General features: G+C 51.1%; 114 protein-coding genes, 3 tRNA genes, 1 other RNA gene and 1 pseudogene (2 of these 119 running past the window's edge). 62 read left to right on the top strand and 57 right to left on the bottom strand.

From position 1 onward, the window contains the following. A protein-coding gene (gene rimI / locus DRI82_RS06215; RefSeq protein WP_114192633.1) for a ribosomal protein S18-alanine N-acetyltransferase crosses the window boundary here: on the bottom strand, positions 1-364 show its 5' portion. The gene continues 80 nt to the left of window position 1, outside the view; the window shows 364 of its 444 coding nt (coding positions 1-364); it begins with the start codon at positions 362-364; its stop codon lies beyond the left edge, outside the window. Next, complete coding sequence (locus tag DRI82_RS06210) at positions 309-746, bottom strand: DNA polymerase III subunit psi (protein WP_114192632.1); 438 nt, start codon at positions 744-746, stop codon at positions 309-311. The genes rimI and DRI82_RS06210 overlap by 56 nt, the downstream gene beginning before the upstream one ends. Positions 747-859: 113 nt before the next feature. On the opposite strand from DRI82_RS06210, the gene rsmC reads away from it, so the two are divergent. Beyond that, entirely contained in the window at positions 860-1912 is a 1053-nt protein-coding gene (rsmC, locus tag DRI82_RS06205) for a 16S rRNA (guanine(1207)-N(2))-methyltransferase RsmC (protein WP_114192631.1), read from the top strand. On the opposite strand, the gene DRI82_RS06200 is transcribed toward rsmC, so the two are convergent. Continuing rightward, positions 1902-2894: an aldo/keto reductase gene (locus DRI82_RS06200; RefSeq protein WP_114192630.1), complete on the bottom strand. Its 993-nt coding sequence runs from the start codon at positions 2892-2894 to the stop codon at positions 1902-1904. The two genes, rsmC and DRI82_RS06200, sit on opposite strands and share 11 nt — an antisense overlap. 118 nt (positions 2895-3012) lie before the next feature. Here DRI82_RS06200 and DRI82_RS06195 point away from each other — a divergent pair, with 118 nt between their 5' ends. The 4 genes from DRI82_RS06195 (at position 3013) to DRI82_RS06180 (ending at position 4384) form a co-directional block, all read left to right on the top strand. Beyond that, positions 3013-3933, top strand: coding sequence for a LysR family transcriptional regulator (locus tag DRI82_RS06195; protein ID WP_114192629.1), 921 nt, complete (start codon positions 3013-3015; stop codon positions 3931-3933). Positions 3934-4047: 114 nt separating this feature from the next. Further along, positions 4048-4134 (top strand) — tRNA-Leu (locus DRI82_RS06190). A gap of 36 nt (positions 4135-4170) precedes the next feature. Next, positions 4171-4257 (top strand) — tRNA-Leu (locus DRI82_RS06185). A gap of 40 nt (positions 4258-4297) precedes the next feature. Beyond that, positions 4298-4384: transfer RNA gene (locus tag DRI82_RS06180), tRNA-Leu, on the top strand. A gap of 175 nt (positions 4385-4559) precedes the next feature. On the opposite strand, the gene DRI82_RS06175 is transcribed toward DRI82_RS06180, so the two are convergent. Next, a complete protein-coding gene (locus tag DRI82_RS06175) occupies positions 4560-5474 on the bottom strand; it encodes a LysR family transcriptional regulator (RefSeq protein WP_170138677.1) in 915 nt (304 codons plus the stop codon). Between the two features lie 501 nt (positions 5475-5975). Here DRI82_RS06175 and DRI82_RS06170 point away from each other — a divergent pair. After that, a complete protein-coding gene (locus DRI82_RS06170; protein ID WP_245956792.1) occupies positions 5976-6320 on the top strand; it encodes a phage holin family protein in 345 nt (114 codons plus the stop codon). A gap of 37 nt (positions 6321-6357) precedes the next feature. On the opposite strand, the gene mpl is transcribed toward DRI82_RS06170, so the two are convergent. Next, positions 6358-7749 carry a UDP-N-acetylmuramate:L-alanyl-gamma-D-glutamyl-meso-diaminopimelate ligase gene (gene mpl, locus DRI82_RS06165; RefSeq protein WP_114192626.1) on the bottom strand — a complete coding sequence of 464 codons (1392 nt, stop codon included), beginning with the start codon at positions 7747-7749 and terminating at the stop codon, positions 6358-6360. 167 nt (positions 7750-7916) lie between these two features. Here mpl and fbp point away from each other — a divergent pair, with 167 nt between their 5' ends. Together fbp and ppa are read left to right on the top strand one after the other, a co-directional pair. Beyond that, the gene (fbp, locus tag DRI82_RS06160) at positions 7917-8921 is read left to right on the top strand and encodes a class 1 fructose-bisphosphatase (RefSeq protein ID WP_114192625.1); all 1005 of its coding nucleotides are present in this window, start codon (positions 7917-7919) and stop codon (positions 8919-8921) included. A 116-nt stretch (positions 8922-9037) separates the two neighbouring features. Further along, positions 9038-9571: an inorganic diphosphatase gene (gene ppa / locus DRI82_RS06155; protein ID WP_114192624.1), complete on the top strand. Its 534-nt coding sequence runs from the start codon at positions 9038-9040 to the stop codon at positions 9569-9571. An 87-nt stretch (positions 9572-9658) separates the two neighbouring features. On the opposite strand, the gene lptG is transcribed toward ppa, so the two are convergent. Continuing rightward, a complete protein-coding gene (gene lptG, locus DRI82_RS06150) occupies positions 9659-10735 on the bottom strand; it encodes an LPS export ABC transporter permease LptG (RefSeq protein ID WP_114192623.1) in 1077 nt (358 codons plus the stop codon). Further along, positions 10735-11829, bottom strand: coding sequence for an LPS export ABC transporter permease LptF (lptF, locus tag DRI82_RS06145; RefSeq protein ID WP_114192622.1), 1095 nt, complete (start codon positions 11827-11829; stop codon positions 10735-10737). The genes lptG and lptF overlap by 1 nt, the downstream gene beginning before the upstream one ends. Positions 11830-12107: 278 nt before the next feature. Between lptF and pepA the strand changes: the two genes are divergently transcribed. The 5 genes from pepA (at position 12108) to DRI82_RS06115 (ending at position 18911) form a co-directional block, all read left to right on the top strand. Further along, on the top strand, positions 12108-13619 hold the full coding sequence (gene pepA / locus DRI82_RS06135) for a leucyl aminopeptidase (RefSeq protein WP_114192620.1): 1512 nt from the start codon (positions 12108-12110) through the stop codon (positions 13617-13619). A gap of 129 nt (positions 13620-13748) precedes the next feature. After that, positions 13749-14198: a DNA polymerase III subunit chi gene (locus DRI82_RS06130; RefSeq protein ID WP_114192619.1), complete on the top strand. Its 450-nt coding sequence runs from the start codon at positions 13749-13751 to the stop codon at positions 14196-14198. Positions 14199-14211: 13 nt separating this feature from the next. After that, entirely contained in the window at positions 14212-17067 is a 2856-nt protein-coding gene (locus DRI82_RS06125; protein ID WP_114192618.1) for a valine--tRNA ligase, read from the top strand. A 169-nt stretch (positions 17068-17236) separates the two neighbouring features. After that, a complete protein-coding gene (locus DRI82_RS06120; RefSeq protein ID WP_114192617.1) occupies positions 17237-17740 on the top strand; it encodes a GNAT family N-acetyltransferase in 504 nt (167 codons plus the stop codon). 283 nt (positions 17741-18023) lie between these two features. After that, positions 18024-18911, top strand: coding sequence for an N-acyl homoserine lactonase (locus DRI82_RS06115; RefSeq protein ID WP_114192616.1), 888 nt, complete (start codon positions 18024-18026; stop codon positions 18909-18911). 56 nt (positions 18912-18967) lie between these two features. On the opposite strand, the gene rraB is transcribed toward DRI82_RS06115, so the two are convergent. Next, positions 18968-19396 (bottom strand): ribonuclease E inhibitor RraB, encoded by a 429-nt coding sequence (gene rraB / locus DRI82_RS06110; protein ID WP_114192615.1) that lies wholly within the window; start codon positions 19394-19396, stop codon positions 18968-18970. A 169-nt stretch (positions 19397-19565) separates the two neighbouring features. Here rraB and argF point away from each other — a divergent pair, with 169 nt between their 5' ends. After that, positions 19566-20576: an ornithine carbamoyltransferase gene (gene argF / locus DRI82_RS06105; RefSeq protein ID WP_114192614.1), complete on the top strand. Its 1011-nt coding sequence runs from the start codon at positions 19566-19568 to the stop codon at positions 20574-20576. Between the two features lie 160 nt (positions 20577-20736). After that, positions 20737-22437, top strand: coding sequence for a sugar phosphorylase (locus DRI82_RS06100; protein WP_114192613.1), 1701 nt, complete (start codon positions 20737-20739; stop codon positions 22435-22437). Positions 22438-22487: 50 nt separating this feature from the next. Here the strand turns inward: DRI82_RS06100 and DRI82_RS06095 are convergent, their stop codons facing one another. Then, positions 22488-22952, bottom strand: a complete 465-nt coding sequence (locus tag DRI82_RS06095) for a NanQ anomerase/TabA/YiaL family protein (RefSeq protein ID WP_114192612.1) — start codon at positions 22950-22952, stop codon at positions 22488-22490. A 238-nt stretch (positions 22953-23190) separates the two neighbouring features. Between DRI82_RS06095 and DRI82_RS06090 the strand changes: the two genes are divergently transcribed. The 12 genes from DRI82_RS06090 (at position 23191) to DRI82_RS06035 (ending at position 34717) form a co-directional block, all read left to right on the top strand. Further along, positions 23191-24759 carry an ABC transporter substrate-binding protein gene (locus tag DRI82_RS06090; protein WP_114192611.1) on the top strand — a complete coding sequence of 523 codons (1569 nt, stop codon included), beginning with the start codon at positions 23191-23193 and terminating at the stop codon, positions 24757-24759. Between the two features lie 8 nt (positions 24760-24767). Next, positions 24768-25817 carry an ABC transporter permease gene (locus DRI82_RS06085; protein WP_114192610.1) on the top strand — a complete coding sequence of 350 codons (1050 nt, stop codon included), beginning with the start codon at positions 24768-24770 and terminating at the stop codon, positions 25815-25817. 1 nt (position 25818) lies between these two features. Further along, positions 25819-26652 carry an ABC transporter permease gene (locus DRI82_RS06080; RefSeq protein WP_114192609.1) on the top strand — a complete coding sequence of 278 codons (834 nt, stop codon included), beginning with the start codon at positions 25819-25821 and terminating at the stop codon, positions 26650-26652. After that, entirely contained in the window at positions 26645-27490 is an 846-nt protein-coding gene (locus tag DRI82_RS06075; protein ID WP_114192608.1) for an ABC transporter ATP-binding protein, read from the top strand. The genes DRI82_RS06080 and DRI82_RS06075 overlap by 8 nt, the downstream gene beginning before the upstream one ends. Beyond that, positions 27477-28202: an ABC transporter ATP-binding protein gene (locus tag DRI82_RS06070; protein ID WP_114192607.1), complete on the top strand. Its 726-nt coding sequence runs from the start codon at positions 27477-27479 to the stop codon at positions 28200-28202. Before DRI82_RS06075 ends, DRI82_RS06070 begins: the two co-directional genes overlap by 14 nt. 342 nt (positions 28203-28544) lie before the next feature. Then, positions 28545-29480 (top strand): aspartate carbamoyltransferase, encoded by a 936-nt coding sequence (pyrB, locus tag DRI82_RS06065; protein ID WP_114192606.1) that lies wholly within the window; start codon positions 28545-28547, stop codon positions 29478-29480. 12 nt (positions 29481-29492) lie between these two features. Further along, a complete protein-coding gene (gene pyrI, locus DRI82_RS06060; RefSeq protein WP_114192605.1) occupies positions 29493-29957 on the top strand; it encodes an aspartate carbamoyltransferase regulatory subunit in 465 nt (154 codons plus the stop codon). 169 nt (positions 29958-30126) lie between these two features. Beyond that, the gene (gene ridA, locus DRI82_RS06055) at positions 30127-30513 is read left to right on the top strand and encodes a 2-iminobutanoate/2-iminopropanoate deaminase (RefSeq protein ID WP_114192604.1); all 387 of its coding nucleotides are present in this window, start codon (positions 30127-30129) and stop codon (positions 30511-30513) included. A gap of 302 nt (positions 30514-30815) precedes the next feature. Beyond that, complete coding sequence (locus DRI82_RS06050; RefSeq protein ID WP_114192603.1) at positions 30816-32252, top strand: circularly permuted type 2 ATP-grasp protein; 1437 nt, start codon at positions 30816-30818, stop codon at positions 32250-32252. Beyond that, positions 32246-33172 (top strand): alpha-E domain-containing protein, encoded by a 927-nt coding sequence (locus DRI82_RS06045; RefSeq protein WP_114192602.1) that lies wholly within the window; start codon positions 32246-32248, stop codon positions 33170-33172. Before DRI82_RS06050 ends, DRI82_RS06045 begins: the two co-directional genes overlap by 7 nt. Next, positions 33169-33963, top strand: a complete 795-nt coding sequence (locus tag DRI82_RS06040; RefSeq protein WP_114192601.1) for a transglutaminase family protein — start codon at positions 33169-33171, stop codon at positions 33961-33963. Before DRI82_RS06045 ends, DRI82_RS06040 begins: the two co-directional genes overlap by 4 nt. A gap of 19 nt (positions 33964-33982) precedes the next feature. After that, on the top strand, positions 33983-34717 hold the full coding sequence (locus DRI82_RS06035; protein ID WP_114192600.1) for a proteasome-type protease: 735 nt from the start codon (positions 33983-33985) through the stop codon (positions 34715-34717). Between the two features lie 14 nt (positions 34718-34731). Here DRI82_RS06035 and DRI82_RS06030 read toward each other — a convergent pair whose 3' ends face one another. The 4 genes from DRI82_RS06030 to uxaC form a co-directional block, all read right to left on the bottom strand. After that, entirely contained in the window at positions 34732-35280 is a 549-nt protein-coding gene (locus DRI82_RS06030) for a YgjV family protein (RefSeq protein ID WP_114192599.1), read from the bottom strand. 183 nt (positions 35281-35463) lie between these two features. After that, the gene (locus DRI82_RS06025; RefSeq protein ID WP_114192598.1) at positions 35464-36954 is read right to left on the bottom strand and encodes a UxaA family hydrolase; all 1491 of its coding nucleotides are present in this window, start codon (positions 36952-36954) and stop codon (positions 35464-35466) included. 10 nt (positions 36955-36964) lie between these two features. Beyond that, on the bottom strand, positions 36965-38416 hold the full coding sequence (locus tag DRI82_RS06020) for a tagaturonate reductase (protein ID WP_114192597.1): 1452 nt from the start codon (positions 38414-38416) through the stop codon (positions 36965-36967). A gap of 149 nt (positions 38417-38565) precedes the next feature. Continuing rightward, a complete protein-coding gene (gene uxaC / locus DRI82_RS06015) occupies positions 38566-39975 on the bottom strand; it encodes a glucuronate isomerase (protein ID WP_114192596.1) in 1410 nt (469 codons plus the stop codon). A 545-nt stretch (positions 39976-40520) separates the two neighbouring features. Here uxaC and DRI82_RS06010 point away from each other — a divergent pair. The 10 genes from DRI82_RS06010 (at position 40521) to DRI82_RS05965 (ending at position 48327) form a co-directional block, all read left to right on the top strand. Further along, on the top strand, positions 40521-41813 hold the full coding sequence (locus tag DRI82_RS06010) for an MFS transporter (RefSeq protein WP_114192595.1): 1293 nt from the start codon (positions 40521-40523) through the stop codon (positions 41811-41813). A 217-nt stretch (positions 41814-42030) separates the two neighbouring features. Further along, the gene (exuR, locus tag DRI82_RS06005; RefSeq protein WP_114192594.1) at positions 42031-42807 is read left to right on the top strand and encodes a transcriptional regulator ExuR; all 777 of its coding nucleotides are present in this window, start codon (positions 42031-42033) and stop codon (positions 42805-42807) included. 932 nt (positions 42808-43739) lie between these two features. Beyond that, positions 43740-44420 carry a DedA family protein gene (locus DRI82_RS06000; RefSeq protein WP_114192593.1) on the top strand — a complete coding sequence of 227 codons (681 nt, stop codon included), beginning with the start codon at positions 43740-43742 and terminating at the stop codon, positions 44418-44420. Then, entirely contained in the window at positions 44417-44803 is a 387-nt protein-coding gene (gene mzrA, locus DRI82_RS05995) for an EnvZ/OmpR regulon moderator MzrA (RefSeq protein ID WP_245956786.1), read from the top strand. The genes DRI82_RS06000 and mzrA overlap by 4 nt, the downstream gene beginning before the upstream one ends. 228 nt (positions 44804-45031) lie before the next feature. Continuing rightward, entirely contained in the window at positions 45032-45409 is a 378-nt protein-coding gene (locus DRI82_RS05990; protein ID WP_114192592.1) for a DUF1090 domain-containing protein, read from the top strand. A 161-nt stretch (positions 45410-45570) separates the two neighbouring features. Further along, positions 45571-45876: an ElaB/YgaM/YqjD family protein gene (locus DRI82_RS05985; RefSeq protein WP_114192591.1), complete on the top strand. Its 306-nt coding sequence runs from the start codon at positions 45571-45573 to the stop codon at positions 45874-45876. A gap of 2 nt (positions 45877-45878) precedes the next feature. After that, complete coding sequence (locus tag DRI82_RS05980; protein ID WP_114192590.1) at positions 45879-46280, top strand: phage holin family protein; 402 nt, start codon at positions 45879-45881, stop codon at positions 46278-46280. Continuing rightward, complete coding sequence (locus DRI82_RS05975; RefSeq protein WP_114192589.1) at positions 46277-46561, top strand: YqjK-like family protein; 285 nt, start codon at positions 46277-46279, stop codon at positions 46559-46561. The genes DRI82_RS05980 and DRI82_RS05975 overlap by 4 nt, the downstream gene beginning before the upstream one ends. A gap of 260 nt (positions 46562-46821) precedes the next feature. Beyond that, entirely contained in the window at positions 46822-47217 is a 396-nt protein-coding gene (locus DRI82_RS05970) for a DoxX family protein (protein WP_114192588.1), read from the top strand. Between the two features lie 123 nt (positions 47218-47340). Further along, on the top strand, positions 47341-48327 hold the full coding sequence (locus DRI82_RS05965; protein WP_114192587.1) for a glutathione S-transferase family protein: 987 nt from the start codon (positions 47341-47343) through the stop codon (positions 48325-48327). Positions 48328-48409: 82 nt separating this feature from the next. Here the strand turns inward: DRI82_RS05965 and DRI82_RS05960 are convergent, their stop codons facing one another. After that, positions 48410-49312, bottom strand: a complete 903-nt coding sequence (locus DRI82_RS05960; RefSeq protein WP_114192586.1) for a LysR family transcriptional regulator — start codon at positions 49310-49312, stop codon at positions 48410-48412. A gap of 109 nt (positions 49313-49421) precedes the next feature. Here DRI82_RS05960 and DRI82_RS05955 point away from each other — a divergent pair, with 109 nt between their 5' ends. Beyond that, positions 49422-50126, top strand: coding sequence for a pirin family protein (locus DRI82_RS05955; RefSeq protein WP_114192585.1), 705 nt, complete (start codon positions 49422-49424; stop codon positions 50124-50126). Between the two features lie 135 nt (positions 50127-50261). On the opposite strand, the gene rnpB is transcribed toward DRI82_RS05955, so the two are convergent. Continuing rightward, positions 50262-50640: RNase P RNA component class A (rnpB, locus tag DRI82_RS05950), an RNA gene on the bottom strand. 79 nt (positions 50641-50719) lie between these two features. Next, the gene (rsmI, locus tag DRI82_RS05945; RefSeq protein WP_114192584.1) at positions 50720-51586 is read right to left on the bottom strand and encodes a 16S rRNA (cytidine(1402)-2'-O)-methyltransferase; all 867 of its coding nucleotides are present in this window, start codon (positions 51584-51586) and stop codon (positions 50720-50722) included. Positions 51587-51648: 62 nt separating this feature from the next. On the opposite strand from rsmI, the gene DRI82_RS05940 reads away from it, so the two are divergent. The 4 genes from DRI82_RS05940 to dolP all read left to right on the top strand — a co-directional run bounded on the left by DRI82_RS05940 (position 51649) and on the right by dolP (position 55598). Beyond that, a complete protein-coding gene (locus tag DRI82_RS05940) occupies positions 51649-53715 on the top strand; it encodes a penicillin-binding protein activator (protein ID WP_114192583.1) in 2067 nt (688 codons plus the stop codon). A 74-nt stretch (positions 53716-53789) separates the two neighbouring features. Further along, positions 53790-54158 carry a YraN family protein gene (locus DRI82_RS05935; protein WP_211317632.1) on the top strand — a complete coding sequence of 123 codons (369 nt, stop codon included), beginning with the start codon at positions 53790-53792 and terminating at the stop codon, positions 54156-54158. Positions 54159-54226: 68 nt separating this feature from the next. After that, positions 54227-54817: a DnaA initiator-associating protein DiaA gene (gene diaA, locus DRI82_RS05930; RefSeq protein ID WP_114192581.1), complete on the top strand. Its 591-nt coding sequence runs from the start codon at positions 54227-54229 to the stop codon at positions 54815-54817. Between the two features lie 205 nt (positions 54818-55022). Further along, entirely contained in the window at positions 55023-55598 is a 576-nt protein-coding gene (dolP, locus tag DRI82_RS05925; RefSeq protein ID WP_114192580.1) for a division/outer membrane stress-associated lipid-binding lipoprotein, read from the top strand. A 127-nt stretch (positions 55599-55725) separates the two neighbouring features. Here the strand turns inward: dolP and mtgA are convergent, their stop codons facing one another. From mtgA to mnmL, 4 genes are all read right to left on the bottom strand, one after another. Further along, positions 55726-56457, bottom strand: coding sequence for a monofunctional biosynthetic peptidoglycan transglycosylase (gene mtgA / locus DRI82_RS05920; protein WP_114192579.1), 732 nt, complete (start codon positions 56455-56457; stop codon positions 55726-55728). Further along, on the bottom strand, positions 56454-57107 hold the full coding sequence (gene elbB / locus DRI82_RS05915; protein ID WP_114192578.1) for an isoprenoid biosynthesis glyoxalase ElbB: 654 nt from the start codon (positions 57105-57107) through the stop codon (positions 56454-56456). The genes mtgA and elbB overlap by 4 nt, the downstream gene beginning before the upstream one ends. A gap of 247 nt (positions 57108-57354) precedes the next feature. Next, positions 57355-59697 (bottom strand): aerobic respiration two-component sensor histidine kinase ArcB, encoded by a 2343-nt coding sequence (gene arcB, locus DRI82_RS05910; protein ID WP_114192577.1) that lies wholly within the window; start codon positions 59695-59697, stop codon positions 57355-57357. Between the two features lie 126 nt (positions 59698-59823). Next, positions 59824-60777: a tRNA modification radical SAM protein MnmL/YtqA gene (gene mnmL, locus DRI82_RS05905; RefSeq protein WP_114192576.1), complete on the bottom strand. Its 954-nt coding sequence runs from the start codon at positions 60775-60777 to the stop codon at positions 59824-59826. Between the two features lie 697 nt (positions 60778-61474). Here mnmL and gltB point away from each other — a divergent pair. After that, a complete protein-coding gene (gltB, locus tag DRI82_RS05900; RefSeq protein WP_114192575.1) occupies positions 61475-65932 on the top strand; it encodes a glutamate synthase large subunit in 4458 nt (1485 codons plus the stop codon). Positions 65933-65942: 10 nt separating this feature from the next. Next, positions 65943-67361 (top strand): glutamate synthase small subunit, encoded by a 1419-nt coding sequence (locus DRI82_RS05895; protein ID WP_114192574.1) that lies wholly within the window; start codon positions 65943-65945, stop codon positions 67359-67361. Between the two features lie 88 nt (positions 67362-67449). Here the strand turns inward: DRI82_RS05895 and DRI82_RS05890 are convergent, their stop codons facing one another. The 5 genes from DRI82_RS05890 to DRI82_RS05870 all read right to left on the bottom strand — a co-directional run bounded on the left by DRI82_RS05890 (position 67450) and on the right by DRI82_RS05870 (position 73076). Beyond that, on the bottom strand, positions 67450-68574 hold the full coding sequence (locus DRI82_RS05890; RefSeq protein WP_114192573.1) for a fimbrial protein: 1125 nt from the start codon (positions 68572-68574) through the stop codon (positions 67450-67452). A 36-nt stretch (positions 68575-68610) separates the two neighbouring features. Then, positions 68611-71163, bottom strand: a complete 2553-nt coding sequence (locus DRI82_RS05885) for a fimbria/pilus outer membrane usher protein (protein ID WP_245956785.1) — start codon at positions 71161-71163, stop codon at positions 68611-68613. Between the two features lie 71 nt (positions 71164-71234). Then, positions 71235-71957, bottom strand: coding sequence for a fimbrial biogenesis chaperone (locus DRI82_RS05880; RefSeq protein WP_114192571.1), 723 nt, complete (start codon positions 71955-71957; stop codon positions 71235-71237). Positions 71958-72026: 69 nt separating this feature from the next. Next, positions 72027-72575 (bottom strand): fimbrial protein, encoded by a 549-nt coding sequence (locus tag DRI82_RS05875; protein ID WP_114192570.1) that lies wholly within the window; start codon positions 72573-72575, stop codon positions 72027-72029. Between the two features lie 111 nt (positions 72576-72686). Further along, positions 72687-73076 (bottom strand): winged helix-turn-helix domain-containing protein, encoded by a 390-nt coding sequence (locus DRI82_RS05870; protein ID WP_114192569.1) that lies wholly within the window; start codon positions 73074-73076, stop codon positions 72687-72689. Between the two features lie 883 nt (positions 73077-73959). On the opposite strand from DRI82_RS05870, the gene DRI82_RS05865 reads away from it, so the two are divergent. Then, positions 73960-74856, top strand: a complete 897-nt coding sequence (locus DRI82_RS05865; protein WP_114192568.1) for a winged helix-turn-helix domain-containing protein — start codon at positions 73960-73962, stop codon at positions 74854-74856. Positions 74857-74940: 84 nt separating this feature from the next. Here DRI82_RS05865 and DRI82_RS05860 read toward each other — a convergent pair whose 3' ends face one another. The 6 genes from DRI82_RS05860 to zapE form a co-directional block, all read right to left on the bottom strand. Then, positions 74941-75462 carry a P-loop nucleotide/nucleoside kinase family protein gene (locus tag DRI82_RS05860; protein ID WP_114192567.1) on the bottom strand — a complete coding sequence of 174 codons (522 nt, stop codon included), beginning with the start codon at positions 75460-75462 and terminating at the stop codon, positions 74941-74943. 81 nt (positions 75463-75543) lie between these two features. Then, entirely contained in the window at positions 75544-76041 is a 498-nt protein-coding gene (gene sspB / locus DRI82_RS05855) for a ClpXP protease specificity-enhancing factor (RefSeq protein ID WP_114192566.1), read from the bottom strand. A gap of 5 nt (positions 76042-76046) precedes the next feature. Further along, a complete protein-coding gene (gene sspA / locus DRI82_RS05850) occupies positions 76047-76688 on the bottom strand; it encodes a stringent starvation protein SspA (RefSeq protein WP_114192565.1) in 642 nt (213 codons plus the stop codon). Positions 76689-77034: 346 nt separating this feature from the next. Then, positions 77035-77427, bottom strand: coding sequence for a 30S ribosomal protein S9 (gene rpsI, locus DRI82_RS05845; RefSeq protein WP_114192564.1), 393 nt, complete (start codon positions 77425-77427; stop codon positions 77035-77037). Between the two features lie 15 nt (positions 77428-77442). Next, positions 77443-77871 carry a 50S ribosomal protein L13 gene (gene rplM / locus DRI82_RS05840; protein ID WP_114192563.1) on the bottom strand — a complete coding sequence of 143 codons (429 nt, stop codon included), beginning with the start codon at positions 77869-77871 and terminating at the stop codon, positions 77443-77445. Between the two features lie 305 nt (positions 77872-78176). Next, the gene (zapE, locus tag DRI82_RS05835; protein ID WP_114192562.1) at positions 78177-79307 is read right to left on the bottom strand and encodes a cell division protein ZapE; all 1131 of its coding nucleotides are present in this window, start codon (positions 79305-79307) and stop codon (positions 78177-78179) included. A 266-nt stretch (positions 79308-79573) separates the two neighbouring features. Between zapE and zapG the strand changes: the two genes are divergently transcribed. The 3 genes from zapG to degS all read left to right on the top strand — a co-directional run bounded on the left by zapG (position 79574) and on the right by degS (position 82710). Continuing rightward, a complete protein-coding gene (gene zapG, locus DRI82_RS05830; protein ID WP_114192561.1) occupies positions 79574-79975 on the top strand; it encodes a Z-ring associated protein ZapG in 402 nt (133 codons plus the stop codon). Positions 79976-80183: 208 nt separating this feature from the next. Continuing rightward, positions 80184-81554 carry a serine endoprotease DegQ gene (gene degQ / locus DRI82_RS05825; RefSeq protein WP_114192560.1) on the top strand — a complete coding sequence of 457 codons (1371 nt, stop codon included), beginning with the start codon at positions 80184-80186 and terminating at the stop codon, positions 81552-81554. Between the two features lie 88 nt (positions 81555-81642). Beyond that, positions 81643-82710, top strand: coding sequence for an outer membrane-stress sensor serine endopeptidase DegS (gene degS / locus DRI82_RS05820; RefSeq protein ID WP_114192559.1), 1068 nt, complete (start codon positions 81643-81645; stop codon positions 82708-82710). 106 nt (positions 82711-82816) lie between these two features. Here the strand turns inward: degS and murA are convergent, their stop codons facing one another. The 7 genes from murA to mlaF all read right to left on the bottom strand — a co-directional run bounded on the left by murA (position 82817) and on the right by mlaF (position 87632). Next, positions 82817-84076 carry a UDP-N-acetylglucosamine 1-carboxyvinyltransferase gene (murA, locus tag DRI82_RS05815; RefSeq protein ID WP_114192558.1) on the bottom strand — a complete coding sequence of 420 codons (1260 nt, stop codon included), beginning with the start codon at positions 84074-84076 and terminating at the stop codon, positions 82817-82819. Between the two features lie 56 nt (positions 84077-84132). Beyond that, positions 84133-84387: a BolA family iron metabolism protein IbaG gene (gene ibaG, locus DRI82_RS05810; RefSeq protein ID WP_114192557.1), complete on the bottom strand. Its 255-nt coding sequence runs from the start codon at positions 84385-84387 to the stop codon at positions 84133-84135. A 145-nt stretch (positions 84388-84532) separates the two neighbouring features. Continuing rightward, positions 84533-84835, bottom strand: coding sequence for a lipid asymmetry maintenance protein MlaB (gene mlaB / locus DRI82_RS05805; RefSeq protein ID WP_114192556.1), 303 nt, complete (start codon positions 84833-84835; stop codon positions 84533-84535). A 2-nt stretch (positions 84836-84837) separates the two neighbouring features. Continuing rightward, positions 84838-85464, bottom strand: coding sequence for a phospholipid-binding protein MlaC (gene mlaC / locus DRI82_RS05800; RefSeq protein ID WP_114192555.1), 627 nt, complete (start codon positions 85462-85464; stop codon positions 84838-84840). A gap of 12 nt (positions 85465-85476) precedes the next feature. Then, on the bottom strand, positions 85477-86025 hold the full coding sequence (gene mlaD, locus DRI82_RS05795; RefSeq protein ID WP_114192554.1) for an outer membrane lipid asymmetry maintenance protein MlaD: 549 nt from the start codon (positions 86023-86025) through the stop codon (positions 85477-85479). Positions 86026-86029: 4 nt separating this feature from the next. Further along, entirely contained in the window at positions 86030-86812 is a 783-nt protein-coding gene (gene mlaE, locus DRI82_RS05790; RefSeq protein ID WP_114192553.1) for a lipid asymmetry maintenance ABC transporter permease subunit MlaE, read from the bottom strand. A 16-nt stretch (positions 86813-86828) separates the two neighbouring features. Then, the gene (gene mlaF / locus DRI82_RS05785) at positions 86829-87632 is read right to left on the bottom strand and encodes a phospholipid ABC transporter ATP-binding protein MlaF (RefSeq protein ID WP_114192552.1); all 804 of its coding nucleotides are present in this window, start codon (positions 87630-87632) and stop codon (positions 86829-86831) included. A 240-nt stretch (positions 87633-87872) separates the two neighbouring features. Between mlaF and DRI82_RS05780 the strand changes: the two genes are divergently transcribed. The 11 genes from DRI82_RS05780 to npr all read left to right on the top strand — a co-directional run bounded on the left by DRI82_RS05780 (position 87873) and on the right by npr (position 95874). Further along, positions 87873-88850, top strand: coding sequence for a calcium/sodium antiporter (locus DRI82_RS05780; RefSeq protein WP_114192551.1), 978 nt, complete (start codon positions 87873-87875; stop codon positions 88848-88850). 19 nt (positions 88851-88869) lie between these two features. Next, the gene (gene kdsD / locus DRI82_RS05775; RefSeq protein WP_114192550.1) at positions 88870-89856 is read left to right on the top strand and encodes an arabinose-5-phosphate isomerase KdsD; all 987 of its coding nucleotides are present in this window, start codon (positions 88870-88872) and stop codon (positions 89854-89856) included. Positions 89857-89871: 15 nt separating this feature from the next. Further along, positions 89872-90438, top strand: a complete 567-nt coding sequence (gene kdsC / locus DRI82_RS05770) for a 3-deoxy-manno-octulosonate-8-phosphatase KdsC (protein ID WP_114192549.1) — start codon at positions 89872-89874, stop codon at positions 90436-90438. Beyond that, entirely contained in the window at positions 90435-91013 is a 579-nt protein-coding gene (gene lptC / locus DRI82_RS05765) for an LPS export ABC transporter periplasmic protein LptC (RefSeq protein WP_114192548.1), read from the top strand. The genes kdsC and lptC overlap by 4 nt, the downstream gene beginning before the upstream one ends. Next, positions 90982-91533, top strand: a complete 552-nt coding sequence (lptA, locus tag DRI82_RS05760; RefSeq protein WP_114192547.1) for a lipopolysaccharide ABC transporter substrate-binding protein LptA — start codon at positions 90982-90984, stop codon at positions 91531-91533. The genes lptC and lptA overlap by 32 nt, the downstream gene beginning before the upstream one ends. Before the next feature lie 6 nt (positions 91534-91539). After that, a complete protein-coding gene (gene lptB, locus DRI82_RS05755; protein ID WP_114192546.1) occupies positions 91540-92265 on the top strand; it encodes an LPS export ABC transporter ATP-binding protein in 726 nt (241 codons plus the stop codon). A 48-nt stretch (positions 92266-92313) separates the two neighbouring features. Next, positions 92314-93747 (top strand): RNA polymerase factor sigma-54, encoded by a 1434-nt coding sequence (gene rpoN, locus DRI82_RS05750; protein WP_114192545.1) that lies wholly within the window; start codon positions 92314-92316, stop codon positions 93745-93747. A 23-nt stretch (positions 93748-93770) separates the two neighbouring features. Continuing rightward, positions 93771-94058 (top strand): ribosome hibernation promoting factor, encoded by a 288-nt coding sequence (hpf, locus tag DRI82_RS05745; protein ID WP_114192544.1) that lies wholly within the window; start codon positions 93771-93773, stop codon positions 94056-94058. A 98-nt stretch (positions 94059-94156) separates the two neighbouring features. Further along, a complete protein-coding gene (ptsN, locus tag DRI82_RS05740) occupies positions 94157-94633 on the top strand; it encodes a PTS IIA-like nitrogen regulatory protein PtsN (RefSeq protein WP_211317631.1) in 477 nt (158 codons plus the stop codon). A gap of 117 nt (positions 94634-94750) precedes the next feature. After that, complete coding sequence (rapZ, locus tag DRI82_RS05735; RefSeq protein WP_114192543.1) at positions 94751-95602, top strand: RNase adapter RapZ; 852 nt, start codon at positions 94751-94753, stop codon at positions 95600-95602. Then, positions 95602-95874 (top strand): PTS phosphocarrier protein NPr, encoded by a 273-nt coding sequence (gene npr, locus DRI82_RS05730; protein ID WP_114192542.1) that lies wholly within the window; start codon positions 95602-95604, stop codon positions 95872-95874. Before rapZ ends, npr begins: the two co-directional genes overlap by 1 nt. 47 nt (positions 95875-95921) lie before the next feature. On the opposite strand, the gene DRI82_RS05725 is transcribed toward npr, so the two are convergent. From DRI82_RS05725 to DRI82_RS05685, 9 genes are all read right to left on the bottom strand, one after another. Beyond that, entirely contained in the window at positions 95922-97838 is a 1917-nt protein-coding gene (locus DRI82_RS05725) for a BglG family transcription antiterminator (protein WP_170138676.1), read from the bottom strand. A gap of 81 nt (positions 97839-97919) precedes the next feature. Continuing rightward, positions 97920-98660: a 2-dehydro-3-deoxy-phosphogluconate aldolase gene (dagF, locus tag DRI82_RS05720; protein WP_114192541.1), complete on the bottom strand. Its 741-nt coding sequence runs from the start codon at positions 98658-98660 to the stop codon at positions 97920-97922. Then, complete coding sequence (locus tag DRI82_RS05715; protein ID WP_114192540.1) at positions 98657-99778, bottom strand: DgaE family pyridoxal phosphate-dependent ammonia lyase; 1122 nt, start codon at positions 99776-99778, stop codon at positions 98657-98659. The genes dagF and DRI82_RS05715 overlap by 4 nt, the downstream gene beginning before the upstream one ends. Further along, on the bottom strand, positions 99762-100901 hold the full coding sequence (locus DRI82_RS05710; RefSeq protein ID WP_114192539.1) for an amidohydrolase/deacetylase family metallohydrolase: 1140 nt from the start codon (positions 100899-100901) through the stop codon (positions 99762-99764). Before DRI82_RS05710 ends, DRI82_RS05715 begins: the two co-directional genes overlap by 17 nt. Before the next feature lie 35 nt (positions 100902-100936). Then, entirely contained in the window at positions 100937-101587 is a 651-nt protein-coding gene (locus tag DRI82_RS05705) for a DUF4310 family protein (RefSeq protein WP_170138675.1), read from the bottom strand. 49 nt (positions 101588-101636) lie between these two features. Beyond that, complete coding sequence (locus tag DRI82_RS05700) at positions 101637-102413, bottom strand: DUF4311 domain-containing protein (protein ID WP_114192537.1); 777 nt, start codon at positions 102411-102413, stop codon at positions 101637-101639. A 156-nt stretch (positions 102414-102569) separates the two neighbouring features. Next, complete coding sequence (locus DRI82_RS05695) at positions 102570-102866, bottom strand: DUF4312 family protein (RefSeq protein ID WP_114192536.1); 297 nt, start codon at positions 102864-102866, stop codon at positions 102570-102572. Continuing rightward, positions 102866-103231: an SFCGS family glycine-rich protein gene (locus tag DRI82_RS05690; RefSeq protein WP_114192535.1), complete on the bottom strand. Its 366-nt coding sequence runs from the start codon at positions 103229-103231 to the stop codon at positions 102866-102868. Before DRI82_RS05690 ends, DRI82_RS05695 begins: the two co-directional genes overlap by 1 nt. 21 nt (positions 103232-103252) lie before the next feature. Further along, positions 103253-103618 (bottom strand): glycine dehydrogenase, encoded by a 366-nt coding sequence (locus DRI82_RS05685; RefSeq protein ID WP_114192534.1) that lies wholly within the window; start codon positions 103616-103618, stop codon positions 103253-103255. 426 nt (positions 103619-104044) lie between these two features. Between DRI82_RS05685 and rnk the strand changes: the two genes are divergently transcribed. Continuing rightward, positions 104045-104455: a nucleoside diphosphate kinase regulator gene (rnk, locus tag DRI82_RS05680; RefSeq protein WP_114192533.1), complete on the top strand. Its 411-nt coding sequence runs from the start codon at positions 104045-104047 to the stop codon at positions 104453-104455. 102 nt (positions 104456-104557) lie between these two features. Here the strand turns inward: rnk and cybC are convergent, their stop codons facing one another. From cybC to DRI82_RS05665, 3 genes are all read right to left on the bottom strand, one after another. Then, positions 104558-104944 (bottom strand): cytochrome b562, encoded by a 387-nt coding sequence (gene cybC, locus DRI82_RS05675; protein ID WP_114192532.1) that lies wholly within the window; start codon positions 104942-104944, stop codon positions 104558-104560. Between the two features lie 93 nt (positions 104945-105037). After that, positions 105038-106378, bottom strand: a complete 1341-nt coding sequence (pmbA, locus tag DRI82_RS05670) for a metalloprotease PmbA (RefSeq protein WP_114192531.1) — start codon at positions 106376-106378, stop codon at positions 105038-105040. 137 nt (positions 106379-106515) lie between these two features. After that, positions 106516-107478, bottom strand: a complete 963-nt coding sequence (locus DRI82_RS05665; RefSeq protein WP_114192530.1) for a sugar-binding transcriptional regulator — start codon at positions 107476-107478, stop codon at positions 106516-106518. 385 nt (positions 107479-107863) lie between these two features. On the opposite strand from DRI82_RS05665, the gene yjgA reads away from it, so the two are divergent. Beyond that, the gene (gene yjgA, locus DRI82_RS05660) at positions 107864-108412 is read left to right on the top strand and encodes a ribosome biogenesis factor YjgA (RefSeq protein ID WP_114192529.1); all 549 of its coding nucleotides are present in this window, start codon (positions 107864-107866) and stop codon (positions 108410-108412) included. Between the two features lie 80 nt (positions 108413-108492). Here the strand turns inward: yjgA and DRI82_RS05655 are convergent, their stop codons facing one another. From DRI82_RS05655 to aaeX, 6 genes and pseudogenes are all read right to left on the bottom strand, one after another. After that, positions 108493-108759 carry a barstar family protein gene (locus DRI82_RS05655; protein WP_114192528.1) on the bottom strand — a complete coding sequence of 89 codons (267 nt, stop codon included), beginning with the start codon at positions 108757-108759 and terminating at the stop codon, positions 108493-108495. Positions 108760-108764: 5 nt separating this feature from the next. Next, positions 108765-109088, bottom strand: a pseudogene (locus DRI82_RS05650) (ribonuclease domain-containing protein); the annotation flags it as partial. Positions 109089-109268: 180 nt separating this feature from the next. Then, complete coding sequence (locus DRI82_RS05645) at positions 109269-110726, bottom strand: NAD-dependent succinate-semialdehyde dehydrogenase (protein WP_114192527.1); 1458 nt, start codon at positions 110724-110726, stop codon at positions 109269-109271. A 187-nt stretch (positions 110727-110913) separates the two neighbouring features. Then, on the bottom strand, positions 110914-112872 hold the full coding sequence (gene aaeB, locus DRI82_RS05640) for a p-hydroxybenzoic acid efflux pump subunit AaeB (RefSeq protein ID WP_114192526.1): 1959 nt from the start codon (positions 112870-112872) through the stop codon (positions 110914-110916). Positions 112873-112883: 11 nt separating this feature from the next. Next, a complete protein-coding gene (gene aaeA / locus DRI82_RS05635) occupies positions 112884-113819 on the bottom strand; it encodes a p-hydroxybenzoic acid efflux pump subunit AaeA (RefSeq protein ID WP_114192525.1) in 936 nt (311 codons plus the stop codon). 9 nt (positions 113820-113828) lie between these two features. Next, on the bottom strand, positions 113829-114032 hold the full coding sequence (aaeX, locus tag DRI82_RS05630; protein WP_114192524.1) for a p-hydroxybenzoic acid efflux pump operon protein AaeX: 204 nt from the start codon (positions 114030-114032) through the stop codon (positions 113829-113831). 279 nt (positions 114033-114311) lie between these two features. On the opposite strand from aaeX, the gene aaeR reads away from it, so the two are divergent. After that, positions 114312-115247: an HTH-type transcriptional activator AaeR gene (gene aaeR / locus DRI82_RS05625; RefSeq protein WP_114192523.1), complete on the top strand. Its 936-nt coding sequence runs from the start codon at positions 114312-114314 to the stop codon at positions 115245-115247. 90 nt (positions 115248-115337) lie between these two features. Here the strand turns inward: aaeR and tldD are convergent, their stop codons facing one another. Beyond that, on the bottom strand, positions 115338-115343 hold the end of the coding sequence (tldD, locus tag DRI82_RS05620) for a metalloprotease TldD (RefSeq protein ID WP_114192522.1). It continues 1440 nt past the right edge of the window; only the last 6 of its 1446 coding nucleotides appear in the window; its start codon lies off the right edge, out of view; it ends in the stop codon at positions 115338-115340.

Raw genomic sequence — 115343 nt, 5'->3', positions numbered from 1 at the left:
CATTAAAACCCAGGCTTTCATACAGGGCGATAGCCCGATGATTCGATGCCCGAACCTCAAGCCACAGCGTGACCACCTCTTTCTCTTCAAGCTGTTCAATGAGCGCTTCCAACAGCATCCGGCCCAGGCCCTGACGCTGAAATTGGGGATCAATGGCAATATTGAACAGGGTGGCTTCATCGAGCACCACTTGGGTGATAGCAAATCCGGCAACGACCCCATCGACGGTCAGTTTCAGGTTGAGATAACGCTCGCCCTGATTGCTATCAAAGGTTTTTTCGGTCCAGGGAAAGGCGTGGCTGGCTTTTTCAATCTGAAAGGCGCGAGCCAGATCGGCTGGCGTCAGGGAAGAAATGTTGTTCATTTTCACAGATCTGCTGCCAGAGCGCGCGTTTGGCGTCGGCATCTTGAGTAAGCTCGGTAAAAGCCGGGCTGTATAATTGGGTTCCGCTGACCGCAAGCGGTTCAGTGATCCCCAATCGCCAACTGTCGCACTGCGTCTCAACAGGCAACATCGTGACCTGATCCGGCGTCAATGCATAAATCTGATGCGGCATCAGCCCGAGGCTGCGTAAAACATCGCGCAAAAAAGGTTCGTCGTCTGCGGGAGGGAGCTCAGCGATGATAAGTAAACGCACATCGGCAGGGAGACTCACGGCAACTTCACCCTGTAACACCGCCGGGCGGCGCAGGGTCCACTGCGTAATACCCAGTTGTTGTAACAGCCAGTCGCGTCTTGTTGCCATGCCTTTTCCTGTGAGGGGGAACCTGTTATGCAGCGCTATGCTAGCAAACCCATCGAACATGCGCCAACAAACCTCTATAATCCCCGGTCATATTCCAAAGGAGCCACAGCCTGATGTCAGCATTAACCCCAGCCAGTGAAGTTATACTGCGCCACAGTGATGAATTTACCGAGCGCCGCGTACTGTTTGCCGGTGACTTACAAGATAGCCTTCCCGCCCAGTTGGAGGCGGCTGAAGTGCGTGTCCACACTACTCAATATCACCACTGGCAGATGCTCAGCCGCGCGCTCGGGGAAAATGTGCAGTTCGGTCTGGTTACCGACGCTGACTTTATTGCTGACTGCGATGTCCTGATCTATTACTGGCCGAAGAGTAAACAAGAAGCACAATTCCAACTTTCCAATCTGCTTTCACTTTTGCCGGTGGGTGTTGATGTGTTTGTGATTGGTGAAAACCGTGCAGGTGTGCGCAGTGCCGAGACAATTCTCGAAGAGATCTGCCCCGTCAGCAAGATTGACAGCGCGCGGCGCTGTGGCCTTTATCACGGACGTTTGGAAAAGCAGCCTGAATTTGATGTCGCAACCTGGTGGCAGGATTATCAGGTCAATGACGTAACGGTCAAAACCCTGCCCGGCGTGTTCAGCCGCGATGCCCTTGATGCAGGCAGTAATCTGCTGCTGTCGACGTTCCATCAGGAAATGAAGGGGAAAATGCTGGACGTCGGTTGCGGTGCCGGGGTATTGGCTTCGGTCTTGGCTAAACGTTCGCCAAAACTCAAACTCACCCTGAGCGATGTCAATGCTGCAGCATTGGAAGCCAGCCGCGCTACGCTTGCCGCCAACGAGCTGGAAGGTGAAGTGATTGCCAGTAATGTCTATTCCGATATCACTGGCCGTTTTGACATCATTGTCTCTAATCCTCCGTTCCATGAAGGGTTGCAAACCAGTTTACATGCCGCCGAAACCTTGATTCGGGGAGCCGCAACCCATCTGCAAATTGGCGGTCAGTTGCGCATTGTTGCCAACGCCTTCCTGCCTTATGCCGATCTGCTGGATGCCACCTTTGGCAGCCATGAGGTTCTGGCGCAAACCGGTCGCTTCAAAGTCTATGTGGCCATCCTTGGCCGTCCACCACGCGATCCTAAAAAGAAAAAATCTAAACGTTAACCGTACGCATCGAATCTTCGCCGTAGCGATCCCCTGCTGCGGCCTGGAACGGGAATACGGCCTCAATCGCCGCGATCTCAGCTTCGCTCAGAATCACATCCAGGGCGGCGATATTTTCTTCCAAATAAAGACGACGCTTGGTCCCAGGGATTGGCACAATATTGTTGCTGCGCGCCAATACCCAGGCCAGAGCCAACTGGGCGGGTTTAACCCCTTTCTGCTCTGCCAGTTGCGTCACTTTATTAACCAGTTGCAAATTCCGATCAAAATTTTCGCCCATGAAGCGCGGATTAAAACGACGGAAATCGTCTGCTGCCAAATCATTTGGATCGCGAAGCGCCCCGGTCAGAAAACCTCGCCCCAACGGGCTATAGGCAACAAAACCGATCCCCAGCTTTTCACAGGTTGCCATCACTTCGTTTTCCGCATCTCGGGTCCATAAAGAGTATTCCGTTTGCAACGCCGTGATCGGGTGGATTTTATGAGCCCTTTCCAGAGTGGATGTTGACGCTTCACTCAAACCGATATAGCGGATTTTGCCCTGCTGAACGAGATCGGCCAGCGCACCCACTGATTCTTCAATAGGAACCGTGGGATCAATCCGATGCTGGTAATAGAGATCAATCACCTCCACCCCGAGCCGTTTAAGACTGCCTTCCACCGATTGACGGATATAGTCCGGATGCCCATTGACCCCACGTTTATGCGGTTGGGCCGGATCCCGTTCTATGCCAAATTTTGTCGCCAGGAAAACCCGATCGCGCTGGCCTTTGATGGCTTTGCCAACCAATTCCTCATTGGTATAAGGACCGTACATGTCAGCGGTATCGAGCATTGTTACCCCAAGCTCAAGGGCGCGATGAAGTGTCGCGATCGATTCATTCGCATCCGTGCCCGTGGAGTAAAAATCACTCATGCCCATACAGCCAAGACCCAGCGCTGATACGACCGGTCCATTTCTACCTAATGTTCTTTGTTGCATGTTGTGTCCTCACAGAAAGGTTATTGATGCCGCACGAGTGTCGTTGTTGACGTGAAAAAGATAAATAACGATGATGGACCTACACTGTTCCAAAAATATTAACAATAGGATGTGCAGAATGGATCAGATCCAGGCGATGCGGGTTTTTGTGCGGATTGTTGATATGAATAGTTTTAGCCGTGCCGCCGAACTGCTTCAGTTGCCTAGGGCGACGGTAAGCAATACGGTAAAACGTCTGGAACAGCGGCTTGGCGTGCGCCTGTTGCTGCGAACCACACGACAGGTCAAGATCACCGCAGAGGGCGAGGCCTATTATCATCGTTGCGTGCAACTGCTTGATGCACTGGATGAAACGGATTCAATGTTCGCCCAACAGCGTCATCAACCAAAAGGGAAAGTGCGTATTGATATGCCTCATTCACTGGCGCGAGAAATTGTTATCCCGGAGTTAGCCAATTTCTATCGGCGCTATCCGCAGATCGAAGTGGCATTGAGTGCCAATGATACGTCAATGGATCTGCTGCACCACGGGATCGACTGCGTGCTTCGCGCCTGGCCGTCAGAAGAGGAGAATCTGGTATCACGACGCATTGCCGAGATACCCCAACTGACCTGCGCCTCAGCCGAATACCTGATGCGCAAAGGCAGCCCAACATCGCTGAAAGATCTTAATGACCATCATATGGTGGGTTATTTTTCACTCTCCACAGGTCGCTGTGAACCCCTGGAATTTATTGTGGAAGGAAAAATCGAGAGAGTCACGCTTGCTGCGCCGCTGCGTGTCAGTGGTGCTGACGCCTACATTGCCGCCGCGCACAGCGGCTTCGGCTTGATTCAGGCGGCCACACACAGTTTGCATCCCTGGCTGGCACAAAGTTCACTCGTGGAGGTTCTGGTTGATACGCCACCGCCGCCCATGCCACTTTACCTCATGTACCCGCCTGGCCGATTTCTGGCACCTCGCGTGCGGGTCATGCTTGACTGGCTTGCAGAGCTTTTTGCCCCCTTCAATGCTGAACCTTCCCAAATAAGTCAATAATATGGCGTTTTTTGCAGCAATCGTGGGTCCCGGGGGAAATAACTATTGACGCCTCCGCTAAAATCTCTAGAATTCGCCTCCGTGGTTGCATTACAAATGTAATGTTTCTGGTACGCGATGGTGGCGGAATTGGTAGACGCGCTAGCTTCAGGTGTTAGTGTCCTTACGGACGTGAGGGTTCAAGTCCCTCCCTTCGCACCAAAATAACAACCACAGATTTATATGACACAGTGACATGCGATGGTGGCGGAATTGGTAGACGCGCTAGCTTCAGGTGTTAGTGTTCTTACGGACGTGAGGGTTCAAGTCCCTCCCTTCGCACCACACTGGTGATATAAATCAAGCTATACAAGCAATCGTCTGTGCGAAGGTGGCGGAATTGGTAGACGCGCTAGCTTCAGGTGTTAGTGTCTTAACGGACGTGAGGGTTCAAGTCCCTCTCTTCGCACCACATGATTGAGCTCTTCCCGTCAAATCGATTCCCTCTATAGACTTCCAGACAGACTCCCAAACGTCCCCTTTGTTTGAAAGTATCCTTACGAATTTTATATCGACGCCGATAGCATCTTCTATCCGTTCATAATACGTTGAAATTAAGTGAGATTACTGCCAATTCGTCACCAAACTCAAACTTCATTTTTGAATGCGTTGGCAAGGTCCGTCAAAACACGATCATTCTTTATATCCTTATGGTACATGACGTAAAGAGTTGGGGGTTCGATGGTCAGATTATGTTGTAATATCTTTACCTCATACGCTTTAATCATCTGCTGAGCCAGTATACGTGGAAATAAGCAAATCATATCGGTACTCTCAACAACGGCAATCAGGCTATTAAGAAAATGACTACTGAATGAAATGGTACGGTCAGGCGCAATTCGATGAATGTCCGCTTTGACAGTCAGGCGATTCAATGTGCTATTGATTATCACCGCATGTTCTTCGCGCCGATAACTCTCTAAACTAATGCTATTTTTCAACCGCGGATGGTTTTTACGACATAAGACAACGAGAGATTCGCGACAAAAAGCCTTATATTCGATAGCGTTATTATAAACTGGTTGATAGTCAATAACGAGATCTGCTTTATTATTAAGAAGAAGGTATTCTGCTGCACCTTCATTGGTCGGGAGATCAATATGGGATAAACATAATAATTCATTTGATTTCCTGGCGTGGAAAATCTTTGGCATGACAATACTGCCAATATGGGGTTGGCAAGCAACGAATATATCCCGGGGGCGTTCTGCATTATCTATTGCCAAAGTAAACCCAGTCAATATATGTTCAAGTCCACAATTGATATAATGGTGCAGGTTCACTGCATGCTCGGTGGGTGCCATCCCCTTTCCTTCCCGTAGAAAAAGGGGTTCTGGTAATGTTACCCTCAAGCGTTTAATTGCCTGACTCACTGCGGGCACACTAATATGGAGATGTGATGCGGCTTTAGTAATACTTTGATAGTGATATACCACTTCAAATATCTTAAGTAAATTAAGGTCAAGTTTTTCAAGTATATTGCCATTACAAAAATCAAACATATTGATTTCCTTGCACATAGAGAGCTAGCGAATTATTATAATTTTAATCACCGACCCAGCAGGCTACAGTCGGAGAGGGATTTTATAGTATCCCCAATAATTGCATTAAACAACGCCCATCATTTAATTGAATGTTTAACATTAATTAACTGCAGCTTACATCTATAAGAATAATCCATTTTTGGATCGCCATTCAACGTTAAGTCATATTAAAAAATAACATCATCATATTGACCTAATTAGGAATTACCGCAAAAGAGAGAACCCATTATTGTTAGCCTCTGCGGTTGAAGAGATCAAAAAATAGAATATAAGACCTCGTTTTAAAATGGGCATAAATAGGGAAATTCACTTGCCTGCTGACCTGCTCGGGCACGTTTTGCCCCCCAAACCTTCGTTTTTTGCCCACCAGAAGAGATGCAATAAAACTATACATTATTTATATTTATTGCTCGCGCGATATCAATTTTAATGCCTGAACGTTACAGGAGTGACGATGTGATGAACGCAGAAAATGTCGAATTCTGGTACGGAGTCTTTAATTTTTCCTCCGCCCACGTAGTGGCTTTGTTCTCCGGCATCTCCTGTTTCTTCGTCTCACTTTGGGCCAGTCTTTCAGATGGATATCCCATCAGGCAATCACTTCTTCATAGTATTATCTGCGTATTCATTGCTCTGGCGATCGTTGCCATTCTGAAGATGTCAGGTACGCACAATAGTTGGATGCCGGGTATTGGTGTGGTGATTGGATTGATAGGTGCGGTACGTATTCGCAATGCCGTGTTGGGTGCATGGGAACACCGAAAAAACATCATTCCACCGGCAGATAAAAAAGACGATAACTAGGCGGGGTGACTCCCCGCCTCAACTTACCCACTATTTGTTAAACCAACAAGTCCTTGTCACGCTGCGCTTTTTCAGCCAGACGCGTAAGTAACGTGTCATGTATGCCGCCAAAACCGCCATTGCTCATCACCAGAATATGATCCCCCGGCAGGGCAGTTTTTATGATCATGTCCACCAGCGTCTCAAGATCAGCGCTCCAGTGTGCCGGTTGCACGCAAGCATCCGCCACTTCAGCCACCTGCCATGGAATATGATGAGGTTGATAAATAAACACCTCATCGGCACGACCCAACGACGGTGCCAGCTCATTCTTGCACATGCCCATTTTCATGGTGTTGGAGCGGGGTTCAAGCACCGCCAGAATACGCGCCGTTCCCCCTACCTTGCTGCGCAGTGCCGCCAGCGTTGCCAGAATAGCGGTTGGATGGTGGGCAAAATCGTCATAAACAGTGACACCACCCGCCTCACCACGTAATTCCAGACGGCGGCGGGCATTGATGAAATCGCCCAATGCCTTACAGGCATCCACAGGTTGCACACCGACGTGACGCGTAGCCGCAATCGCCATTAATCCGTTGTGCATATTATGTTCACCCACAAGTGCCCAGTGGACTTCGCCAACGCGTTCCCCTTTGAGGAAAACCTCGAAGGAACTGGCATCTGGCGTCAATTTACTGGCACGCCAGGATCCTTCCTCGCTGTCGCCCACAAATTCTTGCTCACTCCAGCAGCCCATCGCCATCACCTGTTTCAGATGATTATCGTTGTCAGGCAGAATGATTTTGCCTTTGCCAGGCACCAGTCGCACCAAATGGTGAAATTGCTTCTGGATAGCTTTCAGATCGTCAAAAATATCGGCATGGTCAAACTCGAGATTATTGAGAATCAACGTCCGCGGGCTGTAATGCACGAATTTCGAGCGTTTATCGAAGAACGCGCAATCATATTCATCCGCTTCAATAACAAAGAAAGGGCTATTACCGAGGCGAGCAGAGACCTCAAAATTCCCAGGAACACCGCCAATAACAAAACCAGGCGCGTAACCACAGGCTTCGAGAATCCACGTCGCCATGCCTGCCGTTGTGGTTTTACCGTGCGTTCCTGCAACCGCCAGTACCCAGCGATCGTGCAATACATGGTCATGTAGCCACTGCGGGCCTGAGACGTAAGGGATCCCCAGTTCGAGAACCGCTTCAACGCACGGATTACCCCGCGACATGGCGTTACCGATGATCACCAGATCAGGGCGCGGTTCAAGTTGTGCAGGATCGTACCCTTGAATAAGATCGATCCCCTGGTTCTCCAGCAAAGTACTCATCGGCGGATAAACGTTGTTATCTGAGCCGGTTACGTCATGCCCCAGTGAGCGAGCCAGCATCGCCAGGCCGCCCATGAAGGTGCCGCAGATACCAAGAATATGAATGCGCATAGTTTTTCCATCAATTACGTCAAGTCAGCCGCTATTCTACCGCTCCGAATCGCTCAGAAGAAATGGATTTGCCTATGAATTGTCCATATCTTTGGGATAAACTGTGAATGCTTATGTTGGTGGTTTGTTACGACCACTTTTCATCCTAAGATTCAGGGATTGTGTCAATGAAAACGTTAGGCGAATTTATTGTCGAGAAGCAGCACGATTTTCCGCATGCGACAGGCGAGTTGACCGCTTTACTCTCTGCTATAAAACTTGGCGCTAAAATTATTCACCGCGACATTAATAAAGCCGGTCTGGTGGACATTCTGGGTGCCAGTGGCGCGTCAAACATACAGGGCGAGGTTCAGATGAAACTCGATTTGTATGCCAATGAAAAACTCAAAGCAGCGCTGAAAGCTCGTGGTGAAGTTGCTGGTATTGCGTCAGAAGAAGAAGATGAAATCGTCATTTTTGATGGCGATCGCGCTGAAAACGGTAAGTATGTCGTGTTGATGGATCCATTGGACGGCTCATCAAATATCGACGTAAACGTTTCTGTAGGAACGATTTTTTCCATTTATCGTCGAATCACCCCATTAGGTAAGCCGATCACGGAAGAAGATTTCCTGCAGCCTGGAAACCGTCAGGTTGCCGCTGGATATGTCGTGTATGGCTCGTCAACCATGCTGGTCTATACAACTGGCTGTGGTGTCCATGCCTTTACATACGATCCTTCCCTCGGCGTATTCTGCCTCTCCCATGAGAGAGTCTGCTACCCGGAAAAAGGCAATATGTATTCCATCAACGAAGGTAACTACATCAAGTTTCCTTTAGGGGTGAAGAAATACATCAAATATTGTCAGGAGCAGGACGAAGCAACCATGCGCCCTTATACCTCACGTTATATTGGATCGCTGGTCGCTGATTTCCACCGCAACCTGCTGAAAGGCGGGATTTACATCTACCCAAGTACCGCAACCCATCCTCAAGGTAAATTGCGTTTACTGTATGAATGTAATCCAATGGCGTTTCTGGGCGAACAAGCTGGCGGTAAAGCCAGTGATGGTGTCAGACGTATTCTTGATATCGTCCCTGATAAATTGCACCAGCGTGCACCTTTCTTCGTCGGCACCCGTTCGATGGTAGAAGATGCCGAGAGATTTATCGAGCAGTACCCAGAAGAGTAATTCTGCTTTATCAAGGGTGGCTCGCACCACCCTTCTTGTTAAAAGGGCAGGAATTCGCGTAGGAGTTGGCTATAATACCCGCCACTGTAATCCTGCTTCGATGAAAGGAAACGACAATGAGCTTGAACAACGTACCAGCGGGTAAAGATCTCCCGGAAGATATCTATGTAGTGATCGAAATCCCTGCCAACGCTGATCCGATCAAATACGAAATTGACAAAGATACCGGCGAGCTGTTTGTAGACCGTTTCATGTCTACCGCCATGTTCTACCCTTGCAACTACGGTTACATTAACCAAACTCTGTCACTTGACGGTGATCCGGTTGATGTCCTGGTTCCAACCCCATACCCACTGCAGGCTGGCTCCGTTATTCGCTGCCGTCCGGTTGGCGTTCTGAAAATGACCGACGAAGCTGGTGAAGATGCCAAGCTGGTTGCCGTTCCTCACACCAAGTTGTCCAAAGAGTACGATCACATTAAAGATGTGAACGATCTGCCGGAACTGCTGCGTGCCCAAATCAGCCATTTCTTTGAACACTACAAAGATCTGGAAAAAGGTAAATGGGTCAAAGTGGAAGGTTGGGAAAACGCAGAAGCGGCGAAAGCCGAAATCGTTGCGTCGTTCGAACGCGCCAAAGTCAAGAAATAGTAATTTTTCGTCTTCAGACGTCAAATACAAAAAGGCCGCCTTCAGTAAGGGCGGCCTTTTCAATGGCGACACGCCAGGATTCGTGACCTAGCGCCGCTTCAACAGCAAGACGATACTGATCAACAAGAACAGCACGCTTGGCAACAGAGCCCCCAGAATTGGCGGAATGCTGTATACCAGACTCAGCGGGCCAAAGATCTGATCGAGCACGTAAAACAGGAAACCGAAACAGATACCGGTGACGACCCGCACGCCCATCGGCACGCTACGCAGCGGCCCAAAGATGAAGGAGAGCGCCATCAGCATCATGACCGCAACCGACAATGGGGAGAATATTTTACTCCACATATTCAGTTGGTAACGGTTTGATTCCTGCCCACTCTGTTTGAGATATTTGATGTAGTTACGCAAACCGCTGATCGACAGCGCGTCAGGATCCAGCGCCACCACCCCAAGTTTGTCCGGCGTCAGATTGGTTTTCCATTCGCCACTCAGCGTCTGCCTACCCGTAATCTGCTTGCTATCACTGAGATCGGACTCATCCACCTGCGACAACCGCCACAAATGCGCATCCGCATCAAAACTCGCCATCGCCGCATAGCGGACAGTTTGCAGGCGATTTTCCTGATCGAAATGATAGATATTGATGCCGGAAAGTTCGTTTTCACCGGCAACACGTTCGATAAAGATAAAGTCACTGCCATCTTTGGCCCACAAACCGCTTTGCGTTGAGAGCAGTGAGCCACCGTACATCATCTGCGCCCGGTAGTTACGCGCCATCTGTTCGCCCGCCGGTGCAACCCATTCACCAATGGCCATCGTGAGCAATACCAATGGAATCGCCGTTTTCATCACGGAAGAGGCGATTTGCATCCGGGTGAAACCCGAGGCCTGCATAACCACCAATTCACTGCGCGTTGCCAACGATCCCAGCCCCAACAGCGCGCCTAACAGTGCCGCCATCGGGAAGAATATTTCAATATCCTTGGGAACGCTGAGTAACGTATACAGCCCGGCACCGACCGCCGAATAGCTGCCTTGTCCCACTTTACGCAGTTGGTCGACAAACTTGATAATGCCGGAGAGCGACACCAGCATGAAGAGAGTCATCATGATGGTGTTGAATATCGTCCGCCCGATATAACGGTCCAAAACTCCAAACATCAGGCCGCTCCTCTCAGGCGCGCGCGCAGGCGACGCATTGGCAAGGTATCCCAGGCGTTAAGCAACAACGCGAGTCCCAGATAAACCAGATTCGTCCCCCACATCCAGAACATTGGGTCGAGTTTGCCTTTGGCGCCATTGGAGCGCAGTGAGCTTTGCAGCAAGAAGAAAATCAAGTACAGCAGCATCGCAGGCAGCATACTGAGTACGCGTCCCTGACGAGGATTCACCACGCTCAGCGGCACCACCATCAACGCCATGATCAGCACGGAAACCACCAACGTCAGACGCCAGTGGAATTCAGCACGCGCATCATTCTCAGGCGATTTCCACAGCGCTCTCATGTTCATTTGCTCAACCTGAGTACTGTCTACATTCACCGTCTGATGACCGATAACAGCCAGATAGTCATTGAAGTCCGTAATACGGAAATCACGCAGCAACGCTGTACCTTCATAACGCGTACCTTTATTGAGCGTTACCATCTGCGCCCCATCCGGACGCTGTTGGATATGACCGTGATCGGCCACGACGACCGAAGGGCGCTGATTGCCATTGGGTCGCAATTGCGCGAGAAAGACGTTATGGAACTCCTGGCCTTTTACACCGCCAACGAAAAGTACCACATTCCCGTCCTGTGAGGATTGGAACTGCCCTTCCACCAACGCCGCCATACTCGGGTTAGCCTTGGCTTCCGCCAGCACTTCATCCTGATGCTTGGATGACCAGGGGCCGAGCCAGATTGCATTGCCTGCCGCCAGTAAAGCGGTCAGCAGCGCCAGAATCATTGCCGCAACAATCAATATGCGTTTGCCCAGACCGCAGGCGTGCATGACCGTGATTTCACTCTCGGTATAAAGCCGTCCAAATGTCATCAACAGACCAAGGAACAGACTCAGCGGCAGGATCAATTGCGCCATCTCGGGCACTCCCAGCCCCAGAAGCGAAAGAACCAAATTTGTTGGGATTTCGCCATCAACAGCAGCCCCTAACACCCTGACTAATTTCTGACAAAAGAAGATCAGAAGCAGGATGAATAGAATCGCTACTTGGCTCTTGAAGGTTTCCCGTACCAGATATCTAATGATGATCACGCTTAATACGCCTGTGAAAACTTGTCTTTTTGCAGGAAAATCGCTAGTTTCTTCGCTAATCCGCCATTTATTCGGATCATATGGCAACCATCACAGCTAAAATAGTATTACAACATCTAGCATTTGGGTGTCCTATAGGAACATGCTTATAGCCGCCAAAATAAAATAACTAACGCCGTTCAGGTTAACACACGCAGTTAACACAAGACGGGAGTTTGTTACGGAGCGCACATTCTATCCGTAGCTCCCGTTCTTGTCTTTAAGATTCAGGAGAGTGCATGGAGTTCAGTGTAAAAAGCGGTAGCCCGGAAAAGCAGCGCAGTGCCTGTATTGTAGTCGGGGTCTTTGAACCTCGCCGCCTGTCGCCTATCGCCGAGCAACTCGATAAAATTAGCGATGGTTACATCAGTGCCCTGCTGCGTCGTGGTGAGCTGGAAGGCAAAGTGGGTCAAACGCTGTTACTGCACCATGTGCCTAACATTCTCTCTGAACGCATCCTGTTAATTGGCTGCGGCAAAGAGCGTGAACTGGACGAGCGGCAGTACAAACAGGTGATCCAGAAAACCATCAATACCTTAAATGACACCGGTTCTATGGAGGCCGTCTGCTTCCTGACCGAGTTACACGTCAAAGGCCGTAACACTTACTGGAAAGTCCGTCAGGCCATTGAGACGTCAAAAGAGTCGCTTTACACCTTCGATCAACTGAAGAGCAATAAAGTTGAACCTCGCCGCCCATTGCGCAAAATGGTTTTCAACGTTCCGACCCGTCGTGAACTGACCAGCGGTGAACGCGCCATTCAGCACGGTCTGGCCGTAGCTGCCGGTATCAAAGCGGCGAAAGATCTTGGCAACATGCCACCAAACATCTGCAACGCGGCTTATCTGGCCTCGCAAGCCCGGCAACTGGCCGATGCTTACAGCACCAACATCACCACGCGCGTCATCGGCGAACAGCAGATGAAAGAGTTGGGAATGAATGCTTATCTGGCCGTTGGTCAGGGTTCGCAGAACGAGTCACTTATGTCCGTCATGGAATATAAGGGAAATCCTAACCCGGACGCCAAGCCTATTGTGCTGGTAGGCAAAGGTCTGACTTTCGATTCCGGCGGTATTTCCATCAAACCTGCTGAAAGCATGGATGAGATGAAATACGACATGTGCGGCGCAGCAACGGTCTATGGCGTCATGCGTGTAGTGGCGGAGCTGAATCTGCCATTAAACGTCGTAGGCGTGCTGGCAGGCTGTGAAAACATGGTTGGTGGGCGTGCCTATCGCCCGGGTGATATTCTTACCACCATGTCCGGACAAACGGTTGAAGTACTGAATACCGATGCAGAAGGCCGTCTGGTACTGTGCGACGCATTAACTTACGTTGAGCGCTTCGATCCAGAACTGGTCATTGATGTCGCGACGCTGACCGGCGCTTGCGTCATTGCGCTGGGTCATCACATCACGGGCTTGCTGTCGAATCACAATCCGCTGGCACACGAGCTGATTGGTGCGTCAGAACAAGCGGGCGATCGTGCCTGGCGCTTGCCGCTGGCCGATGAATATCAGGAACAACTGGAATCCAATTTTGCCGATATGGCCAATATTGGTGGTCGTCCGGGGGGTGCCATTACTGCGGGCTGTTTCCTGTCGCGCTTTACCCGTAAATATATCTGGGCGCATCTCGACATCGCCGGTACGGCCTGGCGTTCAGGTAAAAACAAAGGTGCGACGGGTCGTCCGGTCGCGCTGCTGTCACAATTCCTGCTGAACCGGGCAGGTCTGAACGGCGACGATTAGTCGTCAGACAGGTTTACGCCACTCTAAACACGGGCGGGTTGGTTCCCGCACCTGCATAATGTACGCCGTAGGGGCCGGATCTTCCGGCCCGTGTCAATTTAATGCGATAACATTTTACTGCGGTAAACCATGAAAAATGCCACCTTCTATCTTCTCGACAACGATCGGCAAAGCGACGGTTTGAGCGCACTTGAAGCGCTCACCTGTCAGGTTGCGGCTGAACGCTGGCGCGCAGGGAAACGGGTGCTGATCGCCTGTGAAAACCAGGAGCAGGCACAACGTCTGGATGAAGCACTCTGGCAACGCGAACCCAACGAGTTTGTCCCGCATAATCTGGCTGGCGAAGGGCCAAAATTTGGCGCGCCCGTCGAACTTTGCTGGCCCGAACGTCGCGGTAATGCGCCGCGCGATCTGTTGATTAGTTTACTGCCACAGTTCGCAGATTTTGCCACTGCTTTCCATGAAGTGGTAGACTTCGTCCCTTACGAAGATTCCCTGAAACAGTTGGCGCGCGAACGTTACAAAGCCTATCGCAGCGTCGGCTTCCATTTGACCACGGCAACGCCGCCAACTTACTGAAATACGAAGCGAAATGGAAAAGACATATAACCCGCAAGATATCGAACAGCCGCTCTATGAGCATTGGGAACAGCAGGGCTACTTCAAGCCACATGGTGATACCAGCAAAGAGAGCTACTGCATAATGATCCCGCCGCCGAACGTTACCGGCAGCTTGCACATGGGTCACGCCTTCCAGCAGACCATCATGGATACCCTCATTCGCTATCAACGCATGCAGGGTAAAAATACCTTATGGCAGGCAGGTACGGATCACGCGGGTATCGCCACCCAGATGGTTGTTGAGCGCAAAATCGCCGCAGAAGAAAATAAAACCCGCCATGATTATGGCCGCGATGCATTCATCGACAAAATTTGGCAGTGGAAATCCGAATCCGGTGGCAATATCACCCGCCAAATGCGCCGCCTTGGCGACTCTGTGGATTGGGAACGTGAACGTTTCACCATGGATGACGGCCTGTCCAATGCCGTCAAAGAGGTGTTCGTTCGCCTGTATAAAGAAGATCTGATTTATCGCGGCAAACGCCTGGTTAACTGGGATCCTAAACTGCGCACGGCGATTTCTGACATCGAAGTGGAAAATCGTGAATCGAAAGGTTCCATGTGGCATCTGCGCTATCCGCTCGCAGACGGCGCGAAAACCGCTGACGGCAAAAATTATCTGGTGGTTGCCACTACCCGTCCGGAAACCATGCTCGGCGATGCTGGCGTGGCCGTCAATCCGGAAGATCCTCGTTACAAGAATCTGATTGGTAAAGAGATTATATTGCCGCTGGTTGGCCGTCGTATTCCTATCCTGGGCGATGAACACGCCGATATGGAAAAAGGCACCGGCTGCGTGAAGATCACCCCTGCCCATGATTTCAACGACTATGAAGTGGGTAAACGCCACAATCTGCCGATGATCAATATTCTGACTTTTGACGGTGATATCCGTCAGGAAGCCGAAATTTTTGATACCAACGGCGAAGCCAGCACTGCCTGCGATAACGCTATCCCGGAGCAATTCCGTGGCCTTGAGCGCTTCGCAGCGCGTAAAGCCGTGGTTGCCGCCTTCGACGAACTGGGTCTGCTGGAGGAGGTCAAAGCACACGATCTGACCATTCCTTACGGCGATCGCGGTGGCGTTGTTATTGAGCCGATGCTGACCGATCAATGGTATGTGCGATCCGCCCCGCTGGCGAAAGTCGCGGTCGAAGCCGTTGAACAAGGTGATATCCAGTTCGTACCCAAGCAGTACGAAAACATGTACTTCAGCTGGATGCGCGATATTCAGGACTGGTGTATCTCGCGTCAATTGTGGTGGGGACACCGTATCCCGGCGTGGTACGACGCAGAAGGCAATGTCTTCGTTGGCCGCGATGAGGCCGAAGTGCGCAGTGAAAATAACCTGGCTGCTGACGTTATGCTGAGTCAGGATGAAGACGTGCTCGATACCTGGTTCTCTTCCGGCCTGTGGACATTCTCCACGCTGGGCTGGCCGAACCAGACCGATGCGCTGAAAACCTTCCATCCTTCAAGCGTCGTCGTCAGTGGTTTTGACATTATTTTCTTCTGGATCGCCCGCATGATCATGCTGACCATGCACTTCGTCAAAGATGAAGACGGCAAACCGCAGGTGCCTTTCCATACCATCTACATGACCGGGCTGATTCGTGACGAAGAAGGACAGAAAATGTCCAAGTCGAAAGGCAACGTCATTGACCCGCTGGATATGATTGATGGTATTTCTCTGGCCGAACTGCTGGAAAAACGTACCGGCAACATGATGCAGCCGCAACTGGCCGAGAAAATCCGCAAGCGTACCGAGAAACAGTTCCCGAACGGCATTGAACCACACGGAACCGATGCGTTGCGCTTTACCCTGGCCGCATTGGCGTCGACCGGTCGTGATATCAATTGGGACATGAAGCGTCTTGAGGGTTATCGCAACTTCTGTAATAAACTGTGGAATGCCAGCCGCTTTGTATTGATGAATACGGAAGATCAGGATTGCGGTCAGAATGGCGGTGAGAAAGTGCTGTCACTGGCCGATCGTTGGATCTTGGCTGAGTTCAACCAAACGGTGAAAAACTACCGTGAAGCCATGGATACTTACCGTTTTGATCTGGCAGCCAATATTCTGTATGAATTCACCTGGAACCAATTCTGTGACTGGTACCTGGAGCTGACCAAACCGGTCATGAATGGCGGCAGTGAAGCTGAACTGCGCGGTACGCGTCATACGCTGGTCACGGTATTGGAAAGCCTGTTGCGTCTGGCGCATCCGATTATTCCATTCATCACCGAAACCATCTGGCAGCGCGTGAAAGTGCTGAAAGGCATTACCGCAGATACGATCATGCTGCAACCTTTCCCTGTTTATGATGCGGCTCAGGATGACGCCGATGCGCTAAGCGATCTGGAGTGGATCAAGCAGACGATCACTGCGGTTCGTAACATTCGTGCCGAAATGAATATCGCGCCAAGCAAACCGCTGGACGTATTGCTGCGCGGTTCCAACGCTGCAGCCCAACGTCGGGTCAACGATAACCTCAATTTTATCAAAACGCTGGCCCGCCTTGAGTCGCTGACTCTGCTGGCAGACGGTGATAAAGGGCCGGTATCGGTGACAAAACTGATCGACGGCGCAGAACTGCTGATCCCGATGGCGGGTCTGGTGGATAAAGCGGCGGAACTGGAACGCCTGGGCAAAGAAGTGGCAAAAATCGACGCCGAAATGGGCCGTATCGACGCCAAATTGTCCAATGAAGGTTTTGTCGCGCGAGCTCCGCAAGCCGTGGTGGATAAAGAGCGTGAAAGAATGTCCAGTCTGGCTGAATCAAAAACCAAAATCCTGGAACAGCAGGCGACCATCGCTGCGCTGTAGTAACGACATCCCGGCATAACCGCAAAAAGGGTAGGAATTATTTCCTGCCCTTTTTTTGCATTGCAACGTGCCTAAGATAAATGGTATTACAGACTTTTCCAGAGTGTCACTACCCGTAACAACTACTGTGCACTCTGCAATTCGCTATTATCGATTTTGAGTACTCATTATGACAACAGCAACCCCGGTGCGCCTTCAGGTTCGCCTCATCCGTGAAGAAGACAACGCAGCAATCGCCAGCGTCATCCGTCAGGTATCGGCTGAATTCGGCTTGACTGCGGATAAGGGTTATACCGTTTCAGATCCCAATCTGGATTGTCTCTATCAGCTTTATAGCCAACCGCGTAGCGCTTACTGGGTGATCGAACTGAATGATGTGATCGCGGGTGGTGGTGGTGTTGCGCCTCTGGCTGGTGCAGAAGAAGGGGTGTGTGAACTGCAAAAAATGTATTTTCTGCCTGTTTTACGCGGTCAAGGTTTAGCCAAACAACTCGCCATACAGGCGATGGAATTTGGCCGTGAGCAAAATTTCAGCCAGTGTTATCTTGAAACCACGGCCAGTCTGACCCAGGCCATTGCCTTGTATGAGCGCCTCGGCTTTGAACATATTGCCAGTGCGATGGGCAATACCGGTCATGTTGACTGTGAAGTGACGATGCTAAAAGCACTGTGACTTTCTGAAAACTGGCGCAAGTTTTTTGCGCCAGTTGATATTATAAATACTATTTCCCCTCTCCTATATATAAACCAGATTTTCGTTATAAATCCGGGACGCGTTGCCGCGTGATGATTTCATAGCCGATCTCATATCATTTATTGAACTGTCGATAATTAACACTAATAAATATACTCCCATGATTATTTCATCAGGAGAATAAATCGACAAATAAAAACCGCAAAAATACCAATACAAAAACCCCCACTTATTTATAGAAAATATTCGAGAGAAAAATAAAATGAATAAAAAAAGTAACTTTATAACGCTAGTTATAGGATGCCTGCTATTTTCTAGCGCATTATATGCCGCACCTATCAAGAGTAATGATGATATTGGCAAACAAACTGCCGCCAGCCTGCAGAGTCGTTATATCACTACCGTAACAGATTGCGGTTCGGCCTCAACGCCTGCTTTTCTCTGTTCTGGGATCGTATTCCGTGGCACGACCCCCTCAACCGCTTACCATTCGTGGAATCCCAGCCCTGAATCGCAGCAAAGTGGCGGCGTTTCATTTTCCTATCTGAGGAAAGATTCAAAATATAACGCGTTAGCTTACAACTACACCAATGGTTTTATTTTTTATCAGATCTTTGGCACACCGTCAGATAAAATTCATATAGAGATATTATGTTCATTTCCCATTGATGCGGCAACGTTAAGTCGTAAAGATGCCGGATGCGGTGCGCATAATGAGTATCCAGATGACAGTGGCCCTTGTCAGCAGCAGGGAATATATACCGCCGAGCAATGGCATACACATTATACACAACCCGGAATATCCAATCCTCGAACATATCAATGTGGCTTTGATGTCAGTGACGATCTGGGTGCTGGAAGTGCGGACGCTTTTTATCAATCTATTCTATCGATGAGTTTAATCCCTACCGAGTCAATTAAAACTCAGAACGAATTAAGATTGGCAACCTGGGCGCAAGATATTCCCACTACGCTGCCTATTCAGGCGTTTTTCTATATCTCCGGTGGCTTGACCAATGCGCAGTACGATCAACAGGATTTTTACAAACAAAGTGGGATATTCATACCGATTATTGCGCTGCACTTACCCGCGTCGTTAAGCGACGAGGCAACATTCATTTATAACCCTGGCGATCAGGTCATTAAATAATTCATGCAATAAAAAAGCCGGAGTCACTGACCCCGGCCTTTGCTCACAACGAAGAATTAATGGCGTTTGCCGTCATCATCTTCATCGTAAAATTCACCCTCTTCATCTTCTCCGTCGCCCTCTTCGCCGTCCGGATCTTCAAAGTAAGTGCCCCAGCCATCGTAGTTCACACCGTGACTCTCAGCGAGAGCCACCAGTTGTTCTACCTGGGCATCAATCAGATCCGCATTCAAGGCAACTTCACTGATGACGTCACAGCACATCAGTTTGGTGCCGTCTTCAATTTCCAGCTCTTCAGCGTCCGAAACTTCATAACCCAGTTTGAAAGCGTCTACTGCCGCTTTTTCCAAAACCTCGAATTTCTCCGCAGAGAGATGGTGCTCAATGGTGTAGAGGGCATCAGGATCGCTGCCGTCATCCAGCAACTCTTCGATGATCAGGCGGGTCTCTTCATGTTGTTCGTCAAGCAATTCGCGGTTAGCCATGCCTCTATCCTCAGTATATGGGCTGTTATGTGCCTATTTTCCCACACCGACGCGCTGGCCTCCACTAAAACACGAAAGATTTGTACGTTGGGGTTGAATTTGAATATTCATACATATAAAGTGAATTTAAATTCACTTTATACCTGCAGGATGCATGGAGATTAGCGCGATGAGTCAGTTCTATAAACGTCATTTTCTCAGATTATTGGATTTCACCCCCGCCGAGCTGAATGCTCTGCTTGCCTTATCTGCTGAACTTAAAGCGGCTAAAAAATCAGGCACAGAGAAACCCCACCTCAAAGGCAAAAATATCGCGCTCATCTTCGAAAAAGACTCAACCCGTACACGATGCTCTTTCGAAGTTGCCGCATATGATCAGGGCGCACAGGTGACTTACCTTGGCCCAAGTGGCAGCCAGATTGGGCATAAAGAATCGATGAAAGACACCGCCCGGGTGCTGGGCAGAATGTACGACGGTATTCAGTATCGCGGATATGGTCAGGATATTGTTGAGACGTTGGCACACTATGCTGGCGTACCGGTGTGGAACGGGCTGACCACAGAATTCCACCCGACCCAGTTATTGGCGGATTTACTGACTATGCAGGAATGTTTGCCCGATCGTTCACTTACCGGCATGAAACTGGCTTATCTGGGCGATGCACGCAACAATATGGGCAATACACTGCTTGAAGCAGCGGCACTGGTCGGCCTGGATCTGAAATTGGTTGCCCCAACGGCCTGTTGGCCGCATGCGGATCTGGTTGCACAGTGTCAGGCGCTGGCCGTTGCCAATGGCGGGAACATCACCCTGACTGAAGACATTGACGAAGGCGTTAAGGGCGCTGATTTTCTTTATACCGATGTCTGGGTCTCGATGGGGGAAGCCAAATCCGCCTGGCCAGAGCGGATCGCGTTGCTCAAGCCCTATCAGATCAACATGGCGGTGGTGAAAAAGACCGGTAATCCACAGGTGAAGTTTTTGCACTGCCTGCCCGCTTTCCACGACGACCAAACCATCCTGGGCAAACAGATGGCTGAGGAGTATGGCCTGCATGGCGGTATGGAAGTGACCGATGAAGTCTTTGAGTCGTCACACAGCGTGGTTTTTGATCAGGCTGAGAACCGTCTGCACACCATTAAAGCAGTTATGGTTGCCACATTGGGCGAAACACACTGATTCGTAGTACCACGAAGGCCACTCTCAGCGGTGGCCTGCTTTTCCTCCTTGGTTAGACTGACGTTTTTCACATCACGTTGCACTTTATCCCCATCAGCGATCCTTCTTTCACGACATTCTCAACTACTCTTGGTAGAGCACAGCCGAAGAAGGAACCGCTATGAGCCTGGATAAACTGGAATTCGCTCAACGATTAGAGACCTTACTCAGCAGTATCTATCCACGGGAACATATCGCCGATCTGATCAGGGAAATATTCCATCTGGCAGAGAAATGGCAGTATGGCGCGCACAAGAATTCACAGTGGGTCGACGGTAACAGTGTCTATTTGATCACCTATGGCGACGGTATCCAGCATAAAGACCAAAAGCCGCTGGCCACGCTCAATCAGTTCGCCCGCAAGCATTTGCGCCATATCATCAGCGATATCCATATCTTGCCGATGTTTCCCTATAGTTCGGATGATGGTTTCAGCGTGATCGATTATCGGCGTGTTGATGAACATCTCGGCGGTTGGTCCGATTTACAGCAGCTCTCAGAACAATTCAGCCTGATGTTCGACTGCGTGATCAATCATATCTCGCGCTCCAGCGACTGGATGCAGGGTTATTTGCAGGATGAGCCGTATTACAAAGACTATTTTATCGAGGCCAACCCAGAGCTGGATTACAGCCGGGTCGTGCGTCCCCGCGCCTTGCCCCTGTTGTCACCTTTTATCAAAGCGGACGGCTCCCAGATCTATCTCTGGACCACCTTCAGCGAAGATCAGGTCGATATCAATTTCAAGAATCCGCAGGTCTTGCTGGAAAGTATTGATGTCTTGCTGCAATACGCGGCGAGCGGCGGGCAATCGATCCGCCTGGACGCCATTGGTTATATTTGGAAAGAGCCGGGAACGGCCTGTATTCATCTGCCGCAAACTCACAACATCATCAAAGTGTGGCGTACCCTTCTCGACTATATATTGCCGGGAACGCGTTTGATTACGGAAACCAACGTGCCGTATCATGAAAACATCAGCTATTTCGGGCACGGCGACGAAGCCCATATGGTCTATCAATTCCCCTTGCCGCCGCTGACGCTGCACGCTTTTTTGCGTCAGGATACCCGCGTTCTCACGCAGTGGGCGAAAGGACTGAGTGCGGAAGCCCGTTACCCCCACACCACCTATTTCAATTTCCTCGCCAGCCATGACGGTATTGGTTTACGCCCAACAGAGACATTCCTGGATGACAGCGACAGGCTCTTTATGGCGCAGGAAGTCATGAGAAAACAGGGACGTGTGTCTTACAAAGATAATGGCGACGGCACGCATTCCCCCTACGAATTGAATATCAATTACCTCAGCGCCATTACCGAACCGGAAGATAAAAACGAGCAAAAAGCCAATAAATTCATTGCGGCGCAGTCAGTGCTACTTTCGATTGTCGGCGTACCCGCAATCTATTATCACAGCCTGCTCGGTAGCGAAAATGATCTGGAAGGCATGCATCAGTCAGGAATTAACCGCCGTATTAACCGCCAAAAACTGACTTTGCAGGAATTGGAATTCGAACTCGCCAGCCACAACAGTTTGCGGGCGCTGGTGTTCAATGGGCTGAGCGATCTGATTGCGATTCGCCGTGCCCATTCCGCTTTTTCTCCGCAGTCTGGCCAGCGCGTTATGGAGTTGGGCCATTCCCTGTTCGCGCTGGAACGTTACGATCCGCAACAAGAGGATCGGATCAGTTGCGTCGTCAATATCAGCGATCGTCGTCAGCCACTCACACTCGAATTACCGGGCGAGGATCTGATCAGTGGCAAAGCGTTCAACGACAGCATGACATTGCAGCCGTGGCAGGTAGTGTGGATCAAGCATTGATCGAACATGCCCGGATCGAGGAGTGACCCGGGCAGAATATTCATAAAAAATTACAGCGCACTCACCAGCATTTTCACGACGGCTTTACGCACGTTCGCTGGTTCACCGACGGCGCACAACGGTTTGTGTACTTCGCCCGGATAGAACACCACAAAATCCCCGGCTTTCATCACGAAGGATTTTTCATCCTCGCCTGACGGCAGGAAAGCGATATCTTTCTCCGCCAGCCAGTCAGTATCAGGTTTCCCGGCAGGCAGATTGCTGAACGTCATACCCTCCTCGCCTGCCAATACGATCTGGATATCAAGGTAGCGTGCGTGATATTCGGCACGACGTTCCGCAATTGGCGCGGTGCTGTCGTTAGAGATCAGCACAAATACGTCGTTGCCCTTAATATCATGTTTCCCCAGCGGGGTATCAGCGGTAATATTTTTTTTGATGTATTCAATTGCATCAGCGAGCGCTGTAGGCAGATATGGCACTAACTCCAAATGATGAATGTTTCCGGTAATCATGGTGTCCCCTGGTTAAAATGAAATAGCGTTTTATTATACCCGCTAACGCTGTTTGACCCTGAGAGCTATTTAACATTTTTCAATGCAACTAGAAGTAATAACTTATGGCTTTTTGGCATTTGCCTGCCTATAGCAAAACGCCTACCGTGAAATGGGTAAAAAATCTGTAAAAACAACCGATAACGGTTTTAACTGAACCGCCGAATCGCCCTTATATGACTTTTCAGGGAATTGCATTATGAAGACCACACTGCTCTCGTTACTGGTATTGACTGCGATCACCACTGGCGCACATGCAGCAACGCCTGCGGATACGCTGGTCGTTGCACAATCCCTGGATGATATTGTCAGCCTCGATCCGGCTGAAAGTAACGAACTGTCCAGTATTCAAACCATCCCCAGCCTTTATCAACGTCTGGTACAAGCCGATCGCGACGATCCGGCCAAGGTAGTTCCGATTCTGGCACAAAGTTGGAAAGCCGATGCCGCGGCAAAAACGTTGACCGTTTCCCTGCGTCCTGACGCAACATTCTCTTCCGGCAATCCCGTACGGGCCGATGATGTGATCTATTCATTCAACCGCGCGGTAAAAATGAATAAATCCCCCGCCTTTATACTGAATGTACTGGGATGGCAGGCCGATAACATTGACCAGCAACTGAAGAAAATCGATGACCATACCGTGCAGATTCAGTGGACGGCAGACGTCAGTCCGGCAGTGGCGCTAAATATTCTCTCTACGCCGATCGCGTCGATTGTCGATCAAAAAGCCGTGGCCGCCAACGTTGTCAAAGATGACTTTGGCAACGCCTGGCTGAAAATGCATTCTGCAGGCAGTGGCCCTTTCAAGATGCGTGTGTATCAACCGCATCAGGCGATCGTGCTGGAAGCCAATCCCACCTCACCGGGTGACAAGCCGCTGCTGAAGAATATCATCATCAAAAACGTGCCCGATCCGAGTGCCCGCCGTCTGTTGATCCAACAAGGTGATGCCGATGTCGCCCGTGAGTTGGGGCCAGACCAAACCTCCGCGCTAAAAACCCAGTCGGGTGTCAAGGTGCTGGAGATCCCGTCAGCCGAGCAGAATTATCTGGTATTCAACACCGGCAATAGTGCCAACCCGCTGCTGAAAAACCCGGCCTTCTGGGAAGCGGCGCGTTATCTGGTGGATTATCAGGGCATCACCAAAGATCTGCTGAAAGGCCAATACTTTATTCACCAGAGTTTCCTGCCGGTCGGTTTACCGGGCGCGCTGGAAGATAACCCGTTCAGTTTTGATCCGCAGAGAGCCAAGGAGATCCTCGCCAAAGCGGGAATTACCGATGCGCACCTGACGCTGGATGTTGAGAATAAACCGCCGTTCATTACGATTGCCCAATCGTTGCAGGCCAGTTTTGCGCAGGGCGGCGTGAAACTCGATCTCTTGCCTGCTGCGGGTAGTCAGGTTTATGCCCGCGTTCGTGCCAAACAGCATCAGGCGGCGATCCGTCTGTGGATCCCAGACTATTTTGACGCCCACTCCAACGCCAGCGCGTTTGCGTACAACGACGGCAAAAGCAGCACGGTAGCCGGATTGAACGGTTGGGAAATACCGCAGTTGAACGAACAGACGCTGGCTGCGGTGGCAGAATCCGATCCGGCCAAACGCACCCAGTTGTATACGGATATGCAAAAAGAGCTGCAACGTTCCTCGCCATACATCTTTATCGACCAGGCTAAAACGCAAGTTGTGCTGCGTGATAACGTCAAAGGCTACCAACAGGGCCTGAATGCGGATATGGTCTATTACGACCGCGTCAGTAAATAAGGCTTTCCATGTCACAGGTATTAACTTCAGCGCCGGGGGCAAACTCCCGGCGTCGTTTATGGCGTTTTGCCCAGGGGCTGTTGACCCTGGCGCTGACGCTGTCTGGTTTGCTGCTGATCACCTTTCTGCTGTCAGCACTGTCGCCCGTGGATCGGGTACTGCAGATCGTTGGAGAGCACGCCAGCGCCTCCACCTACAATCAGGTAAAGCATCAACTCGGACTTGATCAATCGCTGACGCTGCAATTTCGCGACTATGTTGTGCGGCTGATGCATGGCGATCTCGGAACCGCCAGTTCCACTGGCCAGCCGGTATTGCATGACCTGCTCACTGCCTTTCCTGCCACGCTGGAGCTGGCAACGCTGGCGGTGGTGATCGGCGCGGCACTCGGCGTCACGCTCGGTATTCTCTGCGCCCGTTTTCACGGCAGTAAACTGGATATCGGCGTACGTTTCATCACGCTGCTCGGCAATTCAGTGCCCATCTTCTGGCTTGGTTTATTGATGCTGCTGCTGTTTTACGCGCGTCTGCAATGGAGCGCCGGTCCGGGGCGACTCGATGATATCTTCCAATACACGGTAGAGCCCAAAACCGGGTTTGCGCTGATCGATACCACCCTGTCCGGCGATCCGGGCGCATTCCGCAATGCGATCGCCCATCTGATCCTGCCCGTTGCGCTGCTCTCCTATTATTCGCTCGCCAGTATTACCCGGCTGACGCGTTCTGCCTGCCTGAGCGAACTGAATAAAGAGTACATCACGCTGGCACGCGCCAAGGGTGCCGGGGAAATGCATATCCTGCTGCGCAACGTGTTGCCCAATATCAGCGGCACGCTGCTGACGGTCATCGCGCTGGCGTACACCAGTATGCTGGAAGGCGCGGTTCTGACCGAAACCGTCTTCTCCTGGCCCGGCATTGGCCGTTATCTGACCAGCGCCCTGTTCGCCGGAGACACCACCGCTATCATGGGCGGCACATTGCTGATAGGCGTTTGTTTCGTGTTAATCAATAATCTGACGGATCTGCTGGTTCGCCTGCTTGATCCGAGGGTGCGCTGATATGTCGACAATGACGTTGACCCAAGGGCTGAGACGCTCGCCCTCCAGCACTATCGGTCTGAGCATCATCGTTTTTCTGGTCTTCGTGGCGCTGCTGGCTCCCTGGTTGGCACCCGCCGATCCCAATTGGCAAGATGCCGCCAACCGACTGCTGCCACCGGGATACGGACACTGGCTGGGGACGGACAGCTATGGTCGCGACGTTCTGTCACGCCTGATTTACGGCACCCGTCCGACGCTTGGACTGGTGCTCTTGGTCACGGTTATCACCTTGCCGCTCGGTCTCTCCGTTGGCATTCTTTCTGGTTATTATGGCGGCTGGATCGAACGCATTCTGATGCGCTTCACCGATGTGGTGATGTCGATGCCGCGCCTGATTCTGGCTTTCGCGTTTGTCGCCATGCTCGGCCCCGGTCTGGTCAATGGCGCCCTGGCGCTGGCGTTGACCACCTGGCCCGCCTATGCCCGTCAGGCCAGAGCCGAGATTCAGCTACTGCGCAAAAGTGACTATCTGGCCGCGGCAGAAATGATGGGAATTGGCGGTATCCGCCTGCTTTGGGGCCATATCATGCCAATGTGTCTGCCTTCGGCTGTCGTGCGGTTGGCGCTGGATCTGGCGGGTATTATCCTCGCCGCAGCCGGATTGGGTTTTCTCGGGCTCGGTGCGCGGCCACCGATGGCGGAGTGGGGATCGATGGTAGCGGAAGGAATGCAGGTGATTTTCGATCAATGGTGGATCGCGGCAATTCCCGGCGTGGCGATCCTGATCAGCAGTCTGGCATTCAACCTGCTCGGCGACGGACTGCGCGATCTTTTGGATCCTCATCATGACTGAACTCCTGTTGGACGTTAAAAACCTCAGCGTTGCTTTCAACGCCCATAACGTGGTTGACACCATCTCCTTTCACGTCGATCGCGATCCCGTGGCGCTGGTCGGTGAATCTGGTTCGGGTAAATCCATGACCGCGCGGGCAATCATGGGGTTGGTGCGCAAGCCGGGGCGAGTCAGGGCGGAGCGTTTACATTTTCAGCGGCAGGATTTACTGTCGCTCAAACCACGCGAATGGAACGCCCTGCGTGGTGCTGAAATCGCCATGGTGCTGCAAGATCCCCGCTATGCCCTCAATCCGGTGCGCACGGTGGGCCAACAGATTGAAGAGTCCCTCACGTTGCATAACGCCCTGACACGCTCCGATCGCAAAGAGCGGGTGATGAACGCGCTGGCTGCGGTGGGCCTGCCAGATAACGTTTTGCATAACTATCCTGGTCAGCTTTCGGGTGGGATGGGACAGCGCGCAATGCTGGCTATCGCACTGGTCAACGATCCGCGACTGCTGATTGCCGATGAACCCACCTCCGCGCTCGATGCGCGCCTGAGAAACCAGATCCTTGAACTGATCATTGAACAGACGCAACGGCGGAAAATGGGGCTTTTGCTCATCAGTCACGATCTGCCACTGGCTGCGGAACATTGCAAACGAGTGCTGGTGATGTATCAGGGAAAGCTGGTCGATCAGGGCAATGCGGCGGATCTTCCCCACGCCAGTCATCCCTACACCCGCACGTTGTGGGACTGCCGCCCCAGCGCCACGACCTATGGTCAGGATCTGCCCGTTCTGGATCGCAGCATTGACTTCGGTGCAGTTCATGGAGGGCAGCATGGCGCTGATTGAGATTAATGACTTGCAGGTCAGTTTCCACCAGCAGGGAGTGATTAAAACTGCCGTCGAGTCGGTAAGTTTCCACATTGATGAGGGTGAAACCTTCAGCCTGATCGGCGCATCGGGCTGCGGCAAATCGACCGTATTACGGGTACTGGCTGGTTTACAACGCGAATGGCACGGTGAGATCACGTTGCTTGGCCAGCAGATAAAACCGCAGCAGCGTTTCACCGGGCAGCTACGCCGTGATGTACAGATGGTCTTTCAGGATCCCTACTCCTCATTGCATCCCCAGCATCTTATTCACCGTACACTCGGCGAACCGCTGAAGATCCACGGCGAAAAAAATATCAGCGCCAGAATTGATGAGGCGCTGGAACAGGTGGGGTTGCCCACCGATGCGGCCAATCGCTATCCGCATCAGTTATCAGGCGGTCAGCGTCAGCGCATCGCCATCGCCCGGGCATTGCTGCTGCGACCCAAGATCCTGCTGCTGGACGAACCCACTTCGGCGCTGGATATGTCTGTGCAGGCTGAAATTCTCAATCTGTTGAATCGATTGAAACGAGAACACGGCATGACCTATTTGTTGGTAAGTCACGACAGCGATGTGATTGCCCATATGTCGGAACGGGCGGCGTTAATGGAAAACGGGCATATTGTCCGGCAGTTTTCCCGTGACGATTTGCGTCAGGCAGAGCATCTGCTGCCGGGTAGCCTGTGATCCGATTTTCCCGAACCAGATTTTCCCGAACGCTTTCCTTTTGCGAATTTCAGGAAACGCAGGCACGTGCCAATCGGTTGCGTTTTAGCAAAAAAGTGTGAGGTTACCTCTTGCAGCGTGAAATGCCGCGAGTATAATGCGCGACAATTTGCCGGGAGATCGCATGAACAATTCTGCTGCTTTGGTTGTCAATATCCGACCTGACGCACTGCCTGAAGGCAGTCAGCCGCAGTTCTTTCTCCCGTTGCTTAACCGATCGCAGAAAGCCCCTCGTTAGAGGGGCTTTTTTTTGTCTGCAATCTGGCATGAATTGATTAAACCGGCATCCACAGGAGAGCGAAAATGGCCAATCCTTTGTATCAAAAGCATATTATTTCAATCAACGATCTTAGCCGTGAAGAGCTGGAGCTTGTTCTCGACACCGCAGCCAGCCTGAAAGCACACCCTCAGCCGGAACTGCTCAAGCATAAAGTCATTGCCAGTTGCTTCTTCGAAGCATCGACGCGTACCCGACTCTCCTTCGAAACCTCGATGCATCGCCTCGGGGCGTCGGTCGTTGGTTTTTCCGACAGCAACAACACGTCGCTGGGCAAAAAAGGGGAAACGCTGGCCGACACCATCTCGGTAATCAGTACCTACGTGGACGCCATTGTGATGCGTCATCCGCAGGAAGGCGCGGCGCGTCTGGCCACTGAATTTTCGGCGGGTATTCCTGTGCTGAATGCCGGTGACGGCGCGAATCAACATCCAACCCAGACACTGCTCGATCTGTTCACCATTCGTGAAACGCAGGGTCGCCTGAACAACATCAACATCGCGATGGTTGGCGATTTGAAATATGGCCGTACTGTCCACTCGCTGACCCAGGCGCTGGCGAAATTCGAAGGCAACCGCTTCTTCTTCATCGCACCGGATGCGCTGGCCATGCCTGCCTACATCCTCAACATGCTGGAAGAAAAAGGCATCGCATACAGTCTGCATGACAATATTGAAGATGTAGTCGCTGACCTGGATATTCTCTACATGACCCGGGTGCAGAAAGAACGCCTCGACCCGTCAGAGTATGCCAACGTCAAAGCACAGTTTGTTCTGCGCGCCTCGGATCTTGATAATGCCCGCGATAATCTGAAGGTGCTGCATCCGTTACCGCGCATTGACGAAATCACCGCTGATGTCGATAAAACGCCTTACGCCTGGTATTTCCAGCAGGCTGGAAACGGTATCTTTGCCCGCCAGGCGCTGTTGGCCCTGGTCCTGAACGCTGATTTGGCTCTTTGAGGAGGAAACCCCATGACTCACGATAATAAACTCCAGGTTGAAGCAATTAAATGCGGCACCGTCATCGACCATATCCCGGCGCAAGTTGGCTTTAAGTTGCTGACACTCTTTAAACTGACGAAAACGGACCAACGCATCACCGTCGGCCTGAATCTGCCGTCCAACGAGCTGGGGAAAAAAGATCTGATCAAGATCGAAAACACGTTCCTGACCGAACAGCAGGTGAACCAGTTGGCGCTGTATGCCCCACACGCGACAGTCAACCGCATTGATGACTACGAAGTGGTTCTCAAATCGATGCCTATCCTGCCCGAACGCATCGACAGCGTTCTGACCTGTCCTAACAGTAATTGCATTAGTCGCAGTGAGCCGGTTGACTCAAGTTTCAGCGTAAAAACCCGGGCTGGCGATGTGCATCTGAAATGCAAATACTGCGAAAAAGAGTTTGAGCATCAGGTTGTGCTGAATAACAATTGATTTCCAGGCCGGGTGCCAAACACACCCGGCGCGTCATAAACTCTGAAAGATGAGCCTCTCGCGGGCAAAAAGGTCACTTATTGTGGCGATGAGTATGATTTTCATCTGGGTATCCTTATAATGTCCGCGATTTACATGTTATTTCCGTACCTACCTTTCAGGAGAAGTCATGTCACGTAATATCAGTACTGAACTTGCCCCCGCAGCGATTGGCCCCTACGTCCAGGGTGTGGATCTTGGCAGCATGATCATGACCTCTGGTCAGATCCCGGTAGATCCAAAAACCGGTAACGTTCCAGATGATGTTTCTGCCCAGGCCCGCCAATCGTTGGAAAACGTCAAAGCGATCGTGGAAGCAGCCGGTCTGAAAGTTGGCGATATCGTCAAAACGACTGTTTTTGTGAAAGATCTGAACGATTTCGCCACCGTCAACGCCACCTATGAAGCGTTCTTTACTGAACACAACGCTGATTTCCCTGCGCGCTCATGTGTTGAAGTTGCGCGTTTGCCGAAAGATGTGAAAATCGAAATCGAAGCCATCGCTGTTCGCCGTTAATCAGCGAGAGTGAGCGATTGATTGCGGTCAGCCCCTGTGCTGGCCGTTTTTATCTCTGATGCCATTGGAGTACTTCGACCAGATAAGTAATAGTTATCTTTTCTGGACCTTTTCATTGCTTCATCACCGACCATACTTATCCCTCCCGTTACCTATTTTGCCCCTATTGGTGGCAACGCTCGGGCGTAATGCACCATCGCGGTGCCCAAAAGTGCGCTTTTTGGCCTTTTTCCGCCACTTTTGCCTGCTGGCACAGTTTATGCTGCGCTAGCAGTACAGCCTGTCATGTCAGTGAGGTGATAATGATTAATATCGACCTGTCCGCTTCACCGTTTTTTGATGAAATGTTACTGGCTGAAGGGGCACACCGCAGCCATTACCAAGCTTACTGGCAATGGTTGCAACAGGCCGATCAGCAGGCGATCCAGCGCAAGAAAGAAGAAGCCGCGCTATTGTTTCACCGGGTGGGGATTACCTTTAACGTTTATGGCGAAGATGACGGTGCGGAACGGCTGATCCCGTTTGACAGCGTCCCGCGTATTATTCCGGCCAATGAATGGAAAATATTGGATCAGGGTATCCGCCAGCGCGTTCAGGCACTCAATGCCTTTCTACACGATATCTATCACGATCATAATATTCTGAAAGCAGGCATCATCCCTGCGGAACAGGTGCTGGCAAACGATCAATATCAGCCCTGTATGCAAGGCATTGATCTGCATCGTGACATCTATGCCCATATCGTTGGCACCGACATGGTGCGCAACAGCGATGGCGACTACTACGTTCTCGAGGACAATTTGCGCACGCCGTCCGGCGTATCCTATATGCTCGAAAACCGTAAAATGATGATGCGCCTCTACCCTGAGTTATTTGCGGAGCAGCGCATCGCGCCCGTCGAACGCTATCCTTCACACCTGCTGCAAACGTTGCGGGAAAGCTCCCCCATTAATGACCCAACCGTGGTTGTACTGACGCCGGGCCGCTTTAACAGCGCCTATTTCGAACACAGTTTCCTCGCGCAGCAAATGGGCGTGGAACTGGTCGAAAGCGTTGATTTGTTTGTCAAAAATGGCGCGATATTTATGCGTACCACTGCCGGCCCCTGCAAGATTGACGTGATTTACCGGCGGATTGATGATGCGTTTCTTGATCCCCTGGCCTTCCGTTCCGACTCCATGCTTGGCGTACCCGGCCTGCTTTCTGTTTATCGTGAGGGTGGCGTGGTACTGGCTAATGCCATCGGTACCGGCGTGGCTGATGATAAGTCGATATATCCGTATGTGCCTGAGATGATTCGGTTTTATCTTTCAGAAGAACCGATCCTCAACAACGTCCCCACCTGGCAGTGCCGCCATCCTTCGGAGCTTTCTTTCGTGCTGGATAACCTCCACAACATGGTGGTGAAAGAGGTTCATGGCGCGGGTGGTTATGGCATGCTGATCGGCCCGATGGCGAGCAAGGCGGAAATTGCCGATTTCCGTACACGACTGATCGCCCGACCGCAAAACTATATCGCGCAGGATACGCTGGCGCTCTCCACCTGCCCCACGTTTGTCAGTGAAGGACTGGCCCCGCGTCATATCGATTTACGTCCCTTTGCCTTGAGCGGTGCTGAAATCCGGCTAGTGCCGGGCGGATTAACCCGTGTGGCATTGGCGCAAGGCTCGCTGGTAGTGAACTCCTCCCAAGGGGGCGGAACCAAGGACACCTGGGTACTGGAGGATGATGCATGCTAAGCCGAACAGCCAGTGAACTCTATTGGATGGCCCGTTATCTTGAGCGGGCAGAGAACATCGCACGAATTCTGGATGTCACTAACAAACTGTCGTTGATGCCCATTCGTGACAATAATAACGATCTGCTGGTACCCCTCAGCCTGACGGGAACGCAGCAGCTTTTCGCAGAGAATTACCAGCAACTCTGCATGGCCAACATTCTCAATTTCTTCGCACTGAGCAATGTGAATCACGGCAGTATTTTCAGTTGCCTGCAAATGGCCTGGAATAACGCCCACGCGGTGAGGGGCAGCCTGTCGTCTGAAGTGTGGGAAAGCATTAACGCCTCATGGATCGAGATGAAGGTGATTCGCCGTCAGGGCGTCGCCTCCGTGGGCGCTGATGGCTTTTTTGACTGGGTCAAAGAGCGCTCGCACCTGTTCCGTGGCGCCATGTTTGGCACCTTGTTGCGTAGCGACGCGCTCTGCTTCATCCGCCTGGGGACTTTACTCGAACGCGCCGACAGTACGGCGCGACTGCTCGACGTAAAAAACCAGTTGCTGGATGACGATGAAGATCCGGTGCGGGAATACTACCGGATGGATACGCTGTTGCGCGCAGTGAGTGCCAAAGAGGCATTTCATAGCCTGTACAAACAACAACCCAGCCGCGACTCCATTTCTGAACTGCTGATCCTGCGTAAAGAACTGCCACGCTCGCTACTGGCCTGTACCGAAGATATGGCGCAGCAACTGGAATTGATTGGCGGTAACAGCGGTAATCTGCCGCGCAGACTGGTGCACACGCTGCATGCGCAACTTCGCTTTACGACGCTCGATGAAATTCTCGCAGAGGGTCTCAGTGACTGGCTGAACCAGTTCCTGGCTCAGATTGGCGCTATCGCCGACAGCATTCAACACACCTACCTGGAGGCACAATGAGACTTAATGTCAATCATCAGACTCACTACACCTATGCCAATCAGGTAAGGCGCAGCACGCAGTATCTGCGGCTGACACCTCAGGACTCCAGCCATCAGAAGATCATTTCGTGGCAGCTCACCCTTCCTGAATCAGCCACCCAGACACGGGATGCCTACGGCAATGTGCTGCATGTCCTGACGCTGGATCAGCCCCATCAGGACATTACCATCACCGCACAAGGCGTGGTGGACATTGAGGACAACGTTGAGGATGACCACGCCGGGCATCTGTCGCCGCTGGTTTTCCTGCGCGCCAGTACGCTGACCCATGCCGACATATCGATCCGCGAATTCGCTGGCCGTTTCTTTCGCCCACTCGCACAACATAGTAGTTTGTGTGATTTGATGGGTGAGTTACTGCTCAAAATGCCCTACAGCCCCGGCACCACCAGCGTCAGCGACAGTGCCGCAGAAGCCTTTATGGCCGGGCAAGGCGTCTGCCAGGATCATACCCACGTTTTCCTTGCTTGCTGTCGCAGTTTGAATATTCCGGCACGTTATGTCAGCGGTTACTTATATACTGAAGAATCGAGCCACGTCGCCATGCACGCCTGGGCTGAGGTCTGGCTGGATGGCCGCTGGCAGAGTTTTGATGTGACGAATAATACCTGCCAACCCAACCAGCATTTGAAATTAGCGATTGGTATTGATTATCTTGATGCCTGTCCGGTTCGGGGTACCCGTTTGGGTGGAGGTTCGGAAGATATGCATACGGTGGCTGCCGTGCAGCTACAGGGAATTCACCAATAGACCTGAAGGGTACTGCGTTATGACTTACTGTGTGGCGATGCGCCTTTCCTCAGGGTTGGTATTCGCCGCGGATTCCCGCACCAATGCTGGGGTGGATCATATCTCCACCTTCCGCAAACTGCATGTTTTCCATCAGGAAGGCGAGCGCACACTCGTCATTCAGAGTGCCGGTAATCTGGCGACCACACAGAGTATTATCAGCCTGCTGCACCGCCGTTGCCTGGATTCGGCGCAAGCCAATATGCTCAATATCCGATCGCTCTATGATGGCGCGACGCTGCTCGGGGAGACGATCCGTGAAGTGATCCTGCGCGACAGCGCCGATCAGCAGAACAGTGGATCGACCGATTTTGGCTGTAACCTGATCCTGGGTGGGCAGATCAAAGGTGAAGGGTTGCGTCTGTTTCACGTCTATCCGCAAGGCAATTTCATAGAGGCCACGCATGACACGCCCTATTTCCAGATCGGGGAAAGCAAATACGGCAAGCCGATTATTGATCGGGTGCTGACCTATGACACCCCGTTGGATCAGGCGATGCAGTGTGCGCTGATTTCGATGGACTCGACGCTGCGCAGTAATCTTTCCGTAGGATTACCGCTGGATGTGATGATCTACGAAAACGACAGTTTCACGGTCGACCAGCAGTACCGGATCACTGAAGATCACCCCTATTTCAGTGTGATTCGCAAAGGCTGGGGCGAAGGTTTGCTGAGTATTTTTGCACAACTGCCGCCGCTGGAGCTGAAAGAGTAAATTCTGTGGCGGGCTCAAGCCGCCTCTTCTTTTTTGACCTCTTTTTCAACCTTGAAGGGATCTATTCCGCGCAACTGCAATCGACGGAAGCGGATAATATTGAAACCGTTCATGAACAGGAAACTGCCCTCAATCAGCGACCCGCCTATCGAACCCAACCAAATGTTGTGCGCCACCCAGCCACAGGTCGAACACCACATCACGCAACGCGTCGTCAGCCCACTGGTGCGGAATAACGCCCAGGTACTGACTGCCGTCCCGATGATGGGCAGAACTTCCATCCAGTGTTTCGCATTGCCCAATCCCAGAACCAGCGTCAGGACGATGAAAATCACCATCACCATCTGGCTGCGGGTGCGCAGTGAAACCAGTGTTCGCAAGGAGTTCAGTACCGCGCTTGACCCTGCGGCATTGGCACCCATCAGGAAGAAATGTATGCCAATAATGGCAGTGTAAGCGGAAAGTTGTTTTTTGAAGCGGCGATCGTCACGATTGAAGAACATTGTGATACCCACCAGAAAGGCCAGTACCCCGATGCTCTGGGCAAACCAATAAAACGTCATCTCTGAAAAATTCCTGTGGTACGAAGAAGTACCTGTGCCTTTTCTTTACAGCAAAAGACTGACTTGTGTCGTCAAAAGATTTTATGGCGCAGTGTGTTAGCGCCATGCTGATTTTTTAAAAAAATAAAAAACGGCGCTCCATACTATGAAACACCGTTTTATCTTAACGAACTCAGTAAGCGCTTACAACGTTACGCCGCTTTTAAAAATCGCCAGCTCGCGGAAATCATTCACTTCGTTGCGCGCCAGTTTTCCATCGGCAATCGCCACAATCAGATCGACAAACTCTGACAGCAATTCGTCCATTGACGTGCCATGGATTAACTTGCCCGCATCGAAATCGATCCAGTGTGGTTTCTTGGCCGCCAATTCGCTGTTGGTGGCCAATTTGACGGTCGGGACAAAACCACCATAAGGGGTACCGCGGCCCGTACTGAACAGCACCATATGACAGCCCGCACCGGCCAGCGCACTGGTTGCGACCGCATCGTTACCTGGCGCACTCAACAGGTTGAGACCCGGGTTTTTCAGCCGTTCGCCATACTTCAGCACGTCCACCACCACGCTCTCTCCCGCTTTCTGGGTACAACCGAGCGATTTCTCTTCCAGCGTGGTTATGCCACCCGCCTTGTTGCCCGGCGATGGATTCTCATAAATCGGCTGGTCGTGAGCGATGAAATACTGTTTGAAGTCATTCACCATGCTGACCGTTTTCTCAAACGTCGACTCATCGCGGCAGCGACTCATCAAAATGCGCTCGGCACCGAACATTTCCGGCACTTCAGTCAGCACCGAAGTGCCGCCGTTGCCAATGACATAATCCGAGAAACGTCCCAGCAATGGATTCGCGGTAATACCGGAGAGGCCATCGGACCCACCACATTCGAGACCGAATTTCAGCTCGCTGAGTTTGCCTTCTACCCGACGATCGTTACGCATCGCCTGATAAAGCTCGTGCAGACGCTCCAGCCCGGCTTCAACTTCATCGTCCTGCTGTTGGCAAACCATAAAGCGCACGCGTTCTTCGTCCACTTCGCCCAGCGTAGTCCGGAACATATCGACCTGATTGTTTTCACAACCCAAACCGATTACCAAAACCGCACCTGCATTGGGATGTCGAACCATGTTTTGCAACATCGTGCGGGTATTTTCATGATCCTGGCCCAGTTGCGAACAACCGAACGGATGGCTGAACAGGTAAACGCCATCGATCCCTTCAGCTTCATTGGTTTCCTTCAGAAACCGCTGCTGGATTTGCCGGGCAATGCCGTTCACACAACCTACGGTCGGGATGATCCACAGCTCATTACGGATCCCCACCAGACCATTTTTACGCCGGTAGATCTGTACTTCGCGATCTGCCATCTGCGGCGGCAACTCGGTCAGTTCAGGCTCATACTGGTATTGATCCAGATCGCTGAGATTGGTTTTCGCGTTTGGCGAATGAATGTGCTCACCGGCAGCAATGTCACTCAGCGCGTGACCAATCGGCAATCCGTACTTAATGATATTCTGACCCGCGGCAATCGGCAGAATGGCAAACTTATGTCCGCGGCCGACCGCTTGCTTGAGTTGAATACTGTCATCACCCACCTGGATCTTTTCTTCTGCCTCGAGATCGCGCAATGCGACGGCGACATTGTCCAGCGGGTGAATCTTGATAATACTTTGCATAGCGTTACCTTTAACTGTACGCAGCCAACGCTGCGCGCATTCCGCGATCCTGGATGGTTTGCAGGTGTTCAGTGATTTTTTCTGCCAGACCAGGAATCGCATTCAAATTCTGACCCCAGTGCTGCTCATCGGCCAAAACCGTTTCAACCAATGCCGCCAACGGGGTATCGCCATTTGCCACGCCCGTCCACAGGGTGGAAAAACGCTCAAGCCAATGCGCGTCATCTTGCAAAGGATAGTTTTCACCGTCGCGATCGCCGCGATAGAAAGCAATCAAGGCAGCCAGTGCAAACGTCAGGCGCGGTGGCAGAATGCCATTCTGCTGTTGGCTGGCCAGCATCTGCGGAAGAATACGGGTACGAAACTTGGTCATACCATTCAGCGCGATGGACAACAGTTGATGTTGAATGAACGGGTTACGGAAACGGCTCAATACCGCCTGGGCAAACGACGTCAACTCATCCTGTGGTAAATCCAGTACCGGAACGATCTCTTCAGCGATCGCATTTTCAACAAAGCGACTGACTTGCGGATCATTCATCGCCTCGCCAACCGTATTCAGACCGGCCAGGAAAGCAACGGGGACCAGCGCCGTATGGGCACCATTGAGAATGGCCACTTTGCGCTCTTTGTACGGCTTGATGTCGTCGACGATACGGACATTCAGATCGAGCTGATCCAGACGCAACTCTTTGGCCAACCATTGTGGCCCCTGAATCACGAACAGATAAAAGTGCTCGGCAGTATCGAGGAAACTGTCCTGATAGCCCAATTCTTGCTGCAAGGCTTCGACTTCGCCACGCGGATAGCCGGTCACGATGCGGTCCACCAGCGTTGAGCAAAATGTATTGTTCTGCTCCAACCATTCAGTGAATGCCTGCGGCAACTGCCACTGGGTCGCATAGCGCAGCACCAGTTCACGCAAGGCTTCGCCGTTGTAATCGATCAGTTCGCACGGCAACAGCACCCAGCCTTTATCGGCGGCACCGTCAAAATGGGTGAAACGCTCGTACAGCAGACGAGTCAGCTTGGCGGGAAAACTGGCAGGCGGTGCGTCGTTAAAGGTATCGGCTTCGTTGTAGCTGATGCCCGCTTCAGTGGTATTGGAGAAAACAAAACGGATATTGGCGTCATGCGCCAATGCCAGATATTCATCAAACTGACGATAGATATTGATTTCACGGTTAACCGAACGAATCAGGCGCGATTCGCGTACTGTTTCGCCCTGCTCGTTCAAGCCACGGATGATCGTGGTATACAACCCGTCCTGTGTGCTGAGCGATGGCGGGAAATCGGTATCGATAGGACGGACAATAACGACACCCGCATTCAGATCGGTGTGTTCATTGAGTAGATCCAACTGCCAGTCGATAAAGGCGCGCAGGAAATTGCCTTCACCGAATTGAATAATTTTATCTGGATGATTACGACCCGGGAAGTCACGACGGTTCAACGTTTGCATTAAAAATTCACCTCTGGTGAGTCATTCAGCAAGCAGACGGCCAAGGCGCTCATGCACCCGTTTCACCGTCCGACATCAATGATAAAAATTTTTATCGATGAAAATAGCCTATTACGCAGCGGAGCGGCCTCAGCCAACCCGCCCCGTGGTTAAAGCTCGATGGCGAAATACTGTTTGGCATTGTCGAAACAGATGTTTTTCACCATATCGCCCAGCAGTTGAATATCTGCTGGTGCTTCACCGTCTTCTACCCAACGACCAATCATCTGGCAGAGAATGCGACGGAAATATTCATGGCGCGTATAAGACAGGAAACTGCGGCTATCAGTCAGCATCCCAACAAAGCGACTCAGCAGACCCAGGTTAGCCAGTTGCAACATCTGGCGCTGCATACCGTCTTTCTGATCGTTGAACCACCAGCCGGAACCAAACTGCATTTTCCCGGCCATGCCTTCACCCTGGAAGTTACCGACCATGGTGCCGATCACTTCGTTATCACGCGGATTCAGGCAGTAAAGGATGGTTTTTGGCAACGCATTCTGTATGCCCTGAGCAGCCAGCAGGCTGGAGAGCGCTTGTGCCATCGGCTGATCGTTGATCGAATCAAAACCGACATCCGGCCCCAATAATTTGAACTGGCGACTATTGTTATTGCGCAGCGCGCCGATGTGATATTGCTGAACCCAACCGCGGCGGTTGTATTCACTTCCCAGCCAGACCAGAACCGCGGTTTTGAATTGCGCAGTTTCTTCGGTCGTCGGCAGCGCACCACTCAGGCGACGGGCCAAAATGGCATCCAGCGTCGCTTCATCCGCTTCGCCATAAACCACTACGTCGAGTGCATGGTCAGAAACCTTGCAACCGTGTGCGGCAAAATGATCGAGACGCTTTTTCAGCGCATCACGCAGATCGCTGAAACGGCTGATAGCGGTATCTGAGGCCGCTTCCAGACGTTGCATATACTCGTTGAAACCGGCGGCTTCGATGTTGAAGGCTTTATCCGGACGCCAGCTTGGCAACACTTTGATAGTGAATGTACCGTCCTGGGCAATCGCTTTGTGGTGGCGCAGATCGTCAACCGGATCGTCTGTCGTCCCAACCATCTTCACATTCATCTGCTGCATAATTCCACGCGCAGAGAAGCTGTCCTGAGCCAATAATTCATTGCCACGCTGCCAGATTTCCTGGGCAGTCGTTGGCGACAGTAATTTACCGGTAATGCCGAAAGGACGACGCAACTCAAGGTGCGTCCAGTGGTAGAGCGGATTGCCGATAGTATGGGGAACCGTGGCAGCCCAGGCTTCAAATTTCTCCCAGTCACTGGCATCACCGGTACACAAACGCTCTGCAACACCATTGGTGCGCATCGCGCGCCATTTATAGTGATCGCCCTTCAGCCAGATGTCATACAGATTCTTAAATTGGTAGTTTTCTGCGATCTGTTCTGGAGGCAAGTGACAGTGATAATCAAAAATTGGCTGGTCTTTCGCATAGTCATGGTACAGACGACGGGCAAATTCGCTGTCAAGCAGGAAATCTTCGGTTAAAAACTGCGACATTATAAATTCCTCACCTTGCATTAGGTCTGAGCCTGGTTTGATTGCGTAAAGTTATCACACCAATTATACCCATCGTCCAGAACTATTTGTGGGTAACGGATCGCAAAAGCATAACAATAAGATCACAAAAATCGGCGGATTACGGGGCGACGCGCGGTGGATGCGTCACGTCTAGGGCTGGCCGTATTATTCCTCATTTAAAAAATGGTTTTTGTGATATCACTCAACTTTTAAATCTGTATGACAAGTTATCTTGCTGCCGCCAGTATGAGACCTCCACCCGGTAAGAATATTTGACCAGTGGCTGTTCAGAGGGCTGACGATGAAGGATGCCATCGATCAAATTGCTGCAGACACCGACATGTTCTGTATGCAATGCGGGGAGAACAGATGCACCAGGCCTTTTCAAGGCTGACATCGTTACCACTCGAAAATTAATGGAGAGCCAGAAGCTCAGATACCGGGTATAGCATGCCCGATTGAGCCGATGTGTCGTGGCTGCTATTCGGCAGTCCATAGCAGGACTTTTACTGGGAGAGATTCAAATGCGTAAAATTAAAGGGTTACGCTGGTACATGATCGCACTGGTTACCGTGGGGACCGTACTTGGCTACCTGACGCGTAACGCCATTGCTGTCGCTGCACCGACCTTGCAGGACACCATGCATATCACCACTCAGCAATATTCTTACATTATCGCTGCTTATTCAGCCTGTTATACCCTTATGCAACCTGTTGCCGGTTACATTCTGGATGTAATGGGCACCAAGGTCGGCTATGCGATGTTTGCCATTATGTGGGCGTTGTTCTGCATGGCTACCGCGCTGGCAAGCAGTTGGGGTGGACTGGCGATTGCCCGTGGTGCGGTGGGTATGGCGGAAGCGGCGATGATTCCTGCGGGCCTCAAAGCCAGTAGCGAATGGTTTCCGGCCAAAGAACGCTCTATCGCCGTAGGCTACTTCAACGTGGGTTCCTCCATCGGCGGGATGATAGCCCCTCCGCTGGTCGTCTGGGCTATCGTGATGCATAGCTGGCAGTTGGCGTTCATTATTACCGGTGCGCTGAGCCTGATCTGGGCTATCTGCTGGCTGATCTTTTACAAACACCCCAAAGATCAGAAAAAGCTGTCTGACGAAGAACGTACTTATATTCTTGATGGTCAGGAAGCCCAACACCAGACCACCAACGCCAAGAAAATGTCTGCCTGGCAGATTCTGCGTAACCGCCAGTTCTGGGGCATCGCACTGCCACGTTTTCTCGCTGAGCCAGCCTGGGGAACATTCAACGCCTGGATCCCACTCTTCATGTTCAAAGCCTATGGCTTTAACCTGAAAGAGATCGCGATGTTTGCCTGGATGCCAATGCTGTTTGCTGACCTTGGCTGCATAGTCGGTGGCTATTTACCCCCGCTGTTCCAGAAGTATTTTAAAGTAAATCTGATCGTCTCCCGTAAAATGGTTGTGACCATGGGTGCTGTCCTGATGATTGGCCCAGGCACAATTGGCCTGTTCACCAGTCCTTATGCAGCGATTGCCTTGCTGTGTGTCGGTGGCTTTGCCCACCAATCACTCTCTGGCGCCCTGATTACCCTCTCTTCCGACGTTTTTGGTCGTAACGAGGTCGCGACAGCCAACGGTCTGACCGGGATGGCTGCGTGGACGGCGAGTACCCTGTTTGCCCTGGTCGTGGGTGCACTGGCTGATACCCTCGGTTTCAGTCCTTTGTTCGCAGCGCTGGCCGTGTTTGACTTGCTGGGTGCCGTGGTTATCTGGACCGTGCTGCAGAACCGTTCAGCCGTTGAGCCAACTCCCCAACCGTTGAGCACCGCCAACGCCTAATCGCGTCTGTTTTTATGTCTGCCAGGCCCGGTGTACTCACCGGGCTTTTTTCATGCCAGCATCCTTCTGCCGATTCCTCGTCTGTGACCCGTGCGGCTAGTGCATAGGATGAATAAGTGGTATAACAAGTCAAGCAAATGCAATGAGTCACGGCACATGATTTCTTCATCGAAAGCTTGCTAATATCGTCAGCCCACGCTACCCAAGAGCTCGCATCATGGAATTCACAGAAACCAGGCGGTTATACCAGCAGTTGGCCGCAGAGTTAAAGCAGAGAATCGAAACCGGGGTCTATCAGGTTGGCGAAAAACTTCCTGCTGAACGCTTCATTTCTGAAGAGATGAATGTCAGTCGCACGGTAGTCCGTGAGGCGATTATTATGCTGGAGGTAGAGGGATATGTTGAGGTGCGTAAAGGTTCGGGCATCCATGTTATGTCCAACCAGCAGAAACACCTGGTTATGCCCAGTGCCGAAATTGAATTCGCCACTGCGGGTCCCTTTGAACTGCTGCAGGCCAGACAACTGATTGAAAGCAATATTGCCGAGTTCGCCGCTACGCAGGTGACCAAGCAAGACATCGTTCAACTGATGGAAATTCAGGAGCATGCGCGTCAGGAAGACCGTTTCCGCGATTCGCAGTGGGATCTCAAATTCCATATTCAGGTAGCGATGGCAACACAAAATACGGCGATGGCGACTATCGTTGAAAAGATGTGGAGCCAACGGGTGCATAACCCCTACTGGCGTAAACTGCACGAGCATATTGATGAAAAATCGATTGAGAGCTGGTGCGAAGATCACGATCAGATTCTTAAAGCCTTAATGCGTAAAGATCCCTACGCCGCAAAATTGGCGATGTGGCAACACCTCGAAAATACCAAGCAAATGCTCTTTCGCGCGACTACCGATGACTTCGAATTCAATGTCGATCGTTACCTGTTTGCAGAAAACCCAGTGGTACATCTCGATCAGGTCACAGCAGTCACAAAATAGCGTTCCGCAATAATATTAATCCCTCTCCATTCTTATTCTGACAGGGTGCCTCATCTGAGGTGTCCTTCTCTTAACCCCCTCTTTTGTCGCTATCAGGTTGCAATTTTGTTATCAGTGATAAATATAGCGTTTTCACCTTCTTAACGTGCCAGGAAGTCCAGATTAGCGTCAGCTAACGTCTCTTTCCGTCAGCGAGTGTAAATAGGAAAACAATTTACTCGATAATATGAAGTAGTACTTAAAACATCCCCCTCAAGGCTGTATATTTCCCTGTCTCGGTTTCTGTAACTTTGTTACAGTTAGAGCACTTTTATTACTCTTGGCTGGAATGAATTTCGACTAAATGCGCTGGTTTTTTGCACTGTCAATAATACTGTCTTGCTGGGCGTCCAACGCCTCCAGCGACACTTTATATGCAGAGCCAGCCCATCAGCCGGGTGTGCGAGCAGATTTATCGCTATTATCACCCACTGATTCTGACTTCCGCTTCTTATCGCAGAACAATCTACAGGCAGATATACCACACGATCTCAGGCGGAAAAGCGCAGCTCGTCATCAACCGGTACTAAGTCGCGGTTATCTGCAAAGTGCTTCAGTGCAATACAGCACCTATGTGGCATTGCATGACTTTTTAATGGCAGAAACAGACATCAGGAGTGGATTTACTCCTCAACCCTGTAAAAAATCCATTCAGCTAATTTGTAGCAACTGGACGCTACATGCTCCCCGGCATCAGAGCCGGATAGGTGGTTGGAAAGAAAGTAATATCTTGTACCGCGGCACGCTGACCTATCACAGCTAATCTGAATGGCAAATCGATTGTTATTTCAGCGCGTTGTGAGTCCCCGTCGGTGAGCAGCAAACAATCCGCAGACAAGTTGTCGATCCAGGCGCTGAGCGATTATAGAACAATGAAGTTTCAGGAATGCTAAATGGATATCATTAAAGAACTGTTGAATGCCTTATGGCAGCAGGATTACGAGACCCTTGCCAATCCGTCCCTGATGTGGACGATCTATGGTCTGCTATTTGTGATTCTCTTTTTGGAAAATGGCCTTTTGCCTGCCGCTTTCCTGCCCGGTGACAGTCTGCTGATTTTGGTAGGCGTTTTGATCGCCAAAGGCACCATGGGATTCCCCCTGACTATCTTTATCCTCACGACCGCGGCCAGCCTGGGTTGCTGGGTCAGCTATATTCAGGGTCGATGGCTCGGAAACACACGCCTTGTTCAAAGCTGGTTGTCACACCTTCCCGCCCACTACCACCAACGGGCGCACAACTTGTTCCACCGCCACGGATTGTCAGCCTTGCTCATCGGTCGTTTTCTGGCATTTGTGCGCACTCTGTTGCCGACCATTGCCGGGCTTTCTGGCCTCAGCAATGCCCGCTTTCAGTTTTTCAACTGGATGAGCGGCCTGTTATGGGTGGTGATCCTGACCGTATTTGGCTTTTTGCTGGGCAAAACACCGTTGTTCATAAAATATGAAGATCAGTTGATGTTCTGCCTGATGCTGCTGCCGCTGATATTACTGGTGTTTGGGCTTGTGGCTTCGCTCTATGTACTGTGGCGCAAGAAAATGTCGAGCCGTCAGAAAAAAGGGAACAAGGCGTGAAACAAATTAAGGCGTTACATCGCATCCCCTGGCAGTGGGTCATGTGCCTGATGGTTTTGCTGGCGATCGTGGGAATGATAACCCTTCCGCGCACCAACAATCATGATAATGCTTTGCAGATCAGACCAACCCGACCTGGGCAGGCGTTACCGGATGGTTTCTTTGTTTATCAACAGTTGGATCAGCAAGGCATCCGCATTAAAAGCATTACCCCCGAACAAGATACGCTGGTCGTGCGGCTCGAATCGCCAGATCAGCGAATCCAGGCGCAGGAAGCACTCCGTACTATTCTGCCCATGGGCTATATCGTGTCGCAATGCAACGCTGTGGAATCGATCAATTGGGTCCGGAAGCTCACCCGCGATCAGGAAAAAATGGGGTAGCTTTATGCACTACGTCCCCTTTTGAAAAGGCGCCGAGGCGCCTTTTTTGTTCGCCCCACGTTGTTGTCCACCGGTAACGTTGACCCGTTAATGCCTTGAAATTTGGGTAAACCATGATTTGCGACTATGCTTAGAGGGGTAGCTATAACGCTGCATCATAATTTGCCTTTTTGGCAGTATGGAAATTTAGGCGCTGATATTTTTTGCCTGAACAAAAGGAATCTGTTTATGACGTTACGTCCTTCGTGGTTGTTTATCCTTCCGATTATTGCTTTCTCTACGGCGACTTTCGCCGCGCCTACCACTGGGGGCTGTGCTGCCAAGCAGCAAGATATTCAGCAACAGATTGATTATGCTAAAAAACATGGGAGCAGCCATAGAGTCGCCGGCCTGGAAACGGCTCTCCGCGAAGTAGTAAACAACTGTACAGATGCAGGTCTCGAAGCAGATCGGCAAAAGAGAATTGCTGAAAAGCAGCAAGAAGTCGCCAAACGCAAGCAAGAGCTGGCAGAAGCAAAGGAAACGGGTAAAAGCGATAAAATCGCCAACAAGCAGGAAAAACTGGACGAGGCTGAGCAAGAGTTGAAAGAGGCCAGCGCCCAATAAATTTTTCTCCGGTGGCATTGCTGCTGGAGATCGAGCGACATCGGATTTATCCAGTAATGTGCAGTAAAGTCAGCAGAATCATCCAGACTAATCGCATTTGCGCATGCCGGAAAATCCGCTATGTTAAAAGTCCGTCTCTCTAAAAGCTAAGGAGTTACCTCATGGCACAAGATAGAACCTCTGAGAATTTACGCGCTGAATTGAAGTCACTGGCCGATACTCTGGAAGAGGTCCTGAAAACCTCCACGGACAAACCCAAGGCTGAGTTGGACAAACTGCGTAGCAAAGCGGAAAGTGCGCTGAAAGAGACGCGGATTCGCCTGACCGATACAGGCGAAAAGATTGCCGATCAGTCCAAAGTGATTGCCGACCGTGCAGACACTTATGTGCATGATAACCCGTGGACAGGCGTGGGAATCGGTGCAGCTGTCGGTGTTGTGCTGGGCGTTCTGCTGGCACGCCGCTGATAATGGCCGATCACCAGCAACCATCACAGGGTCCCGCCAGAGGGATCCTGGATATCGCCCACCGCATTGTGACCATCATGGTCGGTATGGTGGAAACACGGTTGCGCCTGGCCGTTGTCGAATTGGAAGAGGAAAAAAACAACCTTATCCAGTTATTGATGATGACCGGCATAACCTTGTTGTTCCTGGCCTTTGGCCTGATGAGTTTGCTGATTCTGGCATTCTGGGCCATTGATCCGGCCGATCGCTTGATGGCGGTCGGTATAACAACCGCGATATTACTTTTTCTGGCCCTGGTTGGGATAATCTGGACCCTGTCAAAAGCCAGACGCACAACCTTGCTGAGCGTCACGCGCAAGCAACTGGAAATTGATCGTTCTCTTCTCGAGGATGATAAAAAATGAGCCAGAGTGCGCGGCAACGAGAAAAAACACGTCTAATGGAGATGATTATCCAACAGCGGTTGGATCTCTCCGCCAGCCGTAAGGAGTGGCTCAGAGCCACGGCCTCTATTGATCGTGGCTGGCTTAAAATTGTCGACATGAAGAAATACCTCATCGTGGGTTCCAGCCTGCTGGCTGTCTACGGTGTCCGTCATCCCAGCAAAGTTGTTCGTTGGGCCAGACGCGCCGTTGGCATCTGGGGAACCGTCAAACTTTTCCGTCGCACCTTTAATGTACGGTAGTCATCACTGACTACCGTTTTTCTTCGTCCCCACCCTCTACCATTCCCACCCTGGCCCCTTATTCTGCCTGTGATTTATACAGACATTTTTCAGCCATCAGATTTTTTGAATTAAAACGACAGTATTACTCGCTAACAAGCTGAAAGGTTTCGCATTAGTATCTGCTCCATCGCACAGACACAGGAACAGAGGCCGCTAATACCGGCGTTTGTCCCTCAAATTTTACGGCACATGACCCGTTAATTACTTTGGAGCAAATGATGAAAAAATTAGAAGATACCGGCTTACTTATCGCACGCATTATGATGCCGATTCTGTTTATCGTGGCCGGTTACGGGAAAATGGGTGCAGGTTATGCGGGTACTCAACAGTACATGCAGGCCATGGGTGTGCCTGGATTTATGCTGCCGTTGACCATTCTTCTTGAATTTGGTGGTGGCCTGGCAATTCTGTTTGGCTTCCTGACCCGCACCACGGCGCTGATTACCGCTATCTTCACCGTGTTGACGGCGCTGCTCTTCCACAGCAACTTTGCGGAAGGCGTAAACCAGATGATGTTTATGAAGAATTTCTCTATCGCGGGTGGTTTCCTGGTTCTGAGCGTAGCGGGTCCAGGTGGATTCAGCCTCGATCGTCTGCTGAACAAGAAATGGTAAAAAACCATTTGAGCAATTAGCGCTACACTTATCACAGGGGCAAGAGTGAAACAGTTATACTGTATATCACTCTCGCCCCTGTCTCGTTTATCCTCAATACTTCAATGGTGAAAGGAGAATTTCATGGGACAATTAGTCGACGGTATCTGGCATGACACCTGGTATGACACCAAGTCGACCGGCGGTCACTTCAAGCGCTCCACATCACAATTCCGCAATTGGGTCACTCTCGATGGGCAAGCCGGTCCTCACGGGCGTGAGGGTTTCAGGGCAGAAAAAGATCGTTATCATTTGTATGTTTCCCTCGCCTGCCCCTGGGCTCATCGCACTTTGCTGATGCGAAAACTCAAAGGACTGGAAAAAATCATCCCGGTTTCCGTAGTACATCCATTAATGCTGGATCACGGCTGGACGTTTGGCACCGACTTCCCTGACGCCACAGGTGACGATCTCTATCACCACGATTATCTGTTTGAACTCTATCTGCATGCCCAGCAGGACTACACCGGCAGGGTTACTGTACCGGTGCTGTGGGACAAACAGCAGCAGACTATCGTCAGTAATGAATCTGCCGATATCATCCGCATGTTCAATAGCGCTTTCGACGCGGTAGGCGCGCGTGCTGGGGACTATTATCCTCTGGCGTTGCGAGCAGAAATTGATGATCTCAACGATTGGATTTATCCGCTGGTGAATAACGGCGTCTACAAAGCCGGTTTTGCCACCAGTCAGGAAGCTTATGATGAGGCGGTTGGGGATGTATTTTCCGCTTTGGCGCGGTTGGAGAAGATTCTTGACCAGCGTCGATATCTGACGGGCAGTCAACTTACAGAAGCCGATCTGCGGCTCTGGACCACGCTGGTTCGCTTCGATCCCGTTTATGTCACCCACTTCAAATGCGATCTGCACCGCATCAGTGACTATCCGAATCTTTATGGTTTTCTGCGCGATATCTATCAACTGCCAGGCGTTGAAGACACGGTAAACTTCGCGCATATCCGTAATCACTACTATCGCAGTCACGCCACGATCAATCCAACCGGGATCATTTCAGTGGGGCCTGACCAGGATTTACTCGCCGAACACGGCAGGGATATCCGCTTCGCCTGATAAAAAATCCTCCCGTACACAGATATCCCCTAAATAATTCGAGTTGCAGGACGGGTTACGGGGAGGATTTTTCGCCATGTGCTTACTGCTGATGACGGCTGAACAGGCGGGGGATCTCACGCAGGAACCACGCTTTGGCCTCACCCATGCTGTCGCGTCGCCACGCCATGATAATGTCGTTCTCATTGCTAAATTCCGCGCTGACCACCCGCAGACGGCCCTCGGTGATATCCTTTTCCACCATGGAATAGGGCATGGTCGCCACACCTAATCCGGCCAGCAAAGCCTGGCGTTTCTCGGCAATGCTGCTGACCGTCAGCCGTTGCTGTTTGTCCAGTAATTGCACCGTCAATACCGGGCGTTCGCGGGCAGTATCCGCAACCGCAATACCGCGGTATTTTACCCGGGTAATCTCAGACAAAGGCTCCGGCTCCTGATGAATCGGATGTCCCGGTGCCGCCACGTAGACGCTCATCACTTTGTACAACTTTCGGCTGTTGATCTCAGAAGAAGAGCGGAAATGCATATCCGGTGCGATCACAATATCCGCCCGTCCCTGCTCCAACCGCTCCCAGGCGCCCGCCAGAACCTCAGTGAGCAACGACACCTGCGTATTGGCTTTCAGCGCCAGTTTTTCAATCAGTGGGAACAACTGTGTGGCCGGGGATAAGGCTTCACAAACGATAGTGATGTGCGTTTCCCACCCTCTTGCCAATGCTTCGGCATCGGTGGTCAGTTTGTCGGCGGCTTCGAGCAATACCCGTCCACGCTCCAGCAGCATCCGGCCTACGTTGGTGAACTTTGTGCGATGGCCTGAGCGGTCAAAAAGCACCACATCAAGCTCCTCTTCCAATTTCTGCATCGTATAGCTCAATGCTGAGGGTACGCGTCCAAGCTCATCAGCAGCGGCAGCAAAACTGCCACGTCGGTCTATAGCATCCATTACTCGCAGCGCTTCCAGTGTTAACGCCCGATCTCTGGCCATGTTTTTTCTCTGTCAGGAAATTTGAATATAGCGACCAGATTAACTGGCTAACAATCCCGCGTCCAGACGCTTACCATTTGTGTATCAATTTATAAGAGCCAACATTGTCATGATCACATGCAGAACAGCAAAACAGTGCGGAAAAGCAGACTTTGGTTGGCTTCAGGCACGCTACACATTTTCCTTCGGACACTACTTCGACCCGAACCTGATGGGATATGCCTCTTTGCGGGTATTGAACCAGGAGATTCTGGCACCAGGTGCCAGTCTTCAACCGCGCAGCTATCCTCGCGTGGATATTTTGAACCTGATTTTGCAGGGCGAAGCGGAATACCGCGACAGCGAAGGCAACCATTTACGGGCTGGTGCTGGCGATGCCTTATTGCTATCCACCCAGCAGGGCGTGGCCTACAGTGAGCAGAATGTGAGTCAGGACATCCCGCTGACGCGCATGCAACTGTGGCTGGATGCCTGTCCCGAGCGTGAAAATGAGCTCATTCAGCGTCTGACTCTCGGTGACGAAAGTTATCGTCTGCTGGCCTCACCCGATGGCGCACAGGGCAGTTTGCAGTTACGTCAGCAGGTGTGGATCCATCATCTGGAACTGGATGCTGGCGAAACAAAAACGCTGACAATCAATGGCCCCCGTGCGTACCTGCAATCCATTCACGGTACCGTTCAGGCAATCAGTACTTCAGGTGATGAGAAACAGCATCTGACCTGTGGCGATGGGGCATTCCTTCATCAGGAGCAGCAATTAATGGTTGTCGCAGACTCGCCCTTACGCGCACTGCTGATCGATCTGCCGGTATAGGCAGTCAGTAATTTTCAAGAGACGTGAATCAAACGAGCAAAAGCCACCTGCAAAGCAATAAAAAAACGTTAAGCGCGGATAAACGCGCAGCAAAAAGAAAGCCCGTGTAACTCTCGTTACACGGGCTTCATTTATTGAGGGAGTTGACCGGTAAGCCGGGTTCTGTCGTGGACAGTCATTCGTCTAGGCCAGCAATCGCTCACTGGCTCAAGCAGCCTACCCGGGTTCAGTACGGGCCGTACCATGCGAACCCCTATTTGGCCTTGCTCCGGGTGGAGTTTACCATGCCACGAACTGTTGCCAGCCGCGCGGTGCGCTCTTACCGCACCCTTTCACCCTTACCTGATCCCACTTGCGTAGGCCATCGGCGGTTTGCTCTCTGTTGCACTTGTCGTAGGCTTGCGCCCCCCAGGCGTTACCTGGCACCCTGCCCTATGGAGCCCGGACTTTCCTCCCCTCCACCTGTCTCCCCCGAAAGGGACGGCAGTGAAGCGGCGACTGTCTGGTCAACTCCGGCGCGGATAATAGGATACTTTGATCCAAATGTCATCCTTTGCGGTGACATTGCATCAAGAACGGCAGGCAACGGGTTTTTAATCGCTTTCCTGCTGGTCCAGCGCGTAACGATAGAGCGAATTCTTCTTCACGCCATGAATTTCAGCCGTCAGCGCGGCAGCTTTTTTCAATGGTAACTCTTTCTGCAACAAGGCCAATGTCCGTAATGCTTCGGCTGGCAGCGCCTCGTGATCCACTTTATGCCCTTCGACAATCAGCACCATTTCACCACGTTTGCGGACTTCATCCTCCAACACCCACGCCAGGAGTTCACCCACTGGCGCACCGTGAATGGACTCCCAGGTTTTGGTCAATTCACGCGCCAGAACCACATAGCGATCCGGGCCGAGAACGTCCACCATGTCCTGCAAACTTTCCAGCAGACGGTGGGTTGATTCATAAAAGATCAGCGTGCGAGGTTCCTCTATCAGAGCCTGTAGCGTATCCTTGCGCGCTTTGGTTTTAGCTGGCAAAAAGCCTTCATAGCAGAAACGGTCTGAGGCGATACCCGCCGCTGAAAGTGCTGCGATAGCGGCACAAGCGCCCGGTAAAGGCACCACGCGGATACCGGCCTCACGACAACGGCGAACCAGATGGTAGCCAGGATCGTTAATTAACGGCGTACCTGCATCTGAAACCAACGCTATACTTTGACCTTCCTGCAGTTTTGCTATGAGTTGGTCTGCTTTTTGCTGTTCATTATGATCATGGAGTGCGAAGAGACGCGCATTTATCGCAAAATGTTGTAACAACAAACCCGTATGGCGCGTATCTTCTGCAGCAATCAGGTCAACGCCTTGCAGGACGGCCAATGCCCGCTGGGTAATATCTCCCAGATTACCGATGGGAGTGGGCACAACATAGAGCGTTGATGCAGAAATCACTGCTTGATCGTGTTGATTCATTGTTTCATCCGGATTGCCGATTTAATATTGAGCATCTTGAAAAAAACATCACTGGATACAGTATGCTTTCCTCAACTATTGTTCGTACCCATGCAGGGCGACTGGTGCCTATTATTCTGGCCGCTCTTTTTCTTGCTGGTTGTCCGAGTCAGGCACCACAGACACCGCCGGGAAATATTCAGGACGAGGCCACAGCAGGCTCTGATTATTATCTGCAACAGTTGCAGCAAAGCAGCGATGATAACAAGGCTGACTGGCAATTACTCGCCATTCGTGCCCTGTTGAAAGAAGGGAAAGTCCCTCAGGCTGCCGAACAGCTTGGCACGCTACCGCAAGCGCTGAGTGATGTCCAACGGCAGGAACAACAACTGCTGACTGCAGAGTTGCAAGTTGCGCAAAAAGACAACAATGCAGCCAATGCGACGCTGGAAAAACTCGACCCCAATGCCCTGTCAGCCAATCAGAAAGTCCGCTACTACCAGGCGCAGATTGATGCGAACCCCGGTAAATCCGGTCTGAGCCTGATTCGTGCGTATATCGGGCAGGAACCGCTGCTGAACGCACAGGCGCATCAGGACAATATTGATAAAACCTGGGCAGCGCTGATTCAGCTTACCCCACAGGATCTGAACTCGCTGGTCATCAATGCCAACGAGAACGTGCTCCAAGGTTGGCTCGATCTGCTGCGCATTTATCAGGATAACAATCAGGATCCCAATCTGCTGAAAGTCGGCATAAAAGATTGGCAGACGCGTTATCCGCAAAACCCGGCGGCCAAGAGCTTGCCGAGCCAATTGAACCAGGTGCTGAATTTCCAGCAAGCCTCCACTTCGAATATCGCCCTGTTCTTGCCAATGAATGGTCAGGCGCAGGTGTTTGCCAACGCAATTCAGCAGGGTTTCAATGCGGCACAAAACGGTATTCCAACGACCGTAGCGGCTCCAACCCAACCTGTAGGACAGGATCCCAACTCGACAGCAGTTGCTCCAGCAGCAGTGCCAGCAAACCCTGACGACCCCAATGCTGTTGTCAGTCCGTCTGCAGTTCCCGTAGAAAATGCAGCGGTTCCGGCTGCTGCGGTTGCGGCTCCAGCCATACCGGCTCCGGTCGCAACACCGGTTAGCCATGCGCAGGTGAAAGTTTACGATACCTCCAGTCAGCCACTGCCTGCCCTGCTTGAGCAAGCGCAGAAAGATGGCGCGACACTGATTGTCGGTCCATTGCTGAAAAGTAATGTCGAACAGTTGTCCGGTATCCAGACACCACTCAATATTCTGGCGCTGAATCAGCCAGAGACAGTAAAAAACAGCCCCAATATCTGTTATTTTGCCCTGTCACCTGAAGATGAGGCGCGCGACGCTGCCCGTCATATCTGGTCACAGCACAAGCAAATGCCGCTGGTACTGGCACCGCGTGGCAGCTTCGGCGATCGCATCGCCAAGGCTTTTGCCGATGAATGGCAGAAACAGGGTGGACAAACCGTTCTTCAGCAAGGTTTTGGTTCCACGGGTGAGTTGAAACAGGCCATCAACAGCGGTGCAGGCATCCGCCTTTCAGGTACGCCAGTGGTTGTGACAACAAATGTGACCGCACCGGCGCAAGCGCAGGGTGTCACTATCGGTGGCATTACTATCCCGGCTCCACCAAGTGACGAGCAAATCACCAGTTCATCATCCTCAGTCCAGTCCGGAAAAATTGATGCGGTTTATATTGTCGCCACCCAAGATGAGATGACGCTGATTAAGCCAATGATTGATATGTCTACCAATTCACGATCCAAACCAGCGCTGTTCGCCAGTTCGCGCAGCTATCAGGCCGGTGCGGGTCCGGATTATCGTCTGGAAATGGAAGGTCTGCAGTTCAGTGATATTCCACTGCTCGCCGGTGCAAACCCACAACTTATGCAGCAAGCCAGCGCGCAGTTCAAAAATGACTACTCCCTGGTTCGTCTGTATGCAATGGGCATGGACTCCTGGGCACTGGCCAGTCATTTTGCTGAAATGCGCCAAATACCTGGCTTCCAACTCACTGGATCCACTGGTGAACTCAGCGCCAATGACGATTGCGTCATTCACCGTAAACTGCCGTGGCTGCAATACCGTCAGGGTTCGCTGGTTCCAGCATCATAAGTTTTTCAGTATCCTCGCGGGGAAGATGACCAGCGCTTCCCCGCGATCTGCCCCACCTGCACAGGATGTGTTGCATGGAAAAACGGACGTCTGCCAAACAGCACATAGGGGCAGTCCATGAAATGCGGGCGCGGCGCTATCTTGAGCAAGCAGGCATGCGATTTGTCGCTGCAAATGTTACCGTGCGTGGTGGGGAACTGGATTTGATTATGCGGGACAGGCAAACCTGGGTTTTTGTTGAAGTGCGCTATCGGCGTAATGATACTTTTGGTGGTGCCGCCGCCAGTGTTACCTTCCGCAAGCAACGGCGTTTACTACACGCTGCCAATGTCTGGCTCTCCCTGAATAATATGAGTTTTGACACATCATCTTGCCGTTTTGATGTATTGGCCATTACCGGCAACCAGCTAGAATGGTTGCCTAATGCATTCAATGCGGATTGATATTTTTTACTGGTGTACTGCTTGTGTTAACGTGCAACCGGACACATGACTGAGTGGATTAAATCAACGTGCTGGATAGAATAAAAGCCTGCTTCACTGAGAGCATTCAAACTCAGATTGCGGCAGCAGAAGCCTTACCCGATGCCATTTCCAGAGCCGCAATGACGCTGGTTCAATCCCTGCTGAATGGCAATAAAATCCTTTGCTGCGGTAATGGAACGTCTGCTGCCAATGCCCAGCACTTTGCCGCCAGCATGATAAATCGTTATGAAACCGAACGCCCAAGTCTGCCCGCCATTGCACTCAGTGCCGATAACGTGGTGTTGACCGCCATTACCAACGATCGCTTGCACGACGAAGTGTATGCCAAGCAAGTACGCGCCCTGGGTCATGCTGGCGATGTTTTGCTCGCTATTTCCACTCGCGGCAATAGCCGTGATATTGTGAAGGCGGTCGAGGCTGCGGTGACACGCGATATGACGATTGTCGCACTGACAGGTTATGATGGCGGGGAATTGGCCGGTTTGTTGGGGCAGCAGGATGTGGAAATCCGTATCCCATCCCACCGTAGCGCGCGCATTCAAGAGATGCACATGCTCACGGTTAACTGCCTCTGTGATCTGATTGATAATACGCTGTTCCCACATCAGGATGCTTAAAACCGGCACTTGATTATGAGAAGAGTGGACGAGAACGACATATAGAAACTGGAACCTACGTGCATGGGGTGATAGTGACGTGTTTCATGGGTTATCGGCAATGACGTTTAGACGGCCAATGGCACAAAGCACCCTTTCATGGCCATGCTCAGACCCCAAATGACAAGTAAAATAGCCTGGCTAGCCAGACTTTTAAGGAGCTCAGATGAAGGTTCGTTCCGCATTGGTACTGCTGTTCAGTGCCATGATGTTACAAGGTTGCGTTGGCGCAGTGGTCGTAGGAAGCGCTGCTGTTGCTACAAAAACGGCGACTGATCCACGGAGCGTCGGAACCCAGGTCGACGACGGCACGCTGGAAGCACGCGTAAGCAATGCAATTAGCAAAGATCAACAACTGAAAGCTGAGGCTCGAATCGTTGCCACGGCGTATCAGGGTAAAGTTCTGCTGACAGGCCAGGCGCCTACGACAGAACTCGCCAGTCGCGCCAAACAGATAACGATGGGCGTTGATGGTGCGGCTGAAGTGTATAACGAGATCCGTAAAGGGACGCCGGTCAGTCTGGGGACGGCCTCGCTCGATACCTGGATCACCACTAAAGTCCGCTCACAGATCCTGACCAGTGATTCGGTCAAATCCTCAAACGTCAAAGTGACGACAGAAAATGGCGAGGTCTTCCTGTTAGGTCTGGTGACACCACAGGAAGGACAATCTGCAGCACAAATTGCCAGTCAGATCAGTGGCGTAAAACATGTCACCACGGCATTTACCTACGTGAAGTAAACGTCTTTCAGTCAGCAAAGGCGTGATGGGTTATAGGCGCGATGGGTTATAGGCGCGATTAGTCATCGCGCCTTTTTCTTTTGCTCGGTATCAGAATAATGACGTCAGAATAGTTATTTCAAAAAAGCTACTTGAGACCGTGTTGTTGCAAGAAGTCGTCACCGCCCAACTGGCTCATCTGACGCAGAATCCATTGCTGACGACGCAGAACGTAACCCGACGGTGCATTGACCTTGAATTGATGGGGATTGGGTAAAACGGCGGCCAGTAATGTGGCCTCGGAACGGGTAAGGCGACTGGCTGGTTTATGGAAGAAATGCTGGGCCGCCTGTTCCACACCGAATACCCCATCCCCGAATTCGACAATATTCAGATAGACGGTCAGAATCCGGCGCTTGGTCCATACAACTTCAATACCGGCAGTCAGGCCCGCTTCCAGCCCTTTGCGCAGCCAACTCCGTCCATCCCACAAGAAAAGATTTTTTGCCGTTTGTTGGGAAAGTGTCGATGCACCCCGAATTCGATGTTCATTGCGTTCGTTGTGCGAAAGCGCTGACTGAATCGCTTCAACGTCAAATCCCCAATGTTCTGGAAATTTCTGATCCTCTGCCGCCATAACGGCCAACGCCATCGCCGGTGCAATATCATCCATTGATACCCAGTCAGAGTGGGCAACGTAAGAAAAATCACCGCTCAGCCATGCCCCAATCTGGCGCTCGACCATAACGGCAGAAAAAGGTACCGGCAAGAATGAAAACAACAGGATACCCGCGATCCAAATGCCGAGAATGGTCATCAGCCCCAGACGGAGGATGCGCAAAAAGCGTGAAATGATCACTTTTATATTTTTATTGTTCATGCGCTCCAACTCAAAATACGTGCTACCAGCTTATCAATTCCTGCTGTAACTAAAGTAATATCGTCCGTATGCAGGTAGCCAGGCGTGCTGATAATTTGGCGTTCAAAATCGATAACAACATCGTTAGCCGGACAAACAACGTGCTCTGCGCCCAACGCATCAATGAGTTCCGCGCTATCGGGATCATTCCCAAGCGTCAATCTGATCCCCTGGCCGAGCATCAGAGGGATTAATGTTGAAGCTACGCCCACGCAACCGATTGGTTTACCCTGCTTATGCATTTCTCGCGTAAGCTGGGTTAAATCGGCATCAACCCAATTTTTAGCAGTGTTGCTAGCCACTCCGCTAAGAATTTTTATGGTGTCAGTTCCAGCGGGTATAATCAACGCATCCAATCGCGCGGGATCGGCAATAGAGAGCGGTAAAACCGCACCTTTTACAAGGTTTGCCGACTCATTAAATACCCTGCGGAAACCCGTAATTTCCTCGCCCGTTATGTTATTAATAACAGCAAGTTGGATCTCCTCTGGAGCGAAGCAGACCACAGTGGCTCCTGCATGCTCCAGAGACCGCAAAGTGAGTACTGCTTCATGGGCCTCTGAACTGTGCAGAAACCCACCTCCACTTAAGACAATGCCGACACGATTCATGTCTTTCTCTCTCACTTTCCTAAAACAACTGCTTGAAGTTTTGTATAAATAAAGACTAATCTACATCACACATTTTAATGAATCCTGTAACAACAGCGATTACATTTGCTATGTTGTTCTTGGTAATGTTGAAAAGAACTTCCAAAACCTGCGAAAACCAAAACCCTTAGAATCATTCGCGGGTTAACGATTTCCCTGGTGTTGGCGCAGTATTCGCGCACCCCGGCCTCGGTCGGGGTCATTTTTTTCAGCTTTTGTCACTTTCTGCTTCTGCAACCCAATCACGCAACACTTGTACATCGTGACGCCAATCCTGCTTCAACTCATCAATCCATTCCTGAACGTTGTCCCACCATGCTGGTAGCGAAGGCGTCTGGATCTGTTGTGCCACTTGCTGCAAGTGCTTCAATCCTATTGAACCTGCGGCACCCTTGATTTTATGGGCCTCTTCCGTAATGCCTTTCTGGTCACGCGCCGTCATATTCGAATCCAGCACGGCCAGGTAGGCTGGCATCACCTGTTCGAAGATATCAAGGCTTTGATGAATCAGAGAGGGCCCAACCAGTTGCAGATACTGATCAAGCATCACAACATCAAGTAGAGACTCATTCGTTTGCATAATTTTATGATCCTGTTTTTGCACTGCATGCCGTGGCTGCTGATCCCAGAACTGCTTGATCATCGCCGTTAGTGCAGGTACGGAAAGCGGCTTGCTCAGCACGTCATCCATTCCTGCGTCCAGATATTCTTTTTTGTCTTTCAGTACGTTAGCCGTCAACGCAACCAAGCGTGGCAGCGCTTTGCCAGCGTATTGCTCACGCACCTGGCGCGCAATATCCAACCCGGTCATATCCGGTAGCTGGATATCCAGCAACACCAGGTCATATTCGTCTGGATCGAACATCGCCAGCGCATCATGACCGTTCATTGCCACGTCGACACTGTTGCCCAGTTTCTCCAGCACGGAGCGAGCGACAATCACGTTCAGTTCGATGTCTTCCACCAGCAGCACATGCAGCGCTGGCAGTGGCAACTCTTTTGCTTGCTCGATGGCTGGCTCTTCATCCACACCGGGTGCGGTAATGGTCAGCGTGAAACAGGAGCCATGACCCATGCTGCTGGAGACCGTAATATCACCGCCCATGCTCTGCGCCAGCCGTTTCGACACGGCCAGCCCGATGCCGGTTCCTGTGGCAGGCTTGCCACCGCGCTGATCCTTAACCTGATAATACATGGCAAAGATTTTATCCTGCTCATCCTGCGGGATCCCCATACCTGAATCTTCCACTTCAAAGCGCAGCCGATCTTTTTCCTCGCGCCAGACGCGCACCGTAATCTGGCCTTTTTGCGTAAACTTCACCGCGTTGCCAATCAGATTCCACAGGATTTGGCGCAGGCGGGTACCGTCAGTAATCACTTTCTGTGGCAGCGGCAAATGGGGTTCCATCACCAGTTTCAAGCCTTTAGGCTGGACAAGAAGCCCCGAAAGGTTCTCCAGGTCGGCCATAAAACCTGTAAAATCAATTGTCTGATTATCGAGTTGTACCTTGCGGCGCTCCAGTTTGTCCATCTCGATAATGTCATTGAAAATATTACCGAGGGTGATGGCGCTGACATGGATGGTTTTCAGGTATTTGAGTTGTTCATCGTCAAGTTCGGTATCCAGCAGGATACGACTCAGTCCCACGATGCCATTAAGCGGCGTACGAAGCTCGTGGCTGATCGTTGAGATGAAAGTCGTCTTGTCCCTGCTCGCATTCTCCAGCGCGTCCTGGTATCGCTTACGCTCCGTTATATCGCGTCCAAACCCCATCAACCCATGTCGTTTACCGACGCGATCGTAAAAAGGGACTTTACGCAGTTCAAAACAGGCTTTGCGGCCATCCGGATAGACCAGCCACTGTTCGTAGGTGAGCGACACGTTGTGGCGGAATACTTTTTCATCGGTTTCCACAACTTTTTCAGCAATATCGGGCGCATAAACATCGTTTGGCGTCAGGCCAATCAACTGTTTTTCACTCTTTCCGGTCAACAACTCCATTGCCCGGTTGCAGCCAGAGAACTCTTTATCTTCATTGCGGTAATAAACCAGATCCGGCGACGCATCAAGAAAAGAGCGTAACAACGCCGATTGCTGACTCAACTCGATCTGCGCCTGTTCGCGATGCCCCATCTCCTCTTTGAGTTTATCCACGACGGCAAGACGGGCTTCCTCTGCTTTGATACGGTCAGCAATCTCTTGATTAAGCTGGGAGATATTCTCGGTAAGCTGATGATTAAGCTCAAGATCGCGATGACGCATCTCTTCAAGCTTGTCAACCAGTCGTGACAGTCGCTGACGGGACTCTTCCAATTGCTCAACCACCACGGAGAGAAAATAGACCGCCCACGGGGTAATTAGCAGCCCAAAGAATATCGAGCGCACCACATCAATGCTTTCGACTTCACCACGCAACAGCATGGTGACAGCCATCTGCACAATCATCGCCAACACTACCAGCGCAGAAGCCAGCAGCAGCGAAAACCGCACCAACCCCAGTTTTACCATTAAATCAACGTAGTACTGGGCCAAGGCCCGGATCTGCTTCATAGAGGCTCCCTTCAGATAGACTCGGATAAATAATACCGTAAAACCGCAAAGAGATGAGGCGGCAATCCGGGAAGTGTGCAAAAGAATCAAACTTTGTAGGGAGACAACCTGAATCATTCGGTCAGATTAGGGTGGAGCAGGGATGATGACGGATTCAGGATGATAGTGCGCCCCGGGTGACAGTGCCGACCCCTGCCCGCCATGTTCAATAAGATATCGCCCGACTTCCACCATCCCCGTCCAGCGGTTCTCGCACCATAATGGTGCCAACAACGTTGGACGGCGGGCGCTGGCAGAGATGCGGTGATAGATAATATCGCTTGGGGTGTGACGGATGACTTCACCCGCAATAGTGGTATATTCCGCCAAAGGGAGTTCGGGCAAACGACCCGCCTGCCACGCCTTTGCCATGGTGCTGCCAGTCACAATGTGCAAAGGGTGCAACTTTATGCCATCAACACCCGTTGCCAGAACCCGCTGCAAGGTCTCCATCACTTGCTGGTGCCCTTCACCCGGCAAGCCAACAATCAAATGGCAGCAGACGTTCAATCCACGCGCCCGCGCCAATTGGGTCGTTTTGTGGTAACTGGCAAAATCATGGCCGCGGTTTATTCGTTTCAGCGTTTTGTCATGTGCAGTTTGCAGACCCAGTTCAAGCCACACTTCATAGCCCTGTTGCTGGTAGTCGCAGAGCAGATCCAGCACGGCTTCAGGCACGCAATCGGGGCGGGTGCCTACGCACAATCCGACCATCTCGGCCTGTTCAAGCGCCTGCTGGTACATATTGCGCAACGTACAGACTTCGGCATAAGTGCTGGTGTAAGCCTGAAAATAGGCCAGATAACGTTTGGCACGATTCACCTTGCTCGCCTGAGAAATCAGTTGATCTGCAATACTCTGCTGTTGCATGTTTTCATCGGCAAAAGACGAGACATTACAGAACGTGCAGCCACCACGTCCCAGGGTGCCATCGCGATTAGGGCAATTGAACCCGCCATGCAGCGTCAGCTTGTGGACTTTCTCGCCATAGCGCCGTTGCAGATAGCCGCCAAACATATTGACTAATTGGGGTAATTGCATAATCTTGTTCCGGCCTGATCCAAAAGGCCAAGAGCCTAGAGGTTATGGGCTTTTCCCGCGATGACCAGGATCAAACCCTCCTTCGAAGCTTTCCTAACCGCATAATTATTCAAAATTAGTGAGAATAAAATCACTTTTACAATGATGAATAATTCTTATTACGTTCTCTTCGTCATTCGTTAAATTTACGTAGTGAAAAACAGTAACAAACCATACACAATGGGTGATAAACAGCAGATAATGCTGCTATTAATGCTCGCACTAGCATGGTGCAGAGATTAGACCCGTTCACTATAGTGAGACAGCTCACATTTCTGCGAATGTAACATTTGGGTTACAAGCCACTCAAAACGAGTTAAAATTAATTATTTTCAATAAGTTAATGTCAATTAATAACTAAATTATCTCTCTTAAACTCATATTTGACCTATTCCCCCTTTCTCGCTAAGTTGGATATCCGCTGGAAGCTTTCTGGACGGGCACGTGTCTCGTCATATTTATGCAGTTATTGAAGACTCCCTCATAAAACAAGTCATCCAATACTTGTGATCGCCATCACGAGAGGTAATTGACGAGGGCGTAAGGTTGATAATCCTCAGTATCTATACCCATACTGAAGTATTACGGCCATCGCCCCTGAGATATGCCTGTCGCAGTCGGTTGTGAGAGTCGCACAGAGCCTGGGGAGGTTCACGATATGTTGTACGATGCATCCCAAGAGAAGGACAACTGTGGTTTCGGCCTGATCGCCCACATAGAAGGCGAACCTAGCCACAAGGTAGTGCGAACAGCCATACACGCACTGGCCCGCATGCAACACCGTGGCGCAATTCTTGCCGATGGCAAAACTGGCGACGGCTGTGGCCTGTTACTACAAAAACCTGACCGTTTCTTCCGAATGGTTGCACAAGAACGTGGTTGGCGTTTAGCCAAGAATTATGCCGTGGGAATGATCTTCCTCAGCAAAGATGAAGAAGAAGCCCGCGCAAGCCGCCGCATTGTGGAAGAAGAACTGCAGAATGAAACGCTGTCGATTGTTGGCTGGCGTGAAGTACCGACCAACCCGGATGTTCTCGGTGAAATAGCACTCTCCTCCCTGCCTCGTATTGAACAGATTTTTGTCAACGCGCCTGCTGGCTGGCGTCCGCGTGACATGGAACGTCGCCTGTATATGGCTCGCCGCCGTATCGAAAAACGCGTCACCGATAATGACTTCTATGTGTGCAGCTTTTCCAATCTGGTCACGATCTATAAAGGTCTGTGTATGCCAGCGGATCTGCCCCGTTTTTATCTCGACCTGGCTGACCTGCGTCTGGAGTCGGCCATTTGCCTGTTCCACCAGCGCTTCTCAACCAATACCGTGCCGCGCTGGCCACTCGCGCAACCGTTTCGCTACCTGGCGCACAACGGTGAAATCAATACCATTGCCGGTAACCGCCAATGGGCACGCGCACGCGCCTACAAATTTAAAACACCGCTGATCCCCGACCTGCATGATGCCGCGCCTTTTGTGAATGAAACCGGCTCGGACTCCAGTTCGCTGGACAACATGCTGGAACTGTTCCTCAGTGGCGGTATGGATCTGATCCGCGCCATGCGCCTGCTGGTACCGCCAGCCTGGCAGCAAAACCCGGATATGGACAGCGATCTGCGGGCCTTCTTCGACTTCAACTCGATGCACATGGAACCGTGGGATGGCCCGGCCGGGATCGTGATGTCCGATGGACGTTACGCCGCCTGTAACCTGGATCGCAACGGTCTGCGTCCGGCTCGCTACGTGATCACCAAAGACAAACTGATCACCTGCGCCTCTGAAGTCGGGATCTGGGATTATCAGCCCGATGAAGTAGTTGAGAAAGGTCGCGTGGGGCCTGGTGAACTGATGGTTATCGATACCCGCAGCGGGAAGATCCTGCATTCTGCGGAAACGGATAACGATCTGAAGAGCCGCCATCCTTATAAAGAGTGGATGGAAAAGAACGTTCAACGTCTGGTGCCTTTCGAGGATCTCCCAGATGATCAGGTTGGCAGCCGCCATCTTGATGACGCAGAGCTTGAAACCTTCCAGAAGCAGTTTGGTTATACCAGCGAAGAGCTGGATCAGATTTTGCGTGTGCTCGGTGAAAACGGTCAGGAAGCGACAGGCTCAATGGGTGATGACACACCTTTTGCCGTGCTGTCGAGCCGTCCCCGGGTGATTTATGACTACTTCCGCCAGCAGTTCGCCCAGGTGACCAACCCGCCGATCGATCCCCTGCGTGAAGCACACGTCATGTCGCTGGCAACCAGTATTGGTCGCGAAATGAATGTGTTCTGTGAGGCCGAAGGGCAAGCGCACCGCCTGAGCTTCAAATCACCGATTCTGCTCTATTCCGACTTCAAGCAGTTGACGACGCTGGATGGCGAGTACTATCGCGCCGAAACGCTGGAGTTGAACTACGATCCGGCCGAACAAGGCATGGAACAGTTTGTTCGCGGACTGTGTGACGAAGCGGAACGCAAAGTTCGTGAGGGTGCCGTGCTGCTGGTGCTTTCTGACCGCGCCATTGCCGCCAACCGTATCCCGCTGCCTGCACCAATGGCGGTCGGTGCGATACAGACACGTCTGGTAGAAAAAAACCTGCGCTGCGACGCCAACATTATTGTTGAAACCGCCAGCGCCCGCGATCCCCACCACTTTGCCGTGCTGCTTGGCTTTGGTGCGACGGCGATCTACCCGTATCTGGCCTATGAAACGCTGGCCAAACTGGTCGACGGCCACGTCATCGACAAGAAATATCGTGAAGTGATGCTCAACTATCGCAATGGCATCAATAAAGGGCTGTACAAGATCATGTCCAAAATGGGCATCTCGACAGTCGCGTCATACCGTTGCGCCAAATTGTTTGAGGCGGTGGGTCTGCACCGCGAACTAAGCGATCTCTGCTTCCAGGGCGTGGTCAGCCGTATCGGTGGTGCCAGTTTCGCCGATTTCGAACAGGATCTGCAAAACCTGGCGAAACGCGCCTGGCTGAAGCGCAAACCGCTGGAACAAGGCGGCCTGCTCAAATTCGTCCATGGTGGCGAATATCACATGTACAACCCGGATGTCGTGCGCACGTTGCAGAAAGCCGTACAGAGCGGTGAATATGCCGACTATCAGGAATATGCCAAACTGGTAAACGAACGCCCGGTCTCGACTTTACGCGATCTGCTGGCGATTAAGCCGCAAAATGGCCCCATTCCCGTCGATCAGGTTGAACCGGCTGAAAACCTGTTCAAACGTTTTGACACTGCCGCCATGTCGATCGGAGCCTTGAGCCCGGAAGCGCATGAGTCGCTGGCTGAAGCGATGAACAGCCTCGGGGGCTACTCCAACTCCGGTGAGGGCGGTGAAGATCCTGCGCGCTACGGCACCAACAAAGTGTCCCGGATTAAACAGGTTGCCTCGGGGCGTTTCGGTGTTACCCCGGCCTATCTGATGAGTGCTGACGTTATTCAGATCAAGGTTGCACAGGGTGCAAAACCGGGCGAAGGCGGTCAGTTACCGGGTGACAAAGTGACGCCGTACATCGCGAAGCTGCGTTATTCCGTGCCTGGCGTTACGCTGATCTCCCCGCCGCCGCACCACGATATCTACTCTATCGAAGATCTGGCGCAGCTGATTTTTGACCTGAAGCAGGTCAATCCGAAAGCGATGATTTCGGTCAAACTGGTGTCTGAACCGGGCGTTGGCACCATCGCGACCGGGGTTGCCAAAGCCTACGCTGACCTGATTACGATTGCAGGTTACGACGGCGGTACCGGCGCCAGCCCACTGTCATCGGTGAAATACGCCGGGTGCCCGTGGGAACTGGGACTGGTTGAAACGCAACAGGCGCTGGTTGCCAATGGTCTGCGTCACAAAATCCGCCTGCAAGTGGATGGCGGTTTGAAAACCGGCGTTGATATTGTCAAAGCGGCTATTTTGGGTGCTGAAAGCTTTGGCTTCGGTACCGGCCCTATGGTGGCGCTGGGTTGTAAATACCTGCGTATTTGCCACCTCAATAACTGTGCAACCGGCGTAGCAACGCAAGACGAAAAACTGCGTCGCGATCACTATCACGGCCTGCCGGAACGCGTGACCAACTACTTCCACTTCATCGCCCGGGAAACCCGCGAGATTATGGCAGAGCTGGGCATCAGCCAATTGGTTGACCTGATTGGCCGTACCGATTTGCTGCTGGAACTGGATGGATTTACCGCCAAGCAGAACAAGCTGGATCTCTCGCCGATGCTGAAAACCGCCACGCCGCACCCAGGCAAAGCGCTTTACTGTACCGAGAACAATCCACCGTTTGATAAAGGCTTGCTGAATAGAGCCCTGCTGGAACAGGCTGAGCCGCACATTGAAGCGCGCCAGAGCAAAACGTTCTACTTCGATATCCGCAACACGGATCGTTCCGTTGGCGCATTGCTCTCTGGTGCCATCGCCCAGAAACATGGCGATCAGGGTCTGGCAAGCGATCCGATCAAAGCCCACTTCTCCGGGACTGCCGGTCAAAGCTTTGGTGTGTGGAACGCGGGTGGCGTAGAGCTGATGCTGACCGGTGATGCGAATGACTACGTGGGTAAAGGGATGGCCGGTGGCCGCATCGCCGTTCGTCCGCCAGTTGGTTCGGCCTTCCGCAGCCATGAGGCCAGCATTATCGGTAATACCTGCCTGTATGGCGCAACCGGCGGTAAGCTGTTTGCCGCTGGCCGCGCCGGTGAGCGTTTTGCCGTGCGTAACTCCGGAGCCATTACCGTCGTGGAAGGCATTGGTGATAACGGATGTGAATACATGACTGGCGGCATTGTCTGCGTGCTCGGTCGTACCGGAGTTAACTTCGGTGCAGGGATGACCGGTGGGTTCGCCTACGTTCTGGATGAAGATGGCGAGTTCCGCAAACGCGTTAACCCGGAACTGGTAGAAGTACTGGAAGTGGATCAACTGGCAATTCATGAAGAACATCTGCGCGGCCTGATCACTGAACACGTACAGTTGACCGGTTCAGGCCGGGGCGAGGAAATTCTGGCGAACTGGCCAGAATGGGCACCGAAATTCGCTCTGGTCAAGCCGAAGTCCAGTGATGTAAAAGCATTGTTGGGTCACCGTAGTCGTTCCGCAGCAGAGCTGCGGGTACAAGCGCAGTAAGAGGTTAGCGATGAGTCAAAACGTTTACCAATTTATCGATTTGCAGCGCGTTGATCCGCCAAAAAAACCGCTGAAAATCCGGAAAATTGAGTTTGTAGAAATTTATGAGCCGTTCTCGGAAACCCAGGCAAAAGCGCAGGCAGATCGTTGTATCTCCTGCGGTAACCCTTACTGCGAATGGAAATGCCCGGTCCACAACTATATTCCGAACTGGCTGAAACTGGCCAACGAAGGCCGGATTATGGAAGCCGCCGATCTTGCTCATCAGACCAACAGCCTGCCGGAAGTGTGCGGGCGCGTTTGCCCGCAGGATCGCCTTTGCGAAGGTTCCTGCACCCTGAATGATGAATTCGGCGCGGTGACCATTGGCAACATCGAACGCTATATCAGCGATAAAGCGATCGAGATGGGCTGGAAACCCGATATGTCACACGTACAGCCAACCGGCAAACGTGTCGCCATTATTGGGGCGGGTCCGGCTGGACTGGCCTGTGCCGATGTGCTGACGCGTAACGGCGTAAAAGCCGTGGTCTATGATCGTCACCCAGAGATCGGGGGGTTGCTGACCTTCGGTATCCCGGCATTCAAGCTGGAAAAAGAGGTAATGATTAAGCGCCGTGCGATCTTCACCGAGATGGGTATTGAGTTCCAGCTTAACGTGGAAGTCGGTAAAGACATCACCATGGACGCCCTGCTGGCAGAGTATGACTCTGTTTTCCTCGGTGTTGGCACCTACCAATCCATGCGCGGGGGATTGGAAAATGAAGACTCGCCGGGTGTTTACGATGCCCTGCCATTCCTGATTGCCAATACCAAGCAATTGATGGGCTTCGAAGCACAACCAGATGAGCCTTACATTTCAATGGAAGGCAAGCGTGTGGTGGTGCTGGGCGGCGGGGATACGGCGATGGACTGTGTGCGCACCTCGATTCGCCAGGGCGCTTCCCACGTCACCTGTGCTTATCGCCGTGATGAAGAGAACATGCCGGGCTCACGCCGCGAAGTGAAAAACTCGCGTGAAGAAGGTGTAGATTTCCAATTCAATCTGCAGCCAGTCAGCATTGAAGTGAATGGCAATGGGCGGGTTTGTGGCGTGAAGATGGTGCGTACCCAACTTGGCGTTGCCGATACCCAGGGACGTCGTCATGCTGAAATCATCCCAGGTTCTGAGCATGTGATGAATGCGGATGCCGTGGTCATGGCCTTTGGCTTCCGTCCGCACAAAATGGCATGGCTGGCCGCGCATGACGTTGAACTGGATAAGCAGGGTCGTATCATCGCCCCTGAAGGTTCAGACAACCCTTTCCAGACCACCAACCCGAAAATTTTCGCCGGTGGCGATGCCGTTCGCGGATCGGATCTCGTGGTGACCGCCATTGCTGAGGGCCGCAAGGCCGCCGATGGCATCATGTGTTATCTGGAAGTGTAATCTCTGACGGGGCCTTGATGGCCCCGTTTTTACTCTCTGCAACAGGTCTCCCCTGCAACAAATATCCTCTGCAACAACGACCGAACAATTAGCGATAATCAATTCTGACCGTTACTTTGCCATCCGCTTTTCCGGCTTTGACTGTCGCGTCCCGTTGAATATATCTCACCGCGAGGGGTATTTTGATATCAGTCGCCGTGGTCGAACTCACATTCATTGAGAAGCTAGACGCCAGTCGCGCAAATATGAGGGATTCCGGATCTCTAAAATCCCCTCTGGCCAACTGCAATGCGACTCCACTGGCTGTCCCCGCGCCACTGATGGTGCTGAATATGCCATTGGTATAATCCAGAACCGACGTTGTCGGTGTAATCGTCAGGTAGAGGCTATTTGGCGTCGGCGTCCCGGGCCCTAATGTCACACTGCCATATTCCGTTAAAGAACTGTTCGCTGAAGAAAAGTAACCATGGAATGCCGGGCAGTTGGTTAAAGTCATGGAACTGTCTACCCATGGCGATGCCGATCCTATGCCAGTAAATGTCTCGGAAACGCTGTACTTTCCTAAATTGACCGTGACATCAGGCGTCGTGCAGCTTGAGGAAACGACATTCAACTGACCAGCAAAAGAGAGCTTTTGCGTGGTTAAGGGTAAACCGCTAACCCCGGCTGTAGCCTGCGCTTCAGTATAGACACTGGGTAAATTCGCACCATTGATGATCCCCGGCGATACCGTACCGGTCTTGATGATTTTTAATGAAATGACCTGCGTCCATCCCTGTCCTGCATCACCTGTCCCACTTTTGTTTACGATGGTATACGTTTCAGGAATAGGGCCAACGACTTTAGTCACCACAGCGGCCAATCCGGGAACACCTGTTTCATAGGCTTGTCCTGAATAAGTCCCGGTCACTCCGGTTGCCAGGGGCATCGGTGTATTTTCATTACGCATCAAGGACGGAATAACATAAGTGACACCCGGCTCAGTGGTGCACATAAGACCTTGTACCGCGGCTGATCTATACGTTGACTGGAAGACAATGGTACCGTTAGCGATCTCTGGCCCCACATTAATGGATATTCCACCGAGGTTAACGACATCCACCTGGGCAGGTAATTTATCGTACAACCAGCAATTAATATTAGCCTTTGCAACATTGCTGAGAAATAGAAAGCTCATTGCACATAGTAATAATATCTTTTTAGTTACCTTCATTTTTAACTCTCTATTTCCAAAACATATCAATCAGAATCAGCTTTTCTGACATGGCGTAGTAAACTGCTGAATATCCGCTTGCTTGCGCCCTTTCGGCTGAGGTGCCAACACATAGCCAACGCTGCATTGTTGCTGTGTATCAGTACCCCATTTCACCTTCAGACGGCCTTTCTCATCATTTACCCTGGCGTATATTTGTCCGGCCTGGCCCACGGCACCTACCGTGTTACCTTTGCTATCAACCACATCAGCGCCAAAGGGTACCGGCGCACCGTCTAACGTGGTGTTAATCAATACCGGCCATCCCGGCTTCGAGCCATATTTCAGCATCACGACTGCGCCTGAATAAGGGGCGACTTTTTGCGTGGTGCTTTCCAGTTCCAATGTGCTGTCAGCGTCTTTCGGGTCGACAGAGATCTCATTCATCTGATAAGGATTCAGATAGGGCACAACGGCATAACCGCGCGAATCAACCTTAATCCCGGGATAAGAGGATACAGCAGCCCCTTGCGCACCTTTCGCTTCGACTACCGCGATCGTTTCACTGTTATAAGGCGTCATCGTGACACCTCCCGGGTGAGCGACGATCGTTCCCGACATCCCCACTGAGCCACTCTGGTATTGCTTGCCATTACTGTACGAGCCGCTCATTGACGTAGAAGGGCTGCGATATTGGCCGCTCAGCGTTCCCGATGTCCCCGCACCATTACTTCCATTCATGGCACTGGCGCTATAGTTAAACTGATTCGTCTCACCCGCACTGCCTGAAATCGTCGCCTGTTGCCGCATATTGCCATTACTGTCGCGGTTTAAATCCGTACGTAACTGCGGTGTATGCATATTATCTGCACCACCCAATGGAATGCTGAACGATAACAAATAGTTGTTTTGGTTTGTGCCTTTGCCAGATTGACTGCGGTTAACGCTGACGCCGTAACTCAGGTTCTTGTAATGGTTGTTGTAACCCACCTGGAACTGCTGATCACTTCCCTCTTTGTTCCAATAATTCTGCAGTGAACCACTCGCATAGACCTGCCCCCAGCCTTCCGGCAATCCCTGACTGGCAGTCAGCGTAAGCCGATTCTTGGCACGCCCTATCGAGTTGGGATCGTAGCCCTCGGTCAATGCATTGCGCGTTTGCATGGCGGTCATATAGTCCATATAACCGCTGGTGGAAAACCGGTAGCCTGCCAGCGTCAGGTTACTGTTGGTTTCGCTGAATATTTTGCTGTAACTCAACTGATAGCTCTGACCGGATTGATCGCCCCCGGCGCTCTGTGGCAGCTTGGTTTTCGATTGCGTCACATCCGCCGCCACAGCACCAATCGGCGTACCCACGGCAGCACCGAGTTGCAGCGCATAATAATCCTGATTTGCCTGCACCCCACCGTAGCCGGTAATCGTGTTATTCAGCCCACGCTGGTAAATCATTTGAAAAAGATCTGGACTGTCAGCGATAAAATCGCTGCGCAGTTTGCCCACGGTAAAATCATAGCGATGGGATCCAGGACGTAACAGTTGTGCTACTGACGAATAAGGAACAGAGAAATGCTGCTGTGTTCCATCCGCTTCATGCACGGTCACATCCAGATTGCCACCATAGCCGGTGGGATAAAGATCATTAATCAAGAATTCGCCGGGAGATACCGTCGTTTCATAAATAGTCTGCCCACCCTGACTGACCGTGACCCGCGCTGACGTTCTGGCGATACCGCGAATATTCGGGGCGTAACCGCGTAATGACGCCGGTAACATGCGATCATCGCTGGCCAGTCGGATCCCACTGAAAGGCAACGTACTGAATATCTGACCGCTGGTATTGGATTCACCAGCCAAAATACGCCCTTTAATCACAGGGATATCGCGCTGTAAATAGGTATTCAGCGTGTTGTATTTCGATGGACCATTTTCCATCCAGGTATAGGAGCCGTTATGACGCAAATACCAGGCACCAATATTCAATCCCGAGTTAATGCCGGTATAGAATGAATTATTGCTCCGTCCATGAGACTGGCTGGTATAACCGTTCATACTGTAACCCAATGTCGCCGCAGGTACCCCTTTATCCCATAATGCCGGATTTACACTGCCACGAGCCTGAATATCCATATAAATCTGAGGGATACCAATATCCAGACGCTGCTCGTTACTGTCAAAAGCAACCTGCGAACCCGTTACAAGGGATTCAATATCGATACATTGTTCACCACCAAGCAGTGCTGCCAGTAATGACTTTGGCACGCTCTCATGGTTAAAATTTATATTGCTGACAATTTTTTGATTCAGACAAGGATAAACGGTTTTATCTTCCCGCTCTTTAAACTCGACATCCGAATTCATTAACTCAGTATTATTTATATAAATCGCCACATTATAGACGCCTGGCGAGGCGTTCGAACCATTTGCAAATCGTGCAAGGTCCGCCCCTTCAATATTTGCCACATTCAGGAATGCCGAATCAAATTTGACATTCTTGGCTATAACCATTGAATCCAATGCAGTATCGTCGGCAAGTGTTGGTGCAGAATAGAATAGACCAGATACCAGCAGTGCAAGCGCAGTCATATTACCGGCATATGCCATATTCATAGTTACAGATTGTCGGTTAATATACATAATGACCATGCCCTAATACGATACTTACATTGAACTTAAGCCCTTTATTTAGCTACGGACTCATTTACATCCATTGCTCCATAATCATTCACTGAGCTATAGGTAATTTTGCTGCCTGATTTAACGCCAGATAACTTAAAATCACGCGATGCCCCAGGTGCAATCATTTCACCCTCGGCTTTTGACTTTTTACCGGCAGCCATTGTGGTAACATTAATCAGTGATACATGGTAAGGAGAGGGATTCGTGGCCCGTAATCCTGTAGGTGTAACACTCCAGGTCAATGTTTTTGCTGCTTCATTTGCATTCCCGGCAAGTCCATCGGGCCGGAAGAAAATTTTAATTCGTGAACGAAACGCCAGATTCAATGCATTGGCATTTTCTTTCCCTTCGCTAATAGAAGGTATTTCAAGCACGTTCAAATAAAACACAGACTCTTTATTCGTAGGCAACGGGGTGCCGGTATAACGTAAACGCAATGTTTGTGACTTTCCTGGATCCACGCGATTCATGGGTGGGGTGAGGACAAATGGTGTTTTAATATTCTCGGGTTTGGCATCCGCATCACCTGTATCAATCCAGCTTTGAATGATAACCGGGCCTTTACCTGTATTGTTTAATTTAACTGTCACTTCTTTCTGACTTGCTGGATAAATAACACGGGTTCCGGTGATAACAACACTGGCCAATGAAAACGTGCTAATACTGCCAAGAAGCGCCGCCAATAAGAAAGTGAAACTGATTTTTATAAAGCGGACATTCAACATAAAAAAACCTCTACAATCTGGTTAAAACAGGAAGGGGAATTCCCCTTCCCACAACGATTTTCATCGAACTTATCTATACTGGATAGAATAAACGGCGCTGGTGATTACTGTCCCTGGAGTAGTCGGGTTGGTCGCATAGTATTCAACCAGGTATGGCAGGATTGCATGGTCGGACGAGATATCAACATAAGTGGTTTCCAGTACCTGACTGGTATCCCCAGCTCTGATGACAGTCTGTGAAGGGTTGGAACCATCGCGCAACTGCAACTGCACATTACCTGCGCTTCCGCCGATGTTATTCAAACGACCTGAATCCTGATCCACACCGCCTCCAGCCTGGAAGAAAACAGAGGCGCCATTTAGCAAGGTACCCCTGCAATTTTCCAGTTCCACTGTGAAACCGGTAAGCCCAGAAGTGCTTCCCGCATTATTCAGCTCATTAATACTGATTGTTGGCAGAGTTACGGTACCATCGACGTTTTGGTTATTAACTCTGACGTCACAAGTATTGTCAGTAAGTTCACCACTAAAAGTAATAGTGCCGTTAGAGGCTGCGTTAGCCATATTGACAGCACCAAACAGAGCCGCAATAGAAACTGCGATTGCTACCTTTTTCATAAGAAATCCTTTACATTGCTATATAATTTAATTAAGTAAATATCCATTTACTTAGTGAACCTCAAGTTACCTTGAAGTTAATTAATTACCCGGCACTACTATGCGGATTAATTAATCATTTGCTACGGAATACAGAGTCTTAATAGATGAACATTGGACAATATAACCCTGCCCACGGCAGCTTGATATAAAGTCATCTGGTACACCCACAATGGCTAGTTTAGACTTCAGTCCTTTTATTATTTGCCACAAGCGTTGCGTTGAAGATCTTAGCTCACGTTCATCCCAGACCTTTTCAAGCAATTCTTCTTTACTGATAACTCTTCCTTTTGAATTTTCTAGTAAATATATTAGAAGATTCATCATAATATCGGTTAGGGTTACAGCACCCAGAACACAACTCTTGTTAGCATTATCAACCGAAATCTTCACAATTCTATTACTATTAATATCTATCTGAATATTGTCGTCGATCAAAAAACCAAATAAGTCCCCTTTCATATGTATTTCCCTTTAATGGCGAGGGTTGTCTTTCGCTAAGATTTGTCTGAAGATAATTAAAAACCAGGCTCCATTAAGCAATGGTATTTTAGAATAACATTTTCCTAATTCAATACTCCTCCAGCGTTCAGTTAGCCTGTTAATTATTTGTATTAATTGGTCTAATTGCCTACTAATGGTTACATTTCAGATTTTTGTAGCTATGTTCAGCGATTTTTTCAGCACTATGCGCTAATAAACGTTATTAACGAATTCTCAGCAAAAAAAACTTTAAATTTACATTTAACAAGTCAAAACAGCTACTAGGATAAATTACCTTTAAATAACAAATGGATAATATCATTTTTTTCCAAGCTAATTATCCCGTAACGTAGTTATTAATTAACTCTCTTGGCTGTTCTCCTTACTTAACATGCTAGATGTTAAATATTTTAACTAATTATTTTCATCTTGGACTACCCGGTTTCTTTTTTCCAGCCCTTGACTCTTCATGCCAATCAAAATACTGAACACTCTGTCTACTGGTTGGTATCAACAATTGTCATTTCCCTCCCTTTCCTAATGCTCAGTCTATTGTCTCGCTGTTTGGATTGATAGTAGTGAATTGAACTAATGTTGCCAACAGAAAATTCGCTGAATCAGAAGATTATATTAAGCCATTTCTGATTCAGATCCTCACGCTTCTATGAGATCAGAACATCACAGGTATCTTGCTGTATTAAAACAAGTTAATGTGATTTTTTATCGCGCTGACAAGGATAATTCCTAGAGGGTTAATATTCTGAATAAGAAATTCAGAGAGGAAAGATGATTTATTAAGTCAATTAATATAAAATTAATACCTTGGGTGCCATGACTTAATGTTGTTGGAGGAAACCGGGGAATGATAAAAGGCTTTCTTATAAACAACGCAGTGTACTTTGTACCTGAAAAGAACCTGCTGATCGCCAAAAACGATCCTTCCTTGACGGTTTTGCTCAATGCGCCAGTGAGCCGATGCTTATTACTGCTTATTGAAAAGCAGCATGACATCATCAGCCAAAAAGTGTTCTTGCACGAAGTATGGGAAAGTAATGGCAGTTCTGTGAGTGCCAACTCACTTTATCAAAGCATTTCCTTGCTCAGGAAAGCCTTCAAGTCTGTCGGTTTACATGATGTGATTATCACTACTGTACCCAGGAAGGGGTTAACGCTACACGAGAGTATCCAGATTTCGGTGGTAGGGGGTAATGAGGCAGAAGGATATGAGGTCGATGATTCGATGACAGAGGGCTTGGAGGCAGGGAGTCCGGTCATGGATGATTCGCTGGCGAACGGAGCGAGGGTAGATAATTTAGGAGAAGAAAGTCATGAACTTTCGCCAGAAACCCTGTCACCAGCGGTGAACAATTCCGTCATTCCTGCTAAAAATAGCAAACATCCTTTATTGCGATGGGAAGTACTCGGTATAATTGGCGTTTTGATAGTGATAATAATTTCTTGTTTTATTTGGATAAATAAAACAATGGATTCTGATAAGAACTCTTTCCAGGGTTACAGCGCATCAATCCGCAAAGACAACTGTGAGTTCTTTTTCAAACCCAGCACGAATGCATTAACTGAATATACCCGTTTTATAGAGAGCCACGAATTTACCTGTAAAGGTAATAGGAAGATTTTTCTTACCATCAATTTCAATAAAGAGGGCGCAGCAGTCGTACAATGCGATCCAGCCGCTGAGTCTTTTCAACCAGAACTGTGCGAAACTCCCTATTATGTGGGAAACAGCAAAGTTAAATAAAATCTTGTGAAGCTTAAAAATTATAACTTGCGCGGGTGTATCACCCTTTACCGCCGCTTATGTATTAAATAATAGATCGGCAATTTACTTGTCATAACGGACAATATTAAGTTGCTCTTCTGCTGAAGGTGCAACAAAGTAGTGCGTGATTTTATCAAAATCCTCATCGCTGGTTATAAAGGGATGCAAACCTGACTGATTCCGTTTATGCAATCGCTCTTTGCACACTGCATCAGGAAGATCCAGAAAGTGCAGTTGATGATTCACCTGAGCGTTTTGTGCAATGCTTCCTGCCCAATGGCGACTGGCAACCGTATTCATCGGAAAATCGAGAACCACAGAGAGCCCCGCCCTGAGTAATTCTGAGATGTGCCCAGTCATCACTTTGTGTAAGCGTCCGGCAAACAGAATATAATGGGCAATATTTTTTATCTCATCGGGATAAAGCGTTGAAAGCCAGGCATCTTCGCAAATCAGCACAGTGTGGGGGTTTGCAGCAAGCTGCACGGCAAGGGTTGATTTTCCCGCACCAATTTTTCCGCAAAGCAGGTGCAGAGTCGGTGCTGTGGGTTGATTGGCAACGTGTTCAGGGGACGGGGTAAGCATAATGGCCTCCAGAGTATGGGGAAACATGCCATCAATAAAAAAGGCACCCCTTAAAAGGATGCCTGATGTGTGAACCTAAACCTATTTAACGACCCGCAGTGAGGGCCTGCCACCACGAGGTGGTTGCGGTGGCTCATTATCTGGATTCTCGTCATCACTGACGTCCGGACGATCACCCTCAATGACCGACATCGTCGGCTCGAGTGCTGTCTGGTCTTCGATACCCGCATCGAAGGTTCCCTCGGTCTCATACGCTGCCTCGGGTTCAAACATGGTACCTGAGCCATTTTCACGCGCATAAACCGCCAACACGGCAGCCATGGGCACGTTTACCTGACGCGGCACGCCACCAAACCGGGCGTTGAAACGAACATCATCGTTACCGAGTTCAAGGTTACCAACGGCACGAGGTGCGATGTTCAGGACAATTTGCCCATCGCGAGCAAACTCCATAGGCACCATCACACCAGGTCGTGTGACATCCACTACCAAGTGCGGCGTAAGCTGATTGTCCAGCAACCACTCATAGAACGCACGCAGCAGGTATGGGCGGCGCGGAGACATGTGTGACATCTCCATGCAAGTTAACCCCTTGTTTGCAAACGCATTTCGCGCTCGGCTTCGGTCAGGGAGGCCAGGAAGGCATCGCGCGCGAATACACGGGTCATATAGCCTTTCAGCTCTTTGGATCCCGCGCCAGACAATTCGATGCCCAACTCCGGTAAACGCCACAATAATGGTGCAAGGTAGCAGTCTACCAAACTGAATTCATCACTCAGGAAAAAAGGTTTTTGAGTAAATACGGGTGCAATTGCCAACAGTTCTTCACGCAGTCGCTTACGCGCGGCTTCAGCCACGGGTACTGATCCGGTCTCAATTTCTTGTAACAGAGAGTACCAGTCGTTTTCGATGCGATGCATCATTTTGCGACTTTCACCGCGAGCCACAGGATAAACCGGCATCAAAGGTGGGTGCGGGAAACGCTCATCAAGATATTCCATGATAATGCGTGATACATACAATGTCAGTTCGCGATCGACCAGCGTTGGCACGGTGCGATAGGGATTGAGGTCAATCAGATCCTGCGGCAGGTGATCCATATCAACCTGCTCGATCTCAACACTGACACCTTTCTCCGCCAGTACGATACGTACCTGATGGCTAAAAATGTCGGTCGAGCCAGAAAAAAGCGTCATTACCGAACGTTTGTTGGCAGCGACAGCCATGAAAACCTCCAAGTTTATCTAGAAAATGCTACGGATAGCCAACTATCAGGCTGCTATCCTGAACCATCGATATCGCCAGCCTGCCGTCTCGTAGATAAACCGTGGTTGAGATAATCTCATCCAAAGTGACAAACGAAAGCTAACTGCTCAGCGAACAGGCATAAAAGTGGAAGATAGTGTACCAGATTTTGCTCGTTTTGTGGGAATGCTACACAGATTTCATGGTGAATTGTGCATCAGACGGCAAATTCATCACTGAAATTTGACATTTTCAGGCATAAAAAAACCCGGCGCAGAGCACCGGGTTTTTCGCGTTGATTCGATTCGCTGCCGAAGCGGCAAATAATTAACGCTTGGAGAACTGTGGACGACGACGTGCTTTACGCAGGCCGACTTTCTTACGTTCAACCTGACGAGCATCACGGGTAACGAAACCTGCTTTACGCAGTTCGCCACGCAGAGACTCATCATATTCCATCAGTGCACGGGTGATACCGTGACGGATAGCACCAGCTTGACCGGAAATACCACCACCTTTAACAGTGATGTACAGGTCAAATTTCTCAACCATGTCGACCAGTTCCAGCGGTTGACGAACTACCATGCGGGCAGTTTCGCGACCGAAGTACTGTTCCAGGCTACGCTGGTTAATAACGATTTTACCGCTGCCCGGCTTAATAAAGACGCGTGCGGCGGAGCTTTTGCGGCGACCAGTGCCGTAGTATTGATTTTCAGCCATTGCCTATAATCCCGATTAAATGTCAAGAACTTGCGGTTGCTGTGCCGCATGAGTGTGCTCGTTACCCGCGTAAACTTTAAGTTTACGGTACATTGCACGACCCAGCGGGCCCTTCGGCAACATGCCTTTAACCGCGAGCTCAATCACACGCTCTGGACGGCGAGCTATCATCTCTTCAAAGGTCGCTTGTTTGATACCACCGATGTGGCCGGTGTGATGGTAATAAATCTTGTCAGAACGCTTGTTGCCGGTTACAGCAACTTTTTCTGCGTTCAGAACGATGATGTAATCACCAGTATCAACGTGCGGAGTGTATTCCGCTTTATGCTTGCCACGCAGACGACGAGCCAGTTCTGTGGCCAGGCGACCCAAGGTCTTGCCGCTGGCGTCAACTACGAACCAGTCACGCTGTACGGTTTCCGGCTTAGCTGTAAAAGTTTTCATTAAAAGCTTACCCAATTAAAGTTACACGTTGGCGAACACCCAAACGCCTATATGTCTTTATAAACAATATCTTCACAGACACTGTTTACAAAATAAGTATTGGAGGTTCACACGACCATCAGTCCAGCAAACCTACCCCTTCGAATAGCCATTGCCGGCACTATAAAGTTTCGGGAAAAAAACTTTGTTGTAACGTGGGGTCGCAAGATTATAGAGAAGTCGCTCACAAAGGTCGAACCCTTTTTAGCAAAAAATGCAGGTTTTCTGCCATTTCTTCCACATCACGCGCCAAGCCGCGCCCAACCTCACGCCAGGTGTTCCAGCTTGAGATATTCTTCGCTCTGCATCTCCTGTAAACGCGACAGGCAACGCTGGTACTCAAACTTGAGCTGAGTTCCCTGATAAATGTCAAACATCGAGGTTTCAGCCGCGACCACCAATTTGACGTGGCGCTCATAAAACTCGTCAACCAACGCCAGGAAACGGCGTGCGGAATTCTCTTCTTTCAGCCCCATAACCTTAACGTTATGCAGAATCACGCTGTGATAGAGTTGGGACAGAACTATATAGTCGCGCTGGCTGCGCGCATCTTCACACAAGGTGGAAAAATCTATCGCCAGAACACCATTAGAAACCGCAAGCGCAGCCATAGGTCGATGATTTATCTGCAATACAACATTACGCTCGCCGGAGGATCCTGCCAAACGCTGGAACATATCCTGCAGAAGGACGCTGTTTTGCTGCGTCAGCGGGGTTAACCACAGATTTGCCTGAGTCAAGGTGCGCAGACGGTAATCGATACCCGCATCCACATTCATTACCTCGCAATACTGTTTTATCAGATCGATCGCGGGCAAAAAACGCTGGCGCTGCAGGCCATTGCGATAGAGTTGATCAGGTGGAAGATTGGACGTGGCAATTAACGTGATGCCACGCGCAAATAGCGCTTGCAACAACGTACCCAGCAACATTGCATCAGTGATATCCGAAACGAAAAACTCGTCAAAACAGAGCACATCCGTTTCAGCCTTAAAACCATCTGCAACAATTTCAAGTGGATTTTCATGACCTTGCAATCGGGTCAGTTCATCATGAACCCGCAGCATAAAGCGGTGGAAATGCAATCTGAGTTTGCGCTCACCCGACAAACTGTGAAAAAACATGTCCATCAGCCAGGTTTTTCCACGGCCGACCCCTCCCCACATGTATAATCCCAGAATAGGGGGTTGTTTCTGCACGGACGGCGATTTACCCAGCAGGCGACCAAACATCAGGCGCAACCCGCCTGCTTGGTTTTTGGCACCCGAAGAGGCGAGGCTCAGCGCGCGGTGAATATCATCAAGACGGGTGACGGCCTGACGCTGAATGTCATCAGGTTGGTACTCCCCAGCCTCTAAAGCTCGCTGATAAAGAGTTAATGGTGTATTGGATTGCATGTTATTCGACGATCCCTGAGAAAAAATTTAGCCACTTTTAGCAGCGCTTCATCACCGTTTCGCGTCGTGATCGCAGCAGTTTCCGGCTCTACCGTATGTTAGCAAGACGCCTGACCGCACGCAAAGCCTCGTCAGGACTCCACTCAACCAGGGTTAACGGTTATAGTGGCAATTACTTTGTAATAGAAAGCTAGTGGAGTAACGCTAGTTGAAGCAAGTTAAGTGAAAAAGCCCTACTGGACAACGAGAGTAAAATAGGAGTCATTATGACCTGGGAGTATGCGCTTATTGGTTTAGTTGTCGGTATCGCCATCGGTGCTGTTGCGATGCGTTTTGGCAACCGTAAATTACGTCAGCAGCAGTCGCTGCAAACCGAGCTGGAAAAGAGCAAAACCGAGCTGGAAGAGTACCGCCAGGAGCTGGTGGGACACTTTGCACGCAGTGCCGAGTTGCTCGACAATATGGCCACCGATTACCGCCAGTTGTACCAGCATATGGCCAAGAGCTCCAACAACCTGCTGCCGGACATGCCTGTCGCAGATAACCCGTTCCGCTATCGTCTGGGTGATTCAGAAGCTGACAACGACCAGGCACCGGTTGAAATGCCGCGTGACTATTCTGGCAGCGCCTCTGGCCTGCTGCGTGGTGAACGTTCACGTCGCGAATAAGGTATAAAATCATCCGCCTGTAGCATAATCCCCTATGCTACGGGCCAACTCGTTTGCTCAGTCTTTATCCTAATCACGTCCAAAACCAGTATATTCTGTTGGTATAAGTGAACTTTCCCTATAAATTTAGAGTCTTAGATTGTGCTAGCAACACATATCACTTCATCGACAGTCTTGTCCATTTACGGGTAGTGAGAGAGTCATACCAATGAAGAAAAAGTCTTTATTTTTAAGCGCATTAGCTATAAGTCTTGGTGTAGCCCTGTCCCCGCTTCCAGCGGTATCTGCGGCACTCCCGATGGCCATTGAAGGGCAACCACTCCCCAGCCTGGCCCCTATGCTGGAAAAAGTTCTCCCTGCCGTTGTCAGCGTACATGTTAGCGGCACACAGGTGATCCAGAATTCGCGTGTACCCGAAGAGTTTAAATTCTTCTTTGGTCCTAATGCCCCCACAGATAATGGTTCCCGTCCATTTGAAGGCCTGGGTTCGGGAGTCATCATTGATGCGGCAAAGGGATATGTTCTGACCAACAATCACGTCATTAATAATGCGGATAAAATCCGCGTACAACTTAATGATGGTCGTGAATATGACGCAAAACTGATCGGAAAAGATGACCAAACCGACATCGCATTGCTGCAATTGCCGGATGCAAAAAATCTTACGGCAGTCACCATGGCGGATTCTGATCAACTGCGCGTAGGTGACTTTACCATTGCTGTCGGCAATCCGTTTGGTCTCGGTCAAACCGCCACGTCAGGGATTATCTCAGCCCTGGGCCGCAGTGGTCTCAATCTCGAAGGGTTGGAAAACTTTATCCAGACCGACGCCTCCATTAACCGCGGTAATTCCGGTGGAGCGCTGGTTAACCTCAATGGCGAACTGATTGGTATTAATACCGCCATACTTGCACCGGGCGGCGGCAATATCGGCATTGGCTTTGCCATCCCTAGCAATATGGTTCAGAATCTTAGCAAGCAACTCATTGAATTTGGTGAAGTAAAACGCGGCATTCTGGGCATCAAAGGCAGCGAAATGACGTCGGAAATGGCGAAAGCCTTTAACGTCGAGACACAACGCGGTGCATTTGTGAGCGAAGTATTGCCGGGTTCCGCTGCCGCCAAAGCCGGTATCAAGCCGGGTGATGTGCTGGTCTCTATCGATGACAAATCAGTCGGCAGTTTTGCTGAATTACGCGCCAAAGTAGGTACCACCGGCCCGGGTAAAACCATTAAAATTGGTGTAATGCGCGACGGCAAACCGCTTGATCTCACTGTCACGCTGGAAACCAGTGATGACATCAGCACTGACGCGAAAAACCTCTCCCCGGCATTGCAGGGCGCGACCTTCAGTAATGGTGCCGACAAAGCGGGTGATAAAGGCGTGAAAATTGAAGACGTCACCAAAGGCACACCGGCGGCACAAGTGGGTTTGCAAAAAGGGGATGTCATTATTGGTGTTAACCGGGAACGCGTTGAAACCATTGCACAGTTACGCAAAATTCTTGATGCCAAACCGGCACTGGTGGCCCTGAATATTGTTCGTGGCGAAGAAAATATCTATCTATTACTGCGCTAATTAGCTGAAATTCGGACACTGTCGCTGCAGTGTCCGATCAACTCATGCTATCCTCAGCCCATATTTCACCTCTTGTTATTAATTCCTGATGCTAGCGAAGTTATTGCGGTCCATTATCCTGGGTTTGATTGTTGCCGGAATCTTGCTGGCGGCAGTGCCTATGCTGCGAAAATCGGCCATGCAACCCTTGTTTAACCATGATTTCAGTAGCGATGACGAGATGCCTGTCAGCTATAACCAGGGTGTACGTCACGCCGCCCCTGCTGTAGTTAATGTTTATAACCGCAGTATGGGCTCCTCTTCGCATAACGAACTGGAGATCCGCACACTCGGCTCTGGCGTTATCATGAGTGACAAAGGCTATATCCTGACCAATAAACATGTGATTAATGACGCTGAGCAGATCATTGTTGCCTTGCAGGATGGCCGGGTATTCGAAGCGTTATTGGTTGGTTCGGACAGCCTGACCGATCTGGCGGTACTTAAAATTGATGCCAATAGCCTTCCCGTCATTCCCATCAATGACCGCCGCATTCCGCGCGTTGGCGATGTCGTGATGGCGATCGGCAATCCCTACAATCTCGGGCAGACAATAACTCAAGGCATTATCAGTGCCACGGGACGGATTGGTTTAAGTCCGTCCGGACGACAAAATTTCCTGCAAACTGATGCCTCCATCAACAAGGGAAACTCCGGCGGTGCGTTGGTGAATTCACTGGGCGAATTGGTCGGTATCAATACTTTATCTTTTGACAAGAGTAATGATGGCGAAACGCCCGAGGGGATCGGTTTCGCCATTCCCACGGCACTGGCGAGCAAAGTAATGGACAAGCTGATTCGTGATGGCCGGGTTATTCGCGGCTACATCGGTATTGGAGGGCGAGAAATCACGCCTATGCATTCGCCTAATGCTGGCATTGATCGTATTCAGGGAATCATAGTCAATGAAGTAACGGCTGAAGGCCCGGCAGCTAAAGCCGGTATGCTGGTGAATGACGTGATTGTCAGCGTGAATAACAAACCGGCACTTTCCGCAATTGAAACGATGGACCAGGTCGCTGAAATCCGTCCAGGCTCGGTAATCCCGGTAGAAATCATGCGTAATGGCGTCAAAATGGCACTGCAAGTAACCATCCAGGAATACCCATCGCACTAAAGTTCATATCGAATATGCATTGATGAAAAAAGCCGGTCAGTTAACACTGCCGGCTTTTCTTATTGGCGGGTATCAGGCAGAACAGATACCGCTATAGGCAAAAAGTTTACTCGCCTTTGATACGCTCGATATTGGCACCCAGCGCACGCAGTTTTTCTTCAATTCGCTCATAGCCACGATCGATATGGTAAATACGATCGACGATGGTGACACCATCAGCAATACATCCCGCCAATACCAGACTCGCAGAAGCACGGAGATCGGTTGCCATAACCTGAGCACCGGAAAGTTGTTCCACGCCGTGACAGATGACCGTGTTACTTTCGATTTCTGCACGAGCGCCCATACGAATCAACTCAGGAACGTGCATAAAGCGGTTTTCGAATATGGTTTCGGTAATAACACCCGTCCCTTCTGCCACCAGATTCAGCAAACTGAACTGTGCCTGCATATCGGTTGGGAAACCGGGATGCGGAGCGGTACGCAAGGTCACAGCTTTTGGCCGTTCGCCATGCATATCCAGACTGATCCAGTCTTCACCGATCTCAATGTCAGCACCGGCTTCACGCAGTTTGGCCAGAACAGCATCCAACGTGTCAGGACGGGTATTGCGGCAAAGCACTTTGCCGCCAGAAATCGCCGCGGCAACCAGGAAAGTCCCGGTTTCGATGCGATCTGGCAGAACACGGTACACACCACCACCCAGACGCTTCACGCCTTTGATGGTGATTTTATCCGTGCCCGCACCGCTGATTTTAGCGCCCAGCGTATTAAGGAAGTTTGCCGTATCGACAATTTCTGGCTCACGCGCCGCGTTCTCAATGATGGTGGTACCTTCAGCCAGCGTAGCCGCACTCATGATAGTCACGGTCGCACCGACGCTGACTTTATCCATGACAATGTGCGCACCCTTCAGGCGGCCATCCACAGACGCTTTCACATAGCCTTCTTCCAGCTTAATCTCGGCACCCAATTGCTCCAGACCGGTAATATGCAAATCGACAGGACGCGCCCCGATTGCACAGCCCCCGGGCAGAGAAACCTGGCCCCGGCCAAAACGCGCCACCAAAGGACCGAGAGCCCAGATAGACGCACGCATGGTTTTCACCAGATCATAAGGTGCAGTAAACTCGTTTACCTGGCTGGCATCCACATATACCGACCCATTGCGCTCAACTTTCGTTCCCAACTGACCGAGTAACTTCAGCGTAGTGTCAATGTCCTTAAGGTGCGGGACGTTCTGAATCTCAACCGGTTCTTCCGCTAACAGGGCGGCAAATAAAATAGGCAAAGCGGCGTTCTTGGCCCCGGAGATAGTAACTTCCCCACTCAGCCGGCTACGGCCCTGCACACGAAATTTATCCATTGTGACTGCTCTCTTTTGTCAAATCCGACGTTGCAGCCAGCCAGAGGCTAGCTACATTAAAAACCGTTGAGTTTACGATCGCGCTGCCACTCTTCAGGCGTATACGCCTTAATCGACAACGCATGAATGCGGTTATCCGCAATGTATTCCATCAACGGTGCATAGACCGTTTGCTGTTTCTTTACCCGGCTCATGCCGGCAAATTGTTCACCGACCACGATCACCTGAAAATGGCTGCCATCACCGGAAACATGGGCTTCATGCAAGGCCAGAGCCTGCATCAGAACATCTTTGATTTCGTTGTTGTCCATAGGGTTCGATTCTATTTTAGGAGATCATAACAGCCGCACATCTTAGTAGAATACGGCGCACTCTTAAACAAAGAAAAAACCCCTGTAACATGTTCCTTACAGGGGCCTGTTGCCGCGACAGGTCGTCAGAAGAATCTTATCCTCGCTAACTTACCGTATCAGCAGGAATTATTTGCTGCAGATTATAAAGTTCAATCAATGTACGCAACCGATCGGTGATGCCAGAAATTTTCATTTCCACACCGTGCTGCAAACGCTGATCGCGAAAATGGACCAGCAGCGCCAAACCGGAAGAGTCAACCCGGCCAAGTTGTGAAACATCAATGCAGTTTTTATCTGCCAGCAGAATTTCACGCTGTTGCCACAAAGGCAGCAGCGTTTCCCTGTCCAGATCACCAAGCAAAATCAGCGTCTGCTGTTCAGACTGCCACTGCAGTTCACCGGTCATTTCTACTGTTGATCCAGGGTTATTGGCTGCTGCGCAGCGGATTGCAGGCGCTGGGTCAGGCCATCAATCCCTTTCTGGCGCAGGATATCAGCCCACTCATTTTGCTTGGTGGTGATCATGCTCACGCCTTCAGCGATCATGTCATACGCCTGCCAGTTGCCCGTTTGGGTATTCTTGCGCCACTGGAAATCGAGACGCACTGGCGGACGGCCATCGGCATCAAGGATCGTCACACGGATAGCAATAATGTTGGCATCACCCAGTGGCTGATCGGGTGCGATTTGGTAAGTCTGGCCGTGATACAGCGCCAATGCCTGTCCATACGCCTGAGCAAGATAGTCTTCAAACGCCTTGAAGTAAGCATCGCGCTGGGCTGGGGTCGCTTCTTTATAGTAGCGGCCAAGCACCAGGGCACCGGCATACTTGACCTGCACGTATGGCAATAGCTCTTCGCGCACGATGTTGCGCAGATAGCTGGGATCTTTCCTGATTTGCGGCTGTTCAGACTTCAAACGGTCAAACGTCTTCTGCGCCGCCTCATCCATCAGACGGTAAGGGTTGGTTTGATCCACGGCATTCGCCAGCGGAGCAACCACCAGCAGAGCGACCATCAATAAACGTTTTAACATGCAGTTGTCCTCTTAATGACTTGGGGCGGTCGGGTTAGCTACCGCATCCGGTTCAGACGTTGCCGCAGCATCGCCTGTTTTGGCAGCAGTGTCCGTACCACCGCTCTTGTACAGGAACTGGCCGATCAAATCTTCCAGAACCATGGCCGATTTCGTGTCCTGAATTGTTCCGCCATCCTTCAGGATAGCCGTCCCCATATCCGGATCTTCAAAACCGATATTCAGTGCCAGATACTGTTCACCCAGCAGACCCGACGTGCGGATTGCCAGCGAACTGGTATCAGGGATGTTGTTGTAACTCTCGTCTATCTGCAGTTCCACACGCGGGGAGAAATTTTTATCCAGAATAATATCCGAGACGCGGCCAATAACGACGCCGCCCACTTTGACGGGCGAATTGGCTTTAAGACCACCAATGTTATCAAAAGTGGCATACAGGCGATAAGTCGGCACTGCTCCGAACGATTTAATGTCTGCGACTTTCAGGCAGAGAAACAAAATGGCGCCAAGCGCAATAAGCATAAATGCCCCAACCCAGACTTCATTCTTTTTAGTTTGCATTGTATCAATTCCCAAACATCAGTGCTGTCAGCACAAAATCCAATCCAAGCACCGCCAGTGACGAGTGCACGACGGTTCGGGTCGTAGCCCGGCTAATCCCCTCTGACGTCGGGATAGCATCATAACCATTAAACAGTGCGATCCAGGTTACGGTAATCGCGAAGACCACACTTTTAATCAGGCAGTTAAGCAAATCGTGGTGCCACTCTACCGCGTCTTGCATCGCCGACCAGAAAAATCCGGTATCGATCCCTTTCCAGTTAACGCCAACCAGCGATCCGCCCCAGATCCCCACCGCCACAAAAATACAGGTCAGCAACGGCATACTGATTAAACCAGCCCAGAAACGAGGGGCAACAACGCGACGCAACGGATCGATCGCCATCATCTCCAGGCTCGAGATCTGCTCTGTCGCTTTCATTAGCCCGATTTCTGCGGTCAATGCCGATCCGGCCCGGCCTGCAAACAGCAGCGCGGTCACGACCGGCCCCAGCTCACGCAGCAGCGACAGTGCAACCATCATCCCGAGGCTGGATTCCGCGCCATAGGTAGTCAGTACGATGTAACCCTGCAGCCCCAGCACCATGCCAATGAACAGGCCAGATACCATAATAATCAGCAGCGATAACACCCCGACGCTATACAGCTGTTTCATCAACAACGGCCAGTGTTTGCGAGGTTGCGGAATCCCCACCAGGGCTCTGAATAACATCAGTCCCGCGCGGCCAAATGAGGAGCAAACATTGATGCCACGGCGTCCGAACGCCGATAATGCCCTTATAAACATGAATTTACCTACTCCATTATCCTAGCAGCTCGGTCTTATAGTCCCCGGCAGGGAAACGGAAAGGCACCGGCCCATCGGCGATGCCGTCGAGAAATTGCCGAACGCGCGGATCGCCATTGGTCTGCAATTCTTCCGTGGTACCTTCTGCGATCACATGCTGTTCAGCCACGATATAGGCGTAGTCAGCAATGCTCAGCACTTCGGGTACGTCATGCGAGACCACAATACAGGTCACCCCAAGCGCATGATTGAGCTCATCAATCAGTTTGACCAACACCCCCATGGTGATCGGATCCTGACCTACAAACGGCTCATCAAACATAATCAATTCTGGATCAAGGGCAATGGCTCGCGCCAACGCCGCGCGCCGCGCCATCCCCCCAGACAGTTCCGCAGGCATCAGATACGCAGCACCTCGCAATCCCACGGCTTCCAACTTCATCATCACCGTTGTATGCAGGATTTCTGGCGGCAATTGGCTATGTTCCCGCAGCGGAAAAGCGACATTGTCGAATACATTCAGATCGGTGAACAGCGCACCGGACTGAAAAAGCATGCTCATTTTCTTGCGTGATTCATACAGGCGCCGACGTGACAAGGTGGGGATATTCTCACCATCAAACCAGATCTCCCCTTCATCGGGAGCCAGTTGCCCACCTATCAGGCGCAGCAGGGTGGTTTTGCCGATCCCTGACGGCCCCATAATGGCAGTCACTTTGCCACGCGGCACGGTCATGTTGATCCTTTCAAAGATCGGCCGATCGCCACGTGTAAAGCTCATGCCTTTGATCTCGACCAGATTTGATGCCTTCTGGTTCATTATTGCTGTCCCCTTGGGCGTACCTGTTGTAAAGATACCCGTGATGTTAAAGCAAAGACGCTAATTCGTCGTATTTTTACAAAAACTTACTGCCATTTCGTCGTTAAACTTGCCGCAGGTTTTACTTTTACAATTCTGGCGGTCAAAATTAACCAATCAACATGAAACGCAAAGACAACAGTCTACCATTTATATCCACTTACCAACGAACCCGGGATTATACCGAATAAAGGACTCTGCATGCTGCTCCCAACTGCACTATTAATCGTTGGTCTTATCTTACTGGTCTACGCCGCCGATCGCTTAGTGTATGGTGCGGCGGTCATGGCCAATTCGCTGGGCATTCCCCCGCTGGTGATTGGCATGACGGTAGTCGGCATCGGGATTTCACTGCCCGAACTGGTGGTATCGACCACTGCCGCCATGAACGGGCAAATGGATATGGCCATCGGCAACGTGCTGGGGTCGAATATTACCAACATTTTGTTGATTTTGGGCGGTGCCGCGTTACTCCATCCGCTGACGGTGCGTTCGGACATTTTACGCCGCGAATTGCCACTCATGCTGCTGATTACCGTGATATGTGGTTTCCTGCTGGCCGACAATCAACTCAGTCGGCTTGATGGCGTTATCCTGTTGGCAAGCGGCGTGGTTTTCATGCTGACCATGCTGAAGATCGCACGTCTGGCGCAGCGCGAAGGCAACGACACGTTGACGTCGGAGCAGATGGCGGAACTGCCAAAAGACAGTAGCAATACCGTCGCCTTTCTCTGGCTGGCGCTGGCCCTTATCATCATGCCCCTCTCCTCAAACATGATTGTGGATAACGCCACGGTGATCGCCCGCTACTTTAACATCAGTGAGTTAGTGATCGGATTGACGGTCATTGCGATTGGTACCAGTCTGCCCGAATTGGCGACATTCATCGCTGGCGCACATAAAGGCGAGGATGATATCGCTCTTGGCAATATTATAGGCGCCAATATTTTCAATCTATGTCTCGTTCTGGGTGTTCCAGCGCTGCTGGCTCCGGGTTCGTTCAGTCCGGCTGCGTTCCAGCGCGACTATTGGGTCATGCTTGCCGTCAGTGTTGTCCTGACCGGCCTGTGCCTGATGCGTAAACACCGGATCGGCCATCTGGCCGGCGCTCTGTTATTATGTGGTTTTATCGCTTATCTTGCGCTGCTGTTTGTATTTCCCGGCAGTATGACGCTGTAAAAACAGTCAGGAATTGATCATGGCGAACTTTGAGTTACCACCGGGTTTTGACTTCTGTCAGGTTGGAAAAGATGTTCTGAAAATTGAACGTGAAGGTCTTGCCCAATTGGATCAGTATATCAACGAAAATTTCACCCACGCCTGCGAAAAGATATTCTATTGCAGTGGCAAAATTGTGGTGATGGGTATGGGCAAGTCCGGCCATATCGGGCGGAAAATGGCCGCTACCTTTGCCAGCACCGGTTCCCCGGCATTTTTTGTCCATCCCGGAGAGGCCAGCCATGGCGATCTGGGCATGGTTGCCGCACAGGATATTGTCATCGCGATTTCCAACTCCGGTGAGTCGCATGAAATATTGGCCTTGATACCGGTACTGAAACGCCTGCAGGTGCCGCTGATCTGTATGACCAGCAACCCAGAGAGCGCCATGGGTAGAGCGGCCGATGTGCATTTATGTATTCATGTCCCGTACGAAGCCTGCCCGTTGGGCCTGGCACCGACGACCAGCACCACCGCTACGCTGGTGATGGGTGACGCACTGGCTGTCGCCTTGCTGAAGGCACGCGGTTTCACTGCCGAAGATTTTGCGCTTTCACATCCAGGTGGCGCGCTGGGCCGTAAATTACTGCTCCGGGTCAGCGACATCATGCACACCGGTGACGAAATTCCACACGTCAGCCGCGACGCATCGCTGCGAGATGCCCTGTTGGAAATCACTCGGAAGAATCTGGGTCTGACAGTAATCTGTAACGATCTGATGAAGATTGAAGGTATCTTCACCGATGGCGATTTGCGGCGCATTTTCGACATGGGCATCGACTTCAACAACGCCCGCATTGAAGACGTCATGACGTCTGGCGGTATTCGGGTCAGACCCAACATCCTGGCGGTCGATGCACTGAACCTGATGCAGTCACGCCATATCACTGCCGTACTGGTTGCCGATGGCGACCAATTGTTGGGTGTGGTACATATGCATGACATGCTGCGCGCAGGCGTAGTTTAATCAAGGACATTGTTAATGAGTGAAGTATCCTCAAAGGTGGAGACCTGCTACGGTCCGGTCAGTGCCGAGGTCATGACGCGCGCCCGGCAGATCCGCCTGATGATTTGTGATGTTGATGGCGTGATGTCTGACGGCCTGATTTACATGGGTAATCAGGGAGAAGAGCTGAAGGCGTTCAACGTCAGGGATGGTTATGGCATCCGCTGCCTGCTGACGTCAGGGATCGAGGTCGCCATTATTACCGGTCGATCTGCGAAATTACTGGAAGATCGGGCTAAAACGCTGGGTATTCAGCATCTTTACCAGGGCCAGTCAGATAAGCTTTTGGCCTTCGGTGAACTGTTGGATACACTGTCTCTCCAGGCCAGTGAAGTGGCTTACATTGGTGATGACCTGATCGACTGGCCGGTGATGGCGAAAGTGGGTTTGTCTGTCGCCGTGGCGGATGCGCACCCATTGTTGTTGCCGCGTGCACATTACACCACCTGCATTGGTGGAGGGCGCGGCGCCGTAAGAGAAGTCTGTGATCTGATTTTGCTGGCGCAGGATAAGCTGGATGAAGCCAAAGGGCTGTCAATATGAGTAAAACCAAGCTTTGGATGACTCTCCTTCTGGCACTTGCCGCACTGGCATTGATCGGGTGGAATCTGGCGGATTTGGATGGCGAAAGCAATACCGTGCCGCTCAATACCCAGGATCCTACCTATCAGAGCCAACATACGGTGACGGTAGTGTACAACCCGACGGGAAAACTGAATTACAAGCTGGTGGCTGAAGACGTCAAATATTTTACAACTGAACAATTATCCTGGTTCACCCAACCGGTGATGACCCTGTTTGATGAAAACGCTGTCGCCACCTGGTCAGTGCGCGCCGACCGCGCCAAGCTGACCAACGATCGAATGCTGTACCTATACGGACATGTCGAAGTGAACAGTCTGACCCAGACGTCACAACTGGAAAAAATCAAAACTGACAATGCCATTGTGAACCTGATAACCCAGGATGTTTCTTCGGATGATGAAGTGACCTTGTTTGGTGCTGGCTTTATGTCAAATGGCATGAAAATGCGCGGAAACTTGCGGAACAAAACAGCTGAGCTGATTGAAAAGGTAAATACCTATTATGAAATCCAAAACCAAAAACCAACTCCGTAACCTCTTCATCGCCAGTTCGCTTTTGGCCGTCAGCGTGCCGGTTTTTGCGTTGAAGAACGACACCACCCAGCCGATTCACATCGATTCGGCACAGCAGGCGCTCGACATGGAGGGCAATACTGTCACTTTTACTGGCAATGTGGTCGCGAAACAGGGCAGTATCGAGATCAAGGCGGATAAAGTCGTGGTCATTCGCCCGCAAGGTGAACAGGGTAAAGAGGTTATTGAAGCCTACGGTAATCCGGTCACCTTCTACCAATTGCAGGACAACGGTAAGCCAGTGAAAGGTCGGGCACAGAAAATGCGTTACGAACTGGCCACTGATTTTGTCACCCTGACTGGCGACGCTTACCTTGAACAACTGGACAGCAATGTGAAAGGCGATCGCATCACTTATCTGGTACAAAAACAGCAGATGGAAGCCTTCAGTGACAAAGGCAAACGCGTTACCACGGTGCTGATCCCGTCACAGCTTCAGGACAAAGGGCAGCAGCCAAACGGTCAGAAGAAGAGTAACTGATAATTTATGGCAACATTAATCGCAGAAAACCTGGCCAAGGCTTACAAGAGCCGCAAAGTGGTCGAAGACGTCAGCCTCAAGGTCAGCTCTGGCGAAATCGTCGGATTGCTCGGCCCCAACGGGGCAGGTAAAACCACCACCTTTTATATGGTTGTGGGAATTGTTCAGCGCGATGCGGGTCGGATCATCATCGATGATGAAGATATCAGCCTGCTGCCGCTGCACGCCCGTGCACGCCGCGGAATCGGTTATTTGCCACAGGAGGCATCCATTTTCCGCCGCCTGAGCGTTTATAACAACCTGATGGCCGTGCTGGAAATCCGGGATGATCTCAACAACGAACAGCGTAAGGATCGTGCCGAAGAGTTAATGGCGGAGTTCCATATTTCGCATCTGCGCGACAACCTCGGCCAGTCACTTTCCGGTGGTGAACGCCGCCGCGTGGAGATTGCCCGCGCGCTGGCTGCCAACCCGAAATTTATCCTGCTGGATGAGCCTTTCGCCGGTGTTGACCCCATTTCCGTTATTGATATCAAAAAAATCATTGAACATTTACGCGACAGCGGCCTTGGCGTGTTGATCACCGATCATAACGTCCGTGAAACGCTGGATGTCTGCGAACGTGCTTATATCGTCAGTCAGGGGCAGTTGATTGCCCACGGCTCACCTAACGAGATTCTGGCCGACGAACAGGTTAAACGCGTTTATTTGGGCGAGGAATTCCGCCTTTAGCAGAAGCTTGTTGTGTTTGTTACCAGTAAGGGAAGTTGAACCACCATTATGAAGCAAGGTTTGCAACTCAGGCTCAGCCAACAATTGGCCATGACCCCACAACTGCAGCAGGCTATACGCCTGTTACAGTTGTCCACGCTCGAACTCCAGCAGGAGATACAGCTGGCGTTGGAGAGCAATCCCCTGCTTGAACAAACTGACTTGCACGAAGAGATTGATTCTGTAGAGAAAACTGACAGCGAAGCACTCGACACGCGTGAGGCGCTGGAACAGAAGGACATGCCAGAAGAGCTGCCGCTGGACGCCACCTGGGACGAGATTTACACTGCGGGCACCCCCTCTGGCACCGGTACTGATTACAGCGATGATGAACTGCCGGTTTACCAGGGCGAAACGACCCAGACGCTGCAGGATTACTTGATGTGGCAGGTGGATCTGACGCCGTTTTCCGACACCGATGTGGCGATTGCAACCTCGATTGTTGACGCGGTAGACACGACCGGTTACCTGACCGTTCCGCTGGAAGATATTCTCGAAAGCATGGGCGATGAAAGCATCACCCTGGATGAAGTCGAAGCGGTACTGAAACGCGTACAACGTTTTGATCCCATTGGCGTTGCTGCCCGCGACCTGCGCGACTGCCTACTGATTCAGCTCTCGCAATATGTGAAAGAGACGCCATTTCTGGTAGAAGCAAAACTGATCGTCAGTGAACACCTTGAACTGCTGGCGAATCACGATTTTCGCGCGTTAATGCGCGCGACACGGTTAAAAGAAGATACACTGAAAGGAGCGATGCAGCTTATTCAGTCGCTCGATCCGCGCCCTGGCCAGTCAATTAATACTGGCGAGTCTGAATACGTCATTCCTGATGTGCTCGTTCGTAAAGTCCAGGATGTCTGGACCGTCGAACTGAATGCAGACAGCATTCCGCGCCTCAAAATCAATCAGCAATACGCCGCGATGGGTAACTCAACGCGCAGCGATAGCGATGGCCAGTTTATCCGCAGTAATCTACAGGAAGCCAAGTGGCTGATTAAGAGTCTTGAGAGCCGTAATGAAACACTGTTGAAAGTGACCCGCTGCATTGTGGAACAGCAGCAGGCCTTTTTTGACAGTGGTGATGAATACATGCGCCCGATGGTTCTGGCAGATATTGCTCAGGCTGTAGAGATGCATGAATCAACGATTTCACGTGTGACGACGCAGAAATTCCTGCATAGCCCGCGCGGAATTTTTGAATTGAAGTATTTTTTCTCCAGTCACGTCAGTACGGAAAGCGGCGGCGAAGCATCATCGACCGCCATCCGCGCACTGGTGAAGAAATTGATTGCAGCGGAGAATCCTGTCAAACCGCTGAGCGACAGTAAGTTGGCCGCCTTACTCTCAGATCAAGGCATTATGGTGGCACGGCGTACTGTTGCAAAATACCGAGAGTCTTTGTCCATCCCGCCGTCCAACCAGCGCAAACAACTGGTTTGACCCATACAGAGAAGGAAGACATTATGCAGCTCAACATTACCGGACATCACATTGAAATCACGGATCCCATGCGTGATTTTGTCACCACCAAGTTTGCCAAACTTGAGCAATACTTTGACAGAATCAATCAGGTTTATGTGGTACTCAGTGTTGAAAAAGTGCAGAAAATTGCGGAAGCCACCCTGCACGTGAATGGAGGCGAGTTGCACGCCACCTCGGAACATGAAGACATGTATGCGGCTATCGATGGCCTGATTGACAAACTGTCCAGACAGCTTAATAAGCATAAAGATAAACTGAAACAACACTGACACTCACTGTAGCCAGTTGCGCTACATTGCCTGACCAGGATCGGCTCGCTGCCTCGGTAACGGGCCGATAAGCCATCAGGCGTGAACAGAGCGCTTAAGTGAAAGATGAGATGATTAACGATTCAGCAATGCAATTAACTACCGTGCTCACCGCCGAGTGCACCAAAAGCGGCGTACATTGTTCAAGCAAAAAACGGGCGCTGGAAATTGTCAGCGAACTGGCCGCCAAACAACTTAACCTGTCACCACAGGTGGTGTTTGATGCGGTATTGACCCGCGAACGCATGGGCAGTACGGGTATTGGCAACGGGATAGCCATCCCCCACGGCAAGCTGGAAGAGGACACCCTGCGCGCTGTTGGTGTCTTCATCCGCCTGGAGCAACCGATCGCCTTCGATGCCATAGACAATCAGCCGGTAGATCTGCTTTTTGCCTTGCTGGTTCCGGCCGATCAATGTAAAACCCATCTACATACCCTGTCGCTGGTTGCCAAGCGTCTGGCAGATAAAAGCGTCTGCCGCCGTCTGCGCGCCGCCCAGAGTGATGAAGAGTTATACCAGATTATCACTGAATAAAACCTGTCTGCGCGCCAGCCCGTAGCCGGGGCTGACGCCAGCTTTTCCGAAAAAGAATTCCGGCAGATGAGGCCGGGGTAATGAATTGCGAAACTGTAATGCCAGGGGGAGTTGCACATGGTGCTGATGATTGTCAGCGGCCGTTCCGGTTCAGGGAAGTCTGTCGCTTTGCGTGCGCTGGAAGACATGGGCTTTTATTGTGTAGATAACCTGCCCGTGGTGTTGTTACCACAGCTTGCCCACACCCTCGTTGAAAGAAATACCTCAGCGGCGGTGAGCATTGACGTGCGTAACATGCCGGAAACGCCAGAAATTTTCGAGCATGCGATGACACAACTGCCGGACAGTTTTTCCCCGCAGTTACTGTTTCTGGATGCCGATCGCAACACGCTGATTCGCCGTTACAGCGATACGCGACGCCTTCATCCGCTTTCCACCAAGAATTTGTCGCTGGAAAGTGCCATTGATGAAGAGAGTGTCTTACTGGAACCGCTGCGTTCCCGCGCCGATCTGATTATTGATACCTCAGAGATGTCCGTTCACGAACTGGCTGAAATGCTACGCACCCGCCTGTTGGGTAAACGTGAGCGCGAACTGACGATGGTATTCGAATCTTTCGGTTTCAAACATGGTCTGCCTATTGATGCTGACTATGTGTTTGACGTCCGCTTTCTGCCAAACCCGCACTGGGATCCCAAACTGCGCCCGATGACCGGTCTGGATAAACCCGTTGCCGCGTTCCTCGATCGCCATACGGAAGTGCATAATTTCATTTACCAGACGCGAAGCTACCTTGAACAGTGGCTGCCCATGCTTGAAACCAACAACCGCAGTTACCTGACTGTCGCCATCGGTTGCACTGGCGGTAAACACCGTTCGGTCTACGTTGCTGAGCAGTTGGCTGCGTATTTCCGTTCGCGTGGGAAGAATGTGCAATCCCGCCATCGCACGCTGGAAAAACGTAAATAATGACGGTAAAACAAACGGTTGAGATCAAGAACAGGTTAGGGATGCACGCCAGACCAGCGATGAAACTGTTCGAGTTGGTACAGAGCTTTGAATCTGAAGTGATGCTGCGTAACGATACCGGAACCGAAGCTGAAGCCAGCAGCGTGATTGCCTTGTTGATGCTGGATTCGCCGAAAGGCCAGCAAATTGAAATCGAAGCCACCGGCCCCGATGAAGAGCAGGCGCTGAAAGCGGTGATAGAGCTGATTAACTCAGGTTTTGACGAAGATTAGCTCGAGGTTTGACGAAGATTGACACTGGACACCTCCGACTGAGCCGGTTAAATCCGGCTCAGACAATCAATCGCAATGGCTTTGAAACTCTCAAAGTTTTCGCTACTCAGCAACCGGCTCATTGACCGTTCACGAACGAATGTCACAAACAGATCATAGATCGCCATCGCCTCTTCATAGTCCGTTTTACTGATCGCCAGCAGAAAAATGACGTAGGCAATTTCACCGTCGCCCCAGGAAATTCCCTGCGGAGAAAGGATAGTGATCACCACGGTTTTCTTGGCTAACAACCCCAGCGAGTGCGGCAGTGCGATGCCTTCTCCCAGCATGGTCGAGACGATTGCTTCGCGTTCGACAACCGACGGATAGAAATCACTGCCGACATAGCCCTCCTGCTCCAGTTGCTCACAAATACGTTTAAACAACTGCTCCTGACTCAGCGCCTCCTCAAGAATCATGAAATGCTGTTGGTCGAAGAATTTTTCCAGCATGTAAGGCCGGGTTCGATCCACCAATACCAGCTTGCCGAGCTGTTCCATCTGGTATTCGGTGGGAAACGGGGACATCACCACCACCGGCTTGTTTTTCTCTGTCAGACGGGCATTTGAAATGATGAAATCTTCGTCGATATGCGCCATCTGTTCGTAATCACGCAGCGAAATAACGCGGGTCATCACGATTTGCGGATACTTGCGGCCGATCTGCGCCTGAATCATCCGGATAGTGGAATTGCCCGTATCACAGACCAGCATCACTTGAGGATGCCGCTCGTAACCGATGTTGTAATGGCGCTCCAATCCCACACCAATATGCAGCACCAAAAAACCGATTTCATTTTCATTCAAGCTGTAAGGCGTGTATTTACCCCAGCTTGAGATTGCCGCGAGGGTGACATCATAGGCCATCGGATAGTGCTGCTTGATATTCGCCAGCAGCGGATTCGGGATATTAATCTGATATTTCACCCGCGTTATCATGGTCTTGATATGCGTCAGAAGATCGGCCCGCAACTGCGCGTCGCCCTGCAAATCATAGTTATAGTGCGCGTTGATGTAGGAGAGGATGTAATCCACCAGCGCTTCGTCATCATCCGCATTGATTTCCGTGGGCATGACATTTTGCATACGCCGGGCAGCGATGTTGACGCGCAAATAGGCTTCTTCGGCAGGAGAAATCTCTTTGGCGACCAAGCGCCGGATCTCCGCAGCCAGGCGTGATGAAGCCTGTTTGACCGCCTCATCCCCCTCTTCCACCATAAAGTCTGACAGGGGATAACCATCGGTGATCCGCTTAATCGCCACGGCGCAGTAAAAAATCAGATACTGCTCACCCTCATCGGTCAGACGGATCGCCGATTGCGACATCAGGATGTGCATGAAATCCACCAGTTGCGGCAGCGCCTGTACAGCAAATACCTCCGGCGTCAGCAAGGGGTGGCTGCTATTGGCAGTATGCAACTCAAACAACAAATCGGTCAGACAGGCGCGAATTGCCAACTCTGAGCCAAACAGTTTCATGCCGTAACGCGGTTTGGCCTCAATATTGAGCTGATAACGCGCCAGATGTTCTCTCACCTCAGCCATATCATTCTGCAGTGTGCCTCGGCTGACGAACCATTCATCGGCCAGATCCTCCAGCTTCAGTGAAAAGGCTGAGGTCAAAAAACGTTGTAACAGGTAATGGACGCGATCGGTGACCGTGCGCGGGGTTGAAAGCTTAAGGCGATCCGGTTGCTGCAAGGCAGAAAATAGCTCGGGGTTCTCAATGCATAACTGATATCCGCTGCCACGCGTGTGAACGAATTGCGCACCGTATTTTTCAAGAATATCGTTCAGGGCGGTGATGTCCGCCCGCACGGTGCGGGTGGAAACAGCAAAGCGCTTCGCCAACTCCTCTTGCGGTAAAATCTCAAGTTGCAGGGCGTCAAACAGATTCGCTAAGCGCTGATAGGGAAATCTCACCATGATACATCCGTGACCCTGTTAAGGGTGGTAAAGAGCGAAAAATGGCGTGGGCACCTCGCCCACGCGGTACACATGTAGCATTTAGGCTAGCAGGGATTTAACGCTCTCGAGCAGAGTATTAACGTCTTGCGGACGGGTATTTCCCGTGGTGCTGTCGATTATCGAACTGTAGATATGCGGGATCACTTTTTTAACCCCGGCCTGCAACGCGATCTCGACGATCGGCTCAAAATTCTCCAGATCAATACCACCGGTAGGTTCCAGCCAGAAATCATGCTCTGCGCAGGCGCGCGCCACATATTCATACTCATCGCGATTTTTCAAACCTCCCATCGGGAAGTATTTCACTGAACTGCCACCCATATCCTTCAGCATGGCGATGGCGGTTTCAATCGGCACAATGGCGTCCGGTAAACCGGCGCTCAGCGGACCCGTTGAGATTTTCACATAGCCGGGGTGACCGGTAGGCGACACCAAACCATTCACTATGGTCTGCCCCTGACCGAGCAGCGCGCGGCTGGTGCCCACGCCAGTAAACACCTGATTGACGTGCTGCGGCTGAACCCGCTGCGATATCAGGCTGACCATCTGCGACTGGCGCGGATCGCCCGCCCCAAGTCCAACCGACAGCGCATTCTCGATCAAGGCCGCATATTCCTGCATATCGGCCACGGCACTCTCAACATCGGCATAATTTTTGGACAGCACACCGACCAGCACATGCCCTTCAGCGGCTTCATAAATCGCTCGCGCATTATCTTTCGAGCCCGCCAACACGTTCAGGCAGACGCGGTCACGATAGTAATTCGGGGTCAGCTTCATGCGTTGCCCTCTCCAGTGAACAGATTTTTAATACACAGATAGATAGTCTCCAGTTGTGGCGCGGTTACGCTACGCACATCGACTTCAATCTTGCCTTCGTTTGCACGATAGCCGCGGAAATAGATAGCGATATCGCCAGTTTTCAACGACTCGACGATGTCGGTAGTACGACGTCCAACAATGCTCTCATCAAAACTGATTTCCGTACGGGCGATATCACGACCCGCGCTATCCCAGACTACCCGGGCGGAGATGCCATTTAGGGTATTCAGATTGTCGATGAATGGCGTCATCTTCTCAACCATCTGCTGACCAGTGGTTTTTTCCAGCGCCAGATAGCTCTCTATCGCCTGCGTCAGTCCCAAAATGCCCTCTTTGCCAACTTTCATGGCACGACCAATCCCGGCAGATTGCAACTTGACCCACTCCACGGCCTGTTTCCTGCCGACCACCAGCCCGCTGGTTGGTCCTTCAATCGCTTTCGCGCCGCTGTAGATCACCAGATCTGCGCCCATCTGGTAATAGCAGAAGAGATCTTCTTCCGCAGCCGCATCCACAATCAGCGGCAAATTATGTTTGCGCGCCACCACCGCAGCCTGCTCAACGGATAAAATACTTTTCTGCACCGAATGATGCGATTTGATATACAGGATCGCGGCAGTACGCGGCGTGATACAGGCTTCGAGCTGCGCCGCGGAACATTCGTTGGCATAACCAGCCTCAACCACTTTACCGCCGCCCAATGCCACCATCGTGCCCACCGGGGCACCAAAATTAACGTTGTGACCTTTGGGCAATACAATCTCATCAGGCACGGTCAGTTGGGTGGCATGCAGATTCACCAGAAGGTTGGCATCATCTTTCACGATAACGGCGGCAACCGACTGAGCGATCCCCGCAGATGCGCAGGAGACGATCACTGCATCTTCCGCATTCAGTAAACCGGCGATATACGCGCCCGTCTTATTGACCAGATCCTTGACTTCAAAGAAATGGTTAAGCCCATATTCCACGGCGTCCACCACATCCTGACGCGGTGTGGACACCCCAAGAATCGTCATTCTTCCTGACGCATTAATCACTTGTTTTAAATCATATTTTTCATAAATCGAAGACATGGGCACTTTTTCCTTCATCGGTCACGATCAGTTCACCTGCCACCATCGCGGCGAGCGGCACCAAATGGCGTTCGCCAGTCACGGATTTCCCTTCGGAATCCGCGAAAACCAGGGGTTCGGAACTGAGAGCAAAAAAAGTCAGGTCGGCATCAGCACCGACGTCCAAACGGCCTTTATTTTTCAGGCGCAGTGCCGTTGCCGCGTTTTCGGTCACGCAGGCAATGACCTGTTCCAGCGATAAACCAATGGTGAAAAATTTGGACATGACGGTCGCCAGGCTGTGCACCGGCCCTTTCATCCGGTTACTGCAATAGATGTCGGAACTGATGGTATGCGGATAGATGCCTTGCTTGATCGCCAGTTCTGCGATGTCAAAACTAAAGCTTGCAGAACCGTGCCCGACATCGAGCAATACACCGCGATCCAACGCCCGGCGAATCGACTGCCGTAGCGTTCCGGCGGCAGTCAGGATGCGGTTTGGCTTGCCGTTGTAGCAATGGGTGATCATATCGCCAGCGGTCAGTAGTTCCGCAATTTCATCCAGATCCGGCGGATTGTTGCCAATGTGCACCATCAACGGCAGATGATCGTTTTCCTGCTGGATCTCTTTGGCCAGCACCAGCGGCTTGATGCCATTGCTGCCTACCACGCTGCTGCTCATGCGCGCCTTGATACCGACAATAAAATCAGGATGCTGGGCAATCGCCTGTTTTGCAGCAGACTTATCAATCTGCGCCATATCCGCCAGTTCGTTCTGCGTCAGAATACCGGTTCGGGCAATATTCAGGAGCGCGAAAACATTGGTTTTCGCGCTACGCGTCAGGCGATAGAAATCCTCAACGCGATCGGCACCGATACTGCCCGCATCAATGACCGTCGTCACACCGCTGGCGACACCCACCAAATCCGGCTGGTCGTGATAAATAGGCGAGGCGGGGTAGCAGTGAACATGCGAGTCGATCCACCCTGCGCTCACCCAGTACTGACCGTGCAGATCGACGATCTTCTTCGCGCTGGCCTGCGGATCGAGTTGACCGATCGCAGCAAGTTTTCCGTCGCGAACGGCAATATCCACCAGTGCGCCCTGCACTTGCCTGGCCTGTCTGATTATTACGTCGTACATATTCATCAACTCCGTGGGATCGCCCGCCCTGCAACTCAGCTAATGGCGACCGGGAAAAGTGAACCGAGGATCATTGCACCAAGGATTGCGCCGCCAGTGATCGGTTTTTTCCAGATGTAGAACAGTAACGCGCCACCCAGCGACCCCAGACCGATAGGAATGGAGGCGGTAATGGCCGAAAGGATAATCAAAGGCCCAAGGAAGCGGCCAGATGAGTTGCCCGCACCCATCATCACATCGGCACCGTAGGTCGAATTGCTCTGGTTGATGGTGAATTTACGCGCCAGAATAATCAGGCCACCAATCGCCAGGCCGATAACCATACCGGTCACCAGCGACGCAGCGAAGTTGGCCACTGGGAATACAAAACCTGCGCCGAGCAGCAGGGCCGGAACACCCAGCCCCACACCGGTCTGAATCGCACCGCCGATGTCCAGAATCCCCACCAGCGAGCCTTCAATGATCCGGGCAAACAGGAAGCTGGCACCGAATGCCGCTACGGCCCCGTAAACCCCGGTGTCCATACCCGCACGCAGCATTGAGACAAACGCCACTTCGTTAAACGCACCAATCCCGTAGAGGTAATACATGTGCGTACCGGCAAACACACCGGATGACAGCAGGCCGACGAAAATTGGAAATGACCAATCGGCATACCAAAAACCACTTTTAGCTTGTTCGTCCATCAGTGAACTCCCTATTTTATCTATAAATAACAGTTAGTTATGAACGCGCTTATTTACCGCTCAGGGCGTTATGGATCGAATCCAGCCAAACCGGCACGCCCAGCGTGAAGGATTGCAATAATTTAATGTCGAAACCGCGGAAGAAGCCGCTGAGAACAAACAGAAGAATAATGACAGTCATCATGATCTTGGTGACATTGTTCCAACCACTCTCTTCCACACCCTTACCAATCAGGATGCCGAGCACCAGACCTGGAACCGCGTTGCCCATGATCAACTGCGCCAATCCGCCAAAAATGGTTCCCCAGAAGCCAGAACGGCGTCCCGCTTCGATAGCCGCCAGCCAGAAGATCACTGGCATCACGGTATTCACCAGGATGTTTGCTGCGGGCACCAACACTTTCACCGCAGTCACTTGCAGCGCGGCGGGAACCGCAGAGGCGGTGGTATTAAGGAATGTCACTACAATCATGCCGATAATGCCGCAAGCAATCGCCATCTTGCGGGGATTGTGCAGGGTTTCGGCCAGATTACGGTTTTTCAGCATGAGCGCTGCGGCACCCCAGTTGGGGATAATGCGGTGGTCAACGTCCTGGGTAAACGCACCCGCGGCAACGGAAGATGCCCAGGCGTTGAAGAAGAAGCCGAGACCGAAGGAAAAATGCGAAGCAGGATCGCCCTCACAGGAGTTTAATTCTCCCAGAGTTCGGAATGCTCCCATTCCCTGAACGGTCGGGGCATGGAACATACGGGCTGCGCCGGCACCAACGCCAACACCGACCAAGGCACCGATAATAAGCGACTTAAAGAGAATAATTAAAAACATCAGTATGTCCTTTTTACTTATCTACCCGAATAATTCGAGTTGCCGGAAGGCGACAAGCCCGTGAGTCTCCAGGAGCATAGATGACTATGTGACTGGAGTGAGCGGGCGCAGTCAACGCACCTGCAGCTTGAAGTATGACGGGTATAGCTAACGTTTTTATTGGGTGATAAAAACCACACTTTCAGTATTTATCACCGTCACATTCACGCTTATTTCCAGCGTGACGGAATAGGTTTTTCTTTCCCGCGGGAAAAAGAAGAACAGGAACTTCTCGCGGGTTATTTTTTCATGGGCTTTGAGGATATTGACGTCCTGCGGTTCGATACGCAGCAATATATTGTCGGTCGACTTCAATATTGAATGCTGTACCTGACTTAACGCCGCAGCAAAGGCTTTCGCTTTGGTATCCCCTTTGCCATTAACCTGGACAGCTGTGGTATATTGCTGCTTCATTATGGTTGGCCATATTTTTTGATATAGGCTTCCACCAGTCTCTTGCCTAATTCTTCTTTGTCCATAAAACCAAAGCCCAATACTTTATTGCCTTCATTGATCGCTGTGACACCTTCATCAACGGAGCGCATACCGTGTTTTGCTTTATAGCCATATTTATTTTGTGCCGTAATCGCACCCGCGCCACCGCTGCCGCAGAAAGAGATACCGAAAGACGCCTCTTCTTTATTCATTACGTCGCCCAGTTTCATATCTGCTGCAACGCCAAGGATGACGATCGCCTTGCCGCCTGCCGCTTCAACGCCCAGGGCCACTTTCTGACCTTTACCCAGACGATCGCCGATTACCACAATAACTTGTCCCATTTCATTCCCCTTAATTGTTATTTATTGGTCACTACTATTGGTTTGGTCATTTTCTTTCGCTACTTCAAAATGAACGGAAAGTAGATAAGCCTCCTCGATAGGCAGGTTCCCCAGGGAATTCACCACACGCTCAGCCATTTCCATGGATTGCGAAGATATCTCATCAAATAACGATTTATCCACGTCGGGTAGAGGATCACCGGTCAGTGAACGAAATACCATTGCCCGAATATGCGAGTCCAACATTTGTTTCTGCACGGCATTGGGATAAATATTTTCACCATTCAGCATGGCCGTTATCTCAGTGAGTACTCGTTCAGTTATCTCAATAGCGACAGCTGTATTACTGTCCGTTGCTGCATTAGCAGATTCGGCTCCATCATTCACTCTTGGTTACCTCTCTCCATGACATCAGTCATTACACGCTAAATCATGATGAGCTACCGCAATATTCACTCGCCAATGCCTTTATATCGGTGCGTAATGTTATTGCTTTATCTCTGCTTGATGGCTTTACACTAACTGCAGGAGGATTTCCTGTGTAGCCTGTTTTTTTCCAGTTCGAACTGGAAATGCAGTGCAACAAATCGATCCAATTCGCAAAAGGCTTTTTGGCTTTATATAGGCTATAGTTAACAACAAGATAAATTCAGGCAGTTGTTACAAAAGTTTTTTAGCCTGAAAAATTTCGTGACCCTGATCACTTTCATTTCATGTGACAAACGCCTAGTATCATATATACATACTGATATTTACCTACACCCCCGCTCCACTGGCGCGGGGGTGTTGCTCTATTTTTCGTAAGGAGACCCTATGGCAAAGCCAACCCTGATTATTAATGAGCTGGACGCAGAGCGTCTGGATGTTTTACTTGAGCAACCTGCCTTTGCAGGCAGTGAGATCGCCGAAGCGTTGAACAAAGAGCTGGATCGTGCCGAGATACTCCCACCACAGCAGATCCCGGCAAACGTTGTCACGATGAACAGCAAAGTCCGCTTCCGCGATCTCGTTACCAATGAAGAACATACGCGTACGTTGGTCTATCCGGCGTCGTTGAAGGACAGCAAAGAGCAGTTGTCGGTCATGGCACCGCTGGGTGCGGCACTGCTGGGGATGAATGTGGGTGCAGAGATCACCTGGGAACTGCCAAGCGGTGATGAAACCCGTATAGAAGTACTCGAATTACTGTTTCAGCCAGAAGCGGCAGGCGAGTTCCATCGCTAATTTCCTGGCAACCTGACTAAAATAAAAAAGGGCATACTCACTTATGTTTTCATAAGGAATAGGCCCTCAGCGGTCTGGGATGACGCTTTTACGCTGCAACCATTAACGGAATTTTTTGTGGTTGGCGTTGCGGGTTTCCTTGAACTCTTGCGCCACTTTCCGGGCATCTTCCAGTTTGCCCTGTTCAGCCAGTGCCATCGACTGATCAATCTGTCCAATCAATGTGTCCAGGCCTTGGCGAAAGTCTTTCATTTCAGGGCTGTCAGCGGGCTTATCTTTCAATTTCGGTGGCGTAGCCTTTTGTGCATCCTGCGCCGCAGTACGCATAGTTTGTAGTGACTTTTTGAATATATCCAACGAATCCGTTTTCAAGACAACAGCGTAGTTATCATTCAGCGTGTCCATATCGGTTTCAAGATCGGCAGCGATCGCCAACGAACTGCTTCCCAGCAGGGCTACGACGACTAACGCCATTAAATTCTTACGCATATTCACCTTCCATCTGGTTATAGTTAACGACATTGCAACAATAACTACCATAGAAGGTGAAGGGTCAAACAGCCAATGATTATTTTGTGAAAATCACTCTCCGGCGATTTTCATTTCAGACAACAGGACAGAACCACACTGTATATTGCTGCGGGTTTCGATATCACTGCCTACGCTGACAATGTTACGCAGCATATCTTTCAGATTACCGGCAATGGTGATTTCGCTTACCGGATACTGAATTTCGCCATTCTCAACCCAAAATCCCGCAGCACCCCGCGAGTAGTCACCCGTTACGCCACTGACGCCCTGACCCATCAACTCCGTCACCACCAACCCTTTATCGAGCTGTTTGAGCATGGCAGCGAAATCATTGCCTTGCCCGGCAATACGCCAGTTATGAATGCCGCCTGCGTGGCCAGTGCTGGTCATACCCAGTTTACGTGCGGAATAGTTGGTCATCAGCCAGGTTTGCAGAATGCCGTCTTTCACTATGTCACGACGTTCAGTACGCACACCTTCACTGTCAAACGGCGAAGAGGCCAGCCCTTTCAACAGATGCGGATGCTCTTCAATGGTCAGCCATTCTGGCAGGATTTGTTTACCGAGTTTATCCAGCAGGAAGCTCGATTTGCGGTAAATGCTGCCGCCGCTGATAGCCCCCACCAAATGCCCAAACAAGCCCGTAGCGACCTCAGAAGCAAACAGGATTGGCGCATGCATGGTCGGTAATTTGCGCGGAGCGAGGCGGGACAAGGTGCGACGGGCGCACTCTGCGCCAACCCATTCCGGGCTGTGCAAATCTTCGAGTGCGCGGCCTATGGTATAGGCGTAATCACGCTCCATATCCCCTTCATGTTCGGCAATAACGCTGCTTGAAAGCGAATGGCGGCTCGTACAGTAGCTTTGCAGCATACCGTGGCTGTTACCAAATACGCGGATACCATAATGGCTATTGAAACTGCCGCCTTCGGTATTGGTAATGCGTTTATCAGCCCCCAACGCGGCCTGTTCGGCGCGCGCGGCCAATTCGATTCCGCGCTCGGCGTCCAGTTCGCTCGGGTGGAAAAGATCCAGATCCGGCGCATCGAAGGCCAGCAAGGAAGGATCGGCGGTACCCGCAAACGGGTCTGGTGAGGTGTAACGCGCAATATCCAATGCGGCCTGCACGGTACGGGCGATGGCATCAGGACTCAAATCGGTCGATGAGGCGCTGCCTTTGCGTTGTTGATGATAGACGGTAATACCCAACGCGCCGTCGCTGTTGAACTCGACATTTTCCACGTCGCCAAAGCGCGTGCTAACGCTGATACCGGTGGTTTTGCTGACGGCCACTTCGGCCTGATCCGAACCCGCTTTTGCCAGTTCCAAAGCCTGCGCAACAGCCTGTTCCAGCACTTTACGTTGTTCTGCTACTTGAGTGACTACTTTCATTGATTTGCCATAATTAATGAGATAATCGTTCAGAAGCGCGGCTAAAGGTTAGCGCGACAGCTCCACTTTCCACGGCGACATGCACCTGATGTATGCATTTGAGTCTAACAGAGATTCAGGCATGTTTTGCACAATAGCTATTGCGACATATTCAGAATGGTCCGGATGTTCAACGCGCTGGTTGCAATGATATCTATCGCGCCAGTACGCAACGCACCGAGGATCGACAGGGCTTTGGTATTCTCTGAGGCAATGGCGATCACGCAGGGAATTTTGCGCAATTCGTCGATGCTCAATCCAATCACCCGGTCATTCATCACTGTGTCTACATGCTGACCCTGCGCATTGAAGAAATCATGGCCGGCAATATCACCAATCACGCCCTGATTCAGACTGGCGTCGATGATTTCATGCGGCGTAAACCAACCCAGCTTAACCATATAGCTGTTTTCATTCATATCACCAATTCCGACCAGCGCGATATCGGCCTTTCTGGCGCGATCCAGCGTGTCCTTGATGGTGCCATTTTGCATAAGAGCTTGTTTCAGCGCACGGTTTTCAACATATGCCGGGGCATACAGGGTTTCACTGCTGCCACCAAACTTCTTGGCGAGACGACGGCTGATATGATCCGCGTTAATGGCATCACCTGGCCGGTGCGTACCGCCAATTCCACAGATAAATTTGCACTTTCTCTCTGGCACACTGCCGATGTGATCGGCAATCGCCGCCACATTACGGCCCTGTCCGATGGCCAGCACCATATCGTCTTTCATTGACATGGCAAGATAGTTCGAGACCAATGCGGCAACCTGCCTGCGCTGCTCATCTTCGTCCGCATGATCGAGGGCGATCAGCGCCCGGGTAATGGGGAAACGTTCAATCATTTGCTGTTCCAGACGGGTGCTGAAAACAGGATGGTAGCGAACGTTGATCTCAACGATCCCTTCTTCTTTGGCGCGCTTAAGCAAACGGCCAACTTTGATCCGCGAGATACCGAATTTCCTGGCGATCTCTTCCTGCGTTATTTCGTCCTGATAGTAAGCAACCGCTATTTCAGTTAACAGCTCACTATCCTGAGATACCGTTTTCTTTTCCATCGGATAGTCATTTCCCCCAGCGAATTCTGCCTTTTTATACGCTACTCTCAAAGTGATGACCATAGATTATTACGGCTTCTGAGACGGCGGGAAGCGGTAGGATCACCCCATGCAACGCATACGATTCATGAGTTACTTTTGCAATGATTTACGGCCCCCTGAGCATTGGTGACTGTCAGCGCCGGTCAGAACGCGTGTCGTTGTCGCTTTCACGTCCTTAACAAAAGATTAAATTCCGCGCAAAAGGTTCATAATAGAGCCAGAAAACAGCCTGATTTGCCGGCACACGACGATAACCTATTGATATCTGTCTATCCCAGCAGCGCTTACTGGATATGTATTCCCACAACCTGATAGGATTAGCCTCTTTTTTAGGAAGCCCACCATGAATAAACAAAATGAAGACTGGCTCGACGACGAACCCAAGCCAGAAATTGACGAAGATGATGAGATCATTTGGGTCAGTAAGAGTGAAATCAAACGTGATGCAGAAGCACTGAAAGATCTGGGTGCAGAAATGGTTGAGTTGGGTAAAAACTCCCTCGACCGTCTGCCGCTGGACGAAGATCTGCGCACCGCGATTGAACTGGCCCAGCGTATCAAGAAGGAAGGCCGCCGCCGTCAGTTGCAGTTGATTGGCAAGATGCTGCGCTCCCGCGACGTTGAACCGATCCAGACCGCACTCGACAAGTTAAAGAATCGCCATAACCAACAGGTTTCGCTGTTCCATAAACTGGAAGCACTGCGCGATCGTTTGGTCGAAGACGGTGATGACGCTATCCCGGCGATTATTGCGCTCTATCCACAGGCCGATCGCCAACAACTGCGTGCATTGGCCCGTAATGCGCAAAAAGAGAAGACCTCAAACAAACCGCCTAAATCTTACCGTCAGATTTTCCAGTACTTGCGCGAACTGGCAGAAATGACTGAATAAACAACGCGTGGTGGGCACGCGCTTGCCGGGGTGAATCGTCACATTCACCCTTTCGGCTGGCCTTGCCCGGCAAAAAACGCTCAATGCACGTTAAAACGCAACCCCCCTTCCAGTTCTTCTTCCGCCTCTTCAAATAACAGCACCAGCGCCCCAAAACGACGCTTTTTACGACTCGTTAAATTGATGAAATCGATCTCGACGGGTAAATCAATCTGCCCGGTTACGGCATCCCACAGAGCATCCAGATTGGCACCGAACTCCTCACTCAGTGCAAACTCGCGGGAAAACTCGCTATAAAAATGCGGAAGATCGACGATATGATTAAAATCGAAAACTTTTTTCCCCATCCTGCTTACTCCATCCGAATGAAGTTTTTATAATGATCGCGGGTCAGATAAATCAAACCGTCGTTTGAGTAGATCAAACGATCTGCCCCGCGACGACCGCATTTAACATTGACATCTGCTTCTCGCCAAACCCGTTTTTCACTGACCGGCAAACGTTTCTCACGATTGGAAAAACGGTCGCCACCGATCGCTTTTCCCGGCAATACCTGGCACAAATTGCCGGATGACGCATTCCAACCCTGATCTCTAGCCTGCTTCTTGGTGACGTAATAATCCGGTAATTGCTGATGCTGCTGAAGGTAATCTACCACCCGCTGCGGCTGGGTAAGCACATAAATAGATTGTTCAACCGACTGCTGCGCAAAACTGTTCGGCACCAGACCCCTGAGCACTAACGCGGCAAAGAGTAATCCCCTGATTTGCTTAATCATCATCACCCTTTTCTATCTTTTGAAAATTATCGCACCCCACCAATCATCACTATTCATCAATATCATTGAGCGCGATTATCATAAATTACCGATATGTAAGGTTTTAACCTGAAGAAACTCCTCCAGACCCAGCACCGAGCCTTCACGGCCCAGCCCCGACTCCTTCACGCCACCAAATGGCCCAAGTTCCGTTGATACCGAGCACTCATTCACACCGATCATTCCGCTTTCTATCGCTTCCGATACGCGGAAGACTCGCTGGAGGTTCTCGGTATAGAAATACGCTGCCAGCCCGAATGGGGTGTCGTTGGCACGAGCGATCACCTCCTCTTCAGAACTGAAACGGAAACAGGCAGCCAGCGGACCAAACGTCTCCTCTTTCGCCAGCTTCATCTCTTCATTGGCTTCGGCCAGAACGGTTGGCTGAAAGAAGTTTCCGCCAAGCGCATGCCGTTCTCCGCCGACAACCACCCGCGCACCGTGTTCAAGCGCATCTTTAACATGCTCCTCCACTTTCTCCAGCCCTTTCAGCTCGATCAGCGGCCCAACAACGACACCCTCGTCCATGCCATTGCCCACGTTGAGTTTTTTCACTTCCTCGGCCAGGCGGCTGACAAATTTGTCGTACACGCCGTCCTGAATGTAGAAACGGTTGGCCGCCACACAGACTTGCCCACTGTTGCGAAATTTATTGGCGATGGCACCTTTAACCGCCAACTCCAGATCGGCATCATCAAATACGATATAAGGTGCGTTGCCACCCAGCTCCATGGACACTTTTTTCATGGTTTGCGCAGAGTTACGCACCAGCGTTTTCCCGACTTCCGTTGAGCCGGTGAATGACACCTTGCGCACCTTGGGACTTGCCATGATTGCGTCACTGATAGCCGCCGTATCACCGGCTATCGCGTTCAGAACACCGGCAGGCACCCCGGCTTTTTCAGCCAGCGCCAACAATGCAAAGGCCGAAAGCGGTGTGTTATTGGCCGGTTTGATTAATCCGGTACAGCCTGCCGCCAGCGCCGGGCCCAGTTTACGGGTCAGCATCGCCAGCGGGAAATTCCAGGGGGTAATAGCGGCGACCACACCGACGGGTTCACGGGTAGCCAGGATGCGTGCCCCTGCTTTTGCTGGCGGGATAATTTCACCATTGGCGCGCTTCGCCTGCTCGGCAAACCATTGAATGAAACTGGCGGCATAATCCACTTCGCCCAGCGCTTCCTTCAAGGGTTTACCTTGCTCCGCAACCATCAACTCGCCGAGATATTGCTTATTTTCCTGAATAAGGCTGTACCAGCGATAGAGGATTTCCGAGCGCGCCTTGGCGGTGGTTTTACGCCAGGTTTTGAACGCTTCACTGGCGGCGTTGATAGCGGCTTCGGTCTCGGCTTTCCCGGCTTTGGCCACTTTGGCGATCACTTCGCCTGTCGCCGGATTCAGCACGTCGAAGGTCTCTTTTGCGCTGTGCCATTTTCCCGCCACGAAGTAGCCGGTTTTAAACAGATCACTCTTTTGCAGACGTTCACTCGCTGACATCGTTCTCACCTCCTGATGAGCATCTCCCGCGTAGGTGGAAGACCATAAACTGATGTGTCTAAAGATAAGTATAGCGTCTGAGTGAAGGTCGACACGCCAAGCCGCAAATGAATCAAGGCCAGGCCAAAAAAGAGAAAGCCAGACCCGGTGAAGAGTCTGGCTTTAAAGATCAGTGGATTACTGAAAATCAGTTAATCAACGCATGCTGGTACTTGTGCAACATATCCGCCAAGCGTTTTACAGGTTCCGTCACGTTCCTCGGTGCCTGATACTGCACCAGCTTTTGCTGGTATTCATTGAGTTCACCTAACAGCTGCTCAAAATAGTAGGCGCGTTTGACTTCACTGCGGGCGGTGACCACATGATCCGCCGTGCTGCGAATCTTTTTATGAAACACCGACAGGTCATCATTCACCGGAACATCTGCCTGGCGAAAGCGTTGATGTCCAATGATTAACGTCAACGCCAGACGATATTTGGCAATGTCATTCGGGAACATCGTCAATAGCAGATTCAGTTGCTGATAGAGCGCAGGTAGGTGATTCTCACGACGCTTGGCAACATTGGTGGTCAACGCTGACACCGCACTGCTGACAAAACGGTTAAGCAGGGTTCGCCCGGTTCTTTCCCGGGAATTGTCACGCACCAGCAAAATCACCAACAGTGCCACAATGCTGCCCATGAACTGCCCAGTCGCATTGTCGATAAACGTTGTGATGTCAAAGACCATTGGGTTGCTTAACACCAGAATATTCAGCGAACTCACCAGCAATCCCAACGAACCCAACCGGCGCTTCTGTACTTCGATCCCGATAAAAAACGTCATCAATCCCAGTGCGATGCAGAGCAGAACCACACTTTGCTGCGTTGCCGGAAAGATAACCATAAAATAGAGCGCACCCAACGGAATGGCTCCTATCATCCCAAGAATAAAATCCATCGCAACCATACGCGGATTGGGCAGGCGCATCGCCAAAGAAGTGATCACCGCGATAATAACCATAAATCCGCTGCCGGACGTCCAGCCCGTCCATAGCCACAACAGGCAGCCCAATGCCGTCGCGACAAACGTCCGCAAACCGTTGATCATTGCATGATGACCTTCCGCCGAGACGTTCTTAATCACCACTTCACTGCTCAGCACCCCTTCTTCCACACTGCTGATGCTACTGTTGGTGTGAACACCTTTTGCCAGCAACAGGTAGCGCGTGGCGGCACCGACCCAGGTGGTGACGGTTGCTGGCGTTTCATCTACCAGGTTGGAAGTCAGGATATGACGAAGCAATTTCATCCTTTTATGCACATCGGCGATACTTTCAACCGGTACATCAAACAGCTGCTTGATGTTATCTTTCACAGATTCAGGATGATTGCGCAGAATCAGGAAGGTCTCGCAAGCCTGGGTGATCAACGTCAAAGAGATGGTATGCATCGCTTTCAACCGTCGATCACAGCGCTGCCAACGGGATGATTCCATCATCAGATAGCTGCGCATGCCGTTCAAGGCGGTGGTGTCTTTTACCAACGAGTTCCACGCACGGTCAATGGCTTCCCTGTCTTCGGAACTGAGACACATCTGCATCAATCGATACTGATCCACCAGCAATTTATCCACCAGCCGATCGATGTCCTGTTTGATTGATCGTGGTGAGAAAATCAGATCGGCAAAGACCGCACTCACGATCCCCAGTACGATTTCGCTGCATCGCTCCACGGCGAACTGCGGGGTTTCGAGCGGCGCATGGGCGGACGTCACAATGATAATCAGCGCGGTATAGCCCGCCAGCCCTAGCGCATAAGAGTTCTCAACGCGAACCAGCGACGAAATCCAGGTGCAGAAACCGGCCCACATGCAGCACAGCAACAGCATGACAACCGGCGCTCGTGCGGTGGTGGTAATAATCACCAGCGCGGCGATACAACCGATAAATGTACCAATGATGCGCAACCAGCCGCGATGACGAATGGCACCGGAAAACGGTTCCCCCCCAGCGGCAAAAGCCGGGCCAGCAGCCACAATCGCCGCCGTCATGGCGGACCAGCGAGGGGTTTCAAGTTGTAGATGAAAGCCCAGCACCAAGGCGAAGAGCACGGCGAAAGTCAGTTTGAAGGCAAACCGCAGACGTATGAATGTCGGGTTTTTCATTTCAGTCTCACTTAACCGAACTCACGCAGACGATGCAGAAGCCGGATGAAGGGGGATTCGCTATCGACGTTGCGATCGTGAGCACCGGTAATCACCACCGTTGCCGTCGTTCCTGCCGGATACGGATGGTTCTGATCTTTGCTGTCGAGAACAATTTTGACCGGCACACGCTGCGCCAGACGCACCCATTCGAGATTACTGTCGATGGTTGCCATACCTTTGGCATCTACCGTACTGCTGCTATTGGTGACGCCTGCTGCAACGCTGTCGACGGTGCCGTGCATAATGCGATTACTGCCCAAGGGCGTAATTTCCACCCGGGCACCTTTCGCCACTCTCGGCAGTTTGGTCTCTTCCAGATAGGCCAAAATATAAAACGTATTCTTTTTAACCAGCGCTACGGCCGTTGAACCACGGGTAATAAATTCGCCGGTATGCACATTCAGGTTGGTGACCCATCCGTCCGCAGGGGCAGTCACTACGGTTCGATCCAGATCCAGACGCGCCAGATCCCGTGCCGCTATCGATTTGGCGAGTTGATGCTGTGCCGTTTGCAGCACGTTGTTGGCCTGATCGATCTCCTCCTGTGACATGGCCTGTACACCCAAGCGTACACGACGGCCTGCTTCACGTTTTTTCTCTGCCGCCAACGCCTGATAATAGGCGACGTCGGCTTCGGCCTCATCCAGTGCCTGTTGATAACGAGGACGATCCACGGTGAATAACACCTGGCCTTTCGTCACCAGTTGGTTGTCCGTAACCGGGACGTCGGTAATCAGACCGCTGACGTCCGGCGCGATAGCCACGACATCCGCAGTAAATTTGGCATCACGCGTCCACGGCGATTCGGTGTAAAACACCCACGCCCTAAAAATAGCGATCGCTGCCAGTAATACGATGATCAAGGTGATCGCAATACGCATTATTTTTATAGAAAAGGTTTTCACAGCGCGACCTCAGACAAAAAGAAGGGAAATCAGATAAAAAATGCAGCAATACAGCGCTGTGTTAAACAGTGCAGGGTGCCAGACAAAATCATAGATCCCGGTAGGTTGCAGCAATCGGCGCACAATGAAAAAAAGGATCAGTGCGACAATTATCTCAAAGAAAACCGGGGGGAACGATAATCCGAAAATTACCATTACCGGAAGCAAACTCATCATTTAGTCCTTGTTGTTTACTCTACCGGGCGGACAGCCCTGCACCCCGCGGATTTTCCATTACCGTTTATTTTAGGCAACGATATCCCCCAGCTATGACAAATAGGTCGATAGATAAGAAAGAGGGTAGACTGAAGATATACGGAGTAATGCGAGGAAAGCCTGTTGATTAAGCTATTGACTGAACCAGTGGCCTGTACCCGATAACATATATTAGCCTGCTTATTATCAACCTATCAACATTATGTGATCTAAATCACTTTTAAGCCAGAGTGAACAATGGAAAGACTCAAACGTATGTCCGTCTTCGCCAAAGTCGTGGAATGTGGCTCATTTACTGCCGCTGCCCGCCAGTTGAAAATGAGTGTCTCCTCGATTAGCCAGACGGTCTCAAAGCTGGAAAATGAGTTACAGGTCAAACTGTTAAACCGAAGCACCCGCAGCATTGGCTTGACCGAAGCGGGTAAAATTTACTATCAAGGCTGCCGTCGTATGCTGCTGGAAGTGCAAGAGGTACATGAGCAACTCTTCGCTTTCAACAACACACCGACCGGGACATTACGCATCGGCAGTTCCTCAACAATGGCACAAAATGTCCTCGCAACGATGACCGCCGAGATGCTCAAAGAGTATCCGGGCTTAACAGTCAATCTGGTAACGGGTATTCCTGCCCCCGATCTGATCGCCGATGGGTTGGATGTAGTGATCCGCGTGGGCGCATTACAGGACTCCAGCCTGTTTTCAAGAAAATTGGGTTCCATGCCGATGGTGGTTTGCGCCGCGCGCAGTTATTTGACCCAGCACGGCACCCCGGAGAAACCGGCTGACATGGTGAATTTTTCCTGGCTGGAATACAGCGTCAGACCAGACAGTGAATTTGAGCTGATCGCTCCGGAAGGCATCACGACGCGGATCAGTCCGCAAGGGCGGTTTGTCACCAATGACTCACAAACCATGATTCGCTGGCTGAAGGCGGGAACCGGGATCGCTTACGTTCCCTTGATGTGGATTATTGATGAGATAAATTCGGGTGACGTGGAAATCCTATTTACCCGCTACCATTCCGATCCGCGCCCGGTCTACGCGCTGTACACCGAAAAGGATAAACTGCCGCTGAAAGTCCAGGTATGTATCAATTACTTAACGGAATACTTCAAGGATGTGGCGAAGATTTATCAGAGTTACCGTCACCGCAAGGCGCTGGGTGAGAAGTGAGACAAGACGTTATAGTGCTTTTTAAGTAAGTCAGGCGGGAGAGTTCCCGCCTGTTTTTTATTTCTAACGTAATGTATATCAAAAGCTAAATCAGGC

This window comes from Edaphovirga cremea (genome assembly GCF_003332275.1).
Taxonomy (GTDB): Bacteria; Pseudomonadota; Gammaproteobacteria; order Enterobacterales; family Enterobacteriaceae; genus Edaphovirga; species Edaphovirga cremea.
The sequence above is the reverse complement of the archived record's forward strand: the minus strand, read 5'-3'. Positions and strand labels throughout refer to the sequence as shown.

Excerpts from the sequence above, each read along its gene's own strand:
- DRI82_RS06210 (WP_114192632.1), bottom strand. The coding sequence starts at position 746 with ATGGCAACAAGACGCGACTGGCTGTTACAACAACTGGGTATTACGCAG.
- DRI82_RS05875 (WP_114192570.1), bottom strand. The coding sequence starts at position 72,575 with ATGAAAAAGGTAGCAATCGCAGTTTCTATTGCGGCTCTGTTTGGTGCT.
- zapE (WP_114192562.1), bottom strand. The coding sequence starts at position 79,307 with ATGCAATCCAATACACCATTAACTCTTTATCAGCGAGCTTTAGAGGCT.
- DRI82_RS05885 (WP_245956785.1), bottom strand. The coding sequence starts at position 71,163 with ATGAATATGGCATATGCCGGTAATATGACTGCGCTTGCACTGCTGGTA.
- DRI82_RS06120 (WP_114192617.1), top strand. The coding sequence starts at position 17,237 with ATGACAACAGCAACCCCGGTGCGCCTTCAGGTTCGCCTCATCCGTGAA.
- DRI82_RS06070 (WP_114192607.1), top strand. The coding sequence starts at position 27,477 with ATGGCGCTGATTGAGATTAATGACTTGCAGGTCAGTTTCCACCAGCAG.
- DRI82_RS05700 (WP_114192537.1), bottom strand. The coding sequence starts at position 102,413 with ATGTTTTTAATTATTCTCTTTAAGTCGCTTATTATCGGTGCCTTGGTC.
- mtgA (WP_114192579.1), bottom strand. The coding sequence starts at position 56,457 with ATGAACAATAAAAATATAAAAGTGATCATTTCACGCTTTTTGCGCATC.
- aaeX (WP_114192524.1), bottom strand. The coding sequence starts at position 114,032 with ATGAGTTTGCTTCCGGTAATGGTAATTTTCGGATTATCGTTCCCCCCG.
- ibaG (WP_114192557.1), bottom strand. The coding sequence starts at position 84,387 with ATGGACAACAACGAAATCAAAGATGTTCTGATGCAGGCTCTGGCCTTG.
- DRI82_RS05975 (WP_114192589.1), top strand. The coding sequence starts at position 46,277 with ATGAGCCAGAGTGCGCGGCAACGAGAAAAAACACGTCTAATGGAGATG.
- DRI82_RS05655 (WP_114192528.1), bottom strand. The coding sequence starts at position 108,759 with ATGGGGAAAAAAGTTTTCGATTTTAATCATATCGTCGATCTTCCGCAT.
- mlaB (WP_114192556.1), bottom strand. The coding sequence starts at position 84,835 with ATGACCGGTGAACTGCAGTGGCAGTCTGAACAGCAGACGCTGATTTTG.
- DRI82_RS05985 (WP_114192591.1), top strand. The coding sequence starts at position 45,571 with ATGGCACAAGATAGAACCTCTGAGAATTTACGCGCTGAATTGAAGTCA.
- DRI82_RS05645 (WP_114192527.1), bottom strand. The coding sequence starts at position 110,726 with ATGTCAGCGAGTGAACGTCTGCAAAAGAGTGATCTGTTTAAAACCGGC.
- DRI82_RS06130 (WP_114192619.1), top strand. The coding sequence starts at position 13,749 with ATGAAAAATGCCACCTTCTATCTTCTCGACAACGATCGGCAAAGCGAC.
- DRI82_RS05940 (WP_114192583.1), top strand. The coding sequence starts at position 51,649 with ATGCTTTCCTCAACTATTGTTCGTACCCATGCAGGGCGACTGGTGCCT.
- sspA (WP_114192565.1), bottom strand. The coding sequence starts at position 76,688 with ATGGCTGTCGCTGCCAACAAACGTTCGGTAATGACGCTTTTTTCTGGC.
- degQ (WP_114192560.1), top strand. The coding sequence starts at position 80,184 with ATGAAGAAAAAGTCTTTATTTTTAAGCGCATTAGCTATAAGTCTTGGT.
- kdsC (WP_114192549.1), top strand. The coding sequence starts at position 89,872 with ATGAGTGAAGTATCCTCAAAGGTGGAGACCTGCTACGGTCCGGTCAGT.
- lptA (WP_114192547.1), top strand. The coding sequence starts at position 90,982 with ATGAAATCCAAAACCAAAAACCAACTCCGTAACCTCTTCATCGCCAGT.
- uxaC (WP_114192596.1), bottom strand. The coding sequence starts at position 39,975 with ATGTCGCAGTTTTTAACCGAAGATTTCCTGCTTGACAGCGAATTTGCC.
- DRI82_RS05710 (WP_114192539.1), bottom strand. The coding sequence starts at position 100,901 with ATGTACGACGTAATAATCAGACAGGCCAGGCAAGTGCAGGGCGCACTG.
- DRI82_RS05990 (WP_114192592.1), top strand. The coding sequence starts at position 45,032 with ATGACGTTACGTCCTTCGTGGTTGTTTATCCTTCCGATTATTGCTTTC.
- rpsI (WP_114192564.1), bottom strand. The coding sequence starts at position 77,427 with ATGGCTGAAAATCAATACTACGGCACTGGTCGCCGCAAAAGCTCCGCC.
- DRI82_RS05860 (WP_114192567.1), bottom strand. The coding sequence starts at position 75,462 with ATGCTTACCCCGTCCCCTGAACACGTTGCCAATCAACCCACAGCACCG.
- pyrB (WP_114192606.1), top strand. The coding sequence starts at position 28,545 with ATGGCCAATCCTTTGTATCAAAAGCATATTATTTCAATCAACGATCTT.
- DRI82_RS05960 (WP_114192586.1), bottom strand. The coding sequence starts at position 49,312 with ATGGCCAGAGATCGGGCGTTAACACTGGAAGCGCTGCGAGTAATGGAT.
- pyrI (WP_114192605.1), top strand. The coding sequence starts at position 29,493 with ATGACTCACGATAATAAACTCCAGGTTGAAGCAATTAAATGCGGCACC.
- exuR (WP_114192594.1), top strand. The coding sequence starts at position 42,031 with ATGGAATTCACAGAAACCAGGCGGTTATACCAGCAGTTGGCCGCAGAG.
- DRI82_RS05705 (WP_170138675.1), bottom strand. The coding sequence starts at position 101,587 with ATGGACGAACAAGCTAAAAGTGGTTTTTGGTATGCCGATTGGTCATTT.
- DRI82_RS05965 (WP_114192587.1), top strand. The coding sequence starts at position 47,341 with ATGGGACAATTAGTCGACGGTATCTGGCATGACACCTGGTATGACACC.
- rsmI (WP_114192584.1), bottom strand. The coding sequence starts at position 51,586 with ATGAATCAACACGATCAAGCAGTGATTTCTGCATCAACGCTCTATGTT.
- arcB (WP_114192577.1), bottom strand. The coding sequence starts at position 59,697 with ATGAAGCAGATCCGGGCCTTGGCCCAGTACTACGTTGATTTAATGGTA.
- DRI82_RS05890 (WP_114192573.1), bottom strand. The coding sequence starts at position 68,574 with ATGAAGGTAACTAAAAAGATATTATTACTATGTGCAATGAGCTTTCTA.
- DRI82_RS05715 (WP_114192540.1), bottom strand. The coding sequence starts at position 99,778 with ATGTCTTCGATTTATGAAAAATATGATTTAAAACAAGTGATTAATGCG.
- mnmL (WP_114192576.1), bottom strand. The coding sequence starts at position 60,777 with ATGCAATTACCCCAATTAGTCAATATGTTTGGCGGCTATCTGCAACGG.
- DRI82_RS06010 (WP_114192595.1), top strand. The coding sequence starts at position 40,521 with ATGCGTAAAATTAAAGGGTTACGCTGGTACATGATCGCACTGGTTACC.
- mlaC (WP_114192555.1), bottom strand. The coding sequence starts at position 85,464 with ATGTTAAAACGTTTATTGATGGTCGCTCTGCTGGTGGTTGCTCCGCTG.
- DRI82_RS05665 (WP_114192530.1), bottom strand. The coding sequence starts at position 107,478 with ATGGAAAAGAAAACGGTATCTCAGGATAGTGAGCTGTTAACTGAAATA.
- lptG (WP_114192623.1), bottom strand. The coding sequence starts at position 10,735 with ATGTTTGGAGTTTTGGACCGTTATATCGGGCGGACGATATTCAACACC.
- DRI82_RS06080 (WP_114192609.1), top strand. The coding sequence starts at position 25,819 with ATGTCGACAATGACGTTGACCCAAGGGCTGAGACGCTCGCCCTCCAGC.
- rpoN (WP_114192545.1), top strand. The coding sequence starts at position 92,314 with ATGAAGCAAGGTTTGCAACTCAGGCTCAGCCAACAATTGGCCATGACC.
- mpl (WP_114192626.1), bottom strand. The coding sequence starts at position 7,749 with ATGCGCATTCATATTCTTGGTATCTGCGGCACCTTCATGGGCGGCCTG.
- DRI82_RS06050 (WP_114192603.1), top strand. The coding sequence starts at position 30,816 with ATGATTAATATCGACCTGTCCGCTTCACCGTTTTTTGATGAAATGTTA.
- DRI82_RS06045 (WP_114192602.1), top strand. The coding sequence starts at position 32,246 with ATGCTAAGCCGAACAGCCAGTGAACTCTATTGGATGGCCCGTTATCTT.
- DRI82_RS06035 (WP_114192600.1), top strand. The coding sequence starts at position 33,983 with ATGACTTACTGTGTGGCGATGCGCCTTTCCTCAGGGTTGGTATTCGCC.
- DRI82_RS05690 (WP_114192535.1), bottom strand. The coding sequence starts at position 103,231 with ATGGGACAAGTTATTGTGGTAATCGGCGATCGTCTGGGTAAAGGTCAG.
- pmbA (WP_114192531.1), bottom strand. The coding sequence starts at position 106,378 with ATGAAAGTAGTCACTCAAGTAGCAGAACAACGTAAAGTGCTGGAACAG.
- fbp (WP_114192625.1), top strand. The coding sequence starts at position 7,917 with ATGAAAACGTTAGGCGAATTTATTGTCGAGAAGCAGCACGATTTTCCG.
- DRI82_RS06175 (WP_170138677.1), bottom strand. The coding sequence starts at position 5,474 with ATGTTTGATTTTTGTAATGGCAATATACTTGAAAAACTTGACCTTAAT.
- DRI82_RS06075 (WP_114192608.1), top strand. The coding sequence starts at position 26,645 with ATGACTGAACTCCTGTTGGACGTTAAAAACCTCAGCGTTGCTTTCAAC.
- DRI82_RS06000 (WP_114192593.1), top strand. The coding sequence starts at position 43,740 with ATGGATATCATTAAAGAACTGTTGAATGCCTTATGGCAGCAGGATTAC.
- DRI82_RS06200 (WP_114192630.1), bottom strand. The coding sequence starts at position 2,894 with ATGCAACAAAGAACATTAGGTAGAAATGGACCGGTCGTATCAGCGCTG.
- lptC (WP_114192548.1), top strand. The coding sequence starts at position 90,435 with ATGAGTAAAACCAAGCTTTGGATGACTCTCCTTCTGGCACTTGCCGCA.
- DRI82_RS05955 (WP_114192585.1), top strand. The coding sequence starts at position 49,422 with ATGATCACATGCAGAACAGCAAAACAGTGCGGAAAAGCAGACTTTGGT.
- DRI82_RS05870 (WP_114192569.1), bottom strand. The coding sequence starts at position 73,076 with ATGAAAGGGGACTTATTTGGTTTTTTGATCGACGACAATATTCAGATA.
- DRI82_RS06100 (WP_114192613.1), top strand. The coding sequence starts at position 20,737 with ATGAGCCTGGATAAACTGGAATTCGCTCAACGATTAGAGACCTTACTC.
- DRI82_RS06085 (WP_114192610.1), top strand. The coding sequence starts at position 24,768 with ATGTCACAGGTATTAACTTCAGCGCCGGGGGCAAACTCCCGGCGTCGT.
- DRI82_RS05895 (WP_114192574.1), top strand. The coding sequence starts at position 65,943 with ATGAGTCAAAACGTTTACCAATTTATCGATTTGCAGCGCGTTGATCCG.
- degS (WP_114192559.1), top strand. The coding sequence starts at position 81,643 with ATGCTAGCGAAGTTATTGCGGTCCATTATCCTGGGTTTGATTGTTGCC.
- lptB (WP_114192546.1), top strand. The coding sequence starts at position 91,540 with ATGGCAACATTAATCGCAGAAAACCTGGCCAAGGCTTACAAGAGCCGC.
- dolP (WP_114192580.1), top strand. The coding sequence starts at position 55,023 with ATGAAGGTTCGTTCCGCATTGGTACTGCTGTTCAGTGCCATGATGTTA.
- gltB (WP_114192575.1), top strand. The coding sequence starts at position 61,475 with ATGTTGTACGATGCATCCCAAGAGAAGGACAACTGTGGTTTCGGCCTG.
- npr (WP_114192542.1), top strand. The coding sequence starts at position 95,602 with ATGACGGTAAAACAAACGGTTGAGATCAAGAACAGGTTAGGGATGCAC.
- cybC (WP_114192532.1), bottom strand. The coding sequence starts at position 104,944 with ATGCGTAAGAATTTAATGGCGTTAGTCGTCGTAGCCCTGCTGGGAAGC.
- DRI82_RS06025 (WP_114192598.1), bottom strand. The coding sequence starts at position 36,954 with ATGCAAAGTATTATCAAGATTCACCCGCTGGACAATGTCGCCGTCGCA.
- mlaD (WP_114192554.1), bottom strand. The coding sequence starts at position 86,025 with ATGCAAACTAAAAAGAATGAAGTCTGGGTTGGGGCATTTATGCTTATT.
- hpf (WP_114192544.1), top strand. The coding sequence starts at position 93,771 with ATGCAGCTCAACATTACCGGACATCACATTGAAATCACGGATCCCATG.
- sspB (WP_114192566.1), bottom strand. The coding sequence starts at position 76,041 with ATGGAGATGTCACACATGTCTCCGCGCCGCCCATACCTGCTGCGTGCG.
- dagF (WP_114192541.1), bottom strand. The coding sequence starts at position 98,660 with ATGAAGCTGACCCCGAATTACTATCGTGACCGCGTCTGCCTGAACGTG.
- elbB (WP_114192578.1), bottom strand. The coding sequence starts at position 57,107 with ATGAATCGTGTCGGCATTGTCTTAAGTGGAGGTGGGTTTCTGCACAGT.
- argF (WP_114192614.1), top strand. The coding sequence starts at position 19,566 with ATGAGTCAGTTCTATAAACGTCATTTTCTCAGATTATTGGATTTCACC.
- DRI82_RS05880 (WP_114192571.1), bottom strand. The coding sequence starts at position 71,957 with ATGTTGAATGTCCGCTTTATAAAAATCAGTTTCACTTTCTTATTGGCG.
- rraB (WP_114192615.1), bottom strand. The coding sequence starts at position 19,396 with ATGGCTAACCGCGAATTGCTTGACGAACAACATGAAGAGACCCGCCTG.
- ppa (WP_114192624.1), top strand. The coding sequence starts at position 9,038 with ATGAGCTTGAACAACGTACCAGCGGGTAAAGATCTCCCGGAAGATATC.
- rapZ (WP_114192543.1), top strand. The coding sequence starts at position 94,751 with ATGGTGCTGATGATTGTCAGCGGCCGTTCCGGTTCAGGGAAGTCTGTC.
- mlaE (WP_114192553.1), bottom strand. The coding sequence starts at position 86,812 with ATGTTTATAAGGGCATTATCGGCGTTCGGACGCCGTGGCATCAATGTT.
- DRI82_RS05980 (WP_114192590.1), top strand. The coding sequence starts at position 45,879 with ATGGCCGATCACCAGCAACCATCACAGGGTCCCGCCAGAGGGATCCTG.
- DRI82_RS06095 (WP_114192612.1), bottom strand. The coding sequence starts at position 22,952 with ATGATTACCGGAAACATTCATCATTTGGAGTTAGTGCCATATCTGCCT.
- DRI82_RS06115 (WP_114192616.1), top strand. The coding sequence starts at position 18,024 with ATGAATAAAAAAAGTAACTTTATAACGCTAGTTATAGGATGCCTGCTA.
- DRI82_RS06020 (WP_114192597.1), bottom strand. The coding sequence starts at position 38,416 with ATGCAAACGTTGAACCGTCGTGACTTCCCGGGTCGTAATCATCCAGAT.
- rplM (WP_114192563.1), bottom strand. The coding sequence starts at position 77,871 with ATGAAAACTTTTACAGCTAAGCCGGAAACCGTACAGCGTGACTGGTTC.
- DRI82_RS06170 (WP_245956792.1), top strand. The coding sequence starts at position 5,976 with ATGAACGCAGAAAATGTCGAATTCTGGTACGGAGTCTTTAATTTTTCC.
- DRI82_RS06195 (WP_114192629.1), top strand. The coding sequence starts at position 3,013 with ATGGATCAGATCCAGGCGATGCGGGTTTTTGTGCGGATTGTTGATATG.
- kdsD (WP_114192550.1), top strand. The coding sequence starts at position 88,870 with ATGGCGAACTTTGAGTTACCACCGGGTTTTGACTTCTGTCAGGTTGGA.
- DRI82_RS05935 (WP_211317632.1), top strand. The coding sequence starts at position 53,790 with ATGGAAAAACGGACGTCTGCCAAACAGCACATAGGGGCAGTCCATGAA.
- DRI82_RS05725 (WP_170138676.1), bottom strand. The coding sequence starts at position 97,838 with ATGGTGAGATTTCCCTATCAGCGCTTAGCGAATCTGTTTGACGCCCTG.
- rnk (WP_114192533.1), top strand. The coding sequence starts at position 104,045 with ATGGCAAAGCCAACCCTGATTATTAATGAGCTGGACGCAGAGCGTCTG.
- DRI82_RS06125 (WP_114192618.1), top strand. The coding sequence starts at position 14,212 with ATGGAAAAGACATATAACCCGCAAGATATCGAACAGCCGCTCTATGAG.
- aaeB (WP_114192526.1), bottom strand. The coding sequence starts at position 112,872 with ATGAAAAACCCGACATTCATACGTCTGCGGTTTGCCTTCAAACTGACT.
- mlaF (WP_114192552.1), bottom strand. The coding sequence starts at position 87,632 with ATGAACCAGAAGGCATCAAATCTGGTCGAGATCAAAGGCATGAGCTTT.
- pepA (WP_114192620.1), top strand. The coding sequence starts at position 12,108 with ATGGAGTTCAGTGTAAAAAGCGGTAGCCCGGAAAAGCAGCGCAGTGCC.
- yjgA (WP_114192529.1), top strand. The coding sequence starts at position 107,864 with ATGAATAAACAAAATGAAGACTGGCTCGACGACGAACCCAAGCCAGAA.
- rsmC (WP_114192631.1), top strand. The coding sequence starts at position 860 with ATGTCAGCATTAACCCCAGCCAGTGAAGTTATACTGCGCCACAGTGAT.
- zapG (WP_114192561.1), top strand. The coding sequence starts at position 79,574 with ATGACCTGGGAGTATGCGCTTATTGGTTTAGTTGTCGGTATCGCCATC.
- DRI82_RS05970 (WP_114192588.1), top strand. The coding sequence starts at position 46,822 with ATGAAAAAATTAGAAGATACCGGCTTACTTATCGCACGCATTATGATG.
- DRI82_RS06040 (WP_114192601.1), top strand. The coding sequence starts at position 33,169 with ATGAGACTTAATGTCAATCATCAGACTCACTACACCTATGCCAATCAG.
- ridA (WP_114192604.1), top strand. The coding sequence starts at position 30,127 with ATGTCACGTAATATCAGTACTGAACTTGCCCCCGCAGCGATTGGCCCC.
- DRI82_RS05865 (WP_114192568.1), top strand. The coding sequence starts at position 73,960 with ATGATAAAAGGCTTTCTTATAAACAACGCAGTGTACTTTGTACCTGAA.
- DRI82_RS06090 (WP_114192611.1), top strand. The coding sequence starts at position 23,191 with ATGAAGACCACACTGCTCTCGTTACTGGTATTGACTGCGATCACCACT.
- DRI82_RS05695 (WP_114192536.1), bottom strand. The coding sequence starts at position 102,866 with ATGAAGCAGCAATATACCACAGCTGTCCAGGTTAATGGCAAAGGGGAT.
- DRI82_RS05780 (WP_114192551.1), top strand. The coding sequence starts at position 87,873 with ATGCTGCTCCCAACTGCACTATTAATCGTTGGTCTTATCTTACTGGTC.
- aaeR (WP_114192523.1), top strand. The coding sequence starts at position 114,312 with ATGGAAAGACTCAAACGTATGTCCGTCTTCGCCAAAGTCGTGGAATGT.
- DRI82_RS06030 (WP_114192599.1), bottom strand. The coding sequence starts at position 35,280 with ATGACGTTTTATTGGTTTGCCCAGAGCATCGGGGTACTGGCCTTTCTG.
- murA (WP_114192558.1), bottom strand. The coding sequence starts at position 84,076 with ATGGATAAATTTCGTGTGCAGGGCCGTAGCCGGCTGAGTGGGGAAGTT.